We start from the raw sequence: 102,341 nt of genomic DNA, 5'->3' as shown, positions 1-102,341 counted from the left end.
CGGATGTGGGCGCGCTTTGGCTACACCACCGCGCAAGAGGGGCGCACCTCGGGCCCGGCGGTTCAAGCCCTGCGCCGGGTGGCCGCGGACGGCGACCTTCCCATCGACGTCGTGGCCTTTCCCGACGTTCTGGAATCGCGCGACTTCATCGAGTCGGACGCCTCGCGCACCTATGCCGACGGGGTGCGAGTCGGCGGGTGCAAGCTGACAATCGACGGTTCGCCGCAAGGGTTTACCGCGTTGCGGGATCGGCCCTACTACGATCCGGTCGGGGATTACCCGCCCGGCTATGCCGGATACGCCGCCATCACGCGCGAACAGTTGCAGGATGCGGTGAACTGGTGTTTCGAGAACGGCCATCAAATCCTGACCCATTCCAATGGCGAGGGGGCCACGGACATGCTGATCGCTGCCATCGACGAGGCGCAGCTGACCTATGGCGATCCGGGCAACCGGCCGGTTCTGGTGCACGGTCAGTTCCTGCGCGAGGATCAGGTGGCCAGCCTCAAACGATTGGGCGTGTTCCCCTCGCTGTTTCCGATGCACACCTTCTACTGGGGCGATTGGCACCGCGACCACACGGTCGGGCCGGTCAATGCCGACAACATCTCGCCCACCGGCTGGGTGACAGAACGCGGCATGATGTTCGGTACGCATCACGACGCGCCCGTGGCGTTTCCCGACAGCATGCGGGTTCTGGCCGCGACGGTCACCCGGCGCACCCGATCTGGCGACATCCTGGGCCCGCATCAACGGGTCGATGTGATGACGGCGCTCAAGGCGATGACGATCTGGCCGGCATGGCAGCATTTCGAGGAAGACCAGAAGGGATCGATCGAGGTGGGCAAACTGGCCGATTTCGTGATCCTTTCGGATGACCCGACCGCGGTTGACCCCGAAACGCTTGCCCAGCTTCGTGTGGTGACCACCATCAAAGAGGATGCGGTGATCTTCGACGCCGATACGGCGGTCAAGGAGGGGCGACTGGACCGACGCCCCCTTGCCCCTGATCCGGTGACGGCACATCTGCTGCTGCATGCGCTGTATCAGGGCATGGATGTCGAACGGCCTTGGCTGGTGGACTTCACGCAGCCCTCGACCGAATGAATAGGCTTTCCGAGGTGGGGCAATAGAGATACCGTCGCCACATGGTGCTTTTTCTGAGCCTTGTTGCGACAATCGCCGGTCTGTTGGCCTGGTATTTCTGGTCGAAGTCCAGGGCCAGGGCCGAGCTGTTGCAAACACCGCTGAGCGATGAGGAGCGGCGGACCATCCACGCGACGGTGCCGATCCTCGAGCGGCTGCCTGCCAAGCTGCGCGCCACTTTGGAAGGCAAGATCAACCTGTTCCTGAATCAGGTCGATTTCATCGGCTGCGACGGGCTGGAGGTCACGGACGAGATGCGTCTGTCGATCGCAGCACAAGCCTGCCTTCTGGTCGTCAACTCGGACCAATGGTACGACAATCTGACGACGGTCCTGATCTATCCCAACGCCTTCAAGTCCCGCCAACAGCGGCACAGCGGCTATGTCGTGACCGAACAAGAGATCATCCGTACCGGCGAAAGCTGGGATCGCGGGCCGGTGATCCTGTCCTGGGCGCACAGCCGGCAGGGCGCAGCAAACGATCATGACGGACACAACGTCGTGCTTCATGAATTCGCACATCAGTTGGATGACTTGTCCGGCGGCACCAACGGCGTGCCCGTACTGGCCAAGGGTCAAAGCTATGCCGAGTGGGAGCGTGTTTTTCTGACCACGTATGACGCGCATCTGCACGCCGTTGAAACTGGCCGGCGCACGGTGATCGACCCCTATGGCGCCACCGGACACGAGGAGTTCTTTGCCGTCACTGTCGAGCTGTTCTTCGAACGTCCCGAGGCCCTCAGGGATACTGCGCCCGAATTCTATGGGCAGCTGTCCAAATACTTCCGGCTGGATCCAATCGAATGGCCTAAACCTTCGTGATCCGTGATCAGAAATCCAGACCCAGATCGGCTGTCCGATAGGAATGGGTCAGCGCCCCGGACGAGATGTAATCGACCCCGGTGGCCGCGATCTCGGCCACCGTGTCCACGGTGACATTGCCCGACGCCTCGGTCACCAGACGCCCATCCACCATCGCCACGGCCTCGGCCAGCATGTCAGGCGTCATGTTGTCCAGCAGCACCACATCGGCGCCGCCGATTTCCAGAACCTCGGCCAACTGGTCCAGCCGGTCCACTTCGATCTCGACCTTCATCATGTGCGACGCACGCGCCTTGACCGCCTCGAGCACCGCGCGCACCCCGCCGGCGGCGGCGATGTGGTTGTCCTTGATCAGAATCGCATCCGACAGCGAATGGCGGTGATTGAACCCGCCGCCATGCAGCACGGCCAGTTTCTCGACGATGCGCAGGCCCGGGGTGGTCTTGCGGGTGCAGGTAATGCGCCCCTTGGTCCCGGCGGTCTGCGCCACCAGCCCGGCGGTCAGGGTCGCCACCCCGGTCAGACGACCGGCAAAGTTCAGCGCCACGCGTTCGCCGGACAGGATCGAGGCCGCGCTGCCGGCGATCTCCATGAGGGTCTGGCCCTTGGTGCAACGGTCCCCGTCCGCCACAAGCGGCGTGATCTTCAACGTCGGGTCCACCAGCCGGAACGCCAGGGCCGCAACCTGCATGCCCGACACAACCGCATCCTCGCGCGCGTTCAGCCGTGCGGCATAGGTCACGTCCGCCGGGATCACGGTGCGGGTAGTGATGTCGCCGCAGGTGCCCAGATCCTCGGTCAGGGCGGCGCGGACCATCGGTTCGAGGATCAGGTCGGGGACAGTGGCATGATGCATTTTGCGGTTTCCTTGAAGATTTTCGACCGCAGCGCCACGGCCTCGTCCAATGTCAGATCAGACCGCCGCCCCGGCCCTTCGGCCGTAACCGGACAATCCGACCGATAGTGCGCGCCGCGGCTTTCGGTGCGCATCAGCGCTGCTGCCGCGATCAGCGTGGCGGTTGCGGTCATGTTTCGGAACAGGTGCGACTGGCCGTGCAGCGACTCCAACTCGGCGATCCGGCCCAAGGCGCGGCGCAGCCCGTCGGCGTCGCGGACCACCCCCACGCCATCAGTCATGACCTGGCGCAGTTCGGCTACGGCTTGGGGGTCGGGGTCGGTGCCGCCGGACGGCAGGCGCAGCCGCACCTCGGGCGCGTCGGCCACCGTCAGGGCGCCGGCGATATCACGGGCGCAGGCGCGGGCAAAGACCAGCGCCTCAAGCAGACCGTTCGAGGCCAGCCGGTTCGCCCCGTGCAACCCGGTCGAGGCCGCTTCGCCACAGGCCCAGAGCCCGGCCAGCGAACTGCGGCCGTTCAGGTCGGTGGCCACGCCGCCCATGTGGTAATGCGCCGCCGCCGCCACCGGAATCGGTTGAGTTACGGGGTTGACACCGTTGCGCAGGCAGGCCTCGGTCACCGCCGGAAACTGACTGCGGATCGCCGCGCCGATCGCTGCGCGCGTATCCAGCGCGGGCCGGTTGTCGGCCTTGGTTTCCAGATAGACGGCGCGCGCCACGACATCACGCGGGGCCAGCTCGGCATCGGGGTGGATGCCTTGCATGAACCTTTCGCCGTGGCGGTTGATCAGTACGGCGCCCTCGCCACGCAAAGCCTCGGTGGCCAGAGGCATCGGGTCCTCGCCGACGTCGATCGCGGTGGGGTGAAACTGAATGAACTCGGCATCGGCAATCCGGGCCCCGGCCCGTGCGGCCATGCCGATCCCCTGCCCGCGGATGCGCGCCGGGTTGGTGGTGCGAGCATAGAGCCCCGCCGACCCGCCCGTGGCCAGTACATGTGCCGCCCCACGCAGCAACACCGGTTCGGCCCCCGGCGCATCTGTCGGCGCCAGATATACGCCCGAGACCTTGGCCCCGTCGCTTTCCAGCCCCACGGCCAGCGCCCCTTCGATCACCTGGACCGAAGAGCGACGCCGCAGCTCGGCGATCAGGGCGCGCATGATCTCGGCACCGGCCTGGTCGCCTTTGACACGCACCACGCGGGCCACCGAATGCGCAGCCTCCTGCGATTGGATGAATCCGCCATCGGCGTCCCGGTCGAACCCGGTGCCCAGATCGGAAAGGTCCAGAATGTGATCCCGCGCCGCGCGGGTGACGAACTCGGCCACCTCCTGCAGGACCGATCCTGCGCCGGCGCGCATCGTGTCGCGGGCATGGGCTTCGGGGCTGTCGGACGGGTCCATCGCCGCCGCCACCCCGCCCTGCGCCCAGGCCGAACTGGCACCCGAGCCCAGCGGCTCGGGCGAGATCATCACCACCGGGTGCGGGTCGAGCTTGAGCGCGGTATAGACCGCGGCCAGCCCGCCGCCGATGATGACCACCCGAGGGGTCGAGACCGTCTGCATCGCCCCGATCAAATTCCCAGCTTGCGCGACAGGTCGATCATCCGCTGAACCGAAAGGCGCGCTTTTTCCGCCACGTCGGGGTCAACCTCGACCTGGCCGGTCATGGTGTCCAGCGCATACAGCACCTTTTCCAGCGTGATCTTCTTCATGTAGGGGCACATGTTGCAGGGGCCGACGAAATCGACCTGCGGCAGCGCGTCGGCGATGTTCGACGCCATCGAACACTCGGTGATCAGCATCGCCTTTTCGGGCTGTTCGTCGGTGACGTATTTGATGATGCCGCTGGTCGAACCCGAGAAGTCGGCCTCGGCCACCACGTCGGGCGGGCATTCAGGATGCGCGATCAGGCGGGTGCCCGGGTTCCATTCGCGGAACTCGCGCAGGTCCTGCGCCGTATACTGTTCGTGCACGATGCACGAGCCTTCCCACCAGACCACGTTCTTCTGCGGCACGTCGCGGGCCACGTTCTGCGCCAGGTACTGGTCGGGGGTCATGATGACCGTGTCGCTGTCCATCGCCGCCACGATCTGCGCCGCGTTGGACGAGGTGCAGCAGATGTCGGATGCCGCTTTCACCTCGGCCGTGGTGTTCACATAGGTCACGACCGGCGCGCCGGGATAGCGGCGGCGCATCTCGGCAATGCCTTCGGCGGTGATCGACTCGGCCAGCGAACAGCCGGCCTCCATGTCTGGCATCAGAACCGTCTTTTCGGGGCTGAGGATCTTCGAGGTCTCGGCCATGAAATGCACACCGCATTGCACGATCACCTCGGCCTCGACCTCGGTCGCCTTGATGGCCAGCTGCAGGCTGTCGCCGACGAAGTCCGAAATGCCGTGATAGATTTCGGGCGTCATGTAGTTGTGGCCCAGAATCACCGCGTTGCGTTCGGCTTTCAGATCGTTGATCGCCTTGACATAGGGCGCGTAGATCGCCCAATCCGCTGGCGTGACGACACGCGACATGCGGGCGTAGATGTCGCTCATGCTGGCGGCCAGCTCGGGCGACGGGGTCAGATCGAATTTCTCGGCAAGATGCGCGCGCTGCGCGGGGAGGTCAAACACTGGACTGGTTTTCCGCCTGTTGAATAGGTGGCCTCGTTCTTATGGGGTTTCCAAACCGTTTTCCACAGTCGAACCGCGAAAAAACGCCCCGAAATTCAACGGGACGTTGGGCCACGTGACCAAATATCGCGGACAGGCCGGAGTCACCCGGCGTCAGGCACCTCAACCGCGCACCAGACGCAGTCATGATCCGAGAGCGGCTTGGCGTCGGCGGTCAGCGACGACAGCAGACCCCGGTCGCGGCAGATCAGCCCCTTGCCGGCGAACCAGTCCAGCTTCATCACCCGGTCCGGGTGCGGCGTGATCAGGCTGGGCCGGGTAGTGTGGCCTTCGGTCGTGAACTCCCAGGAAAATCCGCGCTGCTCGGCCAGAGCAAACAGGGTTTCCCGGCGCCAGTCGAAATCCGGTGGCAGGTGGTTGCCGGTATTCAGATCGCCACCGATCAGCACCGGCATCCCGGGCGCAAACTCATCGAGCGCATCCAGCAGAAGCTGAAACTGCGTATGGCGATGCGCCGCCGCAGCATTGCTTTCCAGATGGGTGGAAACCACGCATACAGGCCCGTTCTCGGTCGCGACTTCTGCTGCAATCGCCATTCGGCCACCCAGCCGCGGTTGTTGCGGATCCGACGCCCCGGACTCGGCCGCAAACCAGTGGCCATGGTCGTCAAGACGGATCATGGCCACGCGTTTGAACGGAACCAAGGACAGAATCGCGTTCCCATGCCACCCGAGGGCGTTGAAATCATCCTTGCAAAGGGCGCGCTCGGTCGGACCGCCCAGATCCAGTTCGTGAAACTCGACTCCAAAGGCGTAGGCCATACCCAGCTTGCCGGCCATTTCTGCCGTCGTGTGACGTTGACCGGTACGGGACATACCGTGGTCCACCTCGGACAGCAGAACGATGTCCGGGGTCACAGCCGCCAGGTGGGCTGCGCTTTCTTCGGGGAACAGGCAACGTTCCACATTCCAAGCCGCAGCCGAGAAACGTGCACCCAGAACGTCCCGGGTTGCGTTTCCGCCCAGTTGCACCGCGTTCATCGCCGGTGTCTGCGCCATCAGGGCGCGGTGCGCCTCGGCCGTTCGCGGCGCTGCCAATATGCGGTCTCGGACATCATCCGAGACCGGTGGCAAAGACGACACGATGTTCGTGATCACAGGGCTTTTCCGGTTTCCGGGTGGAACAGGCTGATCGCGTCGGGCTTGAGTGAGATCCGCGTTTCTCCGGGCGCGGCTTCGACATCCTTGCCCACGTGGATCGTGAACTCCTGATCCGCCAGACGCCCGTGCAACAGGCGGTGCGCGCCAAGCTCTTCGATAATGTCGACGTGAAAAGCGATCGAGCCCTCAGCCCCGATCAGTACATCTTCGGGCCGCACACCTACAGTCACCGCGCCAGACCCTTCGGCCGTGGCAAGCACCGTGTCGCCGTTGATCATCACGCGGCCGCCCTCCAGACGTGCGCCGATCAGGTTCATCGGCGGAGCGCCCATGAAGCTGGCCACGAAGGTCGAGGCCGGGCGGTGATAGATCTCGGCCGGGGTACCGATCTGTTCGATCCGGCCCGCGTTCATCACGATGATGCGGTCGGCCATGGTCATCGCCTCGACCTGGTCATGGGTGACATAGATCGAGGTCACGCCCAGACGCCGCTGCAGCGCCTTGATCTCGATCCGCATCTGGTTGCGCAGCTTGGCGTCCAGGTTCGACAGCGGCTCGTCGAACAGGAACAGCGCCGGGTCACGCACGATGGCCCGCCCCATGGCAACCCGCTGGCGCTGACCGCCCGACAGTTGCGAGGGCTTGCGGTCGAGAAACTCGTTCAGGTTCAGCATCGAAGCGGCTTCGGCCACCTTGCGGTCGATTTCGTCCTTGGGCGTCTTTCGATTTTTCAGACCATAGGCGATGTTCTTGCGCACGGTCATATGCGGGTACAGCGCATAGTTCTGGAACACCATGGCGATGTCGCGATCGGCCGGGTCAACGTCATTCATGACGCGGCCATTGATCGTCAATTCGCCTTCGGTGATTTCTTCCAGGCCGGCCACCATGCGTAGCAGAGTGGACTTTCCGCAGCCCGACGGACCGACCAGAACCACGAATTCGCCATCACCGATGTCGAAACTGGACGGGGTCAGCGCCTCGGCGCCGTTGGGATAGATTTTTCGGATGTTCTTCAGGGATACCTGAGCCATTGATTCTGCCTTACTTGTCGGATTCCGTCAGGCCCTTGACGAACCAGCTTTGGAAAAAGATGACGACCATGACCGGGGGGATGATGGCGATTATCGCCAGCAGGTTGGCCCGGCCGTATTCGGGAATGCGGTTGCCCTCCAGCACCTGCGTGATCTGCTTGATCCCGCGCACCAGGGTGAACATGTCCTCTTCGGTGGTGATCATCGTGGGCCACAAATACTGGTTCCACCCGAACACGAACATGATGATGAACATCGCCGCAATCATCGTACGCGACAGAGGCACCAGGATGTCGATGAAGAATTTCACCGGGCCGGCGCCGTCGATCCGCGCGGCCTCGACCAACTCTTCTGGAACCGAGCGGAAGAACTGCCTGAAGAAGAACGTGGCGGTGGCCGAGGCGATCAGCGGGATGATGAGGCCCTGATAGGTGTTCAGCATCCCCAGCTTCTGCACCACTTCGTACGAGGGCAGAATGCGCACCTCCAGCGGCAGCAACAACGTGGTGAAGATCACCCAGAAAGCCAGCGTGGCAAAGCGCAGCCGGAAATAGACGATCGCATAGGCCGCCATCATGCCGATGATGATCTTGCCGAGGGCAAAACCGATGCCCAGGATGAACGAGTTTTTGAGCATGTTCATGCCCGTGTTCTGGCCGGAAAAGCCCGAGGCCTCGAACATTGCCTTCTGGAAGTTGGGGCCAAGTTCGTCCCCGATCGTCAGGCTGGGTCCGGTCTTGATGACCTCGACATCCGGAACGGTCGTCATCTGGAAGATCATCAGCAGCGGCAGCATCATGAACAACGATCCGACGATCAGGATCGTGTGATCAAGGATCGTGGACAGTCGGATGCCGCGCTTTCGTGTTTGGGTGGGTGAAGTGGCGGACGCCATCGCAGGGGTATGTGCTTCGGTCATTGTCTGCCCTCCTTACGTGTAGTGGATGCGGCGCTCGACCAGCCGGAACTGGAACACCGTCAGGGCCAGAACCAGAACCATCAGAACGACCGACTGCGCCGAGCTGCCACCCAGGTCGTTGCCGCGGAAGCCGTCCACATAGACCTTGTAGACCAACGTCATCGGGTTGTTGCCCGGCTCACCCTTCACCATCGTGTCGATCACACCGAAAGTATCAAACAATGCGTAGGTGATATTGATGATCAGCAGGAAAAACCCGGTCGGCGCCAGCAGGGGGAAAGTCACGTCCCAGAACCGACCCGTGGATGAGCGGTTGTCGATCAAAGCCGCCTCACGCACCGATCGCGGGATCGATTGCAGGCCAGACAGAAAGAAGATGAAGTTCACCGGAACCTGTTTCCAGACCGAAACGATAACCATCGCGGTGGCGGTGTCATTGAAATTCACGCCCAGTTTGAAATCCCACCCGATCGAGCGCGCCAGTTCGGTCAATGGCCCCCAGCTCTGGTTGAACAGGATCAGGCCGATGAACCCCGCCACCGGCGGCGCCACGGCGTAAACCCACATCAGCAGCGTGCGATAGGTCTTGGCGCCGTGCAGCACATTGTCGGCCTTCACGGCCAGCAACAACGCGATCGACAGCGAAAAGAACGTGACCAAAACGGTGAAGATCACCGTGAACCAGGCAATGCTGAGATACTCGGAATTCCCGGCAAGGTCGCTGTAGTTGTCCAGCCCGACGAAGGTCGACCCAAACCCGAACGGATCCTGAAGGAAGAACGAAGACTGCACCGCGTGAGCGGCAGGCCAGTAGAAAAAGACCGCGATGATCAACAGCTGCGGCAACAGCAGAAGAACCGGCAGCCAGCGAGTGGAAAAACCAGCGCGTTTCATGAAAACTCCGAAAAAGGGAGGACGGTCGCACTTCTGCGACCGCCCGTTTCTTGGCGAGTGGGATCAGCTCTGGGTTTTTGCGAAACGCTCGAGCAGACCGTTGGCTTCGTCCTCGATTGCCTTGAAGGCGTCCTCGACCGAGGTTTCACCCGTCAGGATCCGGCCATATTCCCGGTTCATCACGTCGCGGATCTGGACGTAGAAGCCCATGCGATAGCCCTTGGTGTTTTCACCAGCAGGCAGCGACAGCTGCTTGATGCCGACTTCGGCGGCCGGAGCACGGTCATAGTGACCATCGCCCTTCGCCATTTCATAGGCGGCGGTGGTGATCGGAACATAGCCGGTCTCGCGGTGCCACATGTACTGGGTTTCGGGCTTGGTCAGGAACTCGAAGAATGCAGCGGTGGCCTTGTTTTCCTCGTCGCTCTTGCCGGCCATCGCGAACAGGGCCGCGCCACCGATGAAGGTCTGCTTGGGTTCCTTGGTCACAGCTTCCCAATAGGGCAGGAAGGTGGCCGAAAACTCGAACGGCAGGTCCTTCTTGGACAGGCCGCCGAACGAACCGGACGAGCCCAGCCAGATGGCAACCTTGCCTTCTTCGAACGGAGTCTGGTTGTCGCTCCAGCCGGTGCCGTACCATTCGAAGAACCCGTTGTCCTTCCAGTCTTTGACGGCGGTGAAGTGTGCCTTGATCGCCTCGTTGTTGACAAGAATCTTGGTGCCGTCAGCGCCTTCATAGCCGTTGTCGTTGGTGGCAAACGGCAGGTCGTGGCGCGAATGGAAGTTCTCGGTGAAGATCCAGGGCAGATGCGACTGCGACAGACCGATATAACCGGCCTCTTTCAGCGCCGGCGCCGTCACGGTCTGGAACTCTTCCCAGGTTTTCGGCGGCGTCACACCCGCTTTTTCAAGCGCATCGACGTTGTAATACATGATGGGCGAGGACGAGTTGAACGGCATCCCGATCATCTTGCCGTCGCTGTCGGCATAGAAGTAGCGAACGCCCGAGATATAGTCCTCGATGTCGAACGCAACGCCGTTCTGCTCCAGCAGGTCCTGAACCGGAACGGTCGCGCCCTTAGCGCCAATCACGGTGGCGGCGCCGGCGTCGAATACCTGCAGGACGTTGGGCTGTTCACCCGCACGGAATGCGGCGATGCCGGCGGTCAGGGTCTCTTCATATGTGCCCTTGAAAACCGGCGTGATCTTGTAGTCGTCCTGGGACGCGTTGAAATCCTCGGCAATCTGGTTGACGGTGTCACCCAGGGCTCCTCCCATGGCGTGCCACCACGTAATCTCGACTTCGGCCGAGACCGTATTCGCTATCATCGCGAACGCGGCAGCAGCAGCACCTGTTTTGACGTTTATCATGTAGTTCCTCCGATTCATGTTGCGCCCCTACGGGCGGGCCAAAGCCCTGGAAACTATGGGGTATTTTCCCCGATGACATATTTCACATCCAGAAAAAGGCTGACACCTTTCGCAAAATGTGCACACGTGTTCACTAGCTTCCAACCGTGACAGTTTGATGAAAGATTCGATTCATTGCAAGAATGTTGAAACCCTCTGAACAGGCGAAACGCAAACCGCATGTGTAGCGAGAGAAACAAGGACGCAAAACGCCCCCGGCGCGCAACGGCCCAGACCGTTGCGGACCTTGCGGGCGTCTCGCGTTCAGCTGTTTCGCGCGCTTTCACGCCCGGTGCCTATGTCGATTCCGAGAAGCGTAGACGGATCCTCAAGATCGCAGCCGATACCGGGTATCAGCCGAATGCCCTGGCCGCTGGCCTCAAGGCCGGGCAATCAAATTTGGTCGCCGTCTTCGTCGGCAACATGCGCAGCCCCTACGACTCGGCCTTTGTAGGTGAACTGGCCCAGGCCCTGAGCGGGTTGAAGAAATGGCCCATTCTGATCGACCGAACCGGCGCCAACACGGATCAGGCGCTGCGAGAGCTGCTGCGCTATCCGTTGGACGCATTGATTCTGCGCGGCGGCAGCATGTCCGAAGAGATCGTCGACAGATGTGCGCGGTTCGGCATCCCGATGATCTCGTCAGGCCGTCCCGTTCAAGGGCCCCGTGTCGACAATGTCTGCTGCCGCAATGCCGATGGCATGACCATGATCACCGACTTGCTGATCAGCCGGGGGCGGCGCCGGTTCGGGTTTCTCAGCGGACCCGAGGAGTTCTATTCGTCTTCACGGCGACGCGCCGGGGTCCTCCAGGCGCTGGATCGGGCGGGGCTTGACCTCGTGGCCGAACACCCGACTGATTACTCGGTCGACAGCGGATACGGCGCCGCGCGCAGTCTGTTGTCCCGCGCCTCTCTGGATGCGCTAGTCTGCGCCAATGACGCCACGGCGATCGGGGCGCTATCGGCTGCGCGCGATCTGTCTCTGAACGTACCCGGCGATTTGGCGATTGTTGGTTTCGACGACATCGCCATGGCGAAATGGCCGACATTCCGCCTGACGACAGTCCGGAACCCCATCGACGCCGCCGTTGACGCGATCATCGCGTTGCTGGAGCGTAGGCTCGTCGATCCCGGACGTCCCGAAGAGAGTATCTTTTTGGACCCCAGCGTCATCGAACGCGAGACGCATTGAACAGCCGCGTCGATCTAGAAGCCTAGGCAGGGCCACCGGCGAACTGCTTGAGCTCAACCCCGCTCTTCTTCAGGGCATGGCGGACACCGGCCGCAATCGACACCGCCGTGGGCGTGTCTCCATGCAGGCAGATCGTGTCGATGCGGGTCGGGATATGCTTGCCGCTTTCGGTGATGATCGCCCCGGCCTTGACCATCTCGACCATGCGCGCGGCGGCACGGTCGGGGTCGTGGATCACCGCGCCGGGCAGGCTGCGGTCGACCAGAGTGGCGTCATCGTTGTAGGCGCGATCGGCAAAGATCTCGCAGGCCACCGGACAGCCCAGGTCTCGCGCGGCGCGCTGCTGGGCGGTTCCGGCCAGAACCATGATGATCAGATCCGGAGCCACCGACAGCGCCGCCTCGTAGCATGCCCGCGCCATCGCCTGATCCTCGGACGCCATGTTGGCCAGCGCGCCGTGCAATTTCAGATGGCGCACCTGTCCGCCGGCCGCCCGCGCCATCGCCTGCGCCGCGCCGACCTGATAGCGGATCAGGTTCTGCAGCGACGGCAGGGGATAGTGCATCCGCTGACGCCCAAAGCCGTGCAGATCGGCAAAGCCGGGATGCGCGCCGATGCCCACGCCGTTTTCGACCGCCTGCGCCATCGTCGTGGCCATCACGTCCCAGTCGCCCGCATGAAACCCGCAGGCCACGTTGGCCGACGTCACGATCTTCAGCAGCGCCGCGTCATCGCCCATTTTCCAGGGGCCAAAGCTTTCGCCCATATCGGCGTTCAGATCGACTTGATGTGCCATGACACAGGCTCCTTTTCTACAAAACGTCCTCTTCGCGGGCGATGGCGCCGCTGATCAGTTGATAGGATAGCAGGTCGGACATGCTGCGCGGATCGCGGATCAGCGGGCGTAGCGCCCGGGGTAGCGCGGCGCGGGTTTGCGCCGCGGCGCGCTCGGCAGTCACCGCTTCGTCCAGCGACACGAAGCGGAACCGCAGGTCGGCCCCGGCCGGGGCCTGCGCCACCTTGGGCAGGTCGCAGGGCAGAACGGTGCCGATGCGGGGATAACCGCCGGTGGTCTGGCACTCGGCCAACAGCACAAAGGGCGTGCCGTCGCCGGTGACCTGGATGTCACCCGGCACGATGGTTTCCGACAGCACGCTGCGCCCGCCCGAGACATGAAAGCCCGGTCCGTCGCTTTCCAGCCGCACGCCCATGCGGTTGGCGCGCGCGTCCCGGCGAAACGCGGTGTTTTGCAGCCGCTCCAGAACGTCGGCGGCGAACAGGTCGGTCTGGAAACTGGCCACGATGTGGATTTCACCGCCCGAGAACCGGTCCTCGGGGTCGAAGGTCATGCCGGTTGCACCGCCCGCGTCCAGGCCGATCGCCAGCCGGTCCCCCGCCTTCAGCACGGCTCCGATCCCCGCCGTCAGATGCGCCGAACGGGCGCCAAGAACCGGGTCGCCCTGCACCCCGCCGCCGATGCTGAGGTATCCATAGCTGCCGGCTACGGCCGGCCCAATGCTGAGCCGGGCGCCCGCAGGCAGGAGGTGCGAGGCGTTCCAGACTGCGGTCGCGCCGTCGATCTGCGCCCGCATCCGCGCGCCAGTCAGGGCGATGCGCAGGTCCTGATCAGCCTGAAATTCGCCGCCCATACCGGCCATTTCCAGGGCGGCAAGACTGTCGGCCTGTCCCAGCAACGCTGCGCCTTCGGCCAATGCAAGCCGGTCCACCGCACCACCGCGCGACAGGCCCATGTCCAGATAACCGGGTCGCCCCATGTCCTGCACCGTCAGGCCGGCCCCCGCGCGCAATATGGTCAGATGCGTGCTCATGCCAACGGCTCGCAACTGCCGCCGCCGCGCGGATCGCTGCGCATCCGCGCCAGCGTTTCCGGGTCGGTGGGGGTGAACTGCACCTCATCCCCGGGGCGCAGCAGGAAGGGTTGGGGCATATCAGGCTGGAACAAACGGATGGCGGTCTGGCCCACATGTTGCCATCCGGTCGGCGTGGTGACCGAGAACAGCACAAGCTGCCGCAGCGCCACCACCAGCGCGCCTTCGGGTACGCGCGGGGTCAACTCCTTTTGCCGGGGGATGTCCCAGGCGGGCGGCAACTCACCCAGATATGGCTGACCGGGAGCAAAGCCGATGGTCTGCACCCGTACCCGCGCCTCGGACAGCGACCGGACCGCCACGGCCTCGGACAGGCCCGCCGCCTGCGCCGCCTGCCCCAGCTGCGGCGCCAGATCCGTGCCAAAGACGGTGGGCACCCGCCAGAACCTGCGCCCGCCGGGCAGGTCGGCAGCGTACCAGTCGCGCTGGTCCAACAGCGTCTGCACCTGCCGGTGCAACGTGGCGTGTGTCAGGCGCAGCGGATCGAACCGGACGAAGGCCGAGACCAGCGAGGACGAGGTTTCCTCGACCCCCGCCCAGCCCTCCGCCTCGAGCGCGGCGCGAAAGGCGAGCGCTGCGCGGTTGGCCGGTTCGCTGAGTGCGGCGGCAAAGCTGATCAACAGCCCGTCCACGCCGGCGGTACGTATGATTGGAAAATCCTGCATCGCCCCCGTCACATCTGGTTCGGCAGATAGGTCACGATGCCGGGAAAAGCCACGATGATCACCAGCGCCACGATCATCAAGAAGAAGAACGGCAGCGCCGCATGCGCCACCCGCAGGATGTCGCGCCCGGTCAGCGATTGCAGCACGAACAGGTTGAAGCCGACCGGCGGGGTGATCTGCGACATCTCGACCACGATCACCAGGAAGATGCCGAACCACAGCGGGTCGATCCCCGCCTGCATCACCATCGGCATGATGACCGAAGCCGTCAGCACCACGACCGAGATCCCGTCCAGAAAGCATCCCATGATCACGAAGAACACGGTCAGCGCCGCCAGCAGCGTGAAGGTGGACAGGCCCAGCGACCCGATCCATTCCGCCAGAACACGCGGAATACCGGTGAAGCCCATCGCCACGGTCAGGAACGAGGCCCCTGCGAGAATGAAGGCGATCATGCACGAGGTCACGGTGGCCCCCATCAGCCCGTCGAAGAAACTGGCCCGGGTCAACGTGCCCTCGCGCCAGGACAGCAGCAGCGCCAGCACCACGCCCACGGCGGCCGCATCGGTGGGCGAGGCGATCCCGGCATAGATCGAGCCGATCACACCGACGATCAGCAGGATCACCGGCACCAGTCGGCGCGAGCGACGCAGTTTTTCCGCGAAACTCGCCTGGATGTCCTCGGTGGGCAGGTTGGCGCGGTTGATCAGCGCCCAGATTGCGACATAGCCCACGAACAGCCCCACCAGCAGCAGTCCCGGCAGAACTCCGGCCACGAACAGACGGGCGATGGATTGCTCGGTCGCCACGCCATAGACGATCAGGATGATCGACGGCGGGATCAGCAGGCCCAGCGTGGCCGAGCCGGCCAGCGTACCGATGATCATCTTCTCGGGATAGCCGCGGCGCGAGAGTTCCGGAATCGACAGCTTGCCGATCGTGGCCGCGGTGGCCGCAGACGACCCCGACACAGCCGCAAAGATCCCGCAGGCAAAGACGTTCACATGCAGCAACTGCCCCGGCAGCCGGTTCATCCAGGGCGACAGGCCGGTGAACATGTCTTCGGACAGGCGCGAGCGGAACAGGATCTCGCCCATCCAGATGAACAACGGCAGTGCCGCCAACGCCCAGGAATTGCTGTGCCCCCACAAGGTGGTGGCCATAACCAGCCCCAGCGGCGCATCTGAGAACAGCGCCATCGCCGCGATCCCGACCCCCAGCAGCGAAAACGCCACCCACAGCCCCGACCCCAGAAAGGCGAACAGCAGAACAAGAAGAATGATGGAAAGCGTGGCAATCGACATCTGCTGACCCTATTCGCTCAGAAGGTTTTCGCCCTTGCCGTCCCAGCTGGGCGCGCGGCCCGCCAGCAGGCCGACAAGTTCGTCGAACAGGGCAAGAGTCAGGATGGCCAGCCCCAGCAGGACCGGCATCTGCACGATCCACAACGGCACCGAGACCATGCCCGGGCTGCGGTCGCCATATTCCAGCGACTCCAGAACCAGCAGGCCCAGATACCAGGTGGCATAGGCACTCATGGCCAGGGCAATCGTGACCACGCAGATCTCGGTCAGGCGGCGCGGTCCCTTGGGCATTCGCCCGATCAGAAGCGTCACCCGGATATGCCCGCCGGCGCGCAGCGCATAGGCCAGCGCCAGAAAGCTGGATGCGGCCAGAAAGAATCCGGTGAAATCGGCATAGGACGGGATGGTCAGGCCCACGCCCTGCCCGGTCAACGCGGCCCAGATCTTGTCGGCCAGGTTCAACCCGACCTGCGCAAAGACCAGCACGACGATGGCCAGAATGAACAGCGCCGCCAATCCGCCGGCCGCACGATAGATGAAATCAAGACTGCGCCGCAGCATCGCCATCCCCTCCCCTTGTTGTCGAACCCGGCCGGGCGTTTGGCGCCCGGCCGGTTCGGGTCGTTTACTGCTGATAGGCCTGCAGCAACGCGGCACCGTCCTCGCCGGCGTTGGCCTTCCAGTTTTCGAGCATCTGCGCGCCGATTTCACGCAGGCCAGCCATCAACTCTTCGGATGGCTGTACCACGGTGATGCCGTTTTCCTGCAGAACTGCGGTCTGCTTGGCGGTCTCGGCCTGGCTCATTTCCCAGCCGCGGGCTTCGGCGGCGGCGGCAGCCTCGAGAACGGCGGCCTGGGTCGCGTCATCCAGACGGCGGAAGGCGCGCTTGTTCACCACGACCACGTTTTTGGGAATCCAGGCCTGGATGTCGGTGTAGTGGGTCAGAAAGTCCCACGCCTTCGAATTCACCCCGGTCGAGGGCGAGGTGATCATCGCCTCGACCCGGCCGGTGCTGAAGGCCTGCGGAATATCCGGAACCTCGACCTGCGTGGGCGCGGCGCCCGCCAGGTTGGCGAATTCTTCCAGCGTGGCGTTGTAGGTGCGGAACTTCAGGCCCGCCAGGTCATCCACGCTGTTGATTTCCTTGGTGGTGTACAGGCCCTGCGGCGGCCACGGCACCGCGTACAGCACCATCATGCCTTGCTCGTCCAGCAGACCGTTGATCACGTCTTTCTGTGCCGCCCACAGCTTTTGGGCGTCGTCATAGTTGGTGGCCAGGAACGGCAGCGAGTCTGCGCCGAAGGCCGGGTTGTCATTGGCCAGCAACGACAGAAAAAACTCTCCGACGGGCACCTGGCCGCTGCGGACTGCCTTGCTGATCTCGGGGTGCTTGAACAGCGAACCTGCGGAATGGACCTTGATTTCAAGGGCGCCGTCTGTGGCCGCGGTCACGTCCTTGGCGAAGTCGTGGATGTTCACGGTATGGAAGGTGGCGTCCGGATAGGGCGTCGGCATGTCCCAGGTCTCGGCCTGCACCTGCATGGCCAACCCGGCCAGCGCGGCAACCGCGCCACCGGCAATCTTCATCAGTTTCATTTTGGCTCTCCCTGCTTGAGTACTGGCGCAGAAGCTGACTCAACGTTTGCGATTTGTCAACGTTTTGTTATCGTTTTGACCAAAACACTGCAGAGTCCAAAGGTCAGCACGTTGAAAACACACGCCCTTCATGCCAAAACACTGATAATTTCTCAGCGTTTTGCAGATCAAAAGGCCGCATTATGACCGATTCTTCCCCCGACACACGCCGCATCGTTTCCTCTCGCCACTTGGCCGAGGGCGAAGGCTGGGAACTTTCCGAACTCGAATTCGGCCTGATCATTGTCTATAATGCGTTCTCACGCTGGATGACCCGTTGCATGGCCGCAGCCGGGCAGGCCGATCTGGGACCGCTCGACATCCTGATCCTGCACAACGTCAACCACCGCGGACGCGACAAGCGCCTGACCGACATCTGCTTTCTTCTGAACATCGAGGACAGCCACACCGTGAACTACGCCCTGCGGAAACTGCTGAAGGCTGGGCTTCTGACGTCGGAAAAGCGTGGGAAAGAGGTGTTCTACCGCACCTCGCCCGAGGGAGTGGCGCTATGCGACGCCTACCGGAAAGTTCGCCAGCAATGCCTGCTGGAAGGGCTGTCAGCCACCGACCTGTCGGGCCCGGATCTGAGGGACCTGGCCCGCGATCTGCGGGCCCTGTCCGGCCACTATGACCAGGCCAGCCGCGCGGCGGCGTCTTTGTAGCGCCTTAGCATCCGCCCACGCAGCATGATCGGTAAGAAATAAAATGGTGCGGGTGGAGGGACTTGAACCCCCACGCCTTGCGGCGCCAGAACCTAAATCTGGTGCGTCTACCAATTTCGCCACACCCGCAACACGGCGCCGACGCGCCGAATGGAAGGGCTGATAACAAACCTTTTGGACAAGCGCGAGAGGGAATCTTGCCGTCTGCGGCGGAATATTGACCCCCGTTCGGAAACAATGGAAATGACCAAGGCGAGAGGAAGAGCGACCCGCGCAACGGCGCTAAAATGTGTGGCATCCGGCTTCCCGGTATATTTTTATTGCCAAATGGAATTCTTAAGGCTGAAACCCGTCGCTTTCGGAACGAAACAAAACGCCATAATTGTTCTGTTTTTGGACACATTCCCAATTTTTCAAAAAATACAAAATTCTCGCTGACGTTGTGGGTCGCATGGGGACGTCTCGACCACCCTCATCAACCCCACACTGAACCCATAGCAATTCGGTCCCTCCGCCTTCTGCCGTGGCGTGCACTCAACCTCTGATCTGGTTTTCTATTTTTCATCTATTTTACAAAACACTAGCTATCTGTCGAATTCATCACGACTAACCCAATCGCACGCCGAAACACACCCCTGATCCAAGCCCGGCAGTCTTGCCTGTTTTGGTTTATACATCCTGAAGTTGCGGCATTGTCATGCAACGGCCACCATAATTGCGCCACATTTCAAACGCCAAAATATCTCAATCACGTCAAAATAACACCGCGATGAAGGTAATTCTGTCTACCAAGGAGTTAATGAGTCTTTTTCGCCTTTTCGGCACCGTACGAGTTTTTTGCTCAACTCCAGTACAAGGGTCTCAGTCGTGACCGAACAGATCAACTCCGCTACCACCGAGCAAGACGTCGTCTTTCTTGCAAGAGAAAGCTTTGTCGGCGAGCTCAAAAACCTCAACCAGCAATTCCCGAACACGGGTTTCGGCATTGCCCTGAAGACGCATGAGGGCAACGAATACCTGTTGGCAAATGCGCGAATGCCCCTTCCATCGGCCAAATCCAATGGGTTTCCGACCGGACGACGGGTCGCGCGCCTGGACAATGGCACCCGGTTCAGCTCGATCGAAGTGCTGGCCGATTCGCGCGCCTTCGATACCATCTCGCCCGGAACCGAGGCCGAGATGCTGGGCAACGCTCTCGAACTGATCGCCCGGATCGACAGCTTTTCAGGCATGGCGCCTGCCAGTTTGACGGAATCCGGGCATACCCAAATCGCTGCAACCGGAACCGGAGGCTGAACATGGCCCGCAACGACCACCTTTTGTCTGTAGGAAACGAGGCATTGGCGCCGATGTCGGAAGCCATGTCCGCACTGACGACACAGATCGACCAACTGACAGAGGTGGCGGATGCGCGCTCGACTGCGCGGCTGGCCACGCTCAAGACCCGTATGGAAAACTTCACCGCCAGCGTCACTTTCGTCGGCCAGGTGAAGGCGGGCAAATCTTCGATCGTCAACATTCTGGCCGGTCGGCCCGGTCTGCTGCCGTCGGATGTGAACCCGTGGACCTCGGTTGTGACCACGCTGAACATCAACACCCGCATGCCCGGTGAATACAGATCCAAGTTCACCTTCTTCGAGCAGGAAGAATGGGACAATCTGATGGTCGGCGGTGGCCGTTTGGGCGAACTGGCCAATCGCGCAGGCGCCGACGACGAGATGGAGGACATACGCCGTCAGATCGCGCAGATGAAGGCCAAGTCCGAGGAACGCCTTGGCAAGCACTTCGACCTGATCCTGGGCCAAAGCCACCAATACGATTACTTCGACGAAGAGCTGATCCAGCGCTATGTCTGCCTGGGTGACGAAGACGATCCGGACATCGACCCGAAAACGGGCCGGTTCGCCGACGTGACCAAAGCCGCGGAATTGTACATGGACATTCCGCAGTACCCGATCGCGCTGAAACTGTGCGACACGCCGGGCGTCAACGACACGTTCATGGTGCGCGAACAGATCACTCTGCGCAGCCTGCGCGGATCGGAAGTCTGCGTCGTGGTTCTGGCGGCAAGCCAAGCGCTGACCACTATGGACATGGCGCTGATGCGGATCATCGCGCAGTTCGAGAACCGGCAGATCGTCCTGTTCGTCAACCGGATCGACGAGCTGACCGACCCGGTCAAGCAAGTCCCCGAAATTCGCGACCGAATTCAGGATACACTCAAGCAAAACGGAATCGACACAAGCACCAGCGTTGTTTTCGGCAGTGCGTTGTGGGCCGAGGCCGCGCTGACCGGCAACCCGGACATTCTCACCGACGATTCCCGCCAGGCCCTCAACACGTTCTATCTGGCCGCCGGCTTTGGAGATCAGGCCGCATCGCTGGACAAGATCTGGGCCCTTTCTGGTCTGCCTGACCTGCTGTTGGCCATGAACGAACGTATCGCCCAAGGCGCAGGAACGCGTCTTTTGGACCGTGTCCGTCACCGCGCCCGCAACATCGCAAGTCAGATTCGCGCAACCTCGGTCGCCAAGAGCCTGTCGGGCGGAGACGGCGTTGTTCGCGATCTTGACGGCGTGTCACCCGAAGATGCGATCGCCACCGTCGCGGCCGAATATGACAAGAAAGCTGCCGCCCTGACGACGTCCCTGCGCGACAAGGTGTTGGAACGTCTGGCTTCGGCCGAGGCAAACTTCGTCAAACGTGCAACGGACTCGTTGATCGCGCATCTCGAGCAGAACGGCGAACAGGGCACCTGGCAATACGACCCGGCCGGGCTTCGTACCCTTCAGAAGGCCGCCTATTTCAGCTTTGCCCGCGCAATGCGCAAGGACGCCAGCGCGCTGTATTCCGCAGCCGCAGCGGATGTCGAGGCCCTGTATCAGAAGCTTCTGGGTAACCACTTGGGCGAATTCAGCATCGAGGCGCCCATTGTGCCGCGCGTACCGCCGCCATTGGGCATTGGCAGAACGATCGCGCTGGACCTTCAAAGCACATGGTGGCGTCGCTGGTGGCAACGCCGGAAAGGGTTTGAAGCCTATGCGGCGGACTACACCCGCCTGATCGCATCAGAAGCCAATTCGATCACCAAGGATCTCGAAGAAACCCAGATCGCAGCCGTTCTGGAAAATGTTCGGGCCGTCCTGTCGGATTTCATGCGCGAGCAGCAGGAAACCCTTCTGAGCATCTCGCAATCCGCCGAAAAGGCACCGGGGACCGCCCCGGACCTGATGGCCGGGCTCGAGCCGAAGAAGTCACGTGACGAAATCCTCGGCGACATCCTCAAAGACCTCAGCAACGAAGCAGCGTAAGAAAGCCATGGCAAAAGATTCACAAATCCGCTTCGTCTCTCCTCGGGCATGGGAACGCATCGAGCAGTGGTCCCGCCGCAAACCGGTTTTTGCGCTGATGGGAGAGTTCAGCGCCGGAAAGTCCACGCTCATGAACTTCCTGCTGCGCAAGCAGGCCCTACCGACGCAGGTGACGGCCACCCAGCTGCCGCCGGTCTGGTTCAGTTGGGGCAACAAACCGGCTTACGTCCAGCGCCATGACGGGACCACTTCTCCGATTGGTTTGGACGAATTGGACAAGGTGGGCGTCAACGACGCGCAGTTCATCCGCATCTATCTTGAAGCGGACATTCTCGAGGCCGTCGACCTGATCGACACGCCCGGCATTTCGGACCCCAAAATTCAGGCCGATGTCTGGCGCCGTGCGGTAGGTCAAGCCAACGGGGTGCTATGGTGTACGCACTCGACGCAGGCCTGGCGCGAGACCGAACGCGCCACGTGGGTTTCGTTGCCGGAACGGCTTCAGCACAACTCGCTTCTGTTGGTCACGCGCGCGGACGCACTGGATCTGAAAGACCGCCAGAAAGTGCTCCGCCGCATCAACCGCGAAGCGGGGCACCTATTCAATCGGACAATCCTGTTTTCCGCCCGTGACGCGATCATCGCGCGTGACAAAACGGGCGACGCCGAGCTGTGGTCGCGCAGCGGCGGCGGCAAGATGATCGACAGCTTTCTTGAGATCACCGAGCAGATCATGGACAGCCGTGCGGAAAAACTTGCCCGCTACCAGATCGACAAGAGCCTCGCCGGCACGCCCCCGGTTCAACCGGTGCGTCCCGAACGATCCGATCGCCAGACCGCAGCCGAAGAGCCCGCGCCTTTCAAGTTGACCAACCCGCTGGATCAGGATGATGGATTCGAGGCGGTCCGGAACTCGGACGATGTGATCGCAACCTTCCCGGTTCGACCGGCCCGGGTGGAGCGCCGCGGCGAGTCGACCGTACGCGAGCGGATCAACCCGGATGACGCCGACCGCTTGCGCGCCGAAATGACGCCGGTGCCCGATGAAGATTTGCGGGCCTTGTTCCGGGACGAGGATGAGGATCGGCTCAGCGTCGCCGCAACTTCGACTGCGGTGACTCAGCTGGACGACGAAGACTTTGACGAGGTCGATGACGATACGCTCGATTTCGAGGACGACGAAATGCTGGTCGCAGACGCCGATGACCAGACCAACGATCAGGGTGCCCAGGACGAAGACCTGCTGGCCACGCTGTCAGAACGTTTGGTTGGCGAGTCCCCCGCACCGGCAGCAGACGAACAGGACGAGACCCCGGCACCCAGTGTCGAAGACTCGGTCTCGTCCATTGCTTCGCTGTTGTCCCAGCAACAGGGTGACGATGCCACGACCTATGAACCTGAGCCGGAATCGAACGGCTTGATTTCGGCCCAGACCCCTGAAGACCAGGAACCCGAAGTGCCTTGTGAGCAGGTCGGCGAAGGCGAAACCTCGCTGGAACACCTTTTGAGCGTGCCGGCAGGAGCTCCGCTCAGCGCGGCGGCGATGTGGCGGGAAATCGCGGCCAGTGAAGATATCCCCCAAGACGTGGACGGGCTGCACGCCGTGTTCCAGGCCTTTCTTGAGGAGTTCGACAAGATCGCTCACGAGCACACCGGGCGCGACGAACAGGACAGGATTCAACCGGTGCCAAATCCGAAAGACAGGGCGGAGTGGCATGTGTTGTAACCGGGCCTCATGGGACACGTTGGAAACGGTAAACCGTTTCCCATCCCGAACGGCAATGCTACTCAGCGGCGCGACGGTTTCGAACCGCTGCGCCTTTGGGCTTAATAAGGGATAACAGAGCTTTAGATGACGATTGACGCCGCATTGACCACCGCCATGGAAACCATTCCCGACTGCATCGCAGCGGGATATGTCGACATGGAAACGGGCATGCTTCTGGGCATGTCGGCAACCGGGACCGAGGATGGTGCAGCCTTGGAAACCCTCGCCATTGCGGTGGCAAATCTGTTTCAGGGCCGGGGCGTTCAAGCATTCGAAGCGCTGTTGGCCTCGGCCGGACTACAGGATCCGGAGAACCCGGGATTTGGGGAAATCTCGGTGTTTTCGAACGACCGGCTACACATCTTCATGCGGACCCGGGCCTATCCGGAACACGTGGTCTGCTACATCTGCCGCGACAGCGCGAATATCGGGCTGACGCTTACGAAATCACATCTCAGCCTGGGGCCGGTAGCGGCCGCAGTTTAGACGGGACCAGAGGGGGTCACGGCATGATGGCGACAGACATAATCGACATGCTCGAAAACATCGGGCGGTCTGCGACGCCCCGTTTGTCGCCGGCCGTTCGGTTAACCGGGGACACGGCCGAGGCCCGGCGGGCCAGCATACTGAACCTGATCCGGGGAACGGTTCTTCCAAGACGCTTGGAGTTCAACGCCCAGAACGGAACGATCCTGGCGATCGAGGTGAACAGCTCACGGATCACGGATGTTTATTCGGCGAGCACCGGCACCCTTCCGGATTTCGAAACCGAACCGCGCGAAGCGCTGATCGAAAAGCTGGCGCGGCTCGTGTCCGACCTGGCCGCGACCGCCCCTCCGATCGAAGTGGTGTCTCTGAAACCGGACGGGCCGCTGGAGGCGGATGACGTCGGCATCACGTTCAGCGAGATGCAGAAAGCCTGTTCCGAAATCGTTCTGCCGTCCGAGCCACGGGTTTCGGTTGTCCCGGATCCCGTCGAGGACACGAAAGAGCAGGACAGCACTGAAAGTGCAGAACTCAGTGTAGCCGCGGCTTTCTTCGACGGCGCCGAACGGTTCGCCATGGGACGCCTGCTGACAAGTGCGGAGGGGGCGACCCACCAGTTCGATGGCGTGTGCGCCGATGGACAGCCTCTTCATCCTTCGGATGATCTGTTGACCCGGTTCGCACAGGATCTGGCGGGATGGGATGCCGACAATGCCGGGCTGCTCGAGCAGCCGCAACTGATCGTCATGCGGCCGTCAGGTGGCAAGGGCGCGGGTGTCGCTCTGGTTCGGGATGGTCGCAATACAGCCGCCGCCGTACATGACGCGCGCAAGCTGGGTGCCGTCGTCAACCTGTGGAAATCTCTGCGGGAGTCGGTCTGATGGCACCGCTTTCGCGACAGTTGAAGTTAAGTTTGAAGCAAATCTTGGGTACCAGTTTTTAGGGTAGTGTTATGAGTGAAACCAACCGCCGGGAATTGATCCGGATCGCCAGCGAAATGAAAGAGGTGAGCAATGACGAGACCTGTCAGTTCATCTCTCGCATCGTTGACGATCTCAGCGGCCTGAAACCATCGATTGCATTCGTCGGGCAGATCAAGGCCGGGAAGTCCCGCCTGATCAACGGCTTTACGGGACAGGCAGAATTTCTGCCGTCGGACGTGAACCCGTGGACGACCGTGATCACCGACATGCATTTCGGTCATCCCTCCGGGCGCACATCGGGGGCCGAATTCCATTTCTTCGACAACCGCCAATGGCAGGCGCTGATCGCCGAAGGCGAAGAACTGCGCAACATGTTCCCCGACGATGAGGACAGCTATAAGCGCGAGATGATCGAGGAGCAGGTCGACGCGATGAAAAACCGCGCTCGTCTGCGCCTGGGTGACAGTTTCGAACAGCTGATGGGCCAGCATCACGACCTCGAAGAACTGACGTCGGATGACCTTGCCCGCTATGTCTGTGCCGGGGATGATCCGACCGACGAAGCCGAACATGATCCGGGCTCGGACCGGGGTTTGTACAGCGACATCACCCGCAAGGCCGAGGTGTATTTTGATCTGGGCCATTTCCCGTTCCCGCTGACCGTGACCGACACGCCCGGCGTCAATGATCCGCTGTTGATCCGCGAAGAGATCTCGCGCCAGTACCTCAAGGAATCCGACTTTTTCGTCGTGGTTCTGTCCGCGCACCAGGCCCTGTCGCGCGCCGATTTGAAACTGTTCCGGCTGATGCAGGCGCTTGAGCTGGGTCAGATCGTGGTTTTCATCAACCGGGTCGACGAATTGGGCGGCGGTGCGGAAGACGCGGCGAAAGTACGCGCCGACGTTTTGGACGGGTTGGAAAAGGCTCTGGGGAAGTCCAGCATCGACGTTCTGATGGGCAGCGCTCAGTGGGCGCATTATGCGTTGACCGGGGACGAAACCGGCGTCAACCACGATCACATCCTCGCCTGGCTGCGGGCGCATCCCGAACAGATGAAGCAGTACCTTGCCGGCGTCGAAGAGATCAAACGCGGCCCCGGCCCGATCAGCCGCGAGGCGGTTCTGCGGTATGCTGCGATGATCGCCTCGGGCTTGCCAGACCTGCGCCGACATGTCACCACCGCGCTGACTGATGGCCCGCGCAACGAACAACTGCGTATGGCATGGCAACATCTGAACGGCTTTGCCCAGGGCGAGCTGGAGCGCAGCAAAGCCCGCCTCCGCGCGCTGGAAGAAGATGGCCAACCTTCGGACGATGCGGCTGGCGAGAATGACAAGACCCTCGCCGAGTTGCGCAAGCTGGTATCGGACAAAACCGCAGAGATCACCCGCGACATGGATGATGTTCTGGCAAACTTGCGTGGTGTGATGGACGACACCGTGGCCGAAGCCGTCGTATCGGTTGTGCGCGGACCCGACGGGCAATCCCCGTTGCTTGCAAAAGGTGGCGCAACCGAACTGAACTTTACACCGTTGCGCGAACGCATGCGCGAACTGGTGCAGGGTGCGACTCAGGTCATTCGCCAGCGGATGCTTAGCGAACTCTATGCCATCGACATGCAGGCCAACGCGTCTCTGCGGTCCCTGCCGGGCTGGCAGGAGCCGACCGACAGCCGTATGAACACCAGTGCCGTGCGCTGGTTCCGTCCAGACACCACCGCTCTGACCCGGGGTATTACGGTCGAGTTGCGGGTGAACTGGTTGTCGCGTCTGATCTCGCGGAAATCCGTCGTCTCTCGCGCCGAGCGCATGATTGTGCAGGAATTCGAGATGATTGGAGATGACCTGATCGATACCGCGCGCGAGAACCTGCTGGAGCGCTTGAACACCGCTCTGGACCATTTCCTGGCCCTGCTCGCCGGGCATCTTGAAAACCGCACCGCGACGGGCGAGACATGTGAGCGCACCCAGGCGCAGGTCGATTTCGACCGCGCACGCCGGATCGCGGACGAATTGCAATCGACCTTTGGCGCTGAACACAGCGACGAACGACAAGCGGAGGCCGCCGAGTGATTGAATTTCCCGGAACCGAGACGGAAGTGCGTCAGCTTGACCGTTTTCTGACCGCAACCGAACGCCTTCCGTCCACGCCCGAGTTGGACGGCATGCGCGCGCGGGCACAGTCCCACGCCGAGCGGTTGTCAAACGCGGTCTCAATCGGTTTTGCAGGGGAATTCGGCGCCGGGAAGTCCAGTCTTGCCAACATGCTCGCCGGAGCTGACATCCTGCCCACGGGTCCGCAACATCTGAAATTGCCTCTGGTGATTGTCACCTATGCGGACACGCCTGAAACGACCGTTGGGTGGTGGGACCGCGAGCCAAAGGTTTATTCCGGCATCGCCCTGGAAAAGGCCGCGGCCGACAATCCTGATTTTATCTCGGTGGGGCTGAACACCCCTGCCCTGCGCGAAATCTCGTTGTTCGACCTGCCCGGCTCCGGTGCGCTGGACGACACTTACAAACAAACGCTTGATTTGTTGAAATTCGTCGATTGCGCCATCTGGTGCACGAACGGAACCAACGCTTGGCGCGAGACCGAGCGCCATTTGTGGGCACAAGTCCCGCAAAACCTGCGCGACAACAGCTTGCTAGCCGTCACTCACACGGACCTGCCCCCTGTCCGCGACGCCCTCGATCGCGTTCTGTCGCGGTTGGAGAAGGAGAAGTCGGGCATGTTCCGCGCGATCGTACCGATCGGGACACCAGTTGCCGTTCGCGCCATGGCGCAAGAGCCGGAACCGGACTTCGCCTTGTGGGAAACCTGCGGCGGCCAGAACCTTGCGGAGAAGGTGCTTGAAATTGCATCGCATCGCCGCCGAACGGATCTGGAGGCCGCGCGGCAGGACCTTGCCGCTGACTTCCTGCCGTTCTTGGAGACATTGACCGGCGCGGGCGAAGCCGCAGCCTCGGACACCAGAACGGTACAGCCCAGTCTGGAATCTGCGCTGCCGCCGCTGGACAACCCGATCCTCGAAGACTGGCTGGCGGCGATCGCCAGCATTTACGAAGACCTGCGCGACAGTTCGGACATCGAACCGGCCGCCTTCCTGCAAAGCTGTCAGGAAATTGTCGAGGATTTTGCTGAACGGCTGGAAAACGGGTCCGAGATCGATCCCGAAGCCGACTGGATTCCGGGCGAGTTCGAAAAGGCCACCGACCTGCTTCTGCTGCTTCAATTCGAGAGCGGCGAAGGGCCACTCAAGGATGCGATCAGCATACTGGCGCAGCTCAGCGACAACCTGGCGTGGGCCGGCAGCACGGTCGCTTCGGCCCCTCCGAAGACCGGAACCTGAGTCATTCCCGCAAAGATTGAGCCGCGGCGCGGCGAATCGTTAACACTGGAATCATGATTCCATTGTTTCGAATCCGTGGACCATGGGTCGTCTGGCGCCCGGACTGAATCCTTTTTGTTCGCCGGGAGACACTACATATATGTACTCTATCAGCTATTAGATCAATATATTGATCTGCGCCCGAAACCGTTCTCAGTGAAGCCACGAGGCGGCCCCATTAAAGTCAAATTTGAAACGTCTAACCGTTCTCAAGTGTCCTGCGGTTGTGTTGGTTGTGTGTTCGTGGGCTGATTGCCCGGTTATTTTGGCCGCAAGTTTTTGGAATGATGGGCGGGAAGAAATGAACCACAACCAGGCTGTCGGTGCATCGCACGACGAACCTCAAATTCAAGGTCTGCAACCGGGCGCGAAACTGCTGCGCGGCCAGTACGAAATTCTTCGCTTCCTCAGCAATGGCGGGTTCGGCATCACGTATTTGGCGCGTGACAGCCTGGAACGCGATGTGGTCATCAAGGAATGCTATCCGGGTGCCTTGTGCCGCCGCAACGGTGACCTGGTCGAACCCAATGATCCGGCCTTCAAGGACGACCTGCGCGCGATCATCGACCTGTTCATTCAGGAAGCCCGCAACCATGCTCGCCTGGTCCACCCCAATATCGTCGACGTGCACCAGGTCTTCGAAGACAACGATACTGCGTATATCGCGATGGACCTGATCCGTGGATGCGATCTGCTGGATTACATCGAGGACCCCAAGACCGAAACCGGCCCGGACTTTATCGTCCAAGTCACCGAAAAGATGCTGTCCGCGGTTTCATTCATCCACCAAAGCGGGATGCTTCACCGGGACATTTCGCCAGACAACATCCTGATCGACGAAAACGGCGAACCGATCCTGATCGATTTCGGCGCCGCGCGCGAGCAGGCTGCCAACCAATCGGCGGCCCTGTTGACGCTTCGGGTGATCAAGGATGGGTACTCGCCGCACGAGTTCTACGTGCGCGGCTCCGAGCAGGGTCCCAGCAGCGACTTGTATGTGTTGGCGGCAACGCTCTACCACGCGATCAGCGGCGAGCGCCCGATCGACGGCCAATCGCGCCTGAATGCCTTCAACAACGGACAGAAAGATCCCTATCAGCCGCTGACCGGTCGCTTCCAAGGTTACCCGGATGGCTTCCTTGGGGCGATCGACAAGGCCATGGAGGTCCACGCGACTGACCGCCTTCAATCTGCACTGGACTGGTTGCGGATGTTCCGCGGCCCCGGTGTCGAATTCGACAGCTTTGCCTATCGCCCCGTTTCGGTAATCGTGGCCTTGGACCGCAAGGACGAAGAGGCCGAAAAGGCCCGCATCAAAGCCGAAAGCGAAAACGCCGAAGCGGTTGTAACAGCCCTGCTGGCCGGCAATTCCGATCTGGCTCTTGGGCATGGCGAAAAAAACGACGACGGACCGGCAAGTTTTGCCCAGAAGGACGAGCCCGCAGCAGCAGTGGACACGGTTGTCCAAAAAGGATCGGGCGGCAACGGCAAGTTGATCGCGGGTGTCGCCGCAATCGCGATTTTGGCCGCTGGTGGATTCTTCGTGATGTCCGGCGGCTCGACCGAGACGGACCCGACACCGATCCAGACCGCGACGCCCACCGAGACGGCCGAACCTGCCGAAACGCAGACGGCCGAACCAGTGATCGCGCCCGAAGCAAACAAGGCAGAAGAAACCGCAGCAGCAACCGAAACAGAACAGCAGGTGGCAGAAGACCAGCCTGTCGAGCAGGCCGCAGCGGCTGTCACACCGCCGGCGGTGGAAACACAGGAAGAAGCGGCGCAGCCCGAAGAACCTGTCGAAGTGGCGGCGGTTGCACCGAGCGCTCCGGTCAATCTGGCCGAGACCCAAGTCAGCTATGCCCATTGGGATGTCAAAATCCCGTTCTCGACTTCGCAGCGGCGCGCCTCGACCGGAAACATCATCGCCATCACCGGTGTGGATGCCGACCAGGACATGTCCACGATCGGTGAATGGGTTCAGCGAGGCGCAGCGATCTATACCCTGAACGGCAGCCCTGTGCGCGCCGGAACGACGCTTGCTGCGCAGGTTCTGGACAACCTTCAGGTTGACCCGGACGGCTATATCCGTGTCGCGGCGCGGTATCGCCCCATCGGACAGACCCGCGCGCAGAACGGCCTGCTGGCCCTGCCCGCAATCCGCGAGTTCGGGCTGGCCAACGGTTACTCGTTCGAAGCCCGCGGCGCCGATTTGCCCGAATGGCAGACGGTTGTTGCCGGAGCACCGGCCGCAACGGCAGGTGGCCTGCAGACCGGCGACATTCTTGTCCGCGAGACCGTCTCGGGAACCGAGATGATTGCTGCCGACAGTCTGGATACCGCGCTGAACGCGTTGGTTTCCGAAAACAAGCCCGAAGCACGTTTGGTTGTGCTTAGAAACGGGGCGGAAACAACCGCCGTGATGCCTTTGGCGCAGGAGTGATCAGACCGGTACGTATTTGATCCGCCAGTTTGTGTTTGCTGAGGAGGATGCCGCGTTTTGGCCCTCCTGGTGGGGACAGGCCCACCGCGGAAGGTAAGAGTGTTTCAGGTTTCCAACTTCATCAGTGCCGCTGCGCCATGCGCAGAGGTTCGTAGCAGCCCCACGGGTCACCTAAGCCCGTGCAAGTAGTCAAAAGGTGTCGACACCATGTTCAAATACAAAAGCCCACTCAGCCGGCTTCTCGAGGGTGCCGGCAAAGCCAAAGAAGCCGAAGGGTCGGAACCCGAAGTCGAAACGACCGACAAGGCCGAGCCGATTGCGGACTTCAATGCACTGCGCCAGGCACTGGCTGGTGGAAACCTGAGCACGGACAGCTACGAGGAAACCGACGAGCTGATTCCGGAAGAGAAGATGCCCGATTTCGCCGAGACCGAACAGACGGTGGAAGAGGCAACAGAAAGCGAAGAAACAGCCGAAGCCGCGCCTGAAGCGCCGGAAGAAGCCGAACAGGTCGTGACGCTGCACGTTGCGGCAACCGAAGAAGAAGAAGAGACCATCCAGTCGGTCATGGCCGAAACTGCCGAACCCGATCTGGAGGAAGTCCAAGAGGAAGAGGCCTCGGCGCCGACCCCGTTCGAGTTGCCGGAACCCATTGCAATCGAAACTGCCCCGGACGAAGCAGCGGCAGATGCCGAACCTGTGGCCACCGAGCCCGAAGAACCCGAAGCCGCCCCGGAAGTCGCCGAAGCGCCGGCCTCGGATCGTCGGTCGCGCGTCAAGACCACCTTCCTCGGGTTCGAGCGCCCTGACACACATGTGCAGGAACTGATCGAAACAGCCGAGCCGGTGGCCAAGACCGAAACCGCAGGCGCGACATTCCCGGTCGGTTGGCTGGCAGTAACCAGTGGCCCCGGGCGGGGGTCCAGCATCACGCTGACCGAAGGGCTGATGCAGATTGGCCGCAACGATGACCAGGCGATCCAATTGGATTTTGGCGACACCGGGATTTCACGGTCGAACCACGCCGTCATTGCTTATGACCCCGAAGACCGCAAATGCTATCTGGGCCATGGCGGCAAGGCAAACCTTGTGCGCCTGAACGGCAAACCCGTCCTCAGCACCGTGCCGCTGTCCAGCGGCGACCTGATCCGCATCAGCGAAACATCGCTGCGGTTCGTGGCCTTCTGTGACGAAAACTTCGACTGGCGGGACGCATAACGGATGCTGGCTACTCCGGCATATGACATTGCACTGATCCTGGATCAGGGTCAGCGCGACACGCAGGAAGACGCGGTTGCCTCGCGGGTCTTTGACGCCGCCAACGCCGGTTATGTCGTGGTGGCAGACGGCATGGGTGGTCATGCCGCGGGCGAAGTGGCCTCGGATCTGGTGGTCAAGTCCTGGTGCGAAGTGCTCGACGCAGTTCTGGAGACTCCGGAATTGACCGAGAATACGCTGCTGGATGCGCTGCCCATGGCCGCAATGCAGGCCAACGCGGCCGTGGCGGGGTATGGCGACGACCAGCACCAAGGCTTCAACATGGGCTCGACCCTGCTGGGAGTTCTGCTGCTGGGCAACAAAGTGTTCTGGATCTCGATCGGCGACAGCCCTTTGTACCTGTTCCGCGACGGCGTTCTGTCTCAGATCAACGAAGATCATTCGATGGCCCCGATCATCGACGCACAGGTAACCCGAGGGGAGCTGTCCGAAGCCGAAGCGCAGTCCCATCCCGACCGCAACCAGCTGACCTCGGTCATCATGGGCGCGGCGATCCCCAAGGTAGACTGCCCCGAAGACGCGCTGGAACTGACGACCGATGACCTCCTCATCCTCGGCAGTGACGGGCTGCAATATCTGGGCAACCACGACATCCAGTCCATCCTTCAGGACAACGCTTCGGCCCTCTCCCAGGACATCGCCGACAGCCTCCTCAAGGCACTGATCGCCAAGGGTGATCCGGATCAGGACAACATTTCAATCGCCGTCATCAAAACGGCCCGACAATAACAAAAGCAAAGCAACAGGACCCATGAGAACACACCTGATCATATCCAGCATTGCCCTAGCGTCAGCAACGGGGGCAGCCTCGGCGCAAGAGGCATGCTCGACCTACGAGATCCAGCGCGGCGACAGCCTGCGTGAACTGGCCATCAAGGTCTATGCGACCGAAGACTATCGCATCATCTACGACGCCAACCGCGACACGATCGGGTCCAACCCCAACATCATCCGCGTCGGCGACGTTCTGACCTTCCCCTGCCTCGAGGATGTCGGCCGCGCCGCGCCTGAACCGGAAACCGAGGCCGAGCGCATGGCCGCCGAGATGGCAGCCGAACTGGTCAAGGCCGCGGAAGAACGTGCCGCCAAGGCCATCGCCGAGGCCGAAGCCCGCGTTGCGGAGGCCCAGCAGGCCAGCGACAAGGCTGTCATCGAAGCCAAGGCCGCTGCGAAGAAGGAAATCGAGGCCGCCCGCGCAGAAGGTGCCGCGTTGATCCGCAACGCCGGTGACGGCACCCGCCCCGAGATCCGCGACCGGCAGTTGCTGCTGATCACCGGGGGCAACTACGCGCCGTTTACGGACGAAGCCCTGCCCAATCGCGGTCTGTACACGAACCTAGTCGAAACCGCGATGCTGCGGGCGGCGCCGGAACAGGCCTACAAGATCCAGTTCGTGAACGACTGGTCGTCGCATCTGGACCTGCTGATGCCCACCCTGGCCTTCGATGCCACGTTCCCTTGGTCGCGCCCGAATTGCGAAGAAGCCGAGGCACTTTCGGAGAGCGACCGGAACCGGTGCGAGACCTACAACTTCTCGAACCCGTTCTACGAAGTGGTCGACACGTTCTTCGCCAAGGATGGTTCAGGCTACGAAACCTCGCTCAGCTACGCGGAATTCGTCGGCACCACGATCTGCCGCCCCGAGGGCTGGTCAACCTCGCACATGGACGCTGTAGGTCTTTATGAGCCTGCGATCACCATCTTGCGCCCCGTCGATCCGGACGAGTGTTTCCACGCAGTCATGGACGGGCGGGCTGACCTGGTCGCCATCGAAGCGCATCTGGCCGTCGAGGCGATCGGTCGGCTGGGTTATGAACACAAGATCATCGAAAACCCCAACCTGGCGGCGATCAAGTCGCTCAACGTCATGACCCACAAGGACAATCCGGATGGGGAAGCGATCCTCGAGACGCTCAATCAGGGTCTGGCGATCATGCAGCAATCGGGCGAATGGCGCGACATCGTCTCGACCGCCCTGCGGTACCAAATGGAAAACGGATAAGGGCCGGCAAGGTCTGACAAAACAAAAGTCTGGAGGAAGTGGACATGTTTGAAATCAATCTGAAGAAACTGGTGGCGGCAGCCACCGCAGTAACCGCCCTCAGCGCCGGCGCCGCCGCCGCTCAGGAGGCCTGTACCAACTATACGGTTCAGGACGGTGACACGATGGCAACCATCGCCATCGCGGCCTACGGCACATCGAACTACCAGCCGATCTTCAACGCAAACCGCAACGTCATCACCAACCCGAACTCGCTTGAGCCGGGCATCGTTCTGGCCCTGCCCTGTGAAGACGGCAGCCTGCCGAATGGCCGCAGCGCGCAGGAAATCATCGCCGCGGAAGAACAGCGCGCTGCAAGCGTGAAACGCTCGAGCGTCTATGAGCCGCCGATCAAACTGGTCACCGGTAACGGCTGGGCGCCCTTCGCAGATGAATCGCTGAATGGCGGTGGCATCATCCCGCGTCTGGCAACCACCTCGTTGCAGCGGGGCGGCAACGCCCGCGACTATTCAGTTAGCTTTGTTGACGACTGGAATTCGCACCTGGAAACCCTGCTGCCGCTGGGCGCGTTCGACGTGTCGATGGCATGGAACATGCCGGACTGCACCAACCGCAGCTACGAATGGTCCTGGGAAACCGAGGTGCGCTGCACGCAGTTCGACTCGTCGGTCCCAGTCTATGACATCGTGGTCGGTTTCTACACCCTGCCCGAAAGCCAGTTTGCCAACGCGACCACCTTTGACGAGCTGAAAGGGTCGACCATCTGCCGCATGGACGGCTGGTTCATCCACGATCTGGAACAGCAAGGTCTGATCAATGGCGACACCATCACCTTGATGCAGCCGATCACCGCGCGGGAATGTCTGGATGCCGTGCTGACCGGCACTGCAGATGTTGCAACCTTCGAGGTCCAACTGTTCTCGGACACCATGGTTGAAATGGGCCTGAACCAGAACGACCTGATCGAGAACCCCTTCGTGACCTCGCTGTCGTCGCTGCGTTTCATCGCACACCGTTCGAACCCGTTCGGCAAGCAGTACCTGGCCATGCTGAACAAGGGCCTCAACGAAATGCGTGAATCCGGCGAATGGTACGCGATCGTTTCGGACTCGCTGCGCGAGCACAACGACAAACTGATGGCCGCGTCGAACTGATCCCTCGGTTCCGCGAATGACTGGGGCTGGTCGACTGACCGGCCCCTTTCTTATTCTCCGATTAACTGATCCAGCCGACCCGCAAGGCCGCCTGCGGGGATCAAACCCTCGACCTTGCGCAAAAGTCGCGCGCCGCCAAAGTTCAGCCACTGAGACTGCCGCAACGCCCAGTAAGCGGCTTTGGCAGATCCCAAGGCCGCGAGCTCGTCCCGTGAAACCATGAATGACCGAGGTTCCACGATCTCGTAGGGATGCAGATAGACTTGCGGCGGGATGCCGGCCTGTTCAGACCGTTCGATCAGTTTCCCCGCCAGATCCGAAGTCATGAACTTCAGATAGCTACCTCCCAGACGCACCATCGGCCCCTTGACCGCCAATGGCGTCATGAACAACGGCAAGATCCGGAGCGTGGTCAGCCCCATTTCCCGGGAAAACCGATCACATTCCTGCGCCGAGGCGAAGAATGACGAACAGTCGTAGTCGAAATGGCGTTCAATCAGGCGGTACTGTTCAGGCGTTGCGCGGTTCAATCGAAAGCGCGGGGCGCGAAACCCTCGAACTGGTGTGTTCCCGGCCTCCTCCAAAGCTTGCCGCGCCTGACCCAGCATACGGTCTATGGTCTCCGCAGACTGCAGGTCCATGCTGTCATGAAAATAGTAGTGGCAAGCAACCTCGTGGCCCCGCCTTGCGATTTCGGCCACCAGATCAGGCGCATCGCGTGCTACGACTCCCGTGCAGAAGAACGTTGCGGGGCCACCGGTAGATCCGTCATGTGAGCGAAGGAAGCCATCAATGGTTTCAAAGCTTTGCCACAGCTCTTCAACTCTGAGGGGCCCGGTTTCCCAGACCCCCAGAAGGCGTTTCAGATCATGCGCAAAGTCTTCGAAATCGACGCTGAGAAACAGCCGGGTCACGCGACAGCTTGGGCCCGGGCGCTGTCATCCTTCAGCGCTTCGCGCAGCACGACATAGTCACCGATCACCAACGCATCCACTCCCGATGCGGCAAATGTCGCGCAAGCATCCAGAGGCGAATAGACGATGGGCTCCTGGATATTGAACGAGGTATTCAACAACACGGGCACTCCGGTCTTTTCACCGAACCGCGTCAACAAGGCGTGGTACAGCGGGTTCGCCGACTGCGACACCGTATGTACGCGTGCCGTCTGGTCAGTATGGGTGATTGCCGGGATGTCTGCCGCCCGATCGCCACGCACACGAGCAACGATGTTCATGTAGGGGCTGGTCTGATCGATCTCGAAAAAGGTCGAGGCCGCCTCCTCCGCAACGCTGGGCGCAAAGGGCCGGAAATGCTCGCGTTTCTTGATCTTGACGTTCAGATCGTCGCGAATGCTGTCCTTGCGTGGGTCTGCAAGGAAGGATCGGGCACCCAGAGCACGCGGGCCAAACTCTGCCCGCCCCTGGAACCAAGCGATGATCTTGCCTTCGGCCAGCAGGTCGGACACACGGTCCAGGAACTGGTCAACAGGCAAGGCCTGCTGCGGTTCCGCACAATACTGATCCAAGGCAGCGGTGATGTCGGCATCTGCCCAATCGGCACCCTGATATGGGCTGCGGACCGAGGGCAGATCGACCTGCTCGCTCGGAATGCAGGCCAGCGCTGCGCCAACTGCACAGCCAGCATCATGTGGGGCCGGTGGAATGATGACCTCGTCAAACGTGCCGTCCGCGATCAGCGTTCCATTCGCCGTGACATTTAGCGCGCAGCCGCCAGAAACTACCAATTTGCGCAGGTCCGGATTGGCTTTGCGGACCGGCTCCAGAATATGGTGCAGGGCTGCCTCGAACGCGGCTTGCACGGATGCCGCCAGGTCCACGTGGCGTTCGTTCGGCGCGGTGCCGGGCTCGCGCCGGGTGCCGAACAGTTCTTCCATACGTGGATGGAACTCGCCGCGCAGGGCTGAGTGATAGTCGCACAGCGCGGTGTTCACGCGGTAACCGCCGTCATCGTCCAGGATCAGAATTTCGCGCAGGATGGCGTCGCGATAGATGGGTTTGCCATACGGAGCCAAGCCCATCATCTTGTATTCGCCTTCCAGCATCTTGAAGCCAAGAAAACCGGTGAAGGTCGAGTAGAAATGACCCAGCGAGTTCGGCCAGCGATGATCCGCCAGACCTTCCCGCTTGCCGTTCCGCACAACTGACACGATGGTCGAGCTTTCCTCGCCTCCACCGTCATAGGACAGGGAAACGAAGCTGTCCCAGTCACGCATCGCTTCGGCGTACAATTGATGGGTCAGATGGTGGTTGATGTAGTGCAACTTGAAATCGGCCGGACCATGCACAGCCGTCAGGATCTTGCGGATGCGGAACAGGTCCATCCAGCCGCTGTCCTGTGACTCGTCCGACGAGGCATCTGACACGAACAGTGCCCCGATCCGCGCCGTTACGCTTTTTGCGGCTGAGGGGCGCTGCAAAATCTTGCGCATCGTGCCCATACCTCGGCCGACCATACGCCAAGGCTGCCAATAGACCGCAACCTCGTCGATGTCCGAGAACTTCAGCCCAGCAATGCGCAGAACTTCGGCGATCGCCTGATGGGGAAATGCCCCGTCATTCTTGACCCGCGTCAGCCGCTCTTCTTCGATTGCGGCAACCAGCTTGCCGTCCTTGAACAGCGCAGCGGCGCTGTTGCTCATTGTAGCTAAACCCAAAATTACTGACATAACCTAAAACACCCTTGGCCAAAAAACTTGCCTGATAACGCGGCCACGTTAACGGTCAGAGGCTGGTAGGTGCAACCCGGATGAAGGTGCTGCTCGATCAAATCTCAGCCTTTCACGGCCAACCGGAAGCCATGCAAGTGTGATTCACCGGACTTGTCAGCCTGTTGCACCGGTCTGGTGCCGGGCACTGCGCAGGGTACGCAACACCCACTCAGTGAACAATCGCGCCAAAAGTGCTCTTTCGTTCACGAATAGCCACTGCGTTAAGCCCGGCGGCAGCCGGTTACGAACTTGGGTTCCCCCAAACACCGAGCTTCTGCTAGGCTTAATCGTGGCATTTGTTTTGGTATTCGTGGAATGGATTTGCGGTTAATTCGATCCGTCAGCGCCCCGTCATTTTTGACCCGACGGACTGTCACATCTGTTTGCGAGACACCTGGTCTTTGGACCGTGACTTGTCGAGGGAAGGGCTATTCATGAAAATCCTGTCTTTCAAATCCGGACATGACGGCACAGTTGCAGGTGTCGACAGCACTGACGGGCGTCTGCAGTTTTCCTACGAGGCGGAAAAGAACAGCTTCCCCCGGTATACGCCGGTTACGCCTGACACGTTCATTGACGCGGGTCTATGGTTCAAGGATTTGCCGGATGTCCTGGCCCTCAGCGGGTGGTCAAGCAACGGGGCCGACCACGTTACAACTTCGGGGGCCGGATACTTCGGTATCGGCGCGGGGTCTGAAACAGCTGGCAAACGAACCTTTTTTGGCAAGTCGGTCGATTATTACTCTTCAACTCACGAACGGGCGCATATCTGGTGCAGCTATGCCATGTCCCCCTTTCGTCAGGGCGAGCCCTGTTATGTACTTCTGTGGGAAGGCGCATTGGGAGATTTCTACGAGATCGACAGCGACCTGACCATTCATCACCGAGGGCAGGTGATGACGGCCCCGGGCACACGCTTTGCGTTTCTCAATGCCCTCGCCGACCCCGACTTTCCGGTCACGGGCAACTCACCCCGGCCACAGGATCCCGGCCGCCTGATGGCAGCCTGCGCATTTGGCGAAGACGGTCCACCAGATGCGGATGAGACGGAACTGATCAACCGGTTGCTTTCCTCGGACCTGGGCGGCGACGCACTTCGCAAAAGCGATTTTGTGACTTCACCCTTCTTCAACATTGGAACGGACAGCCAAAAGCTGAAGAACATGGCCACCAAACTGTCCAAAGCGATATTCCAGATGTTTCGCGACTATGCGGAACAGAACCTGCCTGAAAAGCATCCGCTGCTGATCGCCGGCGGGTGTGGCCTGAATGGACACTGGAATACCGCGTGGAAGCAAAGCGGGCTCTTCCGTGAGGTCTTCGTACCGCCGACGACCGGCGACTCGGGATGTGCCATTGGAACCGCCGTGGACGCGATGCGCCACTATACCGGCCAAGCCAAACTGGAATGGTCGGTCTATTCCGGCCAGTCCTTCTGCGACGACCGCATCGACACGCAGGGTATGACCGCAACCGAACTGAACCTAAACACGATCGCCAAAGACCTGCTGGACGGAAAGATCATTGGCTGGACCCGCGGCAATTGCGAGATTGGGCCGCGCGCTTTGGGAAACCGGTCGATCCTGGCCGCGCCGTTTTCCCCGGAGACACGTACGCGACTGAACCGGATCAAGGGACGGGCCAGCAACAGTCCAGTGGCGCCGTCTTGCCTGGAAGAGGATGCTGCACTGCACTTCGACATCAGCGCGCCCTCGCCATACATGATGGACTTTTACCGCGTTACCAATCCGGACCTGGCCGCAGTAACCCATGTCGACGGTTCGGCGCGGGTACAGACGGTCAACCGCAACCAGAACCCCTATTTTTACGACCTTCTGGCCGCGTTCAAGGCGGTGTCGGGGGTGGGCGTGCTCTGCAACACCTCGCTCAATTTCAAGAACTCCGGCTTCATTAATACAACTCGGGATCTGGCACATTATGCCCGCCAGGTCGGGTTGGATGGATTCGTCGCGGGCAATACCTATTACACATTCGACAACCCGCGCTGTTGACCGAACAAGCTATCAAGCGAGCAACCGATCATAGATCTCGCAAACCCCGTTCACATGAATATCCAAGCCGAAATTTGCACGGGCATAGTTCTTTGACGCTTGTGAAATCTCCTCGAACAACGCTCTGTCCTGATGCAACTTGCGCACAGGTTCCACGAATGCCTGAGGATCGTCGGGGTCGACCAGCACACCGGTTTCCCAGTCCGTGATCGCTTCGATGTTGCCGCCGTGACGGGTCGCGATGACTGGAGTTCCCAAATACATCGCTTCGATCAACGTACGGCCAAACGGTTCGTCCAGAGCGGTCACCAGATTGGCATCCATTGCAGCCATGTACCCATCGATCGGCTGTCGGAAACCCATCATATGGATATGCTCGCTGGTCCCCGCCTCATTTGCGATGCGAAGGCAGGTCTGGCGCAACGGTTCGTCCCGCTCGGCCGCGCTGCCGAACAGAAGACCATGCACCGGAGTGTCGGGCATCGCATTTTGCACAGCCGCGATGACCCTTACAAAATGGTCGGGACGCTTGCGCGTGACGAAGTTTCCGAAATACCCGAGAAGCAGCGCGTCATCGGGCAATCCCATCTCGGCGATTACGGCTGCTCGGGCTTCGGACCTATCCGGTGGGTCAGGGTTGAAATCAAATGGGCTGCGGATCACGGTGAACTTCTTGTCGACCGACCGCACCGGGTTGCTTGGCTTCGAAAAATGCGAAACGCTGATAATGTGGTCGGAAATTAGCGGCGCCAGTTTGTTGATCCCGAACGCGGTCGGATCCTGCCGATGGTGCCAGATGTGTTTCCTGCCCGCCAGACGGGCCGGCAGCACCCAGTTGGCATGCATCCGACCTTCGTTTGTGTGAACGATGTCGGCATCGATGCGCTTTAGGACACTTGCCAGCCTCCATGCGCTAGAAGTCAGGTATCGCCCCGGGCCACAATCGCGCGGATAGCTGAGCCCGCCCGGAGACATCAGGCTGGGATCGTGCAGGATTTCGACGTCCAATCCCAGCGATCGGGCATACTCCGCCGCCGGGCCGGCCTCGTAGTGGACCAGGATATGGGGCACATACTTCGACCGGTCCAACGCCGCCGCAAGTTTCAAGGCTGACACGTGACTGCCGCCAATAACGGTGTCACCTTCGAAGGGAAATAGAATACGTCTTGGCATGGATGGTCTCAAAACACTCGTGACTCAAGGAATTTAGGGACAGGGCCGGAAGATCACCAACCCATCATGTTTCGTGTTTTCTGGCCAGATAAGACCGGATGGCGAATATGCAGCCCACCGTCCAGATCACATTGAACAACAAATGGGCCAGGGCAATCCCCTCGATCCCCATCCAATACAGCAACGGCAGAAATGAGGCCGTAAAGATCACCGTCGCAACAATCGTCGTGCGCACAAGTGCGCTGTCCAGCCCCATGCTCAGCAAGGCGGGGTTCAACACCAAGCCCCCCAGATACACGATCGCGGCATACATCAAGATCGTCATGACGGGCGCTGCGCCACGGAACTCTGGCCCGAACAGCAGAACGGCCAACTCTGGCATCTTCAGCGCCAACGGAATGGAGACCAGGATCGACACCCCGCAAACCGAGAGCGACACCAGCCGTACAAGACGCCAGAACCGGCCGAAATCGCCGACGGCCCATAGGCGGGTCATCTCGGGGTACAGGACTTGCCTGACGGGGCCGCCAATCCGAACAACATTGGCCATGATGCGCTTGCCCACCTGATAGAAGCCCACCGATGTCACGTCCAGCAGGGCGCCGACGACAAGTATGTCCAGCCGCTGAGTCGATTGTCGCAGGATTACGTTGAAATTCGAATTCCAAAGGAACCGCAGATACCCGGGGTTATGGGCAAAAGCCCGCCGCAGCGGCTGGGACAAAAACCTGTGCAAGTTGCGTTTTTTCAATTCGGCCAGTGCCAGAAAGAACGCAACCAGCCCGGTCAGGATCTGATGCATCAGCAACAGAGCCACAAATGCCCAGATCCCCAAGTCCAGCAGAAAGGCGATGATGACTCCGACAAGCCGAAGGCCGGCGATTACCATGTCCGAGATCGCCAGCACGTCGAACCGGTCGAAAATTCGAAGAACTCCAATGCCGGTTGGTCGGAGCGATAGAAACAACCCAAAGGCAACAAGCGTGATATAGGACGCGCCTTCAGGTTCAGACAGCCCGATGAACGGAGCAAGCTTTGGCGCCAGCATTATCGCCACCGAACCAGCCAGCAGCCCGCCAAGGCAATCGGTCACCACAGACATCTTGATCAATTGTCGGAATCTGTTCGGATCCTCTTCGATCAGAGCCTCGCTGCCGTACTTGATGGTTGCCTGCCATGGCTCGAGCCGGAACAACCTGTCCATCACCTGAATGTACGCGTCCACCAGCGCCAGAATCCCAACCGCAGCCGGCCCGATTGCGCGAGCCGTAAAGATGAGGCTGGCCAAACCGAACAGACCAACCAAAATCTGCGACAAGAACATCCATGACATGTTCTTGGCCAGCCGCTTCAACAGCGGCTTCGAGCTTGGCTCACTCATCGGTTCACGCGAAACCACGCGGCACTATCCACGCGGCGTTCAGGAAGCGGGTCATCAATTCACCCATGCACTCGGTACAATTCAATACGTTTCCAAAATTTGTGGCGGGTTAAGTCATGTTTCCGGTTGTTTCCGTTTCTATCATTTAGTTGTCTTGGATTATATCGTTTTACGAAAGCGCAGTTTGCCGATTGAATCCAGTACTGATTGTTGAAAGGGCTTTTGAAGTTGCGACAGAAACCAATTCTTGTTCGGAGCACCTGTCGGGGTGCCAACCGGTCCGGGTCGGATGCCGACCGCGCCCGGAGCCAGACTGAAAATACCCGGTCCGAAGGTTGAATACCCCGTCATGACCCGTGCACCCGTTCTTGTCCATATCGGCTATCACAAAACCGCTACGTCGTCCCTGCAACAGCAGCTGTTCTCGGCGCCGGACGCACCGTTCGCGACTCCGCATGGCGATCGCAAATACATTCTTTCAAACCGGATCGTACTGCCGCAGCCGATGACCTATGATCCCGCAGAAACTCGCGAGATGTACGAGAGTTTCCTGAAAAAATCGCAGGATAGCGGGCAGGTTCCGGTGTTCTCTCACGAGAGATTCTCTGGTTACCCGGCCAGCGGCGGGTTCGACAGCACCATCATTGCCGACCGTCTGCAACGCACGTTTCCCGACGCCTACATCTTGGTCGTATTCCGCGAGCAGTTGTCGTCGATCCTGTCGATGTACAGCCAGTACATCACCGATGGCGGCCACGGATCGCTCAAGACATATCTGTCCGAACCTGAACCGAACTTGCGACGTGCGCCGATGTTCTCGGAGGAGTTCTACCGGTACCACCGCTTGTTCAAGTTCTACCAGGACAAGTTCGGCAAGGATCGTGTGCTTGGATTGGCCTACGAACAGTTCATTTCCGAGCCGGATTCTTTTGTGGAAACCCTGTGCAATTTCGTCGGCGTCGAGCACAAGAAGCGCGAATTTGAAGTCACTAACGAGAAGAGATCGGAGTGTTTTCAGATTCTGCAGCGATTTGTTAATTTCACACTCAGCGACAACCAACTGAGCAAGGGCGCATTGTTGCCATTTCCGAATGCTACGCGCAGATTCGGAAAATTGAGCCGACCGATCGGGCGCATCTTTCCCGACAAGCTGGATCAGATGCTCAAAAACCGGCTGGTCGGCAGAATTCAGTCCCGATTTGACGGTGCCTTTGCTGAGTCCAACGCTGAACTCCAATCCTTGACTGGCCTCGATTTAGGTCAGTTCGGGTATCAGCTGCCTTCGACCACAACCGCAGTCTGAACTGCGCTTTTCTGCCCCCAAAAAACAAAATGACCAGCACCCCATATGCTGGTCATTTGTCGAGTGAGTGGTCGGGCCAACGGCCCCACCGGTCGAATTTCGTTGTTAAAATAAGGTTAGCCAGTCTCAGGCGGCCTGGGAATTAGGGGTTTCCCGTAGTTTATGCAAATTCTTTCAAATATTCCCGTTTATCATTAAATAACAAATGCTTGGCGGAGCCACCACCCCTCAATTTGCCTCATCATCCCGGGTTTTGGTCGAAAATCCCATCTTGCCGAGAAGGATCGCATTGATCCGACGGACATCGAACGAATCCTCGGCACGTTTCCGCGATGCCTGACCCATTCGTTCCACCAGATCAGGACTCTCGACAAACGAGGCCATGGCGCGGCTCAGGGCCTCGGGGTTCCGGACCGGCACGACGTAACCAGTCTCGCCGCTGATGACCGGATCAGCGCAACCCGGCGCATCCGACGTGATGATAGCCCGCCCCGACGACATCGCCTCGAGGATCGTGCGCGGTATCCCCTCGCGGTAGGCCGACGGCAGCACGAAGACCGAACACGCTGCCAAATAGGGCCGGACGTCCGAAGTTTCTCCCAAGTATTCGATCACGCCTTCGCGCGTCCATTCGTCGATCTCGCGTTGGCCGATGGAATCCGGGTTGGCGTCCATCGGACCAAGCAATTGGCATCTTGCTTGGGGGTGCGTTTCTTTCAGTAAACGGGCAGCCTGAACGAAATCAAACACGCCCTTCTCGCGCAGCAGGCGCGAGATCATCAGAAATACAGGCGGCCCAGCTGGCGGATCGGTAAATCCGTAGCGATCCAGATTTACACCAGACCCGGGCACGATGCTGAGCTTGGCATCTGGTGCAACAAGGCGCCTTTCTCGGAACTCTTCGGCATCTGCGCGGTTGTAGACCAGCACCTCGTCCACACCTTTCAGCGCAATACGATACAGAACCGATGACACAGCGCGAACCGCACGCCTCCGAAAAGTCAGGCCATGGGTGCTGTAGACATAGCCCAACCCGGTGTTCATGGCATAGATCCGGTCCACTCCCGCCCATTTTGCAGCCAGGCAACCATAGATGATTGGCTTCATGGTGTAGGCAAAGACAATGTCGGGTTTGAATTCCTTGAAAACGCGCACAAGAGCACGCAGCGTGCGCATGTCCTCAACCGGGTTCATCCCGGCACGTGACAGCGGAAACTGCACGAACTCCACACCGATTTCTGCGAGCGCAGTTTCCGTCGCTTCATGGCGCTCGGGACCGCAGGCGACGACCTCAGCCCGCTCCGACAACTCCTTCAGCAGGTCATAGCGAAAATTCAGCAAAGACGCAGTCAGATTGGCGACAACCACGATCCGTGGTCGCGCCCGCGTGGGGAGGGAGACCTGCGGTTTCAACTTTTGCAACAATGCCAACTCCTGATGGCAGAGCAGGCGCTGCGGCCCGCCTGGTTTGGTTCAACTCTCCCGGCGGCAGCTGCTATGGCCATGTTCGACCCCCGCTCCAACCCTGCGATGAACGGCATCGGCAATGATCCGGTCCCATTTCTCAAGAATACTGCCGGGAGCCAGCCAGTCCCTGTTGTGTTGGTATCCTTGACGCATCTTGTCCAGCAATTCCGGATCGTCGCTCAGCTGCAGCACTGCGCGGGCCAGTTCCTCCGTGTCTTCAGGCGCAACAAGCAATCCATTCTCACCGTGTCGGATCAATTCTCGTGGTCCGTAGGGGCAATCAAAAGACACAACCGGCAAGCCTGCGACGGTCGCCTCTGCCACCACATTGGGAAACCCCTCGAAGCGGGAGGAAAACACCAGTATGTCTGCGCCATCCATCCACGCTCCGGGTGTGTCGCTTGCGCCCGGCAGGGAGATGACGTCCTGCAGACCCAACCGGTCCCTCTGCGCCTCGAGCGCGGCACGTTCCGGGCCTTCCCCGAAAATCGTCAGGCGCGCGTCCGGGTTGTTCTGGATGATTTCCGACATTGCGTCGATCAACAGATCGAACCCCTTTTGCGGATCCAATCGCCCCACCGCGACCAGCCGATTGCCACCCGAGCCAAGGAGCGTGGCTGCACCATCGATTGGCGCACAGGGATTTGGAATGACCCGCGCCTTGCTCCGCAATGATGGCGGCAGGTCCTGGCGCACCCGCTCAGTCTGCATGACCACGGTGCTGGCTCGATGTCCAAGGATGTTTTGAGCGTGGCGCCAGACAGGGTTGGCGTTTTGCACGATCGGGTTGTTCCGCTCTGAAACGATCACCGGAACATCCCGCCCCAGGGCTGCAGCGAGCGTCAGGACGTTGATTTTAGTCAGAAAGGATACCACCACGTCGGGGTTCTCGTCCCGGATGAAGCGACGAATCCGGCGCAGGCGGGCCAGCTGTTTCAGCCCCCTGAACCCGTCGTTTCCGCCTTCGGCTACCAGCAGGCTGACGCCGTCAGGGAAAGAAAAATACGACCCGTCCTCGGGCATGGTCATGCCCGCAACCGAGACCTGATCGCCAAGGCCGATCCGATGGGCTGCAAGAACCGAGACGATCTTTTCGGCACCGCCAGCTCCGAACCCACCCTGAACGATCAGTATCTTCACTGCGCCCGCTCCACCATTTGCGTGCTGTCGGCACGGTTCTGTTTCCCCGACGTGTTCAGTTGTTCCACCGGGCCATTCAACTCGGTTTCGACCACGGGCTGGTTAAGGTTTTTGGCCTGCAGAAAAATCCGGCCGACATATTCCCCAAGGATGCCAAGGAACATCGCATTCAGGGTCATCGACAAGAGCAGCAGGATTGTCGTGGTTGCAAAACCTGCGGGCCAATCCTGGCCAAAGAACAGCTTGCCGACAAGGTAGCCGATCATCAACAGGAACATCGACAGCCCTACTGTAAGGCTGATCAGCGAAGCCAGGCGCAGCGGGAGCAGGGAATGGTTGATCAACCCGTCCACAGCCAGCGCCAACATCGCCCGGACCGGAAACTTGGATTCACCCGCTGTCCGGGCCGCGCGATCATATTCGAATCCGACCTGCGAAAACCCCATGCCGCTGATCAGTCCACGAACATAGGGCGAGCGGTCATCAACCCGGCGCAATTCGTCCAATATCCGCCTGTCAGTCAGACGAAACTCACCCGCGTTTCGCGGCAGATTATCGTTGCTGATCATGTCGATCAGTGCATAGAACCCCCGCCGTGCAGCGGCAACGACAGGGCCATCGGGCAGGCTGCGGCGAATACCATAGACGACATGATTCCCCTGCCGCCACAGATCCAACATCTGAGGGATCAACTCGGGCGGGTCCTGCATATCGCAATCGAGCTGCACCGCGCAGGCCCCGGTCGCCGACCTGTATGCTGTCAGAACCGAAGCCTGGTACCCCATGTTCCGCGCAAAGCGGATCACACGGACCCGAGGATCCTCCCCCGCGATTTCGGACAGGATTTCAAACGTCCGATCCTCGGAATGGTTGTCGGTGAAGATGATTTCAGGCTCGTACCCATCCAGTTTGTCGAACACCGCCAGCACGCGCTCATAGGCCATACGGACGTTGTCTTCCTCGTTGTAGGCGGGGATCAGAATGGAAATGACCGTCATGCGTTTTGTCCTGCCATGTTCTTCCGCGCATCCAAAGAGATGGCCCAATCGACTGTATCCCGCAGGCCGTCCTCCAACCCGATCCGCGCGGTCCAGGGATAAAGGGAATGGATAAGTCCGGGATCGTTGACCAGGTGCATCGGCTCACTTGGCGGGTCGGCATAGTCGAGCTGACCGGGTCCGGAACCGGTCAGCTCAGCCAGGATCGCGGCCGCGTCACGGACTCGAGTAGCCACTCCGGTACTGACATTCACCAGCGGAACGTCAACCCGCGGTGCATCGGCCAACATCAGAAGGGCACGCACGGCATCGCCGACATGCAGAAAATCCCGGATATCATCGGGGCGTCCGATGCGCGCGGCATCCCCGTTCAGCAACGTGCGGATCAGATACGGGACCAACTGGGGCCCGGTCTGACCCGGACCATAAGTCAGCGAAAGCCGTGCCGTCATAGCCGTGAATGGCAGGCGCGGCCGAAGCATGGTCAAGTACTTGGTCCCTGCCAGCATAGATGCCCCATAGCTGTCGCGCGGCATTTCGCATTGGGTTTCAGTGTAGGGAGAAGGAACCTCACCGTATTCGGCAATGGTTCCAAGACGGATGAATACATCCGGCGGTGCGTCGCAGGTCGCAGCGGCGCCCAAAACAGCCATCAATGGCACAAGATTGTCGCTCACGCTGGCTTCGGCATCTTTGAGGCCGGGCCGCGCTACAGCCCGGGTGTTTGCCGCCGCATGAAACACAACCTCTGGCCGGGACGTGTCAAACACGCGGCGCAAAGCATCCTTGTCGCTCAGGTCGACACGCTGCAATTCCACATCGGGCATTCCATCAGAGAGGAATCCGGGTCGGACCACGGCCACGACCTGATCCCCCCTGTCCATACAGGCTCGGAGCAGATGCTGTCCGATGAACCCTCCGGCACCGGTGATCAGAACGCGCCTCGTCATGACAAACCGCCGCCGGCCATGTTCTGGGCCGGATTGGTGAAAACCGCGCTTTGCGGGTCACCCGTATCATGATCAGTTGTCATCAGTTTCAATCCTGCGCCCTGGCCGGTCCCTTCGATACTATGGAATTTGGGACCATTGGGATAGTTGCGCCAACACCGATCACTCCGCACCCACCAACCGCAGACGGAAAGCGGCCACTGGAAGGCCTCAGATCAAGACGCCTTGCGCGGCATCCCGGTTATATACGGCTTGAGGAATTCCTGCGTCTTTTCATGCATATAGTCGATATGAGCCTGAGTCAGCCCGTGATGGCATGCCAACAGAATGCCGCCGCGCATCACGGCATCGGACACGGGATAACCTGCGGTATCCGCACGATACTCAACATCTTTCATGGCCGGCTGGCGCAAAATGTTGCCGGTAAAGACCGGCCGGGTCTGGATGTCCGCCTTCTCCAGGAAAATCTGCATCTCGCGACGGGTAAATGGAGCGCCTTCTCGCAGAGTCAGCGGGAACGCCAGCCATCCGGTGCGTGCGCCCGGCAGCTGTTCGGGCAGAATGAACCATTCCTCATATTGCGCAAAGAACGCGCGATGCGCAGCAAAGGCTTCCTCGCGGACCCGAATATTGTTCTCAAGCTTGCCCAGTTGCACCAAGCCGAAAGCAGCGCTGATCTCGGACGGTTCAAGATTGTAGCCGAGCGCCTCAAACAGGAACTTGGCATCATATTCGATCCCATCCAGCTGAACGTTGAAGCGGTTCTCGATGGCCTCGGATTCGACGAACAGCGACGAGCTGCGGCCCCACGACCGCATCAGCAATGCCTTGCGTGCCAACTCGTCATCGTTGACGCACAGCATTCCACCATTTCCTGCGCCGTTGATGACATGGCTGCCGTAGAAGCTGGTGGTCGAAACATCCGACCAGACGCCCGTGCTGGTACCGTCGATCGTGGCACCCAATGTATCGGCGCTGTCTTCGATGACCTTCAGGCCATGTGCGTCGGCCAGTTCCCGGATCCGACGCCAGTCCGGGAGGTTGCCGATTAACGAGGGGATCATCATCGCCGAGGTTTTGGGCGATATCATCCGCTCGATCTGTTCGACATCTATGTTGTAGGCTCCCTCGGCCGCATCAACGAATGCGGGCACAAGCCCTTGCCGAACCAGCGGAGCGACCGTGGTGGCAAACGTCAGAGCCGGGGTGATCACCTCGGATCCTTTGGGAAGATCCAGGATTTCGACGGCCAGATAGTTCGCCGAGGACCCGGAATTGACCATGATCCCATGTGCCTTCGAAAACAGTGCAGCGACTTTCTGCTGCATCTCCCGGACTTTGGGTCCCATTTGGGTGGATGTTTTCAGAACCTCGACGACAGCGTCGATCTCTTCCTGGCCGTGGACTGTCTGTCCGTAATTCACTCTCATCAAATAATCTCCTGAAAATCTACTGCGCGGCCAGCCCGGTTTGGTCGCAACCCGTGACGGACATGAGGTCTTGGTATGCGGCGATCTGCGATTGGGTGACCTTACCCATGTCGTCGCCCGCCGCGTGTGCCTTGTACCAGTCGGTTGTCAGTTCAACGGCTTGAGACAGTTCAAGCCGAGGCCGCCAGCCCAAACAGGTCTGCGCCTTGGTGCTGTCCAACCGAAGTATGCCAGCTTCGTGGGGCGCCGTTGCGGACTCATCCGGGAACCGGAACCCGGGCGCGCCTGCCCCCCAGGCGCGCCACATCATATCCGCCAGATCCCGGACGTTGACGGTGCCCGAAACGTTTGGCCCGAAATTCCATGCCCCGGCAAAACGCTGTCCGTCGCTCAGAGTCTTCTGGGCCAGCAGCAAATACCCTGCGACCGGCTCCAGCACATGCTGCCATGGCCGAACGCTGTCCGGGTTTCTGATGGTCACCGGCTGGCCATCATGCCAGGCTCGAATGATGTCCGGTATCAACCGGTCTTCGCCCCAGTCTCCTCCGCCAAAGACATTGCCCGCCCGAACCGTCGAAAGCTGAGGGCCATTCGCGTCAGAAAAGAAAGAATGCGCATAGGACTGGGCCACAAGCTCGGTTGCCGCCTTGGAGGCACTGTACGGATCCTTGCCGCCCAAAGGGTCGTTTTCGCGATAACCCCACAGCCATTCCCGATTGTCATAACACTTGTCGCTGGTGATCACGACAACGGCCTTCAGCGATGGCATTCGACGCACGGCCTCCAGAACGTTGACCGTACCTTGGACATTGGTCGCAAATGTCTCGGCCGGTTCGCGGTAGGATCTGCGCACCAGAGGTTGCGCAGCCATGTGAAACACCACTTCGGGATCCAGACCCTCGGTCGCCCGTGCCAAGGCCGCCGGATCGCGGATATCGGCAAAGCGGCTGTCCATGGTCCGATCAAGTCCGCACGCCTGATAGAAGGAAGGCCCGGGCTCGGGCGGCAAGGCAATGCCTGTGACCTGCGCACCCAGCCGGTTCAGCCAGGTCGAAATCCACCCGCCCTTGAACCCGCTATGCCCTGTCACAAGCACCCGGCGGCCGGTGAATTGACCGCCGAAGATCTGATCGGACTGACCAGTCATTGGTTCCTCAGATCGCTATGGCGGGGTAATCAGAGGAGGGCTTGGCATCAAATTGCAGCCAAGGCGGGGTATCATCCTCGCAAAGTGCCCCCAACGCGTTGCGGTCACGGATCGTATCCATCGGATGCCAGAAACCCTCGTGGCGATAGGCCATCAGTTCACCGTCGCGGGCCATCTGAGACAGCGGTGACTGTTCCAGCGGCTCCATATCGTCGACCATGTAATCCATGACCCCCGGCTCGAACACGAAATACCCGCCGTTGATCCAGGTTTCGCGGCGGCGCACCTTTTCGGTGAACGCGTCCACGCGGTCGCCCTTCAACTCGATGTTGCCGAAACGCGCGGGCGGCTGAACCGCCGTGACAGTCGCCAGCTTGCCGTGCGACTTGTGAAAATCGATCAGCGCGTTGATGTCGATGTTCCCCAGGCCATCGGAATAGGTGCACATGAAGGTTTCGCCCGGATCCAGCCATTCCTTCAGACGCCGGATGCGCCCGCTTGTCATGGTATGAGCCCCGGTATCGACCACCGATACGTTCCAACCGCCGGGCGCCGAAGGCACCAGCTTGAGCTCGCCCGTATCCAGAGCGACCGAGATATTGTTGGCGATGAGGTGGTAATTCGCGAAGAACTGCTTGAGCAAAAGCGCCTTGTATCCGGCGGCTACGACGAAATCGCGGTGCCCGAAATGGCTGTAGATATCCATGACGCGCGCGATGATCGGCCGGCCGCCGATTTCGACCATCGGCTTGGGGATCGAGACTGTTTCCTCGGCCAGCCGAGACCCCAGACCGCCAGCAAGCAGTATCGTTTTCATTCGTGCCACTCCCTCAAAATACTTGTTACTAAAATCTGCATGTCTGCGTGGGCCTCACACCGGCCGCTTGACGAACCGACCACCAGAGACCGCGGATCGAATTGGGCTCATTCCGTTGCTCCCGATGGCTTCAAGTATACCACACCTTGCCCGTAGCGGTTGCCCAATCCCGAAATTTCCACGGGCTGGTAGCCGTTTGTTTCCGCATAGCGCAACAATGGCTGCTCAAGAGCCGGATCATATCCCAGCAGGAAAGCGGAGGGAGGATTGGAATCAAACACTGCCTGCAACCCGGCCGCATCTGCCATCACGTATTTCGCGGCCAAGTCAGGTTCCGTGTAAGGCGCGATCCGATAGGCAAAGGGGCCAGTAGACAGTTCGGGATAGACCGGCAGTTGCGCTTCAAGCGGATAGATCGGCATGATCGTCGCTACGGGTCCGTCCGGATGGGCACTCTCGGCAAGTGCGGTCTTCAAAGCCTCGGCACCCTGCGCCACTCGGGTGGTCGTGAAGCCGCTGGGATCGCTCACTGCTGCCAGACCAGGAACGAGGCGCGGCGCGCCAAGCACTGCCAGCAGAACGAAACCGGCCGCAAGGACCGGGGTGACCTGCGAGCGCTGCTCTGACCCGACCTTTCGGAAGACCAATGCGCCCAGCAGAGGGATCATGACCAAGGGCTGAATGTAGTACTGCGGAAACCCGGGCGAAGGTACAAAGCTGAACGAGGCTGTCACGGCGATCAGAACCAAAACCAACAGAACCGCGCCGAGCTCGGAGAGCAGCATGCCGCCCGATCTGGCCAAAACTGTCAGATAGGCAACAACGAAGAGGCAAACCAGTGCCGCTCCACCCAACCAGACCGAATAGGCCAACTGAACTTTGCCCCCAAGGCCCAGAGCCAGATCGGGTTCAGAGGCGGCGTTGGCCTGCCAGTAGGCCACGTGCGGACCCGTATGGAACTTGAGGACATGCGCGATGAAAACCGCGGGATCAACGGCCATGTACCAGAACAGCGGCAAGGCCCCCAGCAGCCCACCCGCCAGCATCGGCAGGGTCACCCGTCGAACACGTTCTGCAAACGCCATATGCCCCGGCATCAGAAAAGTGGCAATCGCGACGGGCGGAATGAAAACCACCGCGCTGACTTTCATCCCCGCGGCGATCGACAGGCAGACTCCAATCAGTACAAAAACAACTGGCCGCGGATGGTCGCGCTGGGTTTCCAGCAGAAAACCCCCGACACCCCATACGACGAAGGGCAATGGTAGCAGGTTGTTGCTGGCGGCCATTCCGGCCTGGGCCAGAAGTGTTCCGTCAACCATCAAGACCATGATGAAGAATGCCGCAAGCAGAGCCGATCCGGACAGGCGCCAGGTCACCCAACCGGTACCGCCGATCAACGCAATCCAGCCAAGAAACACACCAAGGCGCGCTGAGCCCAGCAGACCCTCCTGACCCGTGATCAAATAGAGACCGCGGAAATACCACGCCGAATCCGGAACGTGATTGTAGAAGAAGTCCTGGTACAGGCGCCATTGGCCCAACAATTCTGCCGGTGCCACGAACATCAGTTCGTCCCGACGCAAACCAAACGACATGATCCGGCCGAACAGAGCCGCCAACATCACGGCCAGCAGCCCCCCAAACAAGAGCCACAGGGCCGCGCGACGACGACCAGACCCGGCCTGAGAAACGGCCCGGTCACGCATATGTTCGGCCTCAGCCGTCATATCCCTCTCGCTTTGCCAGTTCGGACGGGCCCGCCAAAATCTGCAGGTTGCCGTAAACCGCCAAGGTCGCAAATAAACATCAACGATATGCTCCGAAGAGCCCTTCTGAAATCGTAACCCGCGGCTGAAAATGCCGCTCACTTAAATGTACTTTTGACAAATTTTAGCGACCGGCGTTGATCGTCTCCAGATTTTTCTGCGGTGCGAAGTTTGCAATCCGCTTGGGCGTCGGCACAGGTTTGATCTGCGGCTTGCCGGTGCGCGCGGCCAGCTCTTTGCCATCGATCGGGCGCAGACCGTTTGCACCATAACCCGGCACCAGATCCTTGAGCAGCTTTTTGACCCCAAGATCATTGCCGTCCTGAGCAGCCTGTTCCAGCTTGAGGATCAGCGCCCGCAAACGCGCGGCAGAGACGCCTTCGGGAATTGCCGAGGAAACGCCAGGAATACCGCTTTCGCGACGCTCTTCGGTCACGTCGAACAGCTCTTCGTACAGCTTTTCACCCTGACGGATACCGATGAATTTGATGTCGATGTCCTGATAGGGCTCGAGGCCGGCCAGACGGATCATACGCTCGGCCAGGTCCACGATCTTGACCGGCCGACCCATATCCAGAACGAAAATCTCGCCGTGGCTGTCTTCAAGGTTCAGACCCCGCGCGGCGGCAACCAGCGTCAGCTGCACGGCTTCACGGATGGTCATGAAGTACCGCTCCATTTTCGGATCAGTCACCGTCAGCGGGCCACCTTCCGAGATCTGGCGCTGGAACAGCGGGATCAGCGAACCGGACGACCCCAGCACGTTACCGAACCGAACCGAAAAGAACCGGGTTTTCTCGTCGGTCTCGTTGGTCACGCGGTCCTGCGCCTGAACGTAGAACTCGGCCACGCGCTTGGTGGCGCCCATGACGCTGGTGCTGTTCACGGCCTTGTCCGTCGAGACCTGCACCATGGCGATTGCACCCACATTGCGGGCCGCGTCCGCAACATTCCGGGTTCCGATCACGTTGGTCAGAACGCCTTCGCAAGGGTTCAGCTCAACCATCGGCACATGCTTCAGCGCAGCAGCATTGAAGACCAACTCGGGGCGGTGACGTTCAAAGATCGCGTTCACGCGGGACGCATTGCGAATGTCGGCCACGTAGATCCGGCGTGCGACATCCGGGAAGTTTTGACCCAGATCCATGTCGATGGAATAGGCGTTGTATTCCGTGTTCTCGATCATCACCAGCTCGGCCGGCTCAAACGAGGCGATCTGGCGTGTCAGCTCGCTACCGATCGACCCTCCGGCGCCGGTGATCAGGACGCGGCGGCCCTTGAACATCTCGCGCAGCATCGACCGTTCGACCGCTTTCTGCGGACGGTCCAGGATGTCTTCGGGATTTACGGTCCGGATGCCGTTGCTCTCGGTGCCAAGTTCTTCAAGTCCCGCCAGACGCGACACCGGAATGCTGTTGGCTTCAGCCCAACGGGTCAGCTTGCGAATGCCATCACTTTCAAAATGGGTAACAGGCTCGGTCAACAGAACGCGCTGCGGCAGTTGGTCATAATACTTCAGACGTTCGATAACGGCGTCTGCATCCAACAGCGACCCGATGATCTTCACATCGTGGAAATACAGGCCTTGCGTGTTCCGCGCATCATCGATGATGCCGACGGGTTCATACTTGGACTCCTGATTGCGCAGAGACCGCACGAACAGGTCGCAGCTGGCGCCGGTACCGACCAGAATAACCGGGATTTTCCCGTTGGACGCATCCGGGCAACGGCGCGCCGGATCGCTCGTCAACTCGGTGCTGCGCGCCAGAACGCGTAGGGTACCAAAGGCGGGCACCAGCAGCAGGAACTGAATGACATAGACCGCCAGCGGCACTTGCGCGGTAACCGGCAGGGCAGCGCCCAGCAATGCCAGCAATACAACAGACAGACCCGCAGCCCGGACGATCAACGTGACATCGCGCAGCGAAGTCGACCGCGTGTGGCGTTTGTAGATGCCGGAAAGCGGCAAAACCGCCAGTGCCACCAGGCAAGTCATCACCACCAACGGCAACAGAACGGACCCGAACTGTTCAGGAACAATGCCACCATTGGCCAGAACGACGGCCACGGCCACGGCTCCGGCGGATGCGAATACATCCCCGATCAGCAGACGCCGGTTGGCGCTCATTTCGGTCAGCTTCTGTCGCAGCTTCGACTGGATGTCTGCAAAGGCGCGATCTTGTTCGATCGTGCTGTCTGCATCCGGTCCACTTTTGAGCTTAACCAACTCTTGCTCGTACATACTCATAAGAACCCCCGGCAAAAATTGCCACTTACCACTCGACTGAAATGAGACGGGCCAAACACACCCGCTCCACCACTAAAAAGCCTCAATTCCCGATCGACACCACACGGTGCCGGCCGGAAAACACATTGCTTCGCTAAAAGTCCCCCACGTAATTCCGGGCGCCTATAAACCTCCGCCCTGAACCAAACCCCCTTTTAACTCGTCAACTCGTTACACTACGCGTGGTCTGGCCCATCACACGGTCCCGACCACGAACCCACATCTTCAAGGCTACCACACCAACATGGGTATCAAAATCCCCTTTCCACCACTTGGACACCATAATATCACAGAAATGCCATTTTTTGCAGCAGGTGACCGCCGTCGCAGTTTCATTTGTTGTATCCTCACGGCCCGATATTCCCGGTTCATCGTGCACGCACAAAGCCCTAAGGCGCTTTTGTTTCCTGAATGGAAACCAAATTCTGGCTTCGATCATGACATGGCCTGCGATTCGCTTCTGTGAATTGCATCCGAAACCGTCCAATTCAGGCAGAGTCCCGGATTGCGGCGGGCAAGCCATTCCACGTCGGTCGCATAGAACTCGGTCATCTTCGCCTCCAGCTCGGGCGACAGGGCCGGGTAGGTCACCTTTCGAGCGACAGCGTTTCGGATGGACCGCACCGGCCAGGTGTGACGTACAGGGTCCAGAACAGCTCGAACCGGCTTTAGCACACGACGCAGCGACAGTGGCACCATGGGTGTATTCTTATCTTTGACTTTCTGCTGCACAGGCGGCTCCAGCTGTCCGTCATATCCAATATGGCCGGCCACCTTCTTCAGGTTCCCATGAGGGTTCACGCGGACATCCTCATAGGCCAACAGCAGGATCTGGTCCTCTGGGAACAAGTCGTAGAACCGCTTCAGATGGTGGCCATATCGCCCATCGGACAGAAAACGCTGGTCGGCCGCGACCGCCGGATCCAGATAATCTTCGATCCTTCCCGAGACCTCGCCGCGGCGGAACAACATGCAATAGTCGGAATAGGCGCGCTGAACCGGGTCCCGCATCTGCAGGATCAACCGAGTTTCAGGGAAATGCTCCCGAATGCGTTGCGCAGCCGGGGGTTCAGTCAGGTACGAATTCGATTTTTCACCAATCAGATCTGCGCCATCGCAGTCTCCGAACTGGTCACGATACCAGTCCAGTCCGTTTGCATAATACCGAGAAAAGAAATGCAACTCGGGACCCGGCATATGGATGGCCGGCGTCTGCATCAGCGACTTTTGCAACCAGGTGGTTGCACATTTCGCGGCACCGAAAATCAGAAAGTCGACCGGACGACCGTCAGGGAGAGACATAGGAATACTCGTGACCTTGCGAACAGACTAAAAAAACAAACCCGGCAAACCCCGCGCCGGAACACTCAATTCGACGTGACAATGGTTCTTCGTACGACTTCTATGGTATCCCCGGGCTGAACCGCCTCGGTCCCGTCCATCTTGCGTGGCGCCGTGCCACCCGCCCGTGTGACGATGTAGTCAATTACAACTTCACTGGCGATATCATCGTCGCTGAGCAAACCAGCGGCAGCCAGTTCTCCGTGCAGGCTTGCCGCGGTATCAAGACGCGTCCGAAGCGAGGCCAACTCGCGTTCGACCGCATTCAACTGGACCAGAGCATCCGAGCGCGCCTTGTCATCCAGTTCCAACTCGTCGCGCTCGGCACGGTTCAGCTCCTGACGAGCCAGCATCAGCGCAACCTCCTGATCCAGACGCTTGGATTCCAGATCGTTCAGAAGATTGGTCATGGTCGTCACCCGGTTCGATACGGTCAGACCTTTCTCCTTGAGCTGGTTCAGGTTTTCCAACTCCCGGCTGACATTCTCGATCTGGGTTTTGCGAAGCTCCAACTGGATGGTCAGGCTCGAGATCTGCTCTTTGAGCATCTCCTGCAGATCCCGAATTCGTTCACCCAAACCCTCGCGGGCGTTCATTGTCGCCTCGAGGATTTCACCCTCGAGCCCTCCGGGAGCGTCAGGCGCCGCGTCGGTGCCGGTCTCAATCCCTTCTTCCTGGAGGCTCGCAAGGTCAGCTTTCAGCCTCTGCCTCTCGTCTTCCAACTCATCGATCTGAGTGGAGAGCAGCCGCATTTCGCCGCCCATCCGCATGATCTGAAAATCATTGTTTGCCCCAAACTGGATCGGAGGACGGATCGGACCACCTGCAAGGGCCAGAACCTGCTGGGCAGTCATCCCGGGATGGTAGGCATAAGCGCCCGGCGAATTGACGTCTCCAAGAACAAAGACCGGAAGATGGCTGATCACTTCAAGCGCGACCTTGGGCGGCTCGGCCATGCCGGTCTGGCTGCTGAGCTCAAGCTCCAACATCTGCGACAGTTCCAGCGTGGTCAGCCCGGCCGCCTCAACCTGTCCCACCAGTGGAAACATCAGCGTTCCATCACCGGCCAGAGCGAACTCGCCGGACACGCCATCCCAAATCATGTAACTTGCGGACAATGGGTCCCAACGCATGGCACGAACCGACAGGCGATCCTGCGGCAGCAGGCGATAGCTTTCGGCCAGGGCCGGCAGAGCGGCCAGCGCAAACAACAGCGTCGCCAGAATTACTCGAAAGAAGCTGCGCAAAACCTTGCCTCCCAACTCTTAAACACCAACAAGCCGGGCGTGGGTGCCGGGCACGATACTCAAATCTCGAAAACACAAACCGCACCCACAGCGCAAGTCGGTCGTCAAAAGCAATTTCGGTCATCGGCGGGACAGAAACGATCCCACTCGGCAAATCATAGGCGCTTGGCCTCAGGCTGACAAGCAAAGCCAATGGCGCGTCGCCTTTGGCGCTGGCTTTCCTGTCGACACTGACCTGTCAGCGCCTTGGCCACCGCGTCGGCCGCGTTCGCAACCCCCTGTGAATGCAGCCCGAAGGCTGGGTGTTTTGCGCGAAACACCCGATCAGAACACCCCGCCTAGTTTCGCGGCAATCACACCGCGGCTCTGGCTCCTGCTTTTCCTGACTGGCAACAGTTCAAGGCATTGGCTCGAATCGTTGACGCAACACGGAGGGCAAATCAGCGTCTTCTTCTGGTCAACCCTGCATTCTCAGCCCCTGCATCCCGCGGCGGCATCGACGGCTTGCAAACAGAATCCGTTTCGACCAATCTTGCTGCATCGCCGCTTGTCGACCCGGGTTGTCGGTATTTCAGTCGCGGTTGCTCGGGTGGCGTGTCGCGTCCCTTTGTATTGGTTGATTTTTTGTGTGTCGCGGGACCCCGCGTGTTGCGAGTTGGATTTGATTTGTGAACCGGTTGCTTGAAATCCTGATCTGCCTGCTGCTGGGCCTGCTCGCGCTTCCCTTCTTTGTCATTGCGTGTGTCGTGGTGCTTTTGTCCATCGGCCGTCCATTGATGTTTTCGCAGATCCGAGCCGGACGACAGGGTCGCAATTTCCGACTCTACAAACTGCGCAGCATGAAAGAGACGCGCGCGGTGGATGGATCTTTGCACCCCGATGCGGATCGCCAGACGCGCGCCACGGCAATGATCCGACGCCTGCGCCTCGACGAGATCCCGCAACTCCTTCTGATCCTGCAAAACAAAATGGCCCTGGTTGGGCCTCGCCCCTTGCTGCCTGAAACGATCGAAGACTTCGGACCCGCCGGACAATACCGATGTTCCGTTCGGCCGGGGTTGACCGGGTGGGCGCAGGTCAGCGGCAACACCAACCTCAGCAACAGTGAAAAACTGAGCCTTGATCTATGGTATGTGGCGCATCGGTCACTGGCGCTGGACCTGCAGATTCTGGGCGAAACAGTCGGTGCGGCCCTGCACAACGAACCCCGCCGCGACGACCGGATCGAGGCGGCCCGGAAATGGATGGACTCGAATGGCCCGCTGGCCCAGGACATGCAGGAGATGAACGCGTGAATATCGTACTTGTCGGCGCCGTCGAGACTACGCTTGCAGCCCTGATGTCGATGTGCGGTGCCGGGCATGTGCCGGCCCTTCTGGTAACCTTGTCGCCGCGCCTGTCTGCACGGCATTCGGATTTCGTCGACCTGTCACCGGCGGCCGAAAAGTATGGTGTCCCGGTTCTGCATATCGAGAAAACCAACGACCCCGCGACTCTCGAACAGATTGCCAAGGTCAAACCCGACCTGATCCTTGTGCTCGGTTGGTCACAGATCTGCGGCCCCGAGTTCCGGGCGTTGGCGCGGATTGGCTGCATCGGATTTCACCCATCGGCCCTGCCGCGCTTGCGGGGGCGCGGTGTCATCCCCTGGACGATCCTGGTGCAGGAACGAAACGTCGGGTCCTCGCTTTTCTGGTTGGGCGAAGGTGCCGATGACGGCCCTATTGCCGCTCAGGCCATCTATGCGGTCGATCCCGAAACCGTCACTGCACGCGAGTTGTACAATCGGGCTTTGCGTGCCGTCTCAGGACTGCTGCCGCCTCTGTTGAACCAGATCTCCAATGGCGACATCCCGGCCGAACCACAACGCACCGACGGAATCAGCCTGTGCGCCCGCCGCCGCCCCGAGGACGGCCTGATTGACTGGACCAATCCTGCCGCGGACATTCACCGCCTGATCCGAGCTTCGGGTCCGCCCTACCCCGGCGCCTACACCTATGGCCCCGATGGCGTGAAACTGGTTCTGACAGGGGTCAGATATACCGAGCCGGAGGGCTACTTCATCGGCCTGCCCGGCCAGATCCAGGCCATCGGCAACGGCGGCTTTACGGTGGCCTGCGGCGACGGGCGCTGTCTGGACATAACTGAATGGTCAGGGGCCGATACCCCCCCTGCCCTTCACGCGAAACTGAGGACACATCCATGATCGCTTCCGACCTGACCACTGGCCACGCCGGCCCCGCGCTGATCGTCGCTCCGCATCCCGATGATGAGGTTCTGGGCGCCGGCGGCACGATGGCCCGCATGGCCGATGCTGGGCGCGAAGTGCATGTGGTTGTCGTCACTCGTGGCAAGCCCCCGAAGTTTACCGATGAACAGGTCGCAACCACACGGCGCGAGGCACGCAATGCGCATGATCTGCTGGGCGTCACCGAAACACATTGGATGGACTTCAATGCGGCGGAGTTGTCAGAACATGCCCATTCGGACCTGAACGGCGCGCTGGGAAAGCTGGTCCGCGACATCGCCCCCAGCCTGATCCTGGCTCCGCATCCAGGCGACATCCATATGGATCACCAGCTGAGTTTTCTGTCCACGCTGGTGGCAAGCCGCCCGCATCAAGATGACTATCCGGCCAATATTCTGGCCTACGAAACCCTTTCCGAAACAAATTGGAACGCCCCCTATCTGACCCCGGCCTTCGTGCCAAACGTGTTTGTCGACATCTCGGACACGATCGAGCGGAAGCTGGAGGCGTTCGGCAAGTTCGAAAGCCAGGTCAAACAGGCGCCGCACGAACGATCGGTCGACAGCTTGCGCGCACTGGCCACCCTGCGCGGCGCGACGGTGCACCGGTCGGCGGCTGAAGGCTTTGTTCTGGTCCGATCGGTGATTTGACAGGAGGTGCGAAATGCAGATGTGGCCCATCTATGATCAGGAACAGATCGACGCCGTAGCGCAAGTTCTGGCCTCTGGCAAAGTCAACGCCTGGACCGGCCCAGATGTTCGCGCATTCGAGGCCGAATACTGCGCATATACCGGAGCCAAACACGCGATCGCCATGGCCAACGGGACAGTAACGCTGGACGCCGCGATGCTCGGGCTAGGCCTGCAACCAGGTGATGAGGTCATTGTAACGCCGCGCAGCTTCATCGCCTCGGCCAGCTCGGTGATGCTGGCGGGCGGAGTTCCGGTCTTTGTCGATGTCGATCCCGACACCCAGAATATCACGCCCGAAACCATCGCCCCGGCGATCACGCCGCGCACACGGGGGATCATACCGGTGCATCTGGGCGGTTGGCCCTGTGACATGGACGGCATCATGGATCTGGCCCGCGCTCACGACCTTTGGGTCATCGAAGACTGCGCCCAGGCCCACGGTGCGATGATTGGCGACCGCCATGTGGGAACCATCGGGACCTTGGGCTCGTTTTCCTTCTGCCAGGACAAGATCATGACCACAGGCGGCGAAGGCGGTCTGCTGCTGACCGACAATTCTGATCTCTGGAGCCGCATCTGGAGCTACAAGGATCACGGCAAAGGTTATGACACCGTGTTCAACACGGAACACCCACCCGGCTTTCGCTGGCTGCACGACTCGGGACCCGGCACCAATCTGCGGATGAACGGCCCTTCGGCGGCACTTGGTCGAATACAGCTGAAACGCCTGGACGCATGGCGCGCGCACCGGACGGCAAATGCGGATATCCTGCACAAGGCCCTTGCGACCTGCCCGGCCTTTCGCGTGCCAATGCCACCCGACGGCGTTACCCACGCATTTTACCGCTTCTACGCATTTGTGCGGCCGGAAACACTTGCGCCCGGCTGGAGCCGGGACCGCATCATCGCCGAGATCGCCGAGGCCGGCTTTCCCGCCTTTTCCGGCAGCTGCTCTGAGATTTACCTCGAGAAAACCTTCACCAGCCGAGGCCTGGGACCCAAGGAGCCATTGCCCGTGGCGCGCGAGCTAGGCGATACCAGCCTTGCCTTCTTGGTCGACCCGGCCTGGTCCGCCGAGAACGTCGCTCGTCTGGCGCAGGTCATCGTTGATGCGGGCCAAAAGGCGACGGCCCGCCACATGGCGCAGGGCTGAGCGCGAACCGGTGATGTGTGGCCGATCAACATACAGCTTGAGTCGAACACCCACCGGTGAGCTGCGGAGGGTGACCCGATGATCTTGCATGTCACCACTGATTTCTCAGGCCAAGGTGGCGCACAAGCCATGTTGGCCCGACTTTTGGCCCATTCCGGCGAACGGGCCTGCGTCGTCGCCCTGACCGAGGTTTCGGACCGCTGCCGCACAATGGCGGCGAATGACAAGGTCGAATACGTTTCGCTGCGTGCCAGATCGCCGTTGGCCCTGTTTCGCGCGGTTTGGCAGATCCGACGTTTGATCCGGACCCATCAGCCGGATGTGGTTCTGTGCTGGATGTACCATGCGATGGTCCTGGGCCTGATTGCCGGCAAACTTGCCGGGCGGCGCGTTCCCGTCGTTTGGACCGTGCGGCAAGCGCTGGACGACCCGGCTGCCTTCACCCGCAGCACTCGCGCTGCGGTGGCTCTGTCGAAGGTGCTTTCCCGGTTCTGTCAGGGGATCCTCTACAACTCGACCCGCGCTCAAACTCAGCACGAGAAATACGGCTTTGCCGGGGACCATTCCACGGTGATTCCAAACGGGTTTATCCTTCCGCCCGATCCAACGGCGCGGCCGGGACCTGCCCGCGTGCTTGGAGTGGCGGCAAGGTTTCACCCGCAGAAAGACTTCGAAACTTTCTTCCGCGCCTTCTCGATTGCGCGCCAGTCCGTCCCGGACCTGCATGCCCGTCTGGCCGGAGACGGCGTAACGCTGGAGAACCCTGAGATCCGCGCGATGCTGGCCGACAACGATCTGCCCGAAGTCAGCGTGACGTTGTGCGGCGACCTGCACGATATGTCCGAGTTCTACGCGAGCATTGACCTGCTGGTTTTGGCCTCGCGCACCGAAGGCTTTCCGAATGTGATCGCCGAAGCCATGAGCCACGGCCGCCCGGTCGTGACGACTCATGTCGGCGACAGCGCCAGAGTGGTGGACTCGTGCGGCTATGTCGTGCCGCCACGTGATCCGCAGGCATTGGCAGAGGCACTGGTCCAAGCTGCCAACTGGCCGCCCGAAACCTACAAGGCCCATAGCAATGCTGCCCGCGACCGCATCGCCACACACTACTCCCTCGACGCGATTGCCCGCGCCTATGATCAGGCCCTGAACCAAGCTGCCAACCCGGCGCCACCCACAGCGCCTCAAGTCGAATAAAGGACCTGACCCATGTGCGGTATCGCCGGATTTCTGACTTTTCAGCCCATGGGCGCCGACTCGGGCCGCACCACGCTGCAGGCCATGTGCGACGCTATTCAGCACCGGGGTCCCGATGCCGACGGATTGTTTGTCGATCCAGACGCCGGTGTAGCTCTGGGCCATCGCCGCCTTTCGATCGTCGACCTGTCGGAGACCGGGGCGCAGCCAATGACCTCGCCCAGCGGCCGGTTCACCATCGTCTACAATGGGGAAATCTACGGCTTTCTGGCCCTGCGGCAAACGTTGCTGGACAAGGGCGTCACGTTTCGCGGCACATCAGATACCGAGGTGCTACTGGCGGCTATGGACCTCTGGGGCATCCGCAAGACATTGGAACAGGCGCACGGCATGTTCGCCTTCGCGGTCTTGGATCGCAAGCTGAACCGGGTGGTTTTTGCACGCGACCGGTTGGGCAAAAAACCCCTGTATCTAGGCCTCAAGTCCGGCCAGCTTTTGTTTGGTTCCGAACTCAAGGCGCTGCGCGCGAACCCCGCATTTGGCTCGCCAGAAGCCGACCGCCGTGCTCAGGCGCAGTACGCCCGCTACGGATATGTGCCGGCACCACTCTCGATCTATCGCGAAGTTATGAAGTTGCCCGCCGGATCAATGGTCGAAGTCCGCTTGGACCAACCGCCCGGGACGGCTCAGGACCTGGTAGATGCCATCCGGACGTTCTGGGACCTTCGCGACTGCGCGAAACAGGGACTTGCCGCACCAATCCAAGACGAAGACCGGGCGCTGGCTCGTATTGAAGAGGAATTGCAACGCGCCGTGCAGGAGCGCATGGTCGCGGACGTCTCGGTGGGGTCCTTCCTGTCCGGCGGGATAGACTCGACCCTGATCACTGCCATGATGCAGGAACAAACCAACGGCAAGGTCACCAGCTTTACAGTCCGTTTCCAGGAAGAAGGGCTGAACGAAGCAGACCATGCCGCCGCAATCGCTGCACATCTGGGCACGGACCATCACGAGGTCACTGCGACACCCTCCATGGCGTTCGAATTGCTCGATGACCTACCACACGTCTATGACGAACCTTTTGCCGACCCGTCCGGTGTTCCAACCCTGCTGGTGTCCAAACTGGCCCGCGATCAGCTGACCGTCGTCCTGTCGGGTGATGGCGGCGACGAATCCTTTGGCGGGTACGAACGCTACGCCCGAATGATGGCGATGGAACGCCTGGGCCGAAAACTTCCAAGGCCGGCTGCGTCAGTCTTGGCAGCATCCCCTGATGCCCTGCTTGCAGCCGTTGCGCCGATCCTGCGTAAATTCGTTTCAGACACCATGCGCGACCAGATCACAGCCGACAGGATCTCCAAAGTCGCCTCGGTCATCGCGCAGCCTGATTTCAGAAGCCGATACAATACCCTGTTCAGTCTTTGGGACCCGTCCGCAGCGCTGAAGGACGTGAATGACGGCGGGGTTTATCAAACACTCGGATTGCCCAACGGCCTTGATGAAATCGACACGATGCTGCTGCTGGATTCCTGCCTGTATTTGCCCGAAGGCATTCTTGTGAAAGTCGACCGAGCATCGATGGCCGTCGGTCTTGAGGCGCGTGCGCCCTTGTTGGATGACCGCGTCGTCGCCGCCGCTTGGCAGGCGCCCCGATCCCTGCGTTTCGACGGCAAACAGGGCAAGGTGGCCCTAAGGCGCCTCGTGGACAAGCGCGTACCAAAGGCCTTGTATGATCGCCCAAAACAAGGGTTCGGAATTCCCGTCAACGACTGGCTGCGTGGCCCGCTGAAGCCTGTGGCAAACGAGGTTTTTTCAACAGGACAAGGGGTCGAGGACGTATTCGACACAGCCACCTTGGCGCGACGATGGCGCGAGCATCTCAGCGGGCGTCGCAATTGGGGGCCCCATCTGTGGACGGTTCTGATGTATCATTTCTGGCAGAAAAAATGGCTGGTCTGATCCTCGAAGCGCGGACTTCTGTTCACCAAATTCGCACAAAAGGACGCAATTCAGCCGATTGTCATGCGAAACAGAGGTGCACGCCCCTATTGTTTGTCACGCGCTGCACCGACGTGCCTAAGTCTGTTCATGACTGAACTGATTGCATCCTGCTCGGGCCTTTGGCGCGATATCCGGTCCGAATTTCGGTCTCCACACCCCCCTGCAATGAGACGGCAGGCGGGCCTCGCGCTACTGCTTCTGTTTGGCGTGGTCTTTGCTTTTTTCTATTTCCGGCTGGAATTCGCGCGGCAGTTTCTGGACATGCCCGCACCGCCGGGCAAACCGTTCTACAACGACGACTGCATCCTTGCCTCGGACCCTGGCCGTTACTCGCATGGCTTGTTTCAGGGGCACTACCTGGCTTTCCACCTTGCGCGCCACCCGCTGGTCGTGATGCTGAACGCCGCCATCGCCGAGCCGTTGACCTGGCTGGGCATCCGGCAGCCTATCGCGATTTCGATCAGTCTCGCATTCTGGGCCGCCATTTCGTCTGTCACGATTGCACTATTCCTACTGCGCCAACACCTGTCGCTCTCCGTTACCATTCTGGCGACGCTTGCTGTTCTCCTGACCTTCGGAACCGTCACCACGCTCAGCGTTGTCGAGACCTACAGCGTCTCACTCTGGGCGATCGCCATGTCATTGTTGATCATGGCCGAGATGGCCAGACACTGCGCCAAGTACCCGGCCCTTACCAGCGTGATCGCTGGCCTGGCTTGCGGTGTGCTGGCCGGATGGTCCCATTTGCCGGCGGCTGCATTCTCACTGGTTTATGCTGGATTTGCATGGGCGTCTCTCAACGGAGGTGTCGGGCGGAAACTAACTTTCGGACTGGTGGTTCCGTCGGTGATTGCCGTAATCTTCATGATGGCTCCGGTCGTTTTTCTTGGCATCGTTCTGGACGGTGATCCTTTCATGGAACCGACCGAGATGGTTGGCCGGTACGCGGACGCTGCGAACTTCACCAACCCGGAAATCATCAAAGACTATGCCGCCGGCTTCTTCCTGTTTTCCTGGGTCGCGCCGGCCGAAACCGTTCAGTGCCGCTTTTTGCTGGATCGGCTATGGGAGATTCTCCGCGATCCAAGCCGCTTGGCCCTGACAATTCTGGCGACAATCCTGGTCGGATGGGCAATTGTTTCCGGCACCAGAACACCTGGCCGCGCCCCGCTTGTGCTGGCCGTGTGGACGTTGGTGGGCACGTTCTTTGTGTTCTACCTGTTTTTCAACCCACTCGAAGTGTTGCTTTACAGCTCTCACTGGACCACGGCCATTATCTTGGGTTCGGTCGTTCTGCTGAGGGAAAAGCCGGGTCTTGTCTTGCTGTTGAGTGGAATTGTGGCGCTCAGCCTGTATGTAAATGTACCGCCTCTTGCGGATCCGGCTTCATTCGATCCGGCGCAATGCTGTCCGCACGGAGGTCGAAACTAGGCCGGTCCGAGCGGCGGCTGTGCGGAAACTTGACAACAAAAGTGACCCTACCTAGCGTTCTGGGTCATCGTCTCCGCCGGTGAAAAATTATGGATACGCCGAATTCGCAAACTGCTAATTGCGCCATTCGGCAATGTTTCACGCTGTTGGTTGTAAAAGTGTTTTTTGGGTTGAATTCATGCGGCAGTCCACCGAACTGAAGGTCTTTTTCTTTTTCCTCGGTGCTTTTGCAACCGGGCTATTTGCCGCCGGCACATGGCACGGAATCGGAATGCGTCCGGATTCTATGGCCTATCTGGGGCTGTCCCCCGATCGGTTTCAACAGGCGCCAACCTATACCGCGCTGATTGATCTGCTGGCCGGAATGGGTGTCCAGCCCGTGCTTGCGGCCACCGTACTGAATATCCTCAGCCTGATCCTAAACATCGCTTTGATGTTCTTGATCCTGAACGACTGCAAGGTTCGGCCACGGATGATCTTTCTGGCAGCACTTATCATGGTCCTGAGTCCCCAGTTCATGTACGCGCATGTCACGATCCTGTCGGAACCGCTCACGACAAACTGCTTGCTGGGCACCTATTTCTTCATGTCCCGTTACCTGCGCGGCGACAACGTGTCCGCCTTTGTGTTGGCAAGCTGTCTGGCCGCCCTGTGCGTGCTGACCCGGTTCGCATTGGTCCCACTGATCGCGGCCTGCTCGCTGACAATCCTTGTTTATGGGCACGGTGATCTGCGCCGTCGACTGGTTTCGGCGATTGTGTTTGGCCTGATCGCATCCGCAATCATCATCGGGTGGTACTTGTACAATCAAACCTCCGGTGGGACCGGCATCGGGCGTCAAGCAGCGTTCCTTGGGGATCCCGACACCGAGACCTTCCGCGCGGCACTGACCACGCTATCAGCCTACGTGCTGCCAAGCTCTCTGCCGCCGATTATCACGTTGACCGCTTTGGTTGTGGTTTTGGGATTCGTCATTGCTCTGATCGGCACAGCTTTGAAGGTTCAGACCAACCCTGATGACCTTCCCGGTCTGCCAGTTGCGCGTACGATCTCATTCTTTTTGCTGGTCTACGTTCCTTTCCTTGTTCTGGCCCTGTTTATCGAGGCCAATCTGACCATCCATGCCAGGTACCTGTTGCCGGTGTTCATTTCGACTCTGGTTCTGGGGTTTGCTCTCGTTGGCGGTCAGCCCGGAACGGATATGATGTACCGGCTGCGTCCCGCAGCTCTCATACTTGCGCTGGCGTTGACCGGAACCTATGCCGTACGTACGGCAGCGATGACCCGCACCCACATGACGGAGGGGAATTTCTATGCCTCACCGGTCTGGAAGAACTCTCCGACTTTGGCGCATCTGGACAATCTGCGGGACGGTGTCGTGGTTTACTCAAACGGCTATGATGTCATTCGGCTGGTCAAGGGTGTGGATGCGCTCAAGTCCCCTGAGTTGTTCGAGCGCAGAACCGGCAGGCCGGACCCTGGTACGTCGCCAGAAAAAGAAATTCAGGAGGTCCGCAAACGCGTGGCCGACCAAAACGCGGTTGTCGCCATCCTGAACGAGATCGACTGGCGGTTCTATCTGGTCGATGAGGAACAGCTGATCCGCGAAGCTGATCTGACCCTACTCTATGAGGAGGCCGACGGGCGGATCTATGGATCTCCCGCCAGTTTCAAACCGACCGAATGAAGGATCGTATGTCATGAAGCTTGTTCCAACACTCGGGGCCGAACAATGATAGGATCGATGATATTCAATCGGGTGGCTCTGCATTCACGCCCTGAAGGATTGATTGATGAAGTTTGAAGACCTCAAACACGTCTCGGTTCTGGTCGGTCGCTATTTCGTGACCGGGTGCACGGCCGTCGTCATCCATTTCTCGGCGATGGCGTTCTCGGTCGAGGTCTTGGGCATCTACGAAACGATCGCTTCGGCAATCGGGTTCCTGATGGGGGCCACATTCAATTACTGCATCCAAAGACTATGGGTGTTTCGGTCCAGCGTTCCACATCGCAGTGCCCTGCAGAGGTTCATTTTGGTCACGGCGACGACGTCGGCGATAAACGTGGCGCTGTTCTCTCTTCTCTTTGCGTTGTTGCCTTTCCACTACTTGATCATTCAGGCGTTCGTGACCGGGTGCATATTCCTTCTGAATTTTACCCTGAACTGGAAAATCACCTTTCGCGAGCCTGCTGCTGAACCACCGGAAGCCCGGGCGCAGGACGCCCGAAGGTAGGTATGCCGGACCAAACCCACTGTGTCGTATTCGGAAACAACGCCGACAACCAAGCGATTTGTTCACGATTTCAAGACCTCGAAAAGGCAGCTCTTCGCCCGACGCCAGAATGGCCAAAAACTCTCTGCTCTCGGATTTGCATCGCTTTTTTTGCCCGCCAAACGCACAGGGACGGCCTTTTGGCCTGATATGGCTAGATAAATCTATCGAGCCGATCAAAGTACAGGTAAAACAATATGATAAATAACAGTTCGATTCTGACGCCGATTTTAAGCCGTATTCACGGTCCGAAAAAAATGGAGAACACTCGTGCAATCCGGTGACGACGTAATTGCCAACCAGCATGAAACCAACGATTTCATCAATATCTGGTTGCTACTGCGCCGGAACCTTCTGGTCATCTTTCTGTTGGTCGTCGGTGCGGTCTCGGCAACAGCCTTCTACATGTCGACCATCCCCGACCAGTATCGGTCGGACGCACAGATGGTTTTGGCTCTCACGGAAACACGATTCAGTGAGTCGACCGGACAGCTGGAAACCTATGAACTGAACCGGTCGAGCGTGGAAACCGAGTTGGCCCGACTGCGGTCTCGCGACTTTGCCGAGCAGGTGGCAGACCGCCTGGGTCTGTTCGACGACCCCAGCTTTGTGCGCCGTGCGCCCGGCGCGGACAGCGAGGCGGATGAAGAGATTCACCGCGCTGCGGTCACCGACAAGGTTCTGGCCTCTTATTCCGTCTCCCGCGCGGGAGAAAGCCTCGCCATCAGCATCGAAGGCCGATCCACATCGCCGGTGCTGGCTGCAGCCCTGCCCAATACCGTCATTGCCGTCTATATCGCGAACGAGCGCGACGCACGGGTCAATCGCTTGATGACATCGATCGACAATCTCAAACGCCGGGTCGGTATCCTCGGCGAAGAATTGACCCAGGCGGAATCGAATTTGGCCGAGTTCATCCGTGAGGACAATCTGGATGACGAACAGGTCGTGACCCGGCTGCGGGCCGAGGTGGAGCGGCGCAAGGCCCAGCTGCGCATCGGCATCGAACGCAACCTGCCGGAAGACGAAATTCTGGCCCTCCAGGAACAGCTGGTCACATCCGAGCAGGAGCTGGAGGCCCGCACCCGTCTGGAGCTGTCGTTGCTGCGCCGGGAACGCGAGGTCGAACTACTGCGAACCCGCTATCAAACCACGATCGACAACCTGACCTTGCTGGAAACCCGCATCGGCCAGCTTGAGGACGGCACGATTCAGGTTTCCAAAGCACGCATCCCGGTTGAACCCTATGCCCCCAGCAGGTCATTGATCACGGTGCTGGCCGGCCTGTTCGCAATGATCGTTGGCTTCATCATCGCGCTGGTGCGCGAGGGCCTGGACAGAACGGTGCGCAGCGAAAACCAGATCTTCCGAATGACCGGCCTCAGCAACCTGGGATATATCGCCCGTCAGCGACGCAGCAAAATGTTCGCCGGTGAGAACAAGGCGATCGAAAACCTGTTGCAGAGCCAGAAATCGCCCCTGGCCGAAGCCGCCCGGGGCATCTTGACCAATTGTATCAAGTTCCGGCATTCCAAGGTGATCCTGATCACCTCTGGCCTGCCGAACGAGGGCAAATCCTTCGTCAGCAGCGTTCTGGCGACCTCGGCGGCGGTTGACGGACTGAACGCTCTGCTGATTGATCTGGACACGCACCGTCGCGGCGCGACGAAGACGTTCATTCCGGACATGGATGAGGTGCAACTTTCGGAAATCTATTCTGACAGTGTAACCCTGCAACATGCTCTGACCACCGAAACCAAAGGGTCACTGGATCTGATCACCGCAGCCTCGCCTACGCACGAGCTGTCTGATGCCGCGTCAAACAAGCTCAAGCAACTCAAAGAAACGCTGCTGGATCAATACGATATCATTATCGTGGACACACCCCCGGCACTGGTGATGGATGAAGTGTACCGCAACGACATCCTCGCCGACGCCGTTCTGCTGGTCGCGCGCTGGGGAAAAACGCCACAGCATGCGTTGCAAGCCGCGGCAAAACGGCTTCAGTCATCCGGCTTCAATGTACTGGGTACGATTCTGAATGACGTCGACCCCAAAAAGTACCGCTGGACCACGTACGAAGGGTATTACGGTACTTACGACGACTACTAGAAAATCCGGCGACCGCGCCGTTCCGGCCACCGGGGATGTCTGGTGGCCGAGTCTGTGCTACCATGCAGGCACCGGATGCTGCGCGCGGGTACTGACCGACGTGCGGCGCGGTCGGAATACCTGACTTTGCTTGGAGTGGGTTTTGGGGAAAGCTTCTTCAAGGGCAGATGAAAACGGGGGGCTCATAATCATCGCGCTGGCACTGGTCCAGGCGGTGATTCAGACGGCTTTTCCCTTGGTTGACGTGAACTTCTCCAGTGACTCGGCGGACTACGTTCAAGCCGCAGCATATCGCGGCTTTGCATATCCTTTTTTTCTGGACCTTTTCGACGGGTTCGCGGACCCGCTGCGCGCCGCTGTTGTAGGCCAGATCTGGGTATTCTCGGCTGCTGCATGTCTGTTGTCGGTCACGCTGGCCCGGGCCACTGGCCACTCCGGTGCCGGTCTGGTCCTGCTTGGAATTCTGATCATCAACCCGATGACGATCTACTTCAACTACAGCATCCTGTCCGAGTCTCTGTTCCAGAGCGCGACATGCGTCTATCTTGCCTGTCTGGTGCAAGCGATCCACGGCCCCAAGCCCTGGCACTTTGCAGCCCTGGGCATGACAGTCGGCGCCATGATCGCGATCCGTCCAGTTGGTTTTGCTCTTTTGCCCATCCTTATCGTGGTGGTTCTTTGCGCGAGCTATATCAATGGCAGGCGCCCGTGGGCTGGGCTGGCTCTGGCAGTTCTGGGCGTCACCTTCGTGCTGCTTGCAGACCGCGCCGCTTACGATCTTCGCCACGATGAACCTCGCGAAAGCGTGCTGGGGAACGTCTTATTCGCAAAAAGCGCCATGTTCGCTGCAGGCCCAAGCCCCTATGCCCCCGATGACCCACGAACCGAAGTCTGGATTATTCTTGAAGAAGAGGGTCCGGCAGACGCACGCGAGGCGATTTCCCGGGCGCCATTTGGACCGGTCTCCTTCTTTCTGATGCACAGCTACGAAGCCAGCTTGATATTTCTGTACGAGAAGGACCGGTTGCAGTCCATTGCCGACCGAATTGGCATTCCAAAGACTGAACTCATGGCCGAAATCGGTTCAAGACGAATTCTGGCGAACCCAACGGGGTTTCTGCGGTTGCCGCTACAACACTATGCCGCCCTCTGGCAGCCCTTCTACCATGCCGTAACCGCGAACGACATCACCGCCTACATCGCGCAGAATGGGCCGTTCCCGATGGACAATGCGCTCGGCTACATCACCCGCGATGTATTTGATCCGCCGCATGCACGTCTTATCCATTCCGCGCTTGCGATAGGTTGGCTGGCTTCGATCTTGATCCTGGCGGCCTCAATCCTTTGGCTGCGCCGAAACTGGCCCGGACGTCAGATGCTGACCCTAGCTGGGTTGGGGGTGCTGAGCCTGCATGCGTTATTGTTTCTGTCTGCAACACTATCCATTGCGTCGGTAAGGTATCTTGCAGCACTTTGGCCTATCGTCGCAGTGGTCATATGTGCTAGTTTCCTTGTGGTTTTGAAGCTTTTTGATCGCCGGAAGAAGCACGCAAGGCGCAGTCTGGAAATCTGACATGCCGCCCGTATTGTTCTGTTTCCCGCCTTTTCGGGTCCGGCAAATGTTGTTGTGTCGGTGAAAGTGGTTGCAATGGTAAAAGCCGGATTCAAAGACTATCTGTCCATTGCGCGCATCGACCATTGGTTCAAGAACATCTTCATTCTGCCGGGTGCCGTTCTTGCGGTCATCATGGGTGCCGAGTTCACCGGTCGGTCGGTAATCGACCTCGCCGTCGGAATCTTTTCGATCTGTCTGATCGCATCGGCCAACTATACCATCAACGAGTGGCTGGACCGTGAGTTCGACCGACACCACCCGAAGAAGAAAGAGCGTGCCTCGGTCGTGACCGAAATCGACGGCCGGATCGTCTGGTTGCAATGGCTGGGTCTGGCGATCATCGGTCTGGGACTCGCGCTGCTGATCAATACGCCGTTCTTCCTGACGGCGCTGTCCCTGCTGATCATGGGGATCATCTACAACGTCAAACCAATCCGGTCCAAGGACCGCGCCTATTTGGACGTTCTGAGCGAGGCCATCAACAACCCCATCCGGTTCTTTGCGGGCTGGTTCATTATGGTTCCGCCGATCGTGGCACCATCCAGCGTGTTGATCTCGTACTGGTTCGGGGGCGCGTATCTGATGGCGATCAAGCGCTTTGCCGAATATCGTACCATTGACGACCCGGCGCTTGCCGCGCGGTACCGCGCATCTTTCAAAGACTACGACGAGTCGAAGCTACTGGTTTCGGCGCTGGTCTACGCAATCTTGTCCACCGCTTTCCTGGGCGTTTTCCTGACCAAGTACAAAATCGAGCTTCTTCTGTCTCTGCCCTTCGTGGCGATGTTGTTCGGGCGCTATCTTGCCGTCGGGCTGGCGCGGGACTCGATCGCACAGGCCCCCGAAAATCTGTACAAACAACGCGGCCTTGTTTTTCAGGTTATTCTGCTGGTGGTGGTCATGTTCGTTCTGCTCGAGATCAAGCTTCCGTTCTTTGAACAGTTGCTTGAAATCCGGCCAGTCGGGTCATAGGTGCCGGGCAACGGACCGGCTTGCTGCCAGACTGGAGGTGATGCGCGCATGGTGAACCAGCCTTCAGATGATGTTGTTTCCGCACCGGCCCGGCGATGCTGGTTGTGCGGCACCGGCGGCCTCAGGAGGATAAAGGAAAGCACCCTGCGCGGGGATCCGACGTCGCGGAACTTTGAAATCTCGAATGCCGACTACGGTACAACCGCCGCGATTGACCAATGCGTCCGCTGCGGTTTTTGCCAATGCACGGATATGGTCGATGTCCTTAAATTCTACGAAGATCTCGAAGACCCGGCCTATGAGATGACGCGCCCCCAAAGAGCGCGACAGAAGCGGGTGCTGCTGAACAGATTGCCAAGACCCACTGCCGGCGCGAACCGGCTGCTGGATGTGGGGGCCGGAACCGGTATTCTGGTCGAGGAGGCCATCGCCTGTGGTTACGACGCGATCGGGGTTGAGCCGTCGCGACGGTTTTGCGCACGCGCAAAACACCATGGCCTGCCAGTGGTCCAAGGCGTTCTTCCACATCCCGATCTGACCGGCCCCTACGATTTAGTCACTCTGGTAGACGTGGTCGAACATGTTCCGGATCCGCTGGACCTGATCACTCAGGCTGCGCAGTTGCTGGACGATGATGGAGTACTGGTCGTCGTTACGCCCGACCGCTTGTCCCTGTTGGCGCGTATCATGGGAGACCAATGGTGGCATTATCGTGTTGCGCATATCGGCTATTTCGACCCTGAAACACTGCGCTTTGCCTTGGCCAAAGCTGGCTTGCAACAAACCGAATTTCATCGGCCAACTTGGTATTTTCCGTTAGGATATCTGGTTGAAAGAGTGCATCGTTATTTACCCAGATGGGCGCGCTTCAAGGTTCCGGAACGGCTGTCTGACCTGGTGATCCCAGTGCACCTGCGGGATTCAATGATGGTCTGCGCGACCAAAGCCCAAACCCGGGACACCGCGCCCTAGACCAAAGGCAGAAGAATTTTGACAACAGCCAAGGTTTTTAGAATGCCCGTTGCAAAAAGGCCAAGACTGCTCGCCGTATTACATGGTTCGCTATTTGCGGCTGTTCTGGCGATGGGCTGCAGCCCCGGTACGCTGCTGGCCGAGAACGCGAACCGGTCACTTTCGGCGCAATTTCCAGATGGCTCCCAAAGAGCATTTCCCAGCGCCGAAGGGCATGGCGCCGCGGCCAAAGGTGGGCGCGGCGGGCGCGTGATTTATGTCACGACAACCGAAGAATTCGGGCCCGGCTCCCTACGCGCATGCATTGATGCCAAAGGACCTCGAACCTGCATCTTTCGGGTCAGCGGAACGATTACACTGGAAAAGGCGTCTCTGATCGCAAACAGTCCTTTTCTGACCATCGCCGGAGAAACCGCTCCGGGCGGCGGGATTGCGATCCGAAACGGCCCACGTCAATTGCGCCCATCACTGGAAATCCGGACGCATGATGTCATCGTGCGCCATGTTCGGTTCCGGCCCGGGCCGCACGACGTAGAGTCCTGCTGTTCAGGGGCCATTGGCGTCTACACCAAAGCCGCGCGTGACGTGATCTTCGACCACATTTCCGCCAGTTGGGGCAGCGACGAGACGATTGACTCAGAAAACGCCGAACGGCTGACCTTTCAGTGGAGCATCATCAGCGAGCCCCTCTTGCATGGCGGACCAGGCAAAAGCAACCGGGCCCGCAACATGCTGCTGACAAAGGGCGGCAACTTCAGCATCCATCACAACCTGTTCTCTCACGGGATGTTCAGAAACCCGCAAATCGCGCCCCAGACCCCGGGGACCACGACCGAGATCGTAAACAACTTGATGTACTCACCGATCTGGCAATATGTCGTTTCGCTGGACAATCGCTGGACCGAGCTGGACGCCAATATCATTGGCAACCTGAAGCTGTCCGGTGAAAGCATCGATTCCAATCTACTGGTGCACCTGTTCGACGGCTTCAAGAACGGCTACCGGTTGTACCTTCGGGACAATCTTGATGAAGACAACCGCAACAGCCTGGACCTTCCCGAGGAACTGGTCCTTGCCCCCGAACATCGTGTCTATGTCGTTGATGAGCCGGTCACCCCACCTTTGGTCCAGGCCGATCCGGTTTCGACAGTGTTTGAAACGGTCCTGCAAAACGCTGGAGCGACACGCCCGTCTCGCGACGCGGTGGATCAGAGGGTTGTTCAGGAGGTCCGTGACCGTTCCGGCAAAATCCTAAAGAAGAACCCTGAAAAGGTCGGCGGTTGGCCCGAGCTTGAAAGCGCCCTGCCCTATGCAGACAGCGATGTCGACGGGATGTCTGATGAATGGGAAACGCAATGGGGCCTTAATCCCACGGACCCGACGGATGCAATTGCAGATTCGGACGAAGATGGCTGGACCAATCTTGAGGAGTTCCTCCACGAATTGGCTGGCGACGGGAACGGCATGGGACAAAGCAACCCGTGACGTGTAACGCTAGCGCCGCCGGTACCGATCGGACGCAGCCAACAGCCCCAATGCCACGATCCACGGGATCAGCATACCGCGCTGGTAAACATGGGTGTAGTTCATTGACAGCGCCGCAAAGGTCAGCGTGACGGTCACCACGGTCGCGCGCCCGTACACCCTGTTCGGCACATTATGCCGGGCCATTACGGCGTAGACGATGGCGGACCCCAAAACGAAGCACAATCCCAGTAAGGCCAGAATGCCCCCTTCGTTGGCCAGCAACAGGTACAGGTTGTGAACGGGAATGCCTTGACTGCTCAGTTCGCGATACTGTCCCGCGCCCATACCCACCAGAAAGTAATCCGGCAGAAACCGCCAGGCCTCGATCATGAGATCGGCGCGGTCTTCAAATGTACCCGCATGACTCAGGTCCCCTTCGAGCAGAGGTGACAATACCCGGTTGCGGAACGTCGGCGGAAAGATGAACTCGGCCCATTGGATACTGATCCAAGCCATCGTCGTCACAGCTGTTCCCCAGATCATCAGCACGCGCTGATTTCCGACCAGCAGCAGGAACAGAGCACCGCAGATGACCGCACCGGCAAGGCTGGAATTCGAACTTGCGTAGATCAAAGTGATGGCGAGCAGCCCGAAGAGGGCCAAGAATGGCAGTTTTCTTAGCGCACCCGTCAGCCCAAGATACCACAATACCGGGAACCAAAGCACGATCAGTCCAGCCAACCCGTTTGGATTATCCACCAACCCCGCCACGCGGTAGTTGCCGCTGACCAGCATGAAATACCGGGATTCGCCACCGGAATAGCCCACGCCATAGGCGATCATCCCGACAAGACAGTTCAAGGCAATCGAGATCACGCCGACCTTTGCAAGAGTAACCGCCTCTTCATACGGGCGGCCCAGGATCGCCAGAGGCAAAAGCACGAACGAAAAAAAATACTGCACGATGACCACGAAGGCCGACACCGGATCGCCGTGCGCGATAGAGCCGATCGACAGTCCCGCCACCATCATCAGCATGCCGATGAACCAGACCGAGGACGCGGATTGCAACGGAAACAGCGGCAGGCTGCGGTTGCACCGCAGGATCACGGCAACCGTCAAAAACATGTCGCTGGCCGTGAACAGAACCGCCGGATGGCGAAAGGCAGTGAACGTGCTGAACAGCAACGCAGTCATCAGACACGCGAATTCGATCTGCTCCAAAATCGGCTTAGGCCGGCTGATACTGTTGACTGGCACCATATTCTACAATCCAAACGGCGGTGGGTTACCTGGCCCGCAGACTGGTACCCGGAATACAAGGGTAACACCCAAGATACCTTCAAAAAACATGTTTCCGGCTCCCATCGCCCGGCTGCCGGACCGGGTCATGCCGCTCCCGGCAGCAATTGGCCCCTCAACGTCATTTCCAGACCCGTTGCAATGTCCACAACCGGCGCATAGCCGAATGCTGCCCGGGCTGCGTCCGAGGACAGATCGAAGCGGGTGAATGGCGGACTGTCTCCGGGTCGGGTTTCGATCACACCCCGGCCACCTGCGACGGACATGACCTCCTGCGCCAGATCCGCCAAGGAAACCGGACCTCCGCCGGAGATATTGAATACACCGTAAGCTTTGGCATCGGCCGATTGCAAAATCGCCCGGCTCAGGTCATGCGCATGCACGAAATCAATGCTGTTCTTTGGACCTGTTACTGTGATGTTTTGCCCCGCGGCCGCATCATTAAGCATCCGCACAAGAAACTTGTCATCAGGCAGCCCATGACCATAGAGCGCCGAAGGTCTGAGCACGGTCACTCGCGCTCCAGAAGTCTGGGCAAGCTCAGCCAGCCCCGCTTCGGCCAAACGCTTGGTTGTAGCGTAATCACCCCCAAGCGGCCCCGGGGCGGTTTCCGCGCTTTCGTCGATTCCGCGGGCATGAGGATCGCGATAAACTGACCCGCTGGACACAAAGATGAAGTGCACGTCACGATCTGCCGCCCAACGCGCCGCATTCAACGTGGCTCGCACATTGCTGTCAAACAGCACCTGCCAAGCCGAGCCGTCATCCGCAGGCCCGGCAAGGTCAATCCGGGCCGCGCAGTGCACGAATACATCCGCACCTTGCGCCAGTTGATCCAGCCTGACATGGGTGATCGCGTCCTGCAGATCCCAGTTCGACCGGTCGATCCGCGCAACAGGAATGTCACGTCGGCTTAGCCAGGCCACAAGATGGCGACCCAGCAGGCCGGTCGCCCCTGTCAGGGCAACTTTCATGGCGTCCCGCCATAGAGGCTGAACTGGGCCGGGATCTGAGGTTCCAACTGGCCGGCCTGATCCAATGTGTCTGTCATTGAACGCGGAACGACCAGCTCGCTCCAGTACCGCAGAACCATGCTGTCCCAAGCGATTTCCGGCTCATAGGGAAGGCCGCGATCGGTCTTGAGGTAACATTCGACCGGATTGAAACCCAGTTGAGCACAAAACGGTGTAGTGCCCGAGAACCGGGCATTGATTTCGAACACCTTGGGTACTCCGTCGTCGCCAAGGCGCAGCTGAAAATTGCAGGCCCCTTCGACGTCCAGCTTGCGCGCGATAGCTGTGACATAGTCTTCGATCACCGGGTTCCGCTCGGGAATGGCCCGATATGTATCGCCCGACCGAAGCACTCGGCGCAGTGCCAGAACCGGCGACAGGCTCCCCTTCGCCCCGACGATCGTGCACGTAAACTCGCGCGCGTCATCGCCGATCAGTTCCTGTACGATGGTTGCCGCCGGATCACCGGGATAGTTGGCCAGCTCTTCCCGGGAATTCACCCGCTCGACCCCGATGGACCGAAACCCGACCGCCGGTTTGGCAATAACCGGGTAGACCAGATCATCCATTTCCAAAGCCTCGGCCATAGGCCAAGTGCGCGGATAGGGCAGCCCGTTATTCGCCAAGAAAGCCGAGGTAAGGCCTTTGTCATCGGCAATACGCACCGTCTCTGGATTGTTGACCACGACCTTTGTCCCGAAATGTTCCGCAATGCGATCCCGGTTTTCGGCACACAACTCCAGTTCGATATCCGTTCCGGGGAAATAGTAGTCCACGGCCTCTGACTGAAATATCTGCGCCAGTGAGTCGAGATATCCCGGCGAGCGGCACCCTTCGACCAGAAAGGCTTTGTCGCAAGCATAAAGGCCGGCAGATAGGGCGGACATGTCGGCTCCAAGAATACGCAGCGGCAAATCAGAAATCAGCCTGAGCGACTTGATGATGCCCTGGCCCACTCCGCCACCCGCACCTGTAACCAAAACCGTGATCAATTCATTTCTCCATGAATGAAATAAGCCGTTCCTTTGTCCCCTGACTGAGGTCAGTGGCCTGAATATCCGCGCGGATATGTTCCAGATCGAAGCTGATCGACGGGATGTCGATTCTAACCCGGTCGCCATCCAGCTCGAGGGTCAGATAAGACAGGCCCGTGCCCCGCCCCTGCCCGACCGCTCCGGGATTCAGCAGTAGCACAGACCCTTTCGGAATCCTTATCCACTTGCGTTGATCCGCTGGTGTCGGTCTTCCGGCTTCGTCGATCATGACGGCAAAGGCCCGGTGCGAATGCCCAAAGACCCCGACCGTCTTTCCCATGTGTCGCAAGGCCGCTGCCGCTGGCGCCCATTGTTCCGGTTTCGAGACATAGGACCAGTCCCCATAATCGTAAGGGTTGGCATGTGAGAACAGGATCGGCCCCATGCTATGGCGGTCGGCCCATGGGTATCGGTCAGCCAACGGTGGGTCGCCCCGGACCTCACCATGCGTCCATTCGACGGACTCCAACACAAATCCTGCAATGTTGTCGTAGAAGGACGGGTTACCTTTATCCAGATCGAAATAGAACTGGTCGTGGTTGCCGCGGATGAACACGCAGTTTTGGCGAGCCATCAGTTGGTCGGTCAGTTCCAACACCTGCCGAGGGCGCACACCATATGTCAGCAGATCGCCCAACATGACGACGACATCCGGCACAAAAGCTTCGGCCTTTTGGATCGCGGTCGCATACGCCGTGGCGTTTCCATGTATGTCGGACAGTACCGCGATCTTCAGCGTACTCATGACCACTCTCCGCCGACCGTGTCCGGCAATCTAAATCCAGCGCCAGCCCTGGTTCCAATTTCTGGGAACACAGGAGCTCTGAAACACCCTTTAACAAATCAACTGCACTGTCCGGCCGAACCGTTCGACGGTGCAAACTTTCTGGGATGATACCGGCTGAGAACCGTGCCGCAACTCCCTTTGTCCAACCCAGGTCGTGCTGGAACTGTTCAGGTCCGGCCAATCAAGCAAAAGCAAACAATAGCTCGGAAAAAAAATAACTGTCGCCTGATCCGACGAAACAAAAAGGCCGGGCTCATTCGCCCGGCCTTCTGAATTCAGCCAATGATCGCGTTCAGTGTCGCGCTGGGGCGCATCACCGCCGCAGTTTTGGTGCGATCGCCGTGGTAGTAGCCGCCCAGATCTGCAGGTTTGCCTTGAGCGGCCAGCAGTTCGGAGAGGATCGGCTCTTCCTTCTCCGCCAGTTCTTTGGCGATCGGAGCAAAATGCGCGGCCAGTTCAGCATCATCCGACTGCGCGGCCAGTGCCTCGGCCCAGTATCGGGCGAACCAATAGTGGCTGTCGCGGTTGTCCGGCTCGCCAACCTTGCGGCTGGGCGAGCGGTCGTGGTCCAGGATGCCCTGCGTTGCGGCCTCGGCCGCAGCGCCCAGAACGGCGGCCTTGGCGTTTCCGCGGCTGTCGGCCAGGAAATTCAGCGATTCACCCAACGCGCAGAATTCGCCCATCGAGTCCCAACGCAGGTGGTTTTCCTCGACCAGCTGCTGAACGTGCTTGGGCGCCGAGCCACCTGCACCGGTTTCGAACAGGCCGCCGCCATTCATCAGCTTTACGATCGACAGCATCTTGGCCGAGGTGCCCAGTTCGAGGATCGGGAACAGGTCGGTCAGATAGTCGCGCAGCACGTTGCCGGTGATGGCGATGCTGTCCTTGCCGGCGGTGATGGTTCCCAGCGACTTGCGGGTCGCCTCACGCGGCGCCAGGATCAGGAACTTGTCGGCTACGCCCGCAGCCTCGAGCGCCGGCTTGACGTATTTGATCAGCTCGGCGTCATGGGCGCGGTTCGCATCCAGCCAGAAGATCGCCTCGGAGCCGGTCAGACGCTGACGGTCCATCGCCAGTTGGATCCAGTTCTCAATCGGGGCTTTCTTGGCGGTGCAAGCGCGCCAGATGTCACCCTTTTCGACCTCATGCGAATGCAGGGTTTCGCCATTGGCCAGAACGATGCGGATCGTGCCGTCGGCGGGCGCCTCAAATGTGGTCGGGTGGCTGCCATATTCCTCGGCCTTCTGGGCCATCAGGCCCACATTGGCCACCGAACCGGCGGTCGCCGGGTTCAGCGCGCCGTTGGCTTTGAAGAAATTGATGGTCTCGTCATAGACCGGCGCATAGCAGCGGTCGGGGATCACGCAGTTGGTGTCGCCCTTCTTGCCGCTCTCGTCCCAGCCCTTGCCACCCGCGCGGATCACGGCCGGCATCGAGGCGTCGATGATCACGTCCGACGGCACGTGCAGGTTGGTGATGCCCTTGTCGCTGTCGACCATGTACATCGAGGGACGCTCGGCCTTGACCGCTTCGATCGCGGCCATGATCTCGGCATCGTCCTTGACGCGGTTCAGCAGATCGCCCAAGCCGGAGTTCGGGTTGACGCCCAGCTGTGCCATGCGGTCGCCGAATTTTTCGAACACCGGCGCCAGCCACGACTTGACGGCATAGCCGAAAATGATCGGGTCACTGACCTTCATCATCGTCGCCTTCATGTGCAGCGAGAACATCGTGCCGTCTTTCTTGGTGTCCTCAATCGCGGCATCCAGGAACTCCGACAGCGCCTTGACTGACATGAAAGTGGCGTCCGCAACGGTGCCCTCTTCCAGCGTCCAGCCGTCTTTCAGGACGGTAACACCACCGTCCTTGCTCACGAATTCGATCCGCGCGTCACCGGCCTGGTCTGCAGTGATGGTGGCCGATTTCTCGTTGGCATAGAAATCATTGCCCGGCATCGACGACACCTTGGTCTTGCTGTCGGCCGTCCATTCGCCCATCGAATGCGGATGCTGCTGCGCATAGCGTTTGACCGCCTTGGCCGCGCGGCGGTCGCTGTTGCCCTCGCGCAGAACCGGGTTCACGGCCGAGCCCTTGATCGCGTCATAGCGGGCGCGGATCTCTTTCTCGGCGTCGGTCTTGGGATCCTCGGGGTAGTCCGGGATGTCATAGCCCTGCCCCTGCAGTTCCTTGATGGCAGCGACCAGCTGCGGCACCGAGGCCGAGATGTTGGGCAGCTTGATCACGTTGGCCTCGGGGGTTTTCACCAGCTCACCCAAGGCGGCCAGATCGTCGGGCTGACGCTGCTCTTCGGTCAGGTTTTCGGGGAAGGCCGCGATGATGCGCCCGGCCAGCGAAATATCCTTGGTTCCAACGCTGACGCCCGCGGCCGAGGCGAATTTGCGGATGATGGGCAGGAACGAGGCACTGGCCAGCTCCGGCGCTTCGTCTACGATGGTATACAATATGTCGAAGTTCGATTTTTCTGCCATGTTCCCTTACCTTTTTTAAGCCTTTCAGGGGCGTGCGATCCGAGAGTTGTGCCGCGTGCGGCGCGGCGTGCGAGGAGCGTGAATGCTGTTCCGCTCCGGGGTGACTCTGATTTGACAGGGCTTCCCTTAAATCACCCGGGGCCCGGGATCAATCGCAACTGAATGCGCATTTTGACCCAGTTTGCGCAAAACCGCGCATATGCCCGTATTTTCAGCCCGCCGACGATACGCGACGCCTTTCCCTTGGCGCGGGCGCTGGCTAAGACGGTTCTCCAACCCGAGATCAAGGAGGCCCCGTTGGACCGTATCGCCCGCACCATCGCCACGGAAATCAATGCCCGCCCCGAACAGGTGGACGCAGCGGTCAAGCTGCTGGACGAAGGCGCCACCGTGCCCTTCGTGGCGCGCTACCGCAAAGAGGTGACGGGCGGGCTGGATGACAGCCAGCTGCGCACCCTGTCCGACCGGTTGGCCTATCTGCGCGAGCTTGAGGCGCGGCGCGAGACGATCCTGAAATCGATCAAGGATCAAGGGAAGCTGACCGACGATCTGGCCAAATCCATTGCCCGCGCCGAAACCAAGGCACAGCTGGAAGACATCTACCTGCCCTACAAACCCAAGCGTCGCACCAAGGCGATGATCGCGCGGGAAAACGGGCTGGAGCCGCTGGCCGACGCGATCCTGGCCGACCGCAGCGCCGACCCCGAAGTTCTGGCCCAGGCCTATGTGACCGAGGCCGTGCCCACCACCAAGGACGCGCTGAATGGCGCGCGCGACATCATCACCGAGCGTCTGACCGAAAACGCCGCCCTTCTGGGCGAGCTGCGCAGCTTCATGCAGGCCGAGGCGCTGCTGACCTCGAAGGTGATCGAGGGCAAGGAACAGGAAGGCGCCAAGTTCAGCGACTATTTCGACCATGCCGAGCCCTGGGCCAAGGTGCCTTCGCACCGGGCGCTGGCGATGCTGCGCGCCTCGAAAGAGGGGATCGTGACGCTGGACATCGCCCCCGACCCGGAAACCGGCGCCGCCCGGGCCGAGGCGATCGTGGCCGCCCATCTGCAGACGCGCAGCGACGGGCCGGGCGATGCCTGGCTGCGCAAGGCCGCAGGCTGGACCTGGCGGGTAAAGCTGTCGCTGTCGATGATGGTCGAGCTGATGGCCGATCTGCGCAGCCGCGCGCAGGAGGAGGCCATTCAGGTTTTTGCACGCAATCTCAAGGACTTGCTTTTTGCCGCCCCTGCCGGACCTCGCCCCACTCTGGGGCTGGACCCGGGCATCCGCACCGGCGTCAAGGCCGCGGTGGTGGACGCGACGGGCAAGCTGGTGGCGACCGACACGCTCTATCCGTTCCAACCCATGAACGATCTGCGCGGCGCACAGGCCACCATCCTGAACCTGATCGCCACCCACAAGGTTGAACTGATCGCCATCGGCAACGGCACCGCCAGCCGCGAGACCGAGCGGTTGGTGGCCGACACGCTGAAACTGCAACCCAAAGGGGTGCGGGCCCCCACCAAGGTCGTGGTGTCCGAGGCCGGGGCCTCGGTCTATTCCGCTTCGGAACTGGCCGCGCGCGAATTTCCCCATCTGGATGTCTCGCTACGTGGCGCGGTATCGATCGCCCGCCGCCTGCAGGACCCGCTGGCCGAGCTGGTCAAGATCGAACCCAAGAGCATCGGCGTCGGCCAGTATCAACACGACGTCGATCAACACCGGCTGAGCCAGTCTCTGGAGGCAGTGATCGAAGACGTGGTGAACGCCGTGGGCGTCGATCTGAACACCGCCTCGGCGCCGCTGCTGGCCCATGTCTCCGGCCTGGGTCCCGGTCTGGCCGAAGCCATCGTTGCGCATCGCGACCTGAACGGCGCGTTCCGGTCGCGGCAGGATCTTCTGAAGGTCGCGCGCCTCGGCCCCCGCGCTTTTGAACAATGCGCGGGCTTTCTGCGCATCCGCGACGGGGATGAGCCGTTGGACGCCTCGGCCGTCCACCCCGAGGCCTATGACGTGGCCCGCCGCATCGTGCGGGCCTGCGGCCGCGACATCCGTCAGATCATGGGAAATGACGGTGCGCTGCGTGGTCTACGCGCCGAACAGTTCGTCGATGACCGCTTCGGCCTGCCCACGGTGCGCGACATCTTTGCCGAGTTGGAAAAGCCCGGCCGCGACCCGCGCCCCAGCTTCGTGACCGCCAGTTTCAAGGAAGGTGTCGAGGAGATCACCGACCTCAAACCCGGCATGATGCTGGAAGGCACCGTGACCAACGTCGCTGCCTTTGGCGCCTTCGTCGATATCGGCGTACATCAGGACGGGCTGGTGCATGTCAGCCAGCTGGCCGACCGGTTCGTTAAAGACCCGCATGAGGTGGTCAAGGCTGGTCAGGTCGTGCGCGTTCGTGTGGTCGAAGTGGACGTGCCTCGCAAGCGGATCGGGCTGAGCATGCGCAAGGATGGCGGGGCTTCTGCAAGGCAAGATCGCGACGTCAAAGGCCAGAACACGCGCGAAAAGAATAAAGGCGTCCCGAAACTACAACGCGCAAAATCTGCCCATAATGCGCAGCACAGCGCGATTGGGGATGCGCTGCAAAATGCACTGAAGAATCAATAAGCCCCCTGCCCCGCCTGAGCCTCAGGCGGGGGTTTCCGTCTGGAACGCATCGGGCTCCAACTCCTCCCAAAAGGCGAAAATGGCGTTGGCGTTCAAACCTGATCGCCATCCGTGTTGCCGGAAATTCTCTCGGTCTAGCTCGTCCGACAAAGTCGACATGAACAAGCGTTTGTCGGCATCCCGTTGAGTGGGGTTTCGCCGCGAAACCAGATCTTCGACGATGGCCAGCTTGCGGGCACGCTCAGCACGTTCTGCCACCCGCGCGGCATAAGCTTGATCTTCGCGTGCCTTCTCTTCCTCCCGCTGCTTGGCTGCGGCCAGCGCCTCGGGACTGGGCGGTTTCACTGTCTCTGCCGCGGGGGCCTTGTAGTCATCGCGCAAGGCGGCCGAAAGATATCCCAGCGTTGATTTCACGTCCCCCTGCCCGGCTACATAGTCCAGCTTCTGCTGAACGTAATCCTCACCATGCTCAGATATCCACTGACGCGCCAGCCGATCGGACACCCCTTGTTTGCGCAAGGTTTTGTAGACCGCCAGGTTGCGCACCCCATCGCTGTCGTCGATCTCGAACATTGCCTTCTGCGGGTTCGCCTTGATCAGGAACCGAATGTCGGTGACTCTGCGGCCCTTCTTGCGGAACTCGGGCTCGATCAGAATATCCGAGCTTTTGTTCACCTCGACCACTGCGGGTTTGATGATCTTGGCATTCAGGTGTTTGAAGCTCGTGTAATAGTCGCTGCCGTCCACACCCATCAACTTGCGGAACACCTCGAGCGTCCACCACCCGGTCGACCCGGTACGGACGAAACGATAACAGTTTTCATACAAGGCCAGCCCGTGCCCCGAGCTGAAATTGCGCTGGATATGCACATTGATCAACGCATAGATCTTCGGATCGTACAGCTTCTGCGCCAAGGCCGGAGAATAGGCATATTCGCAGATCCCGCCCTTGAGCTTGGCGAAACTCAGCAAGGACGACACGCCCCACTCTTGTCGACCTTTTTCATCGAGCATGTCCCATTCGGCCACTGTCTCGGCAAGCGCTCTCAGGCTGGCGCGCAATGTGTCGAAGTCGTTCGAGTTGTAGCCCACCATCATCGCCAGGGTGCGGGCATCGATCGTATGGGTCTGCGCCGTGGTCAGTGAGTCGTAGGCATTGAGAAGCAACACATTGGAAAGCTTTCGCTGCAACAGCGTCAGCTTGCCGCTGATATGGATCGCGGCCACATTTTTTTTCACCGTTTCCCGACGCAAAGCGCCTGAGAGGTGATCCATGTCCAGTTGTGTATCCGGCATGATTCTGCCCGGCTGCTCGTTTCCAAAGTTTGTGACACAAAAGGTACCCATGGATCAACTGAATTTGGGTCCCCATATACAGGATGGAGCGAATCCCGTAGACAGGTACCTATCCGAATCGGCGACCCAGTTATCCACAGAAGCCGGGGCCAATTGTTTCACACTTGGAGTCGTGACCCGCGTAGGCGGCGATCAACGCACTTGGATTAGACCCTAAATAGCCCACGATAGAGCCGAACCGCGAATCGGTGCCCTTCTCCCCGGATTCGGGACCCTTTGATCCTGTATAAAGGTCCCTTTTAACCCGAAGCCAGGAACCCTTGGTCCTGTATCCGGGTGCCGATGCGACAACAAATATATGATTTATTTATGTTTTCTGTCGTCAAAGAATCTAAAACCCTTAAAGAAAATAAACTCTTTGGTGTGCCCTTTTCTGAGAATAAATGCCGGTTTCGTCGCGAAACCGAACTCTTCGGCATTCTTCTGTGGAAAACTGCTCTTTCGAGGATAGCGCAGAAGGAAAATGTTCGGTACATTTCCTGATATACGCCGGAAAGGCGAACATTATTCGAGGCATCGACAGTGACAAAATCTAAACAACCTGCTCTACCGCCGTACTTCAACCTGGATCCGGCCAAGGCTGCATCAAAGTTACCCGATCCTATCGGGACATCACGATTCGCAAAAGCTGCAACCTTCTGTGCCAAAGGGCGCGAAGATCTAGCCCGCCGCGGGTATGCGCCCGATGGCGAAAAGCGCCTCCGCCGGTTTTCGATTTGGGAGATTACCAAATACCTGATCCCGGTGGCTCCGGCCCACCTGCGCCGCGTCCTCAAGGCAAATCCTGACCTCCCGCAAGGCGAAGGCGAAGCAGGATCGAAATGGTTCACCCTCGAAGAAGTTCTGACCTTGAGGCGCCATTTCGCGGCCGAAGGTGTAAGCACCAAGGAATACCTGCCCTACCGGCCGGAAAATCTGCCGGCAAAAGTTGTTGCCGTTGCCAATTTCAAAGGTGGCGTGGGCAAGACGTCCACCGCTGCTCATCTGGCAATGTCGGCCGCGTTGGACAGTTATAAAGTGCTGGTGATTGATCTTGATAGCCAGGGATCCATGACGTCGATCCTGGGTGGTCGCGTCGCGGATGAATGGCAGACAGTCTTCCCCTTGATCGCAAAAGACTATGCGCGCGCGGTTCAGGAAGAGAACAGGGTCCGCGCCGCTGCCGGTCAACCCGAAATCCCATTGGATGAAACTCTGCAAGAGGCACTGAGAACCCAACCTCAAGATGTCATCCAGAAGACCCATTGGCCCAACATTGATCTCATTGGTGCTCAACTGAACCTCTATTGGGCTGAATTTCAGATCCCGGTCTGGCGGATGGGCCTTCGCAGTTGGCCGCTGTGGGACGGGCTCACCAACTTTTTGCAGGACGAGGCCGTATTGAATGACTACGACATCGTGTTCCTCGATACTCCTCCTGCACTTGGGTACCTAACGATCAATGCGCTGGCCGCAGCGGACATTTTGCTGGTGCCGCTCGGAGCTTCATTCCTGGAATTTGATTCCACCGGGCGCTTCTTCGACATGCTCTACACCACATTCGCCAGTATCGAGGATGGCGAGAACGCGGCACAAAGGGCAGCTGGGTTGCCCGAACTCAAGTTCGAATGGGATGTCGTGCGCGCGATCATCACCCGGTTCGACGCCAGTCAGCAGACGGACATGGCAAACGTGATCCAGGCGTATTTCGGTGACTTCATGAACGCCTATCGGCAGGATTACACCGCTTTGGTGGGGCAGGCCGGAGAACAGGTGAACGGAATCTATGAAGCGGACTACCGTGACTTTAACCGCGACACCTATGTCCGGGGACGAGAAACCTTCGATCGAACTTACGCGGAATTCAAAGAAGTGTTGATCGGGTGTTGGTGGCGCGACGCCCAGATGGGAGGACAGGCAGATGGCTAAACGCAGAAGACTGACGGCGCCGGATGCGGCGGAACTTGAACAACTCGAGGCTGGTTTCGCCGCGAAACCCTCGATCAGCCCGTTCGAGGCCAACCCGTCAACTCCGCCAATTGCGCAGGTCGCGGCCGAGGCCGCGACGCTGAATGGCATGACAGCAGTGACCGACCGCGCAACCCTTGCAAAAGACCAAGGCGACGCTGCGCGTTGGCGGGATGCCCAGGACGCGGGCTTGGTCGCAGAGATGGTGCCCATCGATCAGATCGACGCCGATTTCTTGCGGCGCGACCGCATGGTCGATGACGAAGAGGCAATGTTCGAACTACTGGAATCTCTGCGCTCCAACGGGCTGCGGACGCCGATCGAGGTGACCAAAACCGGGGATGGCTATGGTCTGATTTCGGGCTATCGCCGGTTGGACGCCTTCCGACGCTTGGCCGGCGGGGACCCGAAATTCGCCCAAATTCCTGCGTTCGTGCGGCAGGCTGGCGCAGGGCAGGGCGCGTATGTTTCGATGGTCGAGGAGAACGAACTTCGATCAAACCTCAGCCCGTATGAACGTGGGCGCATCGCTGTCCTCGCTGTGGGGCAGGGTGTGTTCCCGTCGACCGAAGCCGCCGTGGATGTTCTGTTCGCCGCAGCCTCCAAGGCCAAAAGGTCCAAGGTCCGCAGCTTTGCCGTGGTTCACGAAGCCTTGGGCGACTTACTGCAGTACCCGGTTGCGTTGTCGGAAAAGGCAGGTCTCAGGATTGCCGCGGCTATCCGGGATGGCGCGCAGGCCAAGCTGAGGGAGGCCTTGTCCCGGGGTGAGGCCACGGACCCGAAATCGGAACTGACCGTGATAGAGGCTGCGTTGAAAGACGCGCCTGCACCGACTCAGGAAAAGCCGCGTGGGGGCCGCCCGAAACAGATTCAACGGCTGCCTATTCAGACGCTGCCCAAAGGCGGAGAATTGCGAGCAGAGGTATCGGCGGGCGAATTGCGGATACATCTTCGCGGCCGGACTCTGAGCGTAGACGAAGCCGCGCGGTTGTTGGAACGGCTAGTTGAGCATTTGGGCTGACCATTTTTAACCATTGGTTTGGCCTGTGCTTCCACCGGCCAAACCTTCCTGTAAACAGGTACCTTTCCGCAACTTCCCCTGTAGTATGCAAAAAGGCATAATTATGATCATTATGACGGACGCTCGGTTTGTTTCCAATACGCCGGCGTTTGACCATTTTGACGCCGAACCGCCACCGCTATGAGTAGCGGAGAGACAGACTGAAACTTGGGTAGTGTGAACGTCGGCTGGGCCAATTCTGGCTGGATGCGTTCTTGATTGAATCCCGCTTGGCCCGAAGGTGCATTTTGCCAGCCAGTAGACGCAAATTCCGACTTGGGATAGGTTCGTGTTGGGGCGACAATGCGGGCGTTCTGCATTGCATTGGCAATTAATACGCAACGCGCTGACTATAAGGGCCGGCATACGGTCGGACATATTTTAGCTTCGTCAGAAACCAGGTCTCTCTGACTGACGCCGATTGGACAAAAGGCAAAGCACATTGAAGTAATTTCGACCGAGGACTGAAGATGGCTGACATCAAGGCGTGGTTGGAGAAGTATTCCCTTGAGAAGTACCATGGTGTGTTCGCCTCGAACGCGATCGAATTGGATGTTCTTGCCACCCTCACAGAAAATGACCTGGTCGAGCTTGGACTGAACCTCGGGGATCGCAAACGCATGATGCGGGCGATCGAGGCGCTTCGCTCGGATCAAGGTGGCGTTTCACATTCCGAGAATGCTCTCACGTCATCGCAAACTGGGCCTCACGCGCCTCAACCCACGGCATTGGAGGGTGTCCCCGAGCGCAGGTATCTGACTTTGGTCTTTGTCGATCTCGTTGGATCGACTGAATTGTCCAGTCATCTGGATCTTGAGGAGTACCGCTCCGTTCTGCACGACTATCAAGCCCTTTGTTTTGATGTCGTGACCCGGCACCAGGGGCACATTGCCCAATTCATCGGAGATGGAGTGGTTGCTTATTTCGGTTATCCGACGGTCGAAGAGAACGATGCGGAAAGGGCTGTTGCCGCCGGACTGGAAATCTGCGGCTCCATTGGTCGTATCAAACACGGCAAGGGTGAGGTCATCGGGGTTCGGGTCGGGATTTCTTCCGGGGAAGCCGTGGTTGACAATCACTCGACTTTGGGAGGTCTGGTGGTCGGTGAGGTGCCGAATTTGGCGGCCCGTATCCAGGAACTGGCGGACCCTGGGACGGTCGCCATCAGCGAGCACACCAAGCTGCTGATCGGGAGCAACTTTCGCTGCGAGTGGAAGGGGAAGCAAAGCCTCAAGGGGTTTGAGAACCCGATCGGCATCTGGAAAGTTCTGAGTGCGGAAGAGCCGATGCTGCGGTTTCAGGCGCGTCCCGGAGTTCAAGGCTCGCCCTTCGTCAACCGGGTCGATGAGGTCGCGACGATCAAGAAGCATTGGCAGGCCGCACTGAATGGAGAAGGGCAGGCGGTGATGGTTTCCGGTGAGGCCGGCATCGGAAAATCGCGTCTTGTCGAGGAAGCGACCCGCGGATTCGAAGAGCAACAATATCTGCGGCTTGGGTTCCAATGCTCGCCCAACCACGAGCGAAGTGCCCATTTCCCGGTTCTCAGCTGGATCAGCCACATGGCCGATTTCCGCAGAACCGACTCCGACCAGCGGAAGCTGCGCAAACTCAGGCAACTGTTTCAGGAATGGTCGGAGGTTCCGGAAGACTATCTTCCTTTGTTTGCCTATGCCATGTCGTTGCCGGTGGAGGCCGAGGAAGACCTGCTGAAACTGCCCTTTGACCGGCTCAAGCAGCAGTTTCAGGAGGCCTTGGTGCAGACCGTTGCTGCGCTGGCGCGGCATCGACCGGTTCTGTTGCTGTTTGAAGACCTGCATTGGATCGATCCCTCGACTGAGGAAATCATCGCTTTGTTGATCGAGCGCTTCAGGTCCATGCCCGTCATGATCATGTGCACGTTCCGCCCGTCCTACCATCCACCGTGGGAAGGCCGGGAGGGTGTCGTCCCGCTGACGATTTCCCGCCTCGACCGGGACCACGTCCACCAGATGCTGGATGCGCTTTTGCATTCCAAGCAAGTGACACAGACCATGAAAGACCGGATCGCGAACAGGACGGATGGCGTCCCTCTGTTTGCGGAAGAGATGGCACGAATGATCCAGGACGGGTTCTTCGACCAGACGGACGCGTCCGCAATGCAGATGCAACAGGCACTGCCATCGACGCTCAAGGAACTGTTCTGGGCCATGTTCGACCGGCTGAGCACGGCCCGCGATATCGTGCCGGTCTGCGCCGCCATTGACCGCAACATCCTGCCTGCGATGGTCAGTTCGGTCAGCGGTCAATCGTACGAGGCAACCCTGCGCATGTTGGACGAGTTGGTCGAAGCGCAAATATTGGTGCGGCGCGGGGTCAATATGGGAGGTGCCTATGCGTTCCGCCACGCTTTGATACGGGACGCGGCCTATGACCTGATGTTGCCCAGTCGGGCGCGGGCGGTGCACAGCCGGATCGCCGAGGTCCTCGACACTTCGTTCAGTGACCTTGTGGGTCAGAACCCTGAATTGCTGGCCCAGCACTATGCCCGCGCGGACATGCCCAAACAGGCCCGGGACGCGTGGCGCCGGGCGGCAGTCATCTCGGGCGAGCGATTTGCCAACGAAGAAACCATCCACCATCTCAATGAAGCCTTGACCGAGAACGACAAAATCACCCCAAGCCCCGAACGGGATCGAGAAGAGATTTCGCTGCGCAAGATGCTGAACGTGGCCCTCAGTACCAGGGCGTTCGGGTCGAAAGAGGTTTTGGCCAATCTGGACCGGTTCCGCCACCTGCTTGACCGTTCCTCCGCCAGTGTGACGGATGCGTTTCTGGCCGTGCATGTGCAGTTCGGTGCTCAGTTGACTCTGGGCGATCCGAGGGGCGCGTTGGCTTTGTGTGATTACCTGGAGGAGGTCGCACGGCGCGCGGAAAACCCGACGATGGAGGCGCTCGCGGCGCACAATATCGGCATGAGCAACTTCATGCTCGGCCGTCTGGAGGTCGCCATTTCTGCTTTCGACCGAGCGATTGCGTTACGCGGGGCAACTGATCCGGACGATCTGCTGAATTATCACGAGGCAGACATATACTTGGTTGATCAGGCGATGCGGTGCTGGGCCGTGGCGCTGCAAAGCGGAGACGGCGAAACGTTTCGCGCCGAGCTAACGGAACTGGCTGAGCGGATCAGTCGTGAACCACACGATTTCACGCGTTGCTACGGGCTGAACATCCTGGCGACCATCTATCAGATATTGGGCGACACAAGTGCATTGCTGAATATGGTCAACCGGGCTCTCGAGATCAGTGGGCAACGGGAGTTCCACTACTGGGATGCCTGGGGCCGCATCCTGCACGGCTGGGCGCGGGCATCAGAAGGTCACCCTGCCGAGGGGATCGCCGAGATCTCGGCCGGGATCGACGCCTATGTTGATACAGGTTCAACTCAGATCGTTCTCTACGCTCAGACGTTGCTCGCAGACGCGCACTTGATGGCCGGAGAGATCGCTGAAGGCTTGAAGGTGATCGAACTTGTGCGAGCGGGTGAGAAATCCTGGAGTGTCCGGTACCAGCTCCCATTCACCGACCGGGTCGAGGCGGCCTTGCGCAATGCGCAGTCCGAAGTCGCAATGAAGTGAACCACCCGGTTCGACGCAGTTTTTACGCCAGGTTTTTGGTCTGGACATAACTTCAGCCGAACTGCCGAAAGGTGCGATTATTGAAACATATACGAAAATTTGATAGTGTTTGATGGCATTGTTTCGATTTTTAGATCAAAAAACTGGGGATAATCATGTTCAGACTTAAGGCTTTAGGCGTTTCAATTCTTGGCGCAGCGATGGCGCTTGCAATCCACGGACCAGCAAAGGCCCAGGAGATTTTGTCCGAAGACGGAACCGTAAAATTTGAAGATGGGATACCGCAGTACTCCGGCGGCACCGAGTTGTTTACCTTTCAGTATCATCAAATCGTGGATGAAAATGATCCTGAGAACCTGCTGTTTTCAGCTGACCGTCAGTTGGTTTCCTTGAATCCCGTTGAACTTTTCCGTGAATACGGAGACTCCACGCGGGTTTTGGAGGCCCCCGGAATGTCGGCGCTTATGGCGCAGTCTTTGGAGGGTGGTTTTGCGTCGTCCTTTTCGGACATGGTTCTGACGGAACTTGCGGTGCTGCAGAAAAATTGTGTCGTCAACGGTGCTCCGATTCAAAGTGCCACCATCAAGCCGGTTTACAGCGTTCTAAGGCTTCACACGAACCCGATTAGAACAAACGCCGTGCTGAACATTTTTTCGTACAAATTGCTGGAATGCAGTGAAGACGGAGTTGATATTTCCATCCCGCTCAAGCGCCGGTGGGTCATCTCGATTGGTTCCGGGTTGGAACAGGGGCCGATCGACAAGACAATCGGCGGGGTCCAGATGACCTACAAGATGTTCGCGCAGGGTAAATCGATCAAGCTGATGGCTTATTACTCCAATCTGACACTGCATGGCGAAAGATGGGGACCGAATATGCGTCTAATTTCCGGGTTTGACCAACTCGGCAATGTCGACCCCAGAAACAAGTACTACACTCCGAAGGCCGCAAGTTGCCTTGATATCGACTTCAAGAACAAGCCGCCGAATGATGTTGACGTTTGGTCTGTTGCGCCCAGCGACATGAGGTTCTGCGCCCGTGGGTGCATCCCCGGAGATGTCAGCGCCACCAAGTAAGGCTGCTTCTGTTCAGGGTTAACCAAACGCAGACCCCGCGCCTGTTTGCCAAGACAGGTCGATCGGGATGCCGCCACGTGGATACCAGTGCCTTCCAATCCGCAACCACCGCTGCGTCGGAAACCTGACCCGGCGCCGGGCAATGGAAACGGTGCAGTTCTCTTGGAAGGAGCCGTGGTTTCGGAACGATCCCAGGAACAGTTTCAGCGACTTCGACCTGACAAGCCAGCCCCCCGAATTCAATCGATCACCAGATGACCATAGTCAGCCTGTCCATTCATCGGGCAGAGCGAAGTGAATTCGGGCGCGGTGAACCTCACGCACTATTCGAAATCGGCTTGTGGAATCTGAACCCTTGTTTTGCAACTCGAATACGCTGCAACCGGGATGCGCAGTGTGTAACGGTGGGCAAGCTACTGCCAAGCCGATCTGTTTCGTGGTCTCTGAGTTTCCTGCCGAGTTTTACGCATTTCGAGGTGGCCGGCGGGTCAGCGCATGACAAAAGGATCAGGAATAGGGTCGTCGCTGGTGCGCAGCCAAACGGACTTGATTTTGGTGTAGTCCAATGCAGCCTGCAGCCCGCCCTCGCGCCCATGCCCCGACAATCCATGCCCCCCAAACGGAGCGATCGGACTGACTGCGCGGTAGGTGTTGACCCAGACAATGCCGGCTCGGATTGACCGAACCATCCGATGGGCCCGCGTGAGGTTTTGCGTGAACACGCCCGAGGCCAGGCCAAACCGGGTATCGTTTGCGATCGCGATGGCCTCATCCTCGGTTTCGAAGGAAACGACCGACAGGACGGGGCCGAAGAATTCGCGCGTCATGCAATCAGCATCGCGCGCCCGACTGCAATCCAGAATGGTCGGTGGAAAGTAGAATCCCGCGCGATCAAGTGGCTGGCCCCCGGTGATCAATTGCGCGCCTTGGGCCTGCGACCGGGCGACAAGTTCGGCGGCCCAATTCTGCTGCCGCTGCGTGCACAGGGGCCCGACTTCGGTCGCCATATCATCCGGTGCGCCGATCACGACCGCTTCGGCCTTTTGCCGCAGACGGTCCAGGACCGCGTCCTTGATCGATGCCTGAACCACAAGCCGCGACCCGGCAACGCAGCTTTGACCCGACGCCGCGAAAATTCCGGAAACCTGAGCGTTGACCGCACTGTCCAGATCCGCATCCTCGAACACGATAAAGGGCGACTTTCCACCCAGCTCCAAAGAGGTAGACGCCAGATTCTCGGCCGAGTTTCGCACGATATGCCGAGCCGTTTCCGGCCCACCGGTAAAGGCGACATGGGCAATTCTTTCGTGCCGGGTCAAGGCAGCGCCGACATCGGGCCCACCCGTCAGAACATTCAGAACGCCTTCGGGAAACCCGGCCTTGTGAAAGATCCGCGCGAACTCCAGCATTGGGGCAGGGGCCACTTCCGAGGCCTTCAGCACCACTGTGCAACCGGCCGCTAGGGCCGGGCCGATCTTGACCGCCGACAGGAACAATTGTGAGTTCCAGGGCACGATCGCCGCGACAACCCCCACGGGTTCTCGCCGCAGCCAAACTTCCATATCTGGCTTGTCGATGGGCAAATGGGCGCCTTCGATCTTGTCCGCGAGGCCCGCGTAGTAACGATAGTAATCCGCAACATAGGCAATCTGCGCCGAGGTTTCGCGGATGATTTTTCCAGTGTCGCGGGTTTCCAGCTCGGCCAGTCTGGGTGCGTTTTCAGCGATCAGATCTGCCAACCGGTATAGCAGCTTGCCCCGCGCGGTTGCGGTCAATGACGCCCATTCCGGGGATCTGAAAGCCTTGTCCGCTGCCATCACGGCCTGGTCCACATCAGCTTGGCTGGCGGCGGGCATCTGCGCCCAAGCCTCACCTGTGGATGGATCAACACTTTCGAACCAGGTGTCGCCATCGCGGAAAGTGCCGCCGATATAGTTCTGAAACCGTTGCATCCCGAATTCCCCTATTGAAAGGCCGGCATCACATCCTTGATGAAACGCTCCAACGAGGCCTTTTTGCGTTCAAACGGCATGCTGGAGTCGATCCAGAATGAATACTCGTCATACCCCAGTTCCTCGCATCTCCGAAGCCGGTCGATCACGGTATCGGCTGTTCCGATGACAAGGTCCCGCTCCATGTTCTGGGGCGAATAGAACGGATGCTTGGCGATTTCGGCATCACTCAGCGGGGCAATCAGCCCCTGGGTAACGTCACGCTTGTTCATGAACCATGCGCCGAAATAGCAGTAGAACCGGTTCAACTCGATGGCGGCCTGTTTTACGTCGTTCTGATCTTCGGCCACGTAAGTGTGGCGCAGCAACATAATCTTGGGGCGCGGCATGTCAGGAAACTTTGCGCAGGCGGCATTGAACTTGGCCATCAGGTCGATGACTTCGTCGTCGCCGTTCCACAATGGCGTGACCTGTACGTTGCACCCTGAGCCTACGGCGAATTCGTGGCTGTTGGGGTCGCGTGCCGCCACCCAGATGGGCGGCCCACCAGGTTGCAGGGGCAGGGGCGACGAGGTGGTCTTGGGAAATTGGTGGAATTCGCCGTCATGGGCGTAGTCTCCCTGCCAAAGCTGTTTCACTGCAGGGATGAGTTCGCGCATGCGCTGCCCAGCTTCCCACGCATCCATGCCAGGCATCATACGTTCGTATTCGTAACTGTAGGCACCGCGGGCAATGCCCAGATCCAGCCGACCGTCGGTTATGATGTCCGTCATCGCGGCCTCGCCTGCCAAACGGATCGGATGCCAGAAGGGCGCGATCACGGTGCCGGTGCCCAGCCGGACATTCCGGGTGTGCCGAGCCACGTCAATCAGGCTGAGGAAAGGGTTGGGCGCGATTGTAAAGTTCATCCCGTGGTGTTCGCCTGTCCAGACGGCATGCATCCCTCCGTCGTCGGCGATTTTGCACAGTTGGATGAACTCGTCATACAATTGCTTCTGGTCCTGCTCTGGCGAAATCCGCTCCATATGCGCAAACAGCGAGAACTTCATTTCAACTCCCCCGAACCAACGGTTTGACCCGTCCGCTGGTTTCATCTCCGTAGTATATGCCGAAATTGCCCAAACGGCTTTCTCGGGCAAAACGTTCCAGCATCGTACAGATGGCTGGGTCAGCGACATCCATCAGCGTCGACTCGACGATTTGCGTAAAAGCCCCGTTGGCTGGGGAGCCGTCCTCGGCTTGGCAAAGGAACGAGATATGCTGTCGTCGCGACTTGTCCTGGTAGACCGAATAGATGAAGCCCGGTTCTGCCTTGATCCCACATCCCGCGATCAGCTGGGCCAGCGCAGTATCGGCGCCGTTCGCCATGTCCTCGGTTGCCGGAATGGTCAGTCCGCCGTTGCCATCGTCCAGCAGCAGAATCTGGCCGTCCCGCTCGATCAGCGCGGAAACCACGACGCCCGCGCGACGGTTCAGCGCCCGGGCTTCGGCGGCAGGCGTCACGTAGGCGCCGCGCGCATAGCCCAGGCCAGGTGCGATCGAGTGGTCGAAGGCCTCGACCCGACCGATCAGGATCAGGTGGTCGCCGGCTTCGACTGTCTTGAAAACCGAGCAGTCAAACCAGGCGGAAACCCCGTCAAGGATTGGTGCGCCGTTGGGTCCGGGCTTCCACTCGACATCGGCAAACCGGTCCTGTGAAGGGCGTGCGAAGGTGTTCGAAACGCTGATCTGATCCTCCGACAGGATGTTGACGGCGAAACCGGCGGCTTCAGAGAATGTGTTGAAATTGCTGGAAGTATTGGCAAGACAAACCGAGACCAGCGGAGGGTCCAGCGAAACCGAGGAAAAGGAATTGGCGGTAAAGCCGATCGGTCGGCCGGATTCGTCATGGGTCGTGACCACCGTGACACCGGTGAGAAAGGTTCCGAACGCGCTGCGCAGGGCGCGAGGGTCGAAATCGGTCATACGGGTGACCTTTCGTGCGTTGGGGTCTTCAGCCATTGAACAAGGGCCGCGTTGACAGTCTTTGGATCAGTAAGGTTCACCATGTGCCGATGACCCTCGACGATAACCGCCTGCCCCTTGGCGGCCGCGGCGATGGCGCGGGTCATGTCGGGTGTGGAATTCGGATCCTCAGCACCCGTCAACACCAGCAAGGGGCAAGAGATCTGAGGGTAGCGATCAGCGTAGACCATGTCGCCCCGGGCAAAGGCATCGTAGGCCGTCGCATAGCCGTTTATGTCGACCGCGGCCAACCATGCGGCGACTCTGTCCCGAGCGGCGCGGTCGGTCGGACCGTTTGCGAACCAGCGTTGCAGTGGAGTTTCCAGATCAAACCTTCCGGCGCTGATCAAGCCGGCGCGCGCCAGCACAGAGTCCCGGGCCTGGTCGTCCCGCCGGAACACTCCGTTCAGCAGGGCGACGCGCCGGACCCGATCGGGATGTTCGACCGCAAACCCGCCGGCAATCAGTGCGCCCATCGAATGACCGACAAGGTTCACGCGATCCAGGTTCAAAGCGTCCAGCACCGCCCGCAGCCACTCCACAAATGCTGGTAACTGCGCCCCTGCAGCGATCGGGCTGGACTGGCCATGCCCTGGCAGATCCAGTGCGTAGACCGCATGCAAGTCGGACAAGGCATCGATCTGCGGCGCCCAGGCCTCCGACTGCATACCGACCCCGTGCAACAGGACCAGAGGTTCGCCATCGGGGGGGCCGGCGAAGCGCAAGCCAAGACGCCCGAATGGTTCAGACAGCTGCCGGATTGTCGACGTCATGTCCCAAATCCTTCAGATCCTGATACCGATCTCCGATGCGGTGATGCGGGCGCCCTCCGATCGAGGCGCCCAAAGCGATCATGATCTCATCCGGGGCCGGAGCGTCGGCGACCTGCAGGTGGATGGTCAGATAGTGGCTGCGCCGCCCACCATCATTCTTGTCCATCAGGGGAATTTGCATGGCCGCATTCGCCGGTCCGCGCGTGTTGGTGAAGGCAAGGTAGGATTTTGCACCAACCGCCTCGCGATAGGCATTTCCGAACCTCAGGGTATGGATCAGGGCCGACCCGTGCTCGACCTCGCCATTCACTCCGACAACGGCGGCTTTGCCATAGGCTTCAACCCGGTCACCGCCGCCGGCCGCCTCGAGAATCATCTCGGTCAGCATGTGGCCCAGCCCCGGAGCACAATCGTGTATCTCCGGACGAAGATCTTCGACAAAGCCGCGGCCCGCCCAGGGATTGGTGACGACGGCAACCGCCGCGATCAAGGTCAAAGGGCGCTCGGCGGCTTTGCCACCTTCGATCAGCGTGTTTTCGACATGCAGCAGTGTTTTACGGATGGTGGAGGGCATCGCAAAGCTCCTGTGATTCCGTTTCCGGCATGATGGTATACCATAAGACAGGATGTCAATCATACCTTGCTGAGGCAACGCGCGACCGGTAGATTCCCGTCCATGACAACGCCAAGACTCACCAAGATCGATCATCCTCCGGCAACCCTGCGCGACATGGTGCAGGAGCGTATGCGCGAGGCCATCATCGAAGGTGTTTTCCAGCCCGGCGAACGGCTGGTGGAACGTCCGCTATGTGATCAGCTTGGTGTCAGCAGGACAGTCATCCGGGAAACGATCCGCTATCTCGAGGCCGAGTGGCTGGTCGAAATTCTGCCCGGGCGCGGGCCGATCGTGGCTTCGATCACACGGGACGAGGCACGGCAGATCTACGATATCCGCCGCATGCTGGAAACCGCGGCCGCCGAGAACTGCGCGCGCAATATCACATCAGACAGGGCCAGCAGCCTGCATGGGGCGCTGGTGCGGCTCAAGCAAGGTTTCGTGGACAAGACACCGGGCTCGATCTTCCGCGCCACTTCCGATTTCTACTCAGAGATTTTCGAGGGAGCAGGGCATCATGTGGCCTGGGATGTGGTCCAGCGCCTGAATGGTCGGATCAGCCGGTTGCGGATGATGACCTTGACGGCAACAGAACGCGACCGCCCCGGGATCGAACATATGGAGGCCATCTGTTCTGCGATTCAGTCCGGCGACCCCTCCGCCGCGCGCCGAGCCGTCGAACGGCATCTGGACGATGCGGCGTCGGTTGCCGAGACCCTGTTCGATGCAGAAGAGGGCTTGGGCAAAGCCGCACACTGCTAGATCCTGCACCGGTCAGGTTTGGTCGCCCAGATACGTCGTCAGGGCCTGGCGCGCTCCCTGATCCCAGATCACCCTGAGCCACCGGTCAAACGCGTCGCGAAACGCGCCGGATTGTGACAGGTCCTGATAGTACTGGGTCTGCTCAAGCCAGGTGGTCGGGTTGTCGCGGGCCGCGTTGGCCGAGGTGACCAGATCGGACCAGTTGGGATCGTTGGGTTCGATAATACTTCCATCCTCGCGAGCACCGGCACACATGCGGGCCCACAGCGCCTCGACCAGGGCCAGCCCATTGATCGGCGCGCCGGCAGCCAACGCATCATAGACTGTGGGAAGCACAAATCCCACATGCCGGGATGATCCGTCAAAAGCAACGCGACGCGTGGTGTCGACGATGGCTGGATTGCGGAACCGCTCCTCGATCAAGGTTACGTAGTCCGCAACCGACTGATTGGGCACCGGACGCACGAAAGGCGCGATTTCTTCGACCAAAACCTTTCGGAAGAATGCTGAAACCAGTGGATCGGCCATGCAGTCTGCGATCGTATTCAGGCTCAGGATCTCGCCGACATTGGCCAAAACCTGGTGGCCCGCGTTCAGAATGCGCAGCTTCATGACCTCATAGTCATGAACGCGGACGGTAAATGTGGCGCCGACCTTGTCCCAATCCGGGCGACCGGCGCAAAAGGCATCCTCGATCACCCATTGGCGGAAGCTTTCATGGGTGACGGGGGCGGCGTCGTCGATCCCCAGCGCGCGCACCAGCTCCAGCTCGGTCGGGCCGGTGGCGGGCACTATGCAATCGACCATCGAATTGGGAAAGGTGCATTGCGTGTTGATCCAGTCGGCCAGATCCACGTCCGATAGTCGCGCCAGCCCCACCACCGCCTGACGCAGAACCTGCCCGTTGCCGATCAGGTTGTCGCAGCTCAGCCCGGTCAGCGGACCAACGCCTGCATCGCGCCGCCGTCGCAGGCCCGCGACGATGGCACCGAAGGCGGTGCGCGGACGGTCGGGGTTGGCGGCATCGTGGCGGATGTCGGGGTGGTCGGTGTCCAGCCCTTTGGTCACAGGGTGCACGAAATAGCCGCCCTCGGTCACGGTCAGCGAGACGATGCGGATCGCCGGATCGGCCAGTTGCGCGATCAGCGGGCCGTTGTCCTCTTGCGGGGGCAGGTAATCGATCATCGCGCCCGTCACCTCGGCACGACGCTGGCCCTCGGTCAGCTCGACCAGCGTGGTCAGACAGTCCTGCGCCAGCAGCTTGTGCCGCATCTCGGCGTCATAGGCGCGCACGCCGGCGCCGATGATGGCCCAATCCTGCGCCGCGCCCTGTTGCATCAGCCGGTGCAGGTACCAAGCCTGATGCGCGCGATGAAAATTGCCCACCCCGATATGCACGATCCCCGGCGTCAGTGCCGCGCGATCGTATTCGGGCCGCAGCACGCCCTTGGGCAACGCGTCCAAATTGGCCTGACACAACCGGACCGGTCGGGTATCCGCGGGGCGCTCCACCATCAGCTCATCCAATTTCCACCATCCACGTTGTATGTCTGGGCCACGATGTAGTCGGCCTCGGACGAGGCCAGAAAGACCGCCATTCCAGTCAGGTCCTCGGCCCGGCCCATCCGGCCGAAGGGCACCGCTTCGCCCA

General features: G+C 59.9%; 81 protein-coding genes, 1 tRNA gene and 1 pseudogene (1 of these 83 running past the window's edge). 38 read left to right on the top strand and 45 right to left on the bottom strand.

The window, feature by feature from the left end; genetic code table 11:
* The coding region (locus tag ACR0LD_RS17420; RefSeq protein WP_480638235.1) for an amidohydrolase at nt 1-1,107 on the top strand (1,107 nt) is incomplete at its 5' end.
* Nucleotides 1,108-1,148: 41 nt separating this feature from the next.
* Nucleotides 1,149-1,967: a M90 family metallopeptidase gene (locus ACR0LD_RS17415; protein ID WP_480638233.1), complete on the top strand. Its 819-nt coding sequence runs from the start codon at nt 1,149-1,151 to the stop codon at nt 1,965-1,967.
* 7 nt (nt 1,968-1,974) lie between these two features.
* Here the strand turns inward: ACR0LD_RS17415 and nadC are convergent, their stop codons facing one another.
* The 8 genes from nadC to ACR0LD_RS17375 all read right to left on the bottom strand — a co-directional run bounded on the left by nadC (nt 1,975) and on the right by ACR0LD_RS17375 (nt 10,827).
* Nucleotides 1,975-2,823, bottom strand: coding sequence for a carboxylating nicotinate-nucleotide diphosphorylase (gene nadC, locus ACR0LD_RS17410; RefSeq protein ID WP_480634256.1), 849 nt, complete (start codon nt 2,821-2,823; stop codon nt 1,975-1,977).
* Complete coding sequence (locus ACR0LD_RS17405; RefSeq protein ID WP_480638231.1) at nt 2,796-4,388, bottom strand: L-aspartate oxidase; 1,593 nt, start codon at nt 4,386-4,388, stop codon at nt 2,796-2,798. The genes nadC and ACR0LD_RS17405 overlap by 28 nt, the downstream gene beginning before the upstream one ends.
* A gap of 8 nt (nt 4,389-4,396) precedes the next feature.
* Nucleotides 4,397-5,449, bottom strand: a complete 1,053-nt coding sequence (nadA, locus tag ACR0LD_RS17400) for a quinolinate synthase NadA (RefSeq protein WP_480638229.1) — start codon at nt 5,447-5,449, stop codon at nt 4,397-4,399.
* A gap of 143 nt (nt 5,450-5,592) precedes the next feature.
* Nucleotides 5,593-6,603 carry an endonuclease/exonuclease/phosphatase family protein gene (locus ACR0LD_RS17395; RefSeq protein ID WP_480638242.1) on the bottom strand — a complete coding sequence of 337 codons (1,011 nt, stop codon included), beginning with the start codon at nt 6,601-6,603 and terminating at the stop codon, nt 5,593-5,595.
* Nucleotides 6,603-7,643 carry an ABC transporter ATP-binding protein gene (locus ACR0LD_RS17390; RefSeq protein WP_170359557.1) on the bottom strand — a complete coding sequence of 347 codons (1,041 nt, stop codon included), beginning with the start codon at nt 7,641-7,643 and terminating at the stop codon, nt 6,603-6,605. The genes ACR0LD_RS17395 and ACR0LD_RS17390 overlap by 1 nt, the downstream gene beginning before the upstream one ends.
* A gap of 10 nt (nt 7,644-7,653) precedes the next feature.
* Complete coding sequence (locus ACR0LD_RS17385) at nt 7,654-8,538, bottom strand: ABC transporter permease subunit (protein WP_170341801.1); 885 nt, start codon at nt 8,536-8,538, stop codon at nt 7,654-7,656.
* 36 nt (nt 8,539-8,574) lie between these two features.
* Complete coding sequence (locus ACR0LD_RS17380; protein ID WP_480638227.1) at nt 8,575-9,456, bottom strand: ABC transporter permease subunit; 882 nt, start codon at nt 9,454-9,456, stop codon at nt 8,575-8,577.
* 63 nt (nt 9,457-9,519) lie between these two features.
* Nucleotides 9,520-10,827 (bottom strand): extracellular solute-binding protein, encoded by a 1,308-nt coding sequence (locus ACR0LD_RS17375; protein WP_437342730.1) that lies wholly within the window; start codon nt 10,825-10,827, stop codon nt 9,520-9,522.
* A gap of 219 nt (nt 10,828-11,046) precedes the next feature.
* On the opposite strand from ACR0LD_RS17375, the gene ACR0LD_RS17370 reads away from it, so the two are divergent.
* Nucleotides 11,047-12,060, top strand: coding sequence for a LacI family DNA-binding transcriptional regulator (locus ACR0LD_RS17370; RefSeq protein ID WP_170359559.1), 1,014 nt, complete (start codon nt 11,047-11,049; stop codon nt 12,058-12,060).
* A 22-nt stretch (nt 12,061-12,082) separates the two neighbouring features.
* On the opposite strand, the gene ACR0LD_RS17365 is transcribed toward ACR0LD_RS17370, so the two are convergent.
* From ACR0LD_RS17365 to ACR0LD_RS17340, 6 genes are all read right to left on the bottom strand, one after another.
* Nucleotides 12,083-12,856 (bottom strand): LamB/YcsF family protein, encoded by a 774-nt coding sequence (locus tag ACR0LD_RS17365; RefSeq protein WP_480638225.1) that lies wholly within the window; start codon nt 12,854-12,856, stop codon nt 12,083-12,085.
* Nucleotides 12,857-12,872: 16 nt separating this feature from the next.
* Nucleotides 12,873-13,889, bottom strand: coding sequence for a 5-oxoprolinase subunit C family protein (locus tag ACR0LD_RS17360; protein WP_170367243.1), 1,017 nt, complete (start codon nt 13,887-13,889; stop codon nt 12,873-12,875).
* Entirely contained in the window at nt 13,886-14,614 is a 729-nt protein-coding gene (locus ACR0LD_RS17355) for a 5-oxoprolinase subunit B family protein (RefSeq protein ID WP_480638223.1), read from the bottom strand. The genes ACR0LD_RS17360 and ACR0LD_RS17355 overlap by 4 nt, the downstream gene beginning before the upstream one ends.
* 8 nt (nt 14,615-14,622) lie before the next feature.
* Nucleotides 14,623-15,918: a TRAP transporter large permease gene (locus tag ACR0LD_RS17350; RefSeq protein ID WP_480638221.1), complete on the bottom strand. Its 1,296-nt coding sequence runs from the start codon at nt 15,916-15,918 to the stop codon at nt 14,623-14,625.
* 9 nt (nt 15,919-15,927) lie between these two features.
* A complete protein-coding gene (locus tag ACR0LD_RS17345; RefSeq protein WP_342355384.1) occupies nt 15,928-16,479 on the bottom strand; it encodes a TRAP transporter small permease in 552 nt (183 codons plus the stop codon).
* A gap of 64 nt (nt 16,480-16,543) precedes the next feature.
* Nucleotides 16,544-17,515, bottom strand: a complete 972-nt coding sequence (locus ACR0LD_RS17340) for a TRAP transporter substrate-binding protein (protein WP_170359565.1) — start codon at nt 17,513-17,515, stop codon at nt 16,544-16,546.
* Nucleotides 17,516-17,697: 182 nt separating this feature from the next.
* On the opposite strand from ACR0LD_RS17340, the gene ACR0LD_RS17335 reads away from it, so the two are divergent.
* Complete coding sequence (locus ACR0LD_RS17335; protein ID WP_170588976.1) at nt 17,698-18,219, top strand: winged helix DNA-binding protein; 522 nt, start codon at nt 17,698-17,700, stop codon at nt 18,217-18,219.
* A 44-nt stretch (nt 18,220-18,263) separates the two neighbouring features.
* Here ACR0LD_RS17335 and ACR0LD_RS17330 read toward each other — a convergent pair.
* Nucleotides 18,264-18,348, bottom strand: a tRNA-Leu gene (locus tag ACR0LD_RS17330).
* Nucleotides 18,349-19,086: 738 nt separating this feature from the next.
* Here ACR0LD_RS17330 and ACR0LD_RS17325 point away from each other — a divergent pair.
* From ACR0LD_RS17325 to ACR0LD_RS17270, 12 genes are all read left to right on the top strand, one after another.
* Nucleotides 19,087-19,515, top strand: a complete 429-nt coding sequence (locus tag ACR0LD_RS17325; protein WP_170365742.1) for a hypothetical protein — start codon at nt 19,087-19,089, stop codon at nt 19,513-19,515.
* Between the two features lie 2 nt (nt 19,516-19,517).
* Nucleotides 19,518-21,530 (top strand): dynamin family protein, encoded by a 2,013-nt coding sequence (locus ACR0LD_RS17320; RefSeq protein WP_480638218.1) that lies wholly within the window; start codon nt 19,518-19,520, stop codon nt 21,528-21,530.
* Nucleotides 21,531-21,537: 7 nt separating this feature from the next.
* Nucleotides 21,538-23,256 (top strand): dynamin family protein, encoded by a 1,719-nt coding sequence (locus ACR0LD_RS17315; protein WP_480638216.1) that lies wholly within the window; start codon nt 21,538-21,540, stop codon nt 23,254-23,256.
* Between the two features lie 126 nt (nt 23,257-23,382).
* Entirely contained in the window at nt 23,383-23,784 is a 402-nt protein-coding gene (locus ACR0LD_RS17310) for a hypothetical protein (protein ID WP_170367238.1), read from the top strand.
* A 26-nt stretch (nt 23,785-23,810) separates the two neighbouring features.
* The gene (locus tag ACR0LD_RS17305; protein WP_480638214.1) at nt 23,811-24,665 is read left to right on the top strand and encodes a hypothetical protein; all 855 of its coding nucleotides are present in this window, start codon (nt 23,811-23,813) and stop codon (nt 24,663-24,665) included.
* Nucleotides 24,666-24,736: 71 nt separating this feature from the next.
* Complete coding sequence (locus tag ACR0LD_RS17300) at nt 24,737-26,779, top strand: dynamin family protein (protein ID WP_480638212.1); 2,043 nt, start codon at nt 24,737-24,739, stop codon at nt 26,777-26,779.
* On the top strand, nt 26,776-28,059 hold the full coding sequence (locus ACR0LD_RS17295; protein WP_170441267.1) for a dynamin family protein: 1,284 nt from the start codon (nt 26,776-26,778) through the stop codon (nt 28,057-28,059). The genes ACR0LD_RS17300 and ACR0LD_RS17295 overlap by 4 nt, the downstream gene beginning before the upstream one ends.
* Before the next feature lie 340 nt (nt 28,060-28,399).
* Complete coding sequence (locus ACR0LD_RS17290; protein ID WP_480638210.1) at nt 28,400-30,541, top strand: serine/threonine-protein kinase; 2,142 nt, start codon at nt 28,400-28,402, stop codon at nt 30,539-30,541.
* 207 nt (nt 30,542-30,748) lie between these two features.
* On the top strand, nt 30,749-31,759 hold the full coding sequence (locus ACR0LD_RS17285; protein WP_480638208.1) for an FHA domain-containing protein: 1,011 nt from the start codon (nt 30,749-30,751) through the stop codon (nt 31,757-31,759).
* A 3-nt stretch (nt 31,760-31,762) separates the two neighbouring features.
* Nucleotides 31,763-32,548 carry a PP2C family protein-serine/threonine phosphatase gene (locus tag ACR0LD_RS17280; protein ID WP_480638206.1) on the top strand — a complete coding sequence of 262 codons (786 nt, stop codon included), beginning with the start codon at nt 31,763-31,765 and terminating at the stop codon, nt 32,546-32,548.
* 22 nt (nt 32,549-32,570) lie between these two features.
* Nucleotides 32,571-33,821, top strand: a complete 1,251-nt coding sequence (locus ACR0LD_RS17275; protein ID WP_170441278.1) for a transporter substrate-binding domain-containing protein — start codon at nt 32,571-32,573, stop codon at nt 33,819-33,821.
* 44 nt (nt 33,822-33,865) lie between these two features.
* The gene (locus tag ACR0LD_RS17270) at nt 33,866-34,975 is read left to right on the top strand and encodes a transporter substrate-binding domain-containing protein (protein ID WP_170341645.1); all 1,110 of its coding nucleotides are present in this window, start codon (nt 33,866-33,868) and stop codon (nt 34,973-34,975) included.
* Nucleotides 34,976-35,025: 50 nt separating this feature from the next.
* On the opposite strand, the gene ACR0LD_RS17265 is transcribed toward ACR0LD_RS17270, so the two are convergent.
* Complete coding sequence (locus ACR0LD_RS17265; protein ID WP_480638204.1) at nt 35,026-35,889, bottom strand: polysaccharide deacetylase family protein; 864 nt, start codon at nt 35,887-35,889, stop codon at nt 35,026-35,028.
* A complete protein-coding gene (locus ACR0LD_RS17260) occupies nt 35,886-37,661 on the bottom strand; it encodes a carbamoyltransferase family protein (RefSeq protein ID WP_480638203.1) in 1,776 nt (591 codons plus the stop codon). Before ACR0LD_RS17260 ends, ACR0LD_RS17265 begins: the two co-directional genes overlap by 4 nt.
* Nucleotides 37,662-38,137: 476 nt before the next feature.
* Between ACR0LD_RS17260 and ACR0LD_RS17255 the strand changes: the two genes are divergently transcribed.
* Nucleotides 38,138-39,715, top strand: coding sequence for a carbamoyltransferase C-terminal domain-containing protein (locus ACR0LD_RS17255; RefSeq protein ID WP_480638201.1), 1,578 nt, complete (start codon nt 38,138-38,140; stop codon nt 39,713-39,715).
* 12 nt (nt 39,716-39,727) lie between these two features.
* Here the strand turns inward: ACR0LD_RS17255 and ACR0LD_RS17250 are convergent, their stop codons facing one another.
* Together ACR0LD_RS17250 and ACR0LD_RS17245 are read right to left on the bottom strand one after the other, a co-directional pair.
* Nucleotides 39,728-40,888 carry a glycosyltransferase family 4 protein gene (locus ACR0LD_RS17250; protein WP_480638199.1) on the bottom strand — a complete coding sequence of 387 codons (1,161 nt, stop codon included), beginning with the start codon at nt 40,886-40,888 and terminating at the stop codon, nt 39,728-39,730.
* A 64-nt stretch (nt 40,889-40,952) separates the two neighbouring features.
* Nucleotides 40,953-42,269 (bottom strand): lipopolysaccharide biosynthesis protein, encoded by a 1,317-nt coding sequence (locus ACR0LD_RS17245; protein WP_170341656.1) that lies wholly within the window; start codon nt 42,267-42,269, stop codon nt 40,953-40,955.
* Nucleotides 42,270-42,558: 289 nt separating this feature from the next.
* Here ACR0LD_RS17245 and ACR0LD_RS17240 point away from each other — a divergent pair, with 289 nt between their 5' ends.
* On the top strand, nt 42,559-43,572 hold the full coding sequence (locus tag ACR0LD_RS17240) for a sulfotransferase (protein WP_170367227.1): 1,014 nt from the start codon (nt 42,559-42,561) through the stop codon (nt 43,570-43,572).
* A gap of 228 nt (nt 43,573-43,800) precedes the next feature.
* On the opposite strand, the gene ACR0LD_RS17235 is transcribed toward ACR0LD_RS17240, so the two are convergent.
* From ACR0LD_RS17235 to ACR0LD_RS17180, 12 genes are all read right to left on the bottom strand, one after another.
* Nucleotides 43,801-44,994, bottom strand: coding sequence for a glycosyltransferase family 4 protein (locus tag ACR0LD_RS17235; RefSeq protein WP_217353973.1), 1,194 nt, complete (start codon nt 44,992-44,994; stop codon nt 43,801-43,803).
* A 51-nt stretch (nt 44,995-45,045) separates the two neighbouring features.
* The gene (locus ACR0LD_RS17230) at nt 45,046-46,179 is read right to left on the bottom strand and encodes a glycosyltransferase family 4 protein (protein ID WP_480638196.1); all 1,134 of its coding nucleotides are present in this window, start codon (nt 46,177-46,179) and stop codon (nt 45,046-45,048) included.
* Nucleotides 46,176-47,177 (bottom strand): glycosyltransferase family 2 protein, encoded by a 1,002-nt coding sequence (locus tag ACR0LD_RS17225; RefSeq protein WP_480638194.1) that lies wholly within the window; start codon nt 47,175-47,177, stop codon nt 46,176-46,178. Before ACR0LD_RS17225 ends, ACR0LD_RS17230 begins: the two co-directional genes overlap by 4 nt.
* Nucleotides 47,174-48,127: an NAD-dependent epimerase/dehydratase family protein gene (locus ACR0LD_RS17220; protein WP_480638193.1), complete on the bottom strand. Its 954-nt coding sequence runs from the start codon at nt 48,125-48,127 to the stop codon at nt 47,174-47,176. The genes ACR0LD_RS17225 and ACR0LD_RS17220 overlap by 4 nt, the downstream gene beginning before the upstream one ends.
* A 215-nt stretch (nt 48,128-48,342) precedes the next feature.
* Nucleotides 48,343-49,557, bottom strand: a complete 1,215-nt coding sequence (locus ACR0LD_RS17215; protein ID WP_480638191.1) for a DegT/DnrJ/EryC1/StrS family aminotransferase — start codon at nt 49,555-49,557, stop codon at nt 48,343-48,345.
* Nucleotides 49,558-49,576: 19 nt separating this feature from the next.
* A complete protein-coding gene (gene rfbG / locus ACR0LD_RS17210) occupies nt 49,577-50,704 on the bottom strand; it encodes a CDP-glucose 4,6-dehydratase (protein ID WP_480638189.1) in 1,128 nt (375 codons plus the stop codon).
* A gap of 7 nt (nt 50,705-50,711) precedes the next feature.
* On the bottom strand, nt 50,712-51,521 hold the full coding sequence (gene rfbF, locus ACR0LD_RS17205) for a glucose-1-phosphate cytidylyltransferase (RefSeq protein WP_170367222.1): 810 nt from the start codon (nt 51,519-51,521) through the stop codon (nt 50,712-50,714).
* Between the two features lie 107 nt (nt 51,522-51,628).
* A complete protein-coding gene (locus ACR0LD_RS17200; protein ID WP_480638187.1) occupies nt 51,629-53,251 on the bottom strand; it encodes a hypothetical protein in 1,623 nt (540 codons plus the stop codon).
* Between the two features lie 163 nt (nt 53,252-53,414).
* A complete protein-coding gene (locus tag ACR0LD_RS17195; protein WP_170359604.1) occupies nt 53,415-55,538 on the bottom strand; it encodes a polysaccharide biosynthesis protein in 2,124 nt (707 codons plus the stop codon).
* Nucleotides 55,539-55,740: 202 nt separating this feature from the next.
* Complete coding sequence (locus tag ACR0LD_RS17190) at nt 55,741-56,016, bottom strand: hypothetical protein (RefSeq protein WP_170599854.1); 276 nt, start codon at nt 56,014-56,016, stop codon at nt 55,741-55,743.
* Nucleotides 56,013-56,879, bottom strand: a complete 867-nt coding sequence (locus tag ACR0LD_RS17185; protein WP_170359606.1) for a sulfotransferase family protein — start codon at nt 56,877-56,879, stop codon at nt 56,013-56,015. The genes ACR0LD_RS17190 and ACR0LD_RS17185 overlap by 4 nt, the downstream gene beginning before the upstream one ends.
* A gap of 65 nt (nt 56,880-56,944) precedes the next feature.
* Complete coding sequence (locus ACR0LD_RS17180) at nt 56,945-58,165, bottom strand: polysaccharide biosynthesis/export family protein (protein ID WP_170371851.1); 1,221 nt, start codon at nt 58,163-58,165, stop codon at nt 56,945-56,947.
* A gap of 668 nt (nt 58,166-58,833) precedes the next feature.
* Here ACR0LD_RS17180 and ACR0LD_RS17175 point away from each other — a divergent pair.
* From ACR0LD_RS17175 to ACR0LD_RS17110, 14 genes are all read left to right on the top strand, one after another.
* Nucleotides 58,834-59,460, top strand: a complete 627-nt coding sequence (locus ACR0LD_RS17175; protein ID WP_217353610.1) for a sugar transferase — start codon at nt 58,834-58,836, stop codon at nt 59,458-59,460.
* Nucleotides 59,457-60,371 (top strand): formyltransferase family protein, encoded by a 915-nt coding sequence (locus ACR0LD_RS17170; RefSeq protein WP_170367217.1) that lies wholly within the window; start codon nt 59,457-59,459, stop codon nt 60,369-60,371. The genes ACR0LD_RS17175 and ACR0LD_RS17170 overlap by 4 nt, the downstream gene beginning before the upstream one ends.
* The gene (locus tag ACR0LD_RS17165; RefSeq protein WP_480638185.1) at nt 60,368-61,063 is read left to right on the top strand and encodes a PIG-L deacetylase family protein; all 696 of its coding nucleotides are present in this window, start codon (nt 60,368-60,370) and stop codon (nt 61,061-61,063) included. Before ACR0LD_RS17170 ends, ACR0LD_RS17165 begins: the two co-directional genes overlap by 4 nt.
* A 13-nt stretch (nt 61,064-61,076) precedes the next feature.
* A complete protein-coding gene (locus ACR0LD_RS17160; protein WP_170371855.1) occupies nt 61,077-62,258 on the top strand; it encodes a DegT/DnrJ/EryC1/StrS family aminotransferase in 1,182 nt (393 codons plus the stop codon).
* A gap of 78 nt (nt 62,259-62,336) precedes the next feature.
* Complete coding sequence (locus tag ACR0LD_RS17155) at nt 62,337-63,455, top strand: glycosyltransferase (protein ID WP_480638183.1); 1,119 nt, start codon at nt 62,337-62,339, stop codon at nt 63,453-63,455.
* A gap of 12 nt (nt 63,456-63,467) precedes the next feature.
* Entirely contained in the window at nt 63,468-65,414 is a 1,947-nt protein-coding gene (gene asnB / locus ACR0LD_RS17150; protein ID WP_480638181.1) for an asparagine synthase (glutamine-hydrolyzing), read from the top strand.
* Between the two features lie 129 nt (nt 65,415-65,543).
* Nucleotides 65,544-66,887, top strand: a complete 1,344-nt coding sequence (locus tag ACR0LD_RS17145; RefSeq protein ID WP_475146303.1) for a hypothetical protein — start codon at nt 65,544-65,546, stop codon at nt 66,885-66,887.
* Nucleotides 66,888-67,158: 271 nt separating this feature from the next.
* Nucleotides 67,159-68,574, top strand: a complete 1,416-nt coding sequence (locus ACR0LD_RS17140) for an ArnT family glycosyltransferase (RefSeq protein ID WP_480638179.1) — start codon at nt 67,159-67,161, stop codon at nt 68,572-68,574.
* A gap of 106 nt (nt 68,575-68,680) precedes the next feature.
* Nucleotides 68,681-69,121, top strand: a complete 441-nt coding sequence (locus ACR0LD_RS17135; RefSeq protein ID WP_170341738.1) for a GtrA family protein — start codon at nt 68,681-68,683, stop codon at nt 69,119-69,121.
* A 309-nt stretch (nt 69,122-69,430) separates the two neighbouring features.
* On the top strand, nt 69,431-71,272 hold the full coding sequence (locus tag ACR0LD_RS17130) for an AAA family ATPase (RefSeq protein WP_170359623.1): 1,842 nt from the start codon (nt 69,431-69,433) through the stop codon (nt 71,270-71,272).
* A gap of 142 nt (nt 71,273-71,414) precedes the next feature.
* Nucleotides 71,415-72,845, top strand: coding sequence for a hypothetical protein (locus ACR0LD_RS17125; RefSeq protein WP_480638177.1), 1,431 nt, complete (start codon nt 71,415-71,417; stop codon nt 72,843-72,845).
* 75 nt (nt 72,846-72,920) lie between these two features.
* A complete protein-coding gene (locus tag ACR0LD_RS17120) occupies nt 72,921-73,859 on the top strand; it encodes a UbiA family prenyltransferase (RefSeq protein WP_170341743.1) in 939 nt (312 codons plus the stop codon).
* 252 nt (nt 73,860-74,111) lie between these two features.
* Entirely contained in the window at nt 74,112-74,831 is a 720-nt protein-coding gene (locus ACR0LD_RS17115) for a class I SAM-dependent methyltransferase (protein WP_480638175.1), read from the top strand.
* Nucleotides 74,832-74,873: 42 nt separating this feature from the next.
* Nucleotides 74,874-76,316: a hypothetical protein gene (locus tag ACR0LD_RS17110; protein WP_217358170.1), complete on the top strand. Its 1,443-nt coding sequence runs from the start codon at nt 74,874-74,876 to the stop codon at nt 76,314-76,316.
* A 9-nt stretch (nt 76,317-76,325) separates the two neighbouring features.
* On the opposite strand, the gene ACR0LD_RS17105 is transcribed toward ACR0LD_RS17110, so the two are convergent.
* The 5 genes from ACR0LD_RS17105 to ACR0LD_RS17085 all read right to left on the bottom strand — a co-directional run bounded on the left by ACR0LD_RS17105 (nt 76,326) and on the right by ACR0LD_RS17085 (nt 82,923).
* Nucleotides 76,326-77,561 carry an O-antigen ligase family protein gene (locus ACR0LD_RS17105; protein ID WP_480638173.1) on the bottom strand — a complete coding sequence of 412 codons (1,236 nt, stop codon included), beginning with the start codon at nt 77,559-77,561 and terminating at the stop codon, nt 76,326-76,328.
* Nucleotides 77,562-77,686: 125 nt separating this feature from the next.
* Complete coding sequence (locus tag ACR0LD_RS17100) at nt 77,687-78,574, bottom strand: NAD-dependent epimerase/dehydratase family protein (RefSeq protein ID WP_170599840.1); 888 nt, start codon at nt 78,572-78,574, stop codon at nt 77,687-77,689.
* Nucleotides 78,571-79,605: an ATP-grasp domain-containing protein gene (locus ACR0LD_RS17095; protein WP_480638171.1), complete on the bottom strand. Its 1,035-nt coding sequence runs from the start codon at nt 79,603-79,605 to the stop codon at nt 78,571-78,573. The genes ACR0LD_RS17100 and ACR0LD_RS17095 overlap by 4 nt, the downstream gene beginning before the upstream one ends.
* Before the next feature lies 1 nt (nt 79,606).
* Nucleotides 79,607-80,392 (bottom strand): metallophosphoesterase family protein, encoded by a 786-nt coding sequence (locus ACR0LD_RS17090; RefSeq protein ID WP_170367453.1) that lies wholly within the window; start codon nt 80,390-80,392, stop codon nt 79,607-79,609.
* Nucleotides 80,393-80,709: 317 nt separating this feature from the next.
* The gene (locus ACR0LD_RS17085; RefSeq protein WP_170367452.1) at nt 80,710-82,923 is read right to left on the bottom strand and encodes an NADP-dependent isocitrate dehydrogenase; all 2,214 of its coding nucleotides are present in this window, start codon (nt 82,921-82,923) and stop codon (nt 80,710-80,712) included.
* A gap of 162 nt (nt 82,924-83,085) precedes the next feature.
* Here ACR0LD_RS17085 and ACR0LD_RS17080 point away from each other — a divergent pair, with 162 nt between their 5' ends.
* Complete coding sequence (locus ACR0LD_RS17080; protein ID WP_480638169.1) at nt 83,086-85,527, top strand: Tex family protein; 2,442 nt, start codon at nt 83,086-83,088, stop codon at nt 85,525-85,527.
* 21 nt (nt 85,528-85,548) lie between these two features.
* On the opposite strand, the gene ACR0LD_RS17075 is transcribed toward ACR0LD_RS17080, so the two are convergent.
* The gene (locus ACR0LD_RS17075) at nt 85,549-86,823 is read right to left on the bottom strand and encodes a replication initiation protein (RefSeq protein WP_480638167.1); all 1,275 of its coding nucleotides are present in this window, start codon (nt 86,821-86,823) and stop codon (nt 85,549-85,551) included.
* A 582-nt stretch (nt 86,824-87,405) separates the two neighbouring features.
* On the opposite strand from ACR0LD_RS17075, the gene ACR0LD_RS17070 reads away from it, so the two are divergent.
* From ACR0LD_RS17070 to ACR0LD_RS17055, 4 genes are all read left to right on the top strand, one after another.
* Nucleotides 87,406-88,791 carry an AAA family ATPase gene (locus tag ACR0LD_RS17070; RefSeq protein WP_480638166.1) on the top strand — a complete coding sequence of 462 codons (1,386 nt, stop codon included), beginning with the start codon at nt 87,406-87,408 and terminating at the stop codon, nt 88,789-88,791.
* Nucleotides 88,784-89,851 (top strand): ParB/RepB/Spo0J family partition protein, encoded by a 1,068-nt coding sequence (locus tag ACR0LD_RS17065; protein ID WP_480638164.1) that lies wholly within the window; start codon nt 88,784-88,786, stop codon nt 89,849-89,851. The genes ACR0LD_RS17070 and ACR0LD_RS17065 overlap by 8 nt, the downstream gene beginning before the upstream one ends.
* A 509-nt stretch (nt 89,852-90,360) precedes the next feature.
* Complete coding sequence (locus ACR0LD_RS17060; RefSeq protein WP_480638163.1) at nt 90,361-93,507, top strand: adenylate/guanylate cyclase domain-containing protein; 3,147 nt, start codon at nt 90,361-90,363, stop codon at nt 93,505-93,507.
* Nucleotides 93,508-93,662: 155 nt separating this feature from the next.
* A complete protein-coding gene (locus ACR0LD_RS17055; protein ID WP_480638161.1) occupies nt 93,663-94,583 on the top strand; it encodes a hypothetical protein in 921 nt (306 codons plus the stop codon).
* A gap of 18 nt (nt 94,584-94,601) precedes the next feature.
* Here the strand turns inward: ACR0LD_RS17055 and queF are convergent.
* The 6 genes and pseudogenes from queF to ACR0LD_RS17025 all read right to left on the bottom strand — a co-directional run bounded on the left by queF (nt 94,602) and on the right by ACR0LD_RS17025 (nt 99,886).
* Nucleotides 94,602-94,978 (bottom strand): annotated as a pseudogene (gene queF, locus ACR0LD_RS17050) (preQ(1) synthase).
* A gap of 93 nt (nt 94,979-95,071) precedes the next feature.
* On the bottom strand, nt 95,072-96,535 hold the full coding sequence (locus tag ACR0LD_RS17045) for an aldehyde dehydrogenase (protein WP_480638159.1): 1,464 nt from the start codon (nt 96,533-96,535) through the stop codon (nt 95,072-95,074).
* Between the two features lie 11 nt (nt 96,536-96,546).
* Nucleotides 96,547-97,584 carry an LLM class flavin-dependent oxidoreductase gene (locus ACR0LD_RS17040; RefSeq protein ID WP_480638157.1) on the bottom strand — a complete coding sequence of 346 codons (1,038 nt, stop codon included), beginning with the start codon at nt 97,582-97,584 and terminating at the stop codon, nt 96,547-96,549.
* Nucleotide 97,585: 1 nt separating this feature from the next.
* Complete coding sequence (locus tag ACR0LD_RS17035; RefSeq protein WP_480638155.1) at nt 97,586-98,500, bottom strand: flavin reductase family protein; 915 nt, start codon at nt 98,498-98,500, stop codon at nt 97,586-97,588.
* Entirely contained in the window at nt 98,497-99,312 is an 816-nt protein-coding gene (locus tag ACR0LD_RS17030) for an alpha/beta fold hydrolase (protein ID WP_480638153.1), read from the bottom strand. Before ACR0LD_RS17030 ends, ACR0LD_RS17035 begins: the two co-directional genes overlap by 4 nt.
* Complete coding sequence (locus ACR0LD_RS17025; RefSeq protein ID WP_170367443.1) at nt 99,284-99,886, bottom strand: amino acid synthesis family protein; 603 nt, start codon at nt 99,884-99,886, stop codon at nt 99,284-99,286. Before ACR0LD_RS17025 ends, ACR0LD_RS17030 begins: the two co-directional genes overlap by 29 nt.
* A 102-nt stretch (nt 99,887-99,988) precedes the next feature.
* Here ACR0LD_RS17025 and ACR0LD_RS17020 point away from each other — a divergent pair, with 102 nt between their 5' ends.
* Entirely contained in the window at nt 99,989-100,690 is a 702-nt protein-coding gene (locus tag ACR0LD_RS17020; RefSeq protein ID WP_480638151.1) for a GntR family transcriptional regulator, read from the top strand.
* Nucleotides 100,691-100,702: 12 nt separating this feature from the next.
* Here ACR0LD_RS17020 and ACR0LD_RS17015 read toward each other — a convergent pair whose 3' ends face one another.
* Together ACR0LD_RS17015 and ACR0LD_RS17010 are read right to left on the bottom strand one after the other, a co-directional pair.
* Nucleotides 100,703-102,205, bottom strand: coding sequence for a mannitol dehydrogenase family protein (locus ACR0LD_RS17015; RefSeq protein WP_480638150.1), 1,503 nt, complete (start codon nt 102,203-102,205; stop codon nt 100,703-100,705).
* On the bottom strand, nt 102,205-102,341 hold the 3' end of the coding sequence (locus tag ACR0LD_RS17010; RefSeq protein ID WP_480638148.1) for an L-iditol 2-dehydrogenase. Its footprint extends 637 nt past the window's final position; 137 of the gene's 774 nt are visible here — the last part of the coding sequence; the start codon falls outside the window, past its right edge — the gene reads right to left on this strand; it ends in the stop codon at nt 102,205-102,207. The genes ACR0LD_RS17015 and ACR0LD_RS17010 overlap by 1 nt, the downstream gene beginning before the upstream one ends.

It is taken from the genome of Ruegeria sp. BF8 (genome assembly GCF_056538625.1).
The sequence above is the reverse complement of the archived record's forward strand: the minus strand, read 5'-3'. Positions and strand labels throughout refer to the sequence as shown.

Bases quoted from the DNA above. Each gene is read 5' to 3' on its own strand.
- ACR0LD_RS17415 (WP_480638233.1), top strand. From the start codon at position 1,149: ATGGTGCTTTTTCTGAGCCTTGTTGCGACAATCGCCGGTCTGTTGGCC.
- nadC (WP_480634256.1), bottom strand. From the start codon at position 2,823: ATGCATCATGCCACTGTCCCCGACCTGATCCTCGAACCGATGGTCCGC.
- ACR0LD_RS17405 (WP_480638231.1), bottom strand. From the start codon at position 4,388: ATGCAGACGGTCTCGACCCCTCGGGTGGTCATCATCGGCGGCGGGCTG.
- ACR0LD_RS17390 (WP_170359557.1), bottom strand. From the start codon at position 7,643: ATGGCTCAGGTATCCCTGAAGAACATCCGAAAAATCTATCCCAACGGC.
- ACR0LD_RS17385 (WP_170341801.1), bottom strand. From the start codon at position 8,538: ATGGCGTCCGCCACTTCACCCACCCAAACACGAAAGCGCGGCATCCGA.
- ACR0LD_RS17380 (WP_480638227.1), bottom strand. From the start codon at position 9,456: ATGAAACGCGCTGGTTTTTCCACTCGCTGGCTGCCGGTTCTTCTGCTG.
- ACR0LD_RS17375 (WP_437342730.1), bottom strand. From the start codon at position 10,827: ATGATAAACGTCAAAACAGGTGCTGCTGCTGCCGCGTTCGCGATGATA.
- ACR0LD_RS17370 (WP_170359559.1), top strand. From the start codon at position 11,047: ATGTGTAGCGAGAGAAACAAGGACGCAAAACGCCCCCGGCGCGCAACG.
- ACR0LD_RS17365 (WP_480638225.1), bottom strand. From the start codon at position 12,856: ATGGCACATCAAGTCGATCTGAACGCCGATATGGGCGAAAGCTTTGGC.
- ACR0LD_RS17360 (WP_170367243.1), bottom strand. From the start codon at position 13,889: ATGAGCACGCATCTGACCATATTGCGCGCGGGGGCCGGCCTGACGGTG.
- ACR0LD_RS17355 (WP_480638223.1), bottom strand. From the start codon at position 14,614: ATGCAGGATTTTCCAATCATACGTACCGCCGGCGTGGACGGGCTGTTG.
- ACR0LD_RS17350 (WP_480638221.1), bottom strand. From the start codon at position 15,918: ATGTCGATTGCCACGCTTTCCATCATTCTTCTTGTTCTGCTGTTCGCC.
- ACR0LD_RS17345 (WP_342355384.1), bottom strand. From the start codon at position 16,479: ATGCTGCGGCGCAGTCTTGATTTCATCTATCGTGCGGCCGGCGGATTG.
- ACR0LD_RS17340 (WP_170359565.1), bottom strand. From the start codon at position 17,515: ATGAAACTGATGAAGATTGCCGGTGGCGCGGTTGCCGCGCTGGCCGGG.
- ACR0LD_RS17335 (WP_170588976.1), top strand. From the start codon at position 17,698: ATGACCGATTCTTCCCCCGACACACGCCGCATCGTTTCCTCTCGCCAC.
- ACR0LD_RS17320 (WP_480638218.1), top strand. From the start codon at position 19,518: ATGGCCCGCAACGACCACCTTTTGTCTGTAGGAAACGAGGCATTGGCG.
- ACR0LD_RS17315 (WP_480638216.1), top strand. From the start codon at position 21,538: ATGGCAAAAGATTCACAAATCCGCTTCGTCTCTCCTCGGGCATGGGAA.
- ACR0LD_RS17310 (WP_170367238.1), top strand. From the start codon at position 23,383: ATGACGATTGACGCCGCATTGACCACCGCCATGGAAACCATTCCCGAC.
- ACR0LD_RS17305 (WP_480638214.1), top strand. From the start codon at position 23,811: ATGGCGACAGACATAATCGACATGCTCGAAAACATCGGGCGGTCTGCG.
- ACR0LD_RS17300 (WP_480638212.1), top strand. From the start codon at position 24,737: ATGAGTGAAACCAACCGCCGGGAATTGATCCGGATCGCCAGCGAAATG.
- ACR0LD_RS17290 (WP_480638210.1), top strand. From the start codon at position 28,400: ATGAACCACAACCAGGCTGTCGGTGCATCGCACGACGAACCTCAAATT.
- ACR0LD_RS17285 (WP_480638208.1), top strand. From the start codon at position 30,749: ATGTTCAAATACAAAAGCCCACTCAGCCGGCTTCTCGAGGGTGCCGGC.
- ACR0LD_RS17280 (WP_480638206.1), top strand. From the start codon at position 31,763: ATGCTGGCTACTCCGGCATATGACATTGCACTGATCCTGGATCAGGGT.
- ACR0LD_RS17275 (WP_170441278.1), top strand. From the start codon at position 32,571: ATGAGAACACACCTGATCATATCCAGCATTGCCCTAGCGTCAGCAACG.
- ACR0LD_RS17270 (WP_170341645.1), top strand. From the start codon at position 33,866: ATGTTTGAAATCAATCTGAAGAAACTGGTGGCGGCAGCCACCGCAGTA.
- ACR0LD_RS17260 (WP_480638203.1), bottom strand. From the start codon at position 37,661: ATGTCAGTAATTTTGGGTTTAGCTACAATGAGCAACAGCGCCGCTGCG.
- ACR0LD_RS17255 (WP_480638201.1), top strand. From the start codon at position 38,138: ATGAAAATCCTGTCTTTCAAATCCGGACATGACGGCACAGTTGCAGGT.
- ACR0LD_RS17250 (WP_480638199.1), bottom strand. From the start codon at position 40,888: ATGCCAAGACGTATTCTATTTCCCTTCGAAGGTGACACCGTTATTGGC.
- ACR0LD_RS17245 (WP_170341656.1), bottom strand. From the start codon at position 42,269: ATGAGTGAGCCAAGCTCGAAGCCGCTGTTGAAGCGGCTGGCCAAGAAC.
- ACR0LD_RS17240 (WP_170367227.1), top strand. From the start codon at position 42,559: ATGCCGACCGCGCCCGGAGCCAGACTGAAAATACCCGGTCCGAAGGTT.
- ACR0LD_RS17225 (WP_480638194.1), bottom strand. From the start codon at position 47,177: ATGACGGTCATTTCCATTCTGATCCCCGCCTACAACGAGGAAGACAAC.
- ACR0LD_RS17220 (WP_480638193.1), bottom strand. From the start codon at position 48,127: ATGACGAGGCGCGTTCTGATCACCGGTGCCGGAGGGTTCATCGGACAG.
- ACR0LD_RS17215 (WP_480638191.1), bottom strand. From the start codon at position 49,557: ATGAGAGTGAATTACGGACAGACAGTCCACGGCCAGGAAGAGATCGAC.
- rfbG (WP_480638189.1), bottom strand. From the start codon at position 50,704: ATGACTGGTCAGTCCGATCAGATCTTCGGCGGTCAATTCACCGGCCGC.
- rfbF (WP_170367222.1), bottom strand. From the start codon at position 51,521: ATGAAAACGATACTGCTTGCTGGCGGTCTGGGGTCTCGGCTGGCCGAG.
- ACR0LD_RS17200 (WP_480638187.1), bottom strand. From the start codon at position 53,251: ATGACGGCTGAGGCCGAACATATGCGTGACCGGGCCGTTTCTCAGGCC.
- ACR0LD_RS17195 (WP_170359604.1), bottom strand. From the start codon at position 55,538: ATGAGTATGTACGAGCAAGAGTTGGTTAAGCTCAAAAGTGGACCGGAT.
- ACR0LD_RS17190 (WP_170599854.1), bottom strand. From the start codon at position 56,016: ATGATCGAAGCCAGAATTTGGTTTCCATTCAGGAAACAAAAGCGCCTT.
- ACR0LD_RS17185 (WP_170359606.1), bottom strand. From the start codon at position 56,879: ATGTCTCTCCCTGACGGTCGTCCGGTCGACTTTCTGATTTTCGGTGCC.
- ACR0LD_RS17165 (WP_480638185.1), top strand. From the start codon at position 60,368: ATGATCGCTTCCGACCTGACCACTGGCCACGCCGGCCCCGCGCTGATC.
- ACR0LD_RS17160 (WP_170371855.1), top strand. From the start codon at position 61,077: ATGCAGATGTGGCCCATCTATGATCAGGAACAGATCGACGCCGTAGCG.
- ACR0LD_RS17155 (WP_480638183.1), top strand. From the start codon at position 62,337: ATGATCTTGCATGTCACCACTGATTTCTCAGGCCAAGGTGGCGCACAA.
- asnB (WP_480638181.1), top strand. From the start codon at position 63,468: ATGTGCGGTATCGCCGGATTTCTGACTTTTCAGCCCATGGGCGCCGAC.
- ACR0LD_RS17145 (WP_475146303.1), top strand. From the start codon at position 65,544: ATGACTGAACTGATTGCATCCTGCTCGGGCCTTTGGCGCGATATCCGG.
- ACR0LD_RS17140 (WP_480638179.1), top strand. From the start codon at position 67,159: ATGCGTCCGGATTCTATGGCCTATCTGGGGCTGTCCCCCGATCGGTTT.
- ACR0LD_RS17135 (WP_170341738.1), top strand. From the start codon at position 68,681: ATGAAGTTTGAAGACCTCAAACACGTCTCGGTTCTGGTCGGTCGCTAT.
- ACR0LD_RS17120 (WP_170341743.1), top strand. From the start codon at position 72,921: ATGGTAAAAGCCGGATTCAAAGACTATCTGTCCATTGCGCGCATCGAC.
- ACR0LD_RS17115 (WP_480638175.1), top strand. From the start codon at position 74,112: ATGGTCGATGTCCTTAAATTCTACGAAGATCTCGAAGACCCGGCCTAT.
- ACR0LD_RS17110 (WP_217358170.1), top strand. From the start codon at position 74,874: ATGCCCGTTGCAAAAAGGCCAAGACTGCTCGCCGTATTACATGGTTCG.
- ACR0LD_RS17105 (WP_480638173.1), bottom strand. From the start codon at position 77,561: ATGGTGCCAGTCAACAGTATCAGCCGGCCTAAGCCGATTTTGGAGCAG.
- ACR0LD_RS17100 (WP_170599840.1), bottom strand. From the start codon at position 78,574: ATGAAAGTTGCCCTGACAGGGGCGACCGGCCTGCTGGGTCGCCATCTT.
- ACR0LD_RS17090 (WP_170367453.1), bottom strand. From the start codon at position 80,392: ATGAGTACGCTGAAGATCGCGGTACTGTCCGACATACATGGAAACGCC.
- ACR0LD_RS17085 (WP_170367452.1), bottom strand. From the start codon at position 82,923: ATGGCAGAAAAATCGAACTTCGACATATTGTATACCATCGTAGACGAA.
- ACR0LD_RS17080 (WP_480638169.1), top strand. From the start codon at position 83,086: ATGCGCATTTTGACCCAGTTTGCGCAAAACCGCGCATATGCCCGTATT.
- ACR0LD_RS17075 (WP_480638167.1), bottom strand. From the start codon at position 86,823: ATGCCGGATACACAACTGGACATGGATCACCTCTCAGGCGCTTTGCGT.
- ACR0LD_RS17065 (WP_480638164.1), top strand. From the start codon at position 88,784: ATGGCTAAACGCAGAAGACTGACGGCGCCGGATGCGGCGGAACTTGAA.
- ACR0LD_RS17060 (WP_480638163.1), top strand. From the start codon at position 90,361: ATGGCTGACATCAAGGCGTGGTTGGAGAAGTATTCCCTTGAGAAGTAC.
- ACR0LD_RS17055 (WP_480638161.1), top strand. From the start codon at position 93,663: ATGTTCAGACTTAAGGCTTTAGGCGTTTCAATTCTTGGCGCAGCGATG.
- ACR0LD_RS17045 (WP_480638159.1), bottom strand. From the start codon at position 96,535: ATGCAACGGTTTCAGAACTATATCGGCGGCACTTTCCGCGATGGCGAC.
- ACR0LD_RS17040 (WP_480638157.1), bottom strand. From the start codon at position 97,584: ATGAAGTTCTCGCTGTTTGCGCATATGGAGCGGATTTCGCCAGAGCAG.
- ACR0LD_RS17035 (WP_480638155.1), bottom strand. From the start codon at position 98,500: ATGACCGATTTCGACCCTCGCGCCCTGCGCAGCGCGTTCGGAACCTTT.
- ACR0LD_RS17030 (WP_480638153.1), bottom strand. From the start codon at position 99,312: ATGACGTCGACAATCCGGCAGCTGTCTGAACCATTCGGGCGTCTTGGC.
- ACR0LD_RS17025 (WP_170367443.1), bottom strand. From the start codon at position 99,886: ATGCCCTCCACCATCCGTAAAACACTGCTGCATGTCGAAAACACGCTG.
- ACR0LD_RS17020 (WP_480638151.1), top strand. From the start codon at position 99,989: ATGACAACGCCAAGACTCACCAAGATCGATCATCCTCCGGCAACCCTG.
- ACR0LD_RS17015 (WP_480638150.1), bottom strand. From the start codon at position 102,205: ATGGTGGAGCGCCCCGCGGATACCCGACCGGTCCGGTTGTGTCAGGCC.